General features: G+C 63.5%; 104 protein-coding genes, 1 tRNA gene and 5 pseudogenes (1 of these 110 running past the window's edge). 55 read left to right on the forward strand and 55 right to left on the reverse strand.

Translation table 11 applies throughout. From position 1 onward, the window contains the following. The 5 genes in view from BW970_RS15760 to BW970_RS15780 are tightly spaced (at most 13 nt apart) and all read left to right on the forward strand, a layout consistent with a single transcriptional unit that may run on beyond the window. On the forward strand, positions 1-829 hold the 3' portion of the coding sequence (locus BW970_RS15760; RefSeq protein WP_076533188.1) for an acetyl-CoA hydrolase/transferase family protein. The gene continues 425 nt to the left of window position 1, outside the view; the window shows 829 of its 1,254 coding nt (coding positions 426-1,254); its start codon lies off the left edge, out of view; it ends in the stop codon at positions 827-829. After that, positions 826-1,968 carry a CaiB/BaiF CoA transferase family protein gene (locus BW970_RS15765; RefSeq protein WP_076533190.1) on the forward strand — a complete coding sequence of 381 codons (1,143 nt, stop codon included), beginning with the start codon at positions 826-828 and terminating at the stop codon, positions 1,966-1,968. Before BW970_RS15760 ends, BW970_RS15765 begins: the two co-directional genes overlap by 4 nt. A 13-nt stretch (positions 1,969-1,981) precedes the next feature. Then, positions 1,982-2,437, forward strand: a complete 456-nt coding sequence (locus BW970_RS15770) for a MaoC family dehydratase (protein ID WP_076533192.1) — start codon at positions 1,982-1,984, stop codon at positions 2,435-2,437. Beyond that, the gene (locus tag BW970_RS15775; protein ID WP_076533194.1) at positions 2,437-3,294 is read left to right on the forward strand and encodes an HpcH/HpaI aldolase/citrate lyase family protein; all 858 of its coding nucleotides are present in this window, start codon (positions 2,437-2,439) and stop codon (positions 3,292-3,294) included. The genes BW970_RS15770 and BW970_RS15775 overlap by 1 nt, the downstream gene beginning before the upstream one ends. Before the next feature lie 7 nt (positions 3,295-3,301). Beyond that, a complete protein-coding gene (locus tag BW970_RS15780; protein WP_076533196.1) occupies positions 3,302-4,585 on the forward strand; it encodes an MFS transporter in 1,284 nt (427 codons plus the stop codon). A gap of 207 nt (positions 4,586-4,792) precedes the next feature. Here BW970_RS15780 and BW970_RS15785 read toward each other — a convergent pair whose 3' ends face one another. From BW970_RS15785 to BW970_RS15800, 4 genes are all read right to left on the reverse strand, one after another. Continuing rightward, a complete protein-coding gene (locus BW970_RS15785; protein WP_076533198.1) occupies positions 4,793-5,821 on the reverse strand; it encodes a TRAP transporter substrate-binding protein in 1,029 nt (342 codons plus the stop codon). A gap of 65 nt (positions 5,822-5,886) precedes the next feature. Next, positions 5,887-7,152 carry a TRAP transporter large permease gene (locus BW970_RS15790; RefSeq protein WP_076533200.1) on the reverse strand — a complete coding sequence of 422 codons (1,266 nt, stop codon included), beginning with the start codon at positions 7,150-7,152 and terminating at the stop codon, positions 5,887-5,889. Continuing rightward, the gene (locus BW970_RS15795; RefSeq protein WP_076533202.1) at positions 7,149-7,685 is read right to left on the reverse strand and encodes a TRAP transporter small permease; all 537 of its coding nucleotides are present in this window, start codon (positions 7,683-7,685) and stop codon (positions 7,149-7,151) included. Before BW970_RS15795 ends, BW970_RS15790 begins: the two co-directional genes overlap by 4 nt. Then, positions 7,678-8,775 (reverse strand): Zn-dependent alcohol dehydrogenase, encoded by a 1,098-nt coding sequence (locus tag BW970_RS15800; RefSeq protein ID WP_076533204.1) that lies wholly within the window; start codon positions 8,773-8,775, stop codon positions 7,678-7,680. The genes BW970_RS15795 and BW970_RS15800 overlap by 8 nt, the downstream gene beginning before the upstream one ends. Positions 8,776-9,216: 441 nt before the next feature. On the opposite strand from BW970_RS15800, the gene BW970_RS15805 reads away from it, so the two are divergent. After that, positions 9,217-9,987 (forward strand): SDR family NAD(P)-dependent oxidoreductase, encoded by a 771-nt coding sequence (locus BW970_RS15805; RefSeq protein WP_076533206.1) that lies wholly within the window; start codon positions 9,217-9,219, stop codon positions 9,985-9,987. Positions 9,988-10,210: 223 nt separating this feature from the next. Continuing rightward, positions 10,211-11,584 carry a DEAD/DEAH box helicase gene (locus BW970_RS15810; protein WP_076533208.1) on the forward strand — a complete coding sequence of 458 codons (1,374 nt, stop codon included), beginning with the start codon at positions 10,211-10,213 and terminating at the stop codon, positions 11,582-11,584. 16 nt (positions 11,585-11,600) lie between these two features. Here BW970_RS15810 and BW970_RS15815 read toward each other — a convergent pair whose 3' ends face one another. Then, positions 11,601-12,059, reverse strand: coding sequence for a hypothetical protein (locus tag BW970_RS15815; protein WP_076533210.1), 459 nt, complete (start codon positions 12,057-12,059; stop codon positions 11,601-11,603). Positions 12,060-12,439: 380 nt separating this feature from the next. On the opposite strand from BW970_RS15815, the gene BW970_RS15820 reads away from it, so the two are divergent. The 5 genes from BW970_RS15820 (at position 12,440) to BW970_RS15840 (ending at position 18,295) form a co-directional block, all read left to right on the forward strand. Next, positions 12,440-13,039, forward strand: a complete 600-nt coding sequence (locus BW970_RS15820) for a thymidine kinase (RefSeq protein ID WP_076533212.1) — start codon at positions 12,440-12,442, stop codon at positions 13,037-13,039. A gap of 15 nt (positions 13,040-13,054) precedes the next feature. Beyond that, positions 13,055-14,209 (forward strand): amidohydrolase, encoded by a 1,155-nt coding sequence (locus BW970_RS15825; RefSeq protein ID WP_076533213.1) that lies wholly within the window; start codon positions 13,055-13,057, stop codon positions 14,207-14,209. A 78-nt stretch (positions 14,210-14,287) separates the two neighbouring features. Next, a complete protein-coding gene (locus BW970_RS15830; RefSeq protein WP_076533215.1) occupies positions 14,288-15,004 on the forward strand; it encodes a ribonuclease activity regulator RraA in 717 nt (238 codons plus the stop codon). An 88-nt stretch (positions 15,005-15,092) separates the two neighbouring features. Then, positions 15,093-17,921, forward strand: coding sequence for a DNA polymerase I (gene polA, locus BW970_RS15835; RefSeq protein ID WP_076533217.1), 2,829 nt, complete (start codon positions 15,093-15,095; stop codon positions 17,919-17,921). Continuing rightward, a complete protein-coding gene (locus tag BW970_RS15840) occupies positions 17,921-18,295 on the forward strand; it encodes an MmcQ/YjbR family DNA-binding protein (RefSeq protein ID WP_076533218.1) in 375 nt (124 codons plus the stop codon). The genes polA and BW970_RS15840 overlap by 1 nt, the downstream gene beginning before the upstream one ends. Positions 18,296-18,349: 54 nt before the next feature. On the opposite strand, the gene BW970_RS15845 is transcribed toward BW970_RS15840, so the two are convergent. Further along, entirely contained in the window at positions 18,350-18,982 is a 633-nt protein-coding gene (locus tag BW970_RS15845) for a GntR family transcriptional regulator (protein WP_159441451.1), read from the reverse strand. Positions 18,983-19,072: 90 nt separating this feature from the next. Between BW970_RS15845 and BW970_RS15850 the strand changes: the two genes are divergently transcribed. Beyond that, positions 19,073-20,059 (forward strand): bile acid:sodium symporter family protein, encoded by a 987-nt coding sequence (locus BW970_RS15850; RefSeq protein ID WP_076533221.1) that lies wholly within the window; start codon positions 19,073-19,075, stop codon positions 20,057-20,059. Here BW970_RS15850 and BW970_RS15855 read toward each other — a convergent pair. From BW970_RS15855 to BW970_RS20775, 12 genes are all read right to left on the reverse strand, one after another. Next, positions 20,056-20,517 (reverse strand): GFA family protein, encoded by a 462-nt coding sequence (locus BW970_RS15855; RefSeq protein WP_076533223.1) that lies wholly within the window; start codon positions 20,515-20,517, stop codon positions 20,056-20,058. The genes BW970_RS15850 and BW970_RS15855 overlap by 4 nt on opposite strands. Before the next feature lie 38 nt (positions 20,518-20,555). Then, positions 20,556-22,367, reverse strand: a complete 1,812-nt coding sequence (locus BW970_RS15860) for an ABC transporter ATP-binding protein (RefSeq protein ID WP_076533225.1) — start codon at positions 22,365-22,367, stop codon at positions 20,556-20,558. Between the two features lie 11 nt (positions 22,368-22,378). Beyond that, on the reverse strand, positions 22,379-24,181 hold the full coding sequence (locus BW970_RS15865; RefSeq protein WP_076533227.1) for a gamma-glutamyltransferase family protein: 1,803 nt from the start codon (positions 24,179-24,181) through the stop codon (positions 22,379-22,381). A 12-nt stretch (positions 24,182-24,193) separates the two neighbouring features. Continuing rightward, complete coding sequence (locus BW970_RS15870) at positions 24,194-25,054, reverse strand: ABC transporter permease (protein ID WP_076533229.1); 861 nt, start codon at positions 25,052-25,054, stop codon at positions 24,194-24,196. Next, positions 25,051-25,998 carry an ABC transporter permease gene (locus tag BW970_RS15875; RefSeq protein ID WP_076533231.1) on the reverse strand — a complete coding sequence of 316 codons (948 nt, stop codon included), beginning with the start codon at positions 25,996-25,998 and terminating at the stop codon, positions 25,051-25,053. Before BW970_RS15875 ends, BW970_RS15870 begins: the two co-directional genes overlap by 4 nt. Positions 25,999-26,046: 48 nt before the next feature. Next, positions 26,047-27,555 carry an ABC transporter substrate-binding protein gene (locus tag BW970_RS15880; RefSeq protein WP_076533232.1) on the reverse strand — a complete coding sequence of 503 codons (1,509 nt, stop codon included), beginning with the start codon at positions 27,553-27,555 and terminating at the stop codon, positions 26,047-26,049. Further along, the gene (locus BW970_RS15885; protein ID WP_083701316.1) at positions 27,552-28,325 is read right to left on the reverse strand and encodes a FadR/GntR family transcriptional regulator; all 774 of its coding nucleotides are present in this window, start codon (positions 28,323-28,325) and stop codon (positions 27,552-27,554) included. The genes BW970_RS15880 and BW970_RS15885 overlap by 4 nt, the downstream gene beginning before the upstream one ends. Before the next feature lie 150 nt (positions 28,326-28,475). Next, complete coding sequence (locus tag BW970_RS15890; RefSeq protein WP_159441452.1) at positions 28,476-30,101, reverse strand: amidohydrolase; 1,626 nt, start codon at positions 30,099-30,101, stop codon at positions 28,476-28,478. Between the two features lie 83 nt (positions 30,102-30,184). Then, entirely contained in the window at positions 30,185-30,952 is a 768-nt protein-coding gene (locus BW970_RS15895; RefSeq protein WP_076533234.1) for an ABC transporter permease, read from the reverse strand. Between the two features lie 4 nt (positions 30,953-30,956). Further along, the gene (locus BW970_RS15900; RefSeq protein WP_083701318.1) at positions 30,957-31,769 is read right to left on the reverse strand and encodes an ABC transporter permease; all 813 of its coding nucleotides are present in this window, start codon (positions 31,767-31,769) and stop codon (positions 30,957-30,959) included. Further along, entirely contained in the window at positions 31,766-32,761 is a 996-nt protein-coding gene (locus tag BW970_RS15905) for an ABC transporter substrate-binding protein (RefSeq protein WP_076533235.1), read from the reverse strand. The genes BW970_RS15900 and BW970_RS15905 overlap by 4 nt, the downstream gene beginning before the upstream one ends. A gap of 39 nt (positions 32,762-32,800) precedes the next feature. Then, positions 32,801-33,547, reverse strand: a complete 747-nt coding sequence (locus tag BW970_RS20775; RefSeq protein WP_076533237.1) for an ABC transporter ATP-binding protein — start codon at positions 33,545-33,547, stop codon at positions 32,801-32,803. Positions 33,548-33,917: 370 nt separating this feature from the next. On the opposite strand from BW970_RS20775, the gene BW970_RS15915 reads away from it, so the two are divergent. After that, positions 33,918-34,829 (forward strand): LysR substrate-binding domain-containing protein, encoded by a 912-nt coding sequence (locus BW970_RS15915; protein ID WP_083701319.1) that lies wholly within the window; start codon positions 33,918-33,920, stop codon positions 34,827-34,829. Positions 34,830-34,835: 6 nt separating this feature from the next. Here BW970_RS15915 and BW970_RS15920 read toward each other — a convergent pair whose 3' ends face one another. After that, the gene (locus BW970_RS15920; RefSeq protein ID WP_076533241.1) at positions 34,836-35,645 is read right to left on the reverse strand and encodes a response regulator; all 810 of its coding nucleotides are present in this window, start codon (positions 35,643-35,645) and stop codon (positions 34,836-34,838) included. Between the two features lie 87 nt (positions 35,646-35,732). On the opposite strand from BW970_RS15920, the gene BW970_RS20780 reads away from it, so the two are divergent. From BW970_RS20780 to BW970_RS15940, 5 genes are all read left to right on the forward strand, one after another. Continuing rightward, entirely contained in the window at positions 35,733-35,894 is a 162-nt protein-coding gene (locus BW970_RS20780; protein WP_159441453.1) for a NepR family anti-sigma factor, read from the forward strand. Further along, positions 35,891-36,466: an RNA polymerase sigma factor gene (locus tag BW970_RS15925; RefSeq protein WP_076533243.1), complete on the forward strand. Its 576-nt coding sequence runs from the start codon at positions 35,891-35,893 to the stop codon at positions 36,464-36,466. Before BW970_RS20780 ends, BW970_RS15925 begins: the two co-directional genes overlap by 4 nt. After that, positions 36,463-38,211, forward strand: coding sequence for a sensor histidine kinase (locus tag BW970_RS15930; protein WP_083701320.1), 1,749 nt, complete (start codon positions 36,463-36,465; stop codon positions 38,209-38,211). Before BW970_RS15925 ends, BW970_RS15930 begins: the two co-directional genes overlap by 4 nt. Position 38,212: 1 nt before the next feature. Beyond that, positions 38,213-39,775 carry a phospholipase D-like domain-containing protein gene (locus BW970_RS15935; protein WP_076533246.1) on the forward strand — a complete coding sequence of 521 codons (1,563 nt, stop codon included), beginning with the start codon at positions 38,213-38,215 and terminating at the stop codon, positions 39,773-39,775. 65 nt (positions 39,776-39,840) lie between these two features. Next, positions 39,841-40,038 (forward strand): CsbD family protein, encoded by a 198-nt coding sequence (locus tag BW970_RS15940; RefSeq protein ID WP_076533249.1) that lies wholly within the window; start codon positions 39,841-39,843, stop codon positions 40,036-40,038. Between the two features lie 80 nt (positions 40,039-40,118). Here the strand turns inward: BW970_RS15940 and BW970_RS15945 are convergent, their stop codons facing one another. From BW970_RS15945 to BW970_RS15955, 3 genes are read right to left on the reverse strand one after another with little or no spacing between them, the layout of a single operon-like run. Then, entirely contained in the window at positions 40,119-40,853 is a 735-nt protein-coding gene (locus BW970_RS15945) for a hypothetical protein (protein WP_076533252.1), read from the reverse strand. Continuing rightward, entirely contained in the window at positions 40,840-41,265 is a 426-nt protein-coding gene (locus tag BW970_RS15950) for a phage holin family protein (protein WP_076533254.1), read from the reverse strand. The genes BW970_RS15945 and BW970_RS15950 overlap by 14 nt, the downstream gene beginning before the upstream one ends. After that, positions 41,262-41,684, reverse strand: a complete 423-nt coding sequence (locus tag BW970_RS15955; protein WP_076533257.1) for a hypothetical protein — start codon at positions 41,682-41,684, stop codon at positions 41,262-41,264. The genes BW970_RS15950 and BW970_RS15955 overlap by 4 nt, the downstream gene beginning before the upstream one ends. Before the next feature lie 244 nt (positions 41,685-41,928). On the opposite strand from BW970_RS15955, the gene BW970_RS15960 reads away from it, so the two are divergent. Then, positions 41,929-42,102, forward strand: a complete 174-nt coding sequence (locus BW970_RS15960) for a DUF1328 domain-containing protein (protein ID WP_076533260.1) — start codon at positions 41,929-41,931, stop codon at positions 42,100-42,102. Positions 42,103-42,226: 124 nt separating this feature from the next. On the opposite strand, the gene BW970_RS15965 is transcribed toward BW970_RS15960, so the two are convergent. Continuing rightward, the gene (locus tag BW970_RS15965) at positions 42,227-44,161 is read right to left on the reverse strand and encodes an AI-2E family transporter (RefSeq protein ID WP_083701322.1); all 1,935 of its coding nucleotides are present in this window, start codon (positions 44,159-44,161) and stop codon (positions 42,227-42,229) included. A 213-nt stretch (positions 44,162-44,374) separates the two neighbouring features. Here BW970_RS15965 and BW970_RS15970 point away from each other — a divergent pair, with 213 nt between their 5' ends. Together BW970_RS15970 and purU are read left to right on the forward strand one after the other, a co-directional pair. Then, entirely contained in the window at positions 44,375-46,000 is a 1,626-nt protein-coding gene (locus BW970_RS15970) for a CHASE domain-containing protein (protein WP_076533264.1), read from the forward strand. 121 nt (positions 46,001-46,121) lie between these two features. Then, positions 46,122-47,009, forward strand: a complete 888-nt coding sequence (gene purU, locus BW970_RS15975; RefSeq protein ID WP_076533266.1) for a formyltetrahydrofolate deformylase — start codon at positions 46,122-46,124, stop codon at positions 47,007-47,009. A 65-nt stretch (positions 47,010-47,074) separates the two neighbouring features. On the opposite strand, the gene BW970_RS15980 is transcribed toward purU, so the two are convergent. From BW970_RS15980 to argS, 7 genes are all read right to left on the reverse strand, one after another. After that, on the reverse strand, positions 47,075-48,388 hold the full coding sequence (locus BW970_RS15980) for a replication-associated recombination protein A (protein ID WP_076533268.1): 1,314 nt from the start codon (positions 48,386-48,388) through the stop codon (positions 47,075-47,077). 141 nt (positions 48,389-48,529) lie between these two features. Beyond that, positions 48,530-48,742 (reverse strand): hypothetical protein, encoded by a 213-nt coding sequence (locus BW970_RS15985; RefSeq protein WP_076533270.1) that lies wholly within the window; start codon positions 48,740-48,742, stop codon positions 48,530-48,532. A 17-nt stretch (positions 48,743-48,759) separates the two neighbouring features. Next, a complete protein-coding gene (gene scpB, locus BW970_RS15990; protein ID WP_076533271.1) occupies positions 48,760-49,392 on the reverse strand; it encodes an SMC-Scp complex subunit ScpB in 633 nt (210 codons plus the stop codon). Positions 49,393-49,400: 8 nt separating this feature from the next. Continuing rightward, complete coding sequence (locus BW970_RS15995) at positions 49,401-50,198, reverse strand: segregation and condensation protein A (protein ID WP_076533273.1); 798 nt, start codon at positions 50,196-50,198, stop codon at positions 49,401-49,403. After that, positions 50,191-51,186, reverse strand: coding sequence for a glycoside hydrolase family 3 N-terminal domain-containing protein (locus tag BW970_RS16000; RefSeq protein ID WP_076533275.1), 996 nt, complete (start codon positions 51,184-51,186; stop codon positions 50,191-50,193). Before BW970_RS16000 ends, BW970_RS15995 begins: the two co-directional genes overlap by 8 nt. A gap of 2 nt (positions 51,187-51,188) precedes the next feature. Continuing rightward, positions 51,189-52,058 carry an SPOR domain-containing protein gene (locus BW970_RS16005; RefSeq protein ID WP_076533277.1) on the reverse strand — a complete coding sequence of 290 codons (870 nt, stop codon included), beginning with the start codon at positions 52,056-52,058 and terminating at the stop codon, positions 51,189-51,191. 86 nt (positions 52,059-52,144) lie between these two features. Next, positions 52,145-53,887 (reverse strand): arginine--tRNA ligase, encoded by a 1,743-nt coding sequence (gene argS / locus BW970_RS16010; protein WP_076533280.1) that lies wholly within the window; start codon positions 53,885-53,887, stop codon positions 52,145-52,147. Positions 53,888-54,054: 167 nt separating this feature from the next. Between argS and BW970_RS16015 the strand changes: the two genes are divergently transcribed. The 3 genes from BW970_RS16015 to trpE all read left to right on the forward strand — a co-directional run bounded on the left by BW970_RS16015 (position 54,055) and on the right by trpE (position 58,657). Further along, positions 54,055-55,239 carry an aminotransferase gene (locus BW970_RS16015; protein ID WP_076533282.1) on the forward strand — a complete coding sequence of 395 codons (1,185 nt, stop codon included), beginning with the start codon at positions 54,055-54,057 and terminating at the stop codon, positions 55,237-55,239. Positions 55,240-55,305: 66 nt separating this feature from the next. Beyond that, positions 55,306-57,147: a peptidyl-prolyl cis-trans isomerase gene (locus BW970_RS16020; protein WP_076533284.1), complete on the forward strand. Its 1,842-nt coding sequence runs from the start codon at positions 55,306-55,308 to the stop codon at positions 57,145-57,147. Positions 57,148-57,151: 4 nt separating this feature from the next. Beyond that, a complete protein-coding gene (gene trpE / locus BW970_RS16025; RefSeq protein ID WP_083701324.1) occupies positions 57,152-58,657 on the forward strand; it encodes an anthranilate synthase component I in 1,506 nt (501 codons plus the stop codon). A 119-nt stretch (positions 58,658-58,776) separates the two neighbouring features. On the opposite strand, the gene BW970_RS16030 is transcribed toward trpE, so the two are convergent. The 4 genes from BW970_RS16030 to BW970_RS16045 are packed head-to-tail and all read right to left on the reverse strand — an operon-like array spanning position 58,777 to position 61,421. Continuing rightward, positions 58,777-59,709, reverse strand: a complete 933-nt coding sequence (locus tag BW970_RS16030; protein ID WP_076533413.1) for a 2-hydroxyacid dehydrogenase — start codon at positions 59,707-59,709, stop codon at positions 58,777-58,779. 26 nt (positions 59,710-59,735) lie between these two features. Then, positions 59,736-60,071: a tRNA-binding protein gene (locus tag BW970_RS16035; RefSeq protein WP_076533286.1), complete on the reverse strand. Its 336-nt coding sequence runs from the start codon at positions 60,069-60,071 to the stop codon at positions 59,736-59,738. Next, positions 60,068-60,880, reverse strand: coding sequence for a pyrroline-5-carboxylate reductase (gene proC / locus BW970_RS16040; RefSeq protein WP_076533288.1), 813 nt, complete (start codon positions 60,878-60,880; stop codon positions 60,068-60,070). Before proC ends, BW970_RS16035 begins: the two co-directional genes overlap by 4 nt. A gap of 58 nt (positions 60,881-60,938) precedes the next feature. Next, positions 60,939-61,421: a type III secretion system chaperone family protein gene (locus BW970_RS16045; protein ID WP_371870140.1), complete on the reverse strand. Its 483-nt coding sequence runs from the start codon at positions 61,419-61,421 to the stop codon at positions 60,939-60,941. A 523-nt stretch (positions 61,422-61,944) separates the two neighbouring features. Here BW970_RS16045 and BW970_RS16050 point away from each other — a divergent pair. The 10 genes from BW970_RS16050 to BW970_RS16095 all read left to right on the forward strand — a co-directional run bounded on the left by BW970_RS16050 (position 61,945) and on the right by BW970_RS16095 (position 73,139). Then, a complete protein-coding gene (locus BW970_RS16050; RefSeq protein ID WP_200799303.1) occupies positions 61,945-63,534 on the forward strand; it encodes an AMP-binding protein in 1,590 nt (529 codons plus the stop codon). Between the two features lie 75 nt (positions 63,535-63,609). Beyond that, entirely contained in the window at positions 63,610-64,677 is a 1,068-nt protein-coding gene (locus tag BW970_RS16055; protein ID WP_076533293.1) for a C4-dicarboxylate TRAP transporter substrate-binding protein, read from the forward strand. Further along, positions 64,665-65,216 (forward strand): TRAP transporter small permease, encoded by a 552-nt coding sequence (locus BW970_RS16060; protein WP_076533298.1) that lies wholly within the window; start codon positions 64,665-64,667, stop codon positions 65,214-65,216. The genes BW970_RS16055 and BW970_RS16060 overlap by 13 nt, the downstream gene beginning before the upstream one ends. After that, positions 65,216-66,559, forward strand: coding sequence for a TRAP transporter large permease (locus BW970_RS16065; protein WP_076533307.1), 1,344 nt, complete (start codon positions 65,216-65,218; stop codon positions 66,557-66,559). Before BW970_RS16060 ends, BW970_RS16065 begins: the two co-directional genes overlap by 1 nt. 50 nt (positions 66,560-66,609) lie before the next feature. After that, positions 66,610-67,656 carry an MBL fold metallo-hydrolase gene (locus BW970_RS16070; RefSeq protein WP_076533309.1) on the forward strand — a complete coding sequence of 349 codons (1,047 nt, stop codon included), beginning with the start codon at positions 66,610-66,612 and terminating at the stop codon, positions 67,654-67,656. A gap of 11 nt (positions 67,657-67,667) precedes the next feature. Further along, a complete protein-coding gene (locus BW970_RS16075; protein WP_076533311.1) occupies positions 67,668-68,624 on the forward strand; it encodes an NAD(P)H-dependent flavin oxidoreductase in 957 nt (318 codons plus the stop codon). 47 nt (positions 68,625-68,671) lie between these two features. After that, positions 68,672-70,081, forward strand: a complete 1,410-nt coding sequence (locus tag BW970_RS16080; protein WP_076533313.1) for a hypothetical protein — start codon at positions 68,672-68,674, stop codon at positions 70,079-70,081. Positions 70,082-70,264: 183 nt separating this feature from the next. Next, positions 70,265-70,687 carry a MarR family winged helix-turn-helix transcriptional regulator gene (locus BW970_RS16085; RefSeq protein WP_076533315.1) on the forward strand — a complete coding sequence of 141 codons (423 nt, stop codon included), beginning with the start codon at positions 70,265-70,267 and terminating at the stop codon, positions 70,685-70,687. A 201-nt stretch (positions 70,688-70,888) separates the two neighbouring features. Further along, positions 70,889-72,082 carry an acyl-CoA dehydrogenase family protein gene (locus tag BW970_RS16090; protein WP_076533317.1) on the forward strand — a complete coding sequence of 398 codons (1,194 nt, stop codon included), beginning with the start codon at positions 70,889-70,891 and terminating at the stop codon, positions 72,080-72,082. A 10-nt stretch (positions 72,083-72,092) separates the two neighbouring features. Next, complete coding sequence (locus BW970_RS16095; protein WP_076533319.1) at positions 72,093-73,139, forward strand: acyl-CoA dehydrogenase family protein; 1,047 nt, start codon at positions 72,093-72,095, stop codon at positions 73,137-73,139. Positions 73,140-73,205: 66 nt separating this feature from the next. Here the strand turns inward: BW970_RS16095 and BW970_RS16100 are convergent, their stop codons facing one another. Genes BW970_RS16100 through BW970_RS16130 form a run of 7 tightly spaced genes read right to left on the reverse strand, consistent with a single transcriptional unit; the run spans position 73,206 to position 81,382 of the window. Further along, positions 73,206-74,729 (reverse strand): AMP-binding protein, encoded by a 1,524-nt coding sequence (locus BW970_RS16100; RefSeq protein ID WP_076533321.1) that lies wholly within the window; start codon positions 74,727-74,729, stop codon positions 73,206-73,208. A gap of 2 nt (positions 74,730-74,731) precedes the next feature. Then, positions 74,732-75,511 carry an enoyl-CoA hydratase/isomerase family protein gene (locus BW970_RS16105; RefSeq protein ID WP_076533323.1) on the reverse strand — a complete coding sequence of 260 codons (780 nt, stop codon included), beginning with the start codon at positions 75,509-75,511 and terminating at the stop codon, positions 74,732-74,734. Positions 75,512-75,537: 26 nt separating this feature from the next. Continuing rightward, entirely contained in the window at positions 75,538-76,743 is a 1,206-nt protein-coding gene (locus BW970_RS16110; protein ID WP_076533325.1) for an acetyl-CoA acetyltransferase, read from the reverse strand. Between the two features lies 1 nt (position 76,744). Continuing rightward, a complete protein-coding gene (locus BW970_RS16115; protein WP_076533327.1) occupies positions 76,745-78,226 on the reverse strand; it encodes a 3-oxoacyl-[acyl-carrier-protein] synthase III C-terminal domain-containing protein in 1,482 nt (493 codons plus the stop codon). A 29-nt stretch (positions 78,227-78,255) separates the two neighbouring features. After that, the gene (locus tag BW970_RS16120) at positions 78,256-78,678 is read right to left on the reverse strand and encodes a PaaI family thioesterase (protein ID WP_083701325.1); all 423 of its coding nucleotides are present in this window, start codon (positions 78,676-78,678) and stop codon (positions 78,256-78,258) included. Further along, positions 78,675-80,237, reverse strand: a complete 1,563-nt coding sequence (locus tag BW970_RS16125; protein WP_083701326.1) for a class I adenylate-forming enzyme family protein — start codon at positions 80,235-80,237, stop codon at positions 78,675-78,677. The genes BW970_RS16120 and BW970_RS16125 overlap by 4 nt, the downstream gene beginning before the upstream one ends. After that, positions 80,234-81,382 (reverse strand): acyl-CoA dehydrogenase family protein, encoded by a 1,149-nt coding sequence (locus BW970_RS16130; RefSeq protein ID WP_076533329.1) that lies wholly within the window; start codon positions 81,380-81,382, stop codon positions 80,234-80,236. The genes BW970_RS16125 and BW970_RS16130 overlap by 4 nt, the downstream gene beginning before the upstream one ends. Positions 81,383-81,534: 152 nt before the next feature. Between BW970_RS16130 and BW970_RS16135 the strand changes: the two genes are divergently transcribed. The 3 genes from BW970_RS16135 to BW970_RS16145 are packed head-to-tail and all read left to right on the forward strand — an operon-like array spanning position 81,535 to position 84,495. Continuing rightward, the gene (locus BW970_RS16135) at positions 81,535-82,455 is read left to right on the forward strand and encodes an SDR family NAD(P)-dependent oxidoreductase (RefSeq protein ID WP_076533331.1); all 921 of its coding nucleotides are present in this window, start codon (positions 81,535-81,537) and stop codon (positions 82,453-82,455) included. Beyond that, positions 82,455-83,318, forward strand: coding sequence for a MaoC/PaaZ C-terminal domain-containing protein (locus tag BW970_RS16140; protein WP_076533332.1), 864 nt, complete (start codon positions 82,455-82,457; stop codon positions 83,316-83,318). The genes BW970_RS16135 and BW970_RS16140 overlap by 1 nt, the downstream gene beginning before the upstream one ends. A 58-nt stretch (positions 83,319-83,376) precedes the next feature. Next, on the forward strand, positions 83,377-84,495 hold the full coding sequence (locus BW970_RS16145; protein WP_076533334.1) for a CaiB/BaiF CoA transferase family protein: 1,119 nt from the start codon (positions 83,377-83,379) through the stop codon (positions 84,493-84,495). Between the two features lie 45 nt (positions 84,496-84,540). Here BW970_RS16145 and yidD read toward each other — a convergent pair whose 3' ends face one another. The 3 genes from yidD to rpmH form a co-directional block, all read right to left on the reverse strand. Further along, entirely contained in the window at positions 84,541-84,795 is a 255-nt protein-coding gene (yidD, locus tag BW970_RS16150; RefSeq protein WP_076533335.1) for a membrane protein insertion efficiency factor YidD, read from the reverse strand. Next, on the reverse strand, positions 84,792-85,130 hold the full coding sequence (gene rnpA / locus BW970_RS16155; protein WP_076533337.1) for a ribonuclease P protein component: 339 nt from the start codon (positions 85,128-85,130) through the stop codon (positions 84,792-84,794). Before rnpA ends, yidD begins: the two co-directional genes overlap by 4 nt. Before the next feature lie 101 nt (positions 85,131-85,231). Beyond that, positions 85,232-85,366 (reverse strand): 50S ribosomal protein L34, encoded by a 135-nt coding sequence (gene rpmH, locus BW970_RS16160; RefSeq protein WP_028029547.1) that lies wholly within the window; start codon positions 85,364-85,366, stop codon positions 85,232-85,234. Between the two features lie 270 nt (positions 85,367-85,636). On the opposite strand from rpmH, the gene BW970_RS16165 reads away from it, so the two are divergent. Continuing rightward, on the forward strand, positions 85,637-86,983 hold the full coding sequence (locus BW970_RS16165; protein ID WP_229740539.1) for a sensor histidine kinase: 1,347 nt from the start codon (positions 85,637-85,639) through the stop codon (positions 86,981-86,983). Positions 86,984-87,048: 65 nt separating this feature from the next. Beyond that, positions 87,049-87,125: transfer RNA gene (locus tag BW970_RS16170), tRNA-Arg, on the forward strand. 60 nt (positions 87,126-87,185) lie between these two features. On the opposite strand, the gene BW970_RS16175 is transcribed toward BW970_RS16170, so the two are convergent. The 7 genes and pseudogenes from BW970_RS16175 to BW970_RS16200 form a co-directional block, all read right to left on the reverse strand. Further along, the gene (locus tag BW970_RS16175; protein ID WP_083701328.1) at positions 87,186-88,343 is read right to left on the reverse strand and encodes a tyrosine-type recombinase/integrase; all 1,158 of its coding nucleotides are present in this window, start codon (positions 88,341-88,343) and stop codon (positions 87,186-87,188) included. Then, positions 88,330-88,620 carry a hypothetical protein gene (locus BW970_RS16180; protein WP_076533339.1) on the reverse strand — a complete coding sequence of 97 codons (291 nt, stop codon included), beginning with the start codon at positions 88,618-88,620 and terminating at the stop codon, positions 88,330-88,332. Before BW970_RS16180 ends, BW970_RS16175 begins: the two co-directional genes overlap by 14 nt. A 2-nt stretch (positions 88,621-88,622) precedes the next feature. After that, a pseudogene (locus BW970_RS16185) lies at positions 88,623-89,042 on the reverse strand (TrbI/VirB10 family protein); the annotation flags it as partial. Positions 89,043-89,131: 89 nt separating this feature from the next. After that, positions 89,132-89,845 (reverse strand): acetyl-CoA C-acyltransferase, encoded by a 714-nt coding sequence (locus tag BW970_RS16190; protein ID WP_076533340.1) that lies wholly within the window; start codon positions 89,843-89,845, stop codon positions 89,132-89,134. 515 nt (positions 89,846-90,360) lie between these two features. After that, positions 90,361-90,441: pseudogene (locus BW970_RS21340) on the reverse strand (IS5/IS1182 family transposase); the annotation flags it as partial. Between the two features lie 338 nt (positions 90,442-90,779). Further along, positions 90,780-91,106 carry a type II toxin-antitoxin system RelE/ParE family toxin gene (locus BW970_RS16195; protein ID WP_076533342.1) on the reverse strand — a complete coding sequence of 109 codons (327 nt, stop codon included), beginning with the start codon at positions 91,104-91,106 and terminating at the stop codon, positions 90,780-90,782. Continuing rightward, complete coding sequence (locus tag BW970_RS16200; protein ID WP_076533343.1) at positions 91,106-91,369, reverse strand: hypothetical protein; 264 nt, start codon at positions 91,367-91,369, stop codon at positions 91,106-91,108. The genes BW970_RS16195 and BW970_RS16200 overlap by 1 nt, the downstream gene beginning before the upstream one ends. 315 nt (positions 91,370-91,684) lie before the next feature. Here BW970_RS16200 and BW970_RS16205 point away from each other — a divergent pair, with 315 nt between their 5' ends. The 7 genes from BW970_RS16205 to BW970_RS20345 all read left to right on the forward strand — a co-directional run bounded on the left by BW970_RS16205 (position 91,685) and on the right by BW970_RS20345 (position 97,134). Continuing rightward, entirely contained in the window at positions 91,685-92,821 is a 1,137-nt protein-coding gene (locus BW970_RS16205) for a sulfate ABC transporter substrate-binding protein (protein ID WP_076533345.1), read from the forward strand. 4 nt (positions 92,822-92,825) lie between these two features. Next, positions 92,826-93,674 carry a sulfate ABC transporter permease subunit CysT gene (cysT, locus tag BW970_RS16210; protein ID WP_076533346.1) on the forward strand — a complete coding sequence of 283 codons (849 nt, stop codon included), beginning with the start codon at positions 92,826-92,828 and terminating at the stop codon, positions 93,672-93,674. Between the two features lie 11 nt (positions 93,675-93,685). Next, complete coding sequence (gene cysW, locus BW970_RS16215) at positions 93,686-94,549, forward strand: sulfate ABC transporter permease subunit CysW (protein WP_076533348.1); 864 nt, start codon at positions 93,686-93,688, stop codon at positions 94,547-94,549. An 11-nt stretch (positions 94,550-94,560) separates the two neighbouring features. Further along, complete coding sequence (locus BW970_RS16220; protein WP_076533350.1) at positions 94,561-95,292, forward strand: sulfate/molybdate ABC transporter ATP-binding protein; 732 nt, start codon at positions 94,561-94,563, stop codon at positions 95,290-95,292. Next, positions 95,289-95,771: an Lrp/AsnC family transcriptional regulator gene (locus BW970_RS16225; protein ID WP_076533356.1), complete on the forward strand. Its 483-nt coding sequence runs from the start codon at positions 95,289-95,291 to the stop codon at positions 95,769-95,771. Before BW970_RS16220 ends, BW970_RS16225 begins: the two co-directional genes overlap by 4 nt. Before the next feature lie 321 nt (positions 95,772-96,092). Continuing rightward, positions 96,093-96,320, forward strand: coding sequence for a mechanosensitive ion channel family protein (locus BW970_RS21345; protein WP_229740540.1), 228 nt, complete (start codon positions 96,093-96,095; stop codon positions 96,318-96,320). Between the two features lie 56 nt (positions 96,321-96,376). Then, a protein-coding gene (locus BW970_RS20345; protein ID WP_144038974.1) for an IS5 family transposase occupies positions 96,377-97,134 on the forward strand; the annotation gives its coding sequence in 2 pieces (ribosomal slippage) (positions 96,377-96,698 and positions 96,698-97,134; 759 coding nt in all). A 251-nt stretch (positions 97,135-97,385) separates the two neighbouring features. On the opposite strand, the pseudogene BW970_RS20570 reads toward BW970_RS20345, so the two are convergent. The 3 genes and pseudogenes from BW970_RS20570 to BW970_RS16260 form a co-directional block, all read right to left on the reverse strand. Continuing rightward, positions 97,386-97,795 (reverse strand): annotated as a pseudogene (locus BW970_RS20570) (recombinase family protein); the annotation flags it as partial. 22 nt (positions 97,796-97,817) lie between these two features. Then, positions 97,818-98,756: pseudogene (locus BW970_RS21125) on the reverse strand (LacI family DNA-binding transcriptional regulator); the annotation flags it as partial. Between the two features lie 229 nt (positions 98,757-98,985). After that, entirely contained in the window at positions 98,986-99,432 is a 447-nt protein-coding gene (locus BW970_RS16260; protein ID WP_076533427.1) for an Rrf2 family transcriptional regulator, read from the reverse strand. A gap of 107 nt (positions 99,433-99,539) precedes the next feature. On the opposite strand from BW970_RS16260, the gene BW970_RS16265 reads away from it, so the two are divergent. From BW970_RS16265 to BW970_RS16275, 4 genes are read left to right on the forward strand one after another with little or no spacing between them, the layout of a single operon-like run. Then, entirely contained in the window at positions 99,540-100,949 is a 1,410-nt protein-coding gene (locus BW970_RS16265) for a cytochrome ubiquinol oxidase subunit I (RefSeq protein ID WP_076533366.1), read from the forward strand. Between the two features lie 6 nt (positions 100,950-100,955). Continuing rightward, complete coding sequence (cydB, locus tag BW970_RS16270) at positions 100,956-101,960, forward strand: cytochrome d ubiquinol oxidase subunit II (RefSeq protein WP_076533368.1); 1,005 nt, start codon at positions 100,956-100,958, stop codon at positions 101,958-101,960. After that, positions 101,960-102,064, forward strand: coding sequence for a DUF2474 domain-containing protein (locus tag BW970_RS20585; protein ID WP_144038975.1), 105 nt, complete (start codon positions 101,960-101,962; stop codon positions 102,062-102,064). The genes cydB and BW970_RS20585 overlap by 1 nt, the downstream gene beginning before the upstream one ends. A gap of 39 nt (positions 102,065-102,103) precedes the next feature. Then, positions 102,104-102,538: a hypothetical protein gene (locus tag BW970_RS16275; RefSeq protein ID WP_076533370.1), complete on the forward strand. Its 435-nt coding sequence runs from the start codon at positions 102,104-102,106 to the stop codon at positions 102,536-102,538. Here the strand turns inward: BW970_RS16275 and BW970_RS21130 are convergent. Continuing rightward, positions 102,528-102,968 carry a hypothetical protein gene (locus BW970_RS21130; RefSeq protein WP_229740543.1) on the reverse strand — a complete coding sequence of 147 codons (441 nt, stop codon included), beginning with the start codon at positions 102,966-102,968 and terminating at the stop codon, positions 102,528-102,530. The genes BW970_RS16275 and BW970_RS21130 overlap by 11 nt on opposite strands. Here BW970_RS21130 and BW970_RS16280 point away from each other — a divergent pair. From BW970_RS16280 to BW970_RS16300, 4 genes and pseudogenes are all read left to right on the forward strand, one after another. Beyond that, positions 102,882-103,658: pseudogene (locus tag BW970_RS16280) on the forward strand (amidohydrolase); the annotation flags it as partial. The gene BW970_RS21130 and the pseudogene BW970_RS16280 sit on opposite strands and share 87 nt — an antisense overlap. Before the next feature lie 164 nt (positions 103,659-103,822). Beyond that, positions 103,823-105,049, forward strand: a complete 1,227-nt coding sequence (locus tag BW970_RS16285) for a glutathionylspermidine synthase family protein (RefSeq protein ID WP_076533375.1) — start codon at positions 103,823-103,825, stop codon at positions 105,047-105,049. A gap of 18 nt (positions 105,050-105,067) precedes the next feature. Beyond that, positions 105,068-105,634, forward strand: coding sequence for a DUF1190 domain-containing protein (locus BW970_RS16290; RefSeq protein ID WP_076533377.1), 567 nt, complete (start codon positions 105,068-105,070; stop codon positions 105,632-105,634). 310 nt (positions 105,635-105,944) lie between these two features. Then, on the forward strand, positions 105,945-106,136 hold the full coding sequence (locus BW970_RS16300; protein ID WP_076533381.1) for a hypothetical protein: 192 nt from the start codon (positions 105,945-105,947) through the stop codon (positions 106,134-106,136). The last annotated feature ends 204 nt before the right edge of the window (positions 106,137-106,340 follow it).

The following is a 106,340-nucleotide window of genomic DNA, read 5'->3' on the forward strand; positions in this document are numbered from 1 at the left end:
CGTGGCCGAACTCAACCCCCATCTGCCGGCTTGCCATGGCGGCGACATCGACGATCTGCCGATCACCGCGCTGATCGAGGGGGCAGAGCCCCCCGTCACCCTGCCGACGGCGCCACTGTCGCAAACCGACCGTCAGGTGGCCGCGCATGTTGCCGCACTGATCCCCGATCGGGCGGTGATCCAACTGGGGGTCGGCACCATTCCCGCAGCGGTTCTGGGCGCGCTTTCGGGCCACAGGGATCTGGGGCTGCATTCGGGCGCGGCACCGGATGGCGTGGCAGACCTGATCGAGGCCGGAGTCCTGACCAACGCGCACAAGGAGCGGGATGGGGGTGTTTCGGTCTTTGGCATGTTGATCGGCGGGCCGCGCCTTTATGCAATGGCCGACTGCAACCCCGCCATGCGGGTTGCCGGACAAGAGGAAACCCACGATCCCGCCATCATCGCCAGTCTGTCCCGCTTTCACGCGATCAACTCGGCGCTGGAAGTCGATCTGACCGGGCAGGTCGGATCCGAAGAGGTCGGCGGGCGCTATCTGGGCGCCGTCGGCGGCCAGGTGGATTATGTCCGCGCAGCCCAGCTTTCGGCCGGGGGCCGGTCGATCATCGCGCTGCCATCGGTGACACCGAAGGGCGCCAGCCGCATCGTCGCACGGGTGGGTGTGGCCACATGTGGCCGCGCGGATGCGGATACAATCGTCACCGAACATGGCGTCGCCGAACTGCGCGGCCTGCCGCTGGCGGAACGCGCGCGACGCATGATCGCCATCGCTGCACCCGAACACCGCGAGGCGCTGGCGCGCAGTTGGCGCGACAGGGGCATCGGATGACAGGGCCGCTTGCCGGGTTGAAGTTCGTGGAAATGGTCGGCATCGGCCCTGGCCCCTTTGCCGCGATGGTTCTGGCCGATCTGGGGGCCGAGGTTCTGCGGATCGACCGGCTTGTACCATCGGGCAACGGGATCGAACGCCCGGTGGATTGCGACTTCGCGGCCCGAGGCCGGGCCTCTGTGGCGCTTGATCTCAAGCAGTCAGAAGCGGTCGAGCTGGTGCTTGATCTGATCGCCCAGGCGGATGGGCTGATCGAAGGGTTCCGCCCCGGTGTGATGGAACGGCTGGGGCTGGGGCCCGATCCGTGCCTCGCGCGCAACCCACGCCTGGCCTATGGCCGCCTGACCGGCTGGGGCCAGACCGGGCCGCTGGCGCCGACCGCAGGGCATGACCTGACCTATCTGGCACAGACTGGCGTCCTGGACAGGCTGGGGCGGGCCGAAGGGCCGCCGGTGCCGCCCATGAACCTGCTGGGTGACTTTGCCGGTGGCAGCCTGATGATGGTCATCGGCCTGCTGGCCGCCATCCAGTCCGCCCGCGCCACGGGGCAGGGTCAGGTCGTCGATGCGGCCATCGTGGACGGCGTATCGCTTCTGGCCACGCCGCTGCTGGGCCTGATCGCGGCAGGCATCCATTCTGGCGGGCGCGGCGAGAACCTGCTGGATACGGGCGCGCCACACTACGACAGCTATATCTGTGCCTGCGGCGGCTATCTGGCCATCGCGCCCATCGAGACCAAGTTCCGCAACGAGTTGTTGGCCGGGCTGGGGTTCGAGCCGACAACCTTCCCCGATGTCACCGACCGGGCCAACTGGCCTGCGGCCCGCGCACGGATCGCCGGGCGCATCGCCAGCCGGACCCGCGACGACTGGGCCGCCATCTTTGCAGGCACCGACGCCTGCGCGGCGCCGGTCCTGACCTTTGCCCAGGCGCAGGCTCATCCTGCCGCACTTGAACGGCAGGCCTGGATCACCGTGGCGGGCCACGCCCAGCCCGCGCCCGCGCCCCGGTTTTCCGCCACGCCATCCGGCACCCCCTCGGCACCACAACCGCGAGGGGCCGGAACGGCGGCGCTGGGGGGCTGGGGCATATCCGAACACCGCCGCGCGGCACTGCGTGCAGCCGGCATTCTGCTGTAACCGGGAGGACAAGATGGCAGGGCTGTATTACGAAGATTTCGAGATCGGACGCGAGTTCCACCACGATCTCAGCCGCACGGTGACGGATTACGACAACATCTCGTTCAGTCTGATGACGATGAACACCCAGCCGCTGCACATCGACCACCATTTCGCGGAACAGACAGAATGGGGCAAGCCGCTGTTCAACAGCCTGTATACGCTGGCGATCATGATCGGCATGGCCGTCACGGATACGACGCTGGGCACCACGATCGCCAACCTTGGCATGACCGATGTGCGCTTTCCCAAGCCGGTCTTTGCCGGTGATACGCTGCGCGCCCGGACCAAGATCATTTCCAAGCGCGAAAGCAGTTCGCGCCCGAATGCCGGGATCGTCGAGTTCGAACATACCTGCGTGAACCAGAAGGGCGAGGTTGTGGCCATCTGCCGCCGCGCCGGTCTGATGCGTAAGCGCGAGGCGGCGTGATGCGGTCCATCCTGTTCGTTCCCGGCGACAGCCCGCGCAAGTTTGCCAAGGCGATGGGGACAGCCGCCGATGCGCTGGTGCTGGATCTGGAAGATTCCGTCGCCGCCCCTGCCAAGGTCGCCGCCCGTGCGACGGTGGCGGAAATGCTGGGCACCGACCGCGCCGGAAAACAGCTGATCGTGCGCGTGAACGCCTTTGACACCGGCATGACGCTGGACGATCTGGCGGCCATCATGCCGCACCGCCCCGATGGCATCCTGCTGCCAAAGGCGCGGGGCGGGGCGGATATCGCCGAACTGGCAAACTATCTCGCTGCCTTCGAGGCGGCATCGGGAATGGCCCAAGGCAGCACCTGGATCATGGCCGTAGCGACCGAAACCGCAGAGGCCGTGATGGGCATGGCCAGCTATACACCTGCTCATCCGCGATTGAAGGGGCTGCTTTGGGGGGCCGAGGATCTGTCGGCCTCTCTGGGTGCCACATCGAACCGCGACGGCACCGCCTATTCCGGTCCGTTCGTGCTGGCGCGCAACCTGTGCCTGTTCGCCGCGGCCTCTGCCGGCGTCATGGCGATTGACACGGTATGTACCGCCATCGGCGATCTGGACTACGTGGCGGACGAGGCCCGCGCTGCGCGACGCGATGGTTTCACTGCCAAGATGGTGATTCATCCCAGCCATGTGGACCCGGTGAATGCCGCCTTCACCCCGACTGCCGACGAAGTGGCATGGGCAAAGACGGTGATCCGCACCTTCGAGGAAAATCCGGGGCTTGGCGTCGTTTCGATTGATGGCAAGATGATAGACAAACCGCATGAACGCGCGGCACGCAAGATTCTGGCGGCAGCGCGAGGATAGCTTCTGAATGAACCCCGATGGCAGGCGAAACTTTGGCCCGGCAGCCTTGGCTGTAACGGTTGTTGTGATTGGTTTTGCCTGCAATTTCCTTGCCCGTGGCGTGGTGGATACCTTCATGGTGTTCATGCAGCCGCTGGAACAGGAGTTCGGCTGGAACCACGCCCAACTGACCCAGGTCTATTCGGTCTATCTGATCACGCTGGGGGCGATGTCTCCGTTCACGGGAACCCTGCTTGACAGTTGGGGTCCACGCATCTCGTATCTGACCGGCGCGGCATTGCTGGCAACGGCAATGTTCGTCGCTGGCAACACAAGCTCTATCTGGCATCTCTATCTGGCGCCGGGCGTCCTGTGTGGCATGGCGGCCTCGTTGATGGGCATGGTGCCAGCCGCGGCACTGATCGGGCGATGGTTCGACCGGCAGATGGGTCTGATGGTGGCGATTGCCTATGCCGGTTTCGGCTCGGGAATGCTGGCCATCGTGCCACTTGCACAGGCGGGGATCGACGCGTTCGGCTGGCGTGAAACCTATCGCATCCTGTTCTGGTGCTGCGCGGCACTGGTGCCGCTGCTGGCGCTGGTGCCCTGGGGCCGCATCGGCAACGGGGCGGCGGGAAATACCCGCGCCACAGCGGCGCGGGACCGCTCCGCACGCGGCGGCGCGCGCCAGACCGGCCCGCAATGGACGGTCCGCAGCGCGATGCGGACCGCCGAATTCTGGTTGTTGGTGCAGGCGTTTTTCTTCACCGCTGTCGCCGCCTATCTGACCACGGTTCAGGTGATCAGTTTCCTGATATCGCGTGAATACCCTCCGATCGGGGCCGCTCTGGCCTTTGGCACCGCCGGGATGCTGTCGATCTTCGGCGTCATCCTGTCGGGTTGGGCCATGATGCGCTTCGGCATCCGGCGCGCGACGCTGGTGTCCTATGTCGGCACGATGGCCGGTATCCTGGCCCTGCTCGCTTTTGCGCGCTGGCCGCATCCTGCGTTGGTCTGGGTCTTCATCCTGACGTTCGGAACCAGCCAGGGCGCGCGCGGGCCGGTGATATCGGCACTGAATGCCCGCATCTTCGCGCGCGGACGGGTAAGTTCCATCTACGGGCTGATCTTCATGCTGATGTCGTTCGGATCGGCCTTTGGCGCCTGGCTGTCCGGGCGGCTTTATGCCTGGACAGGCGATTACTCTGCGGCGTTTGTCGTCGCCGCGGCTGCCGTTCTGCTGGCCGCCGCACCTTTCGTCCTGACCCGGCGCCTGACCGAGGCGCAGGAACTGGCGCCACCACACGCCTGACCCATCCCCACCAGCCAGCCAACTCCGGCCATCCGACACGCAACAGCTCCGGTCGGCCGGAACCTTGGCCTGCGCTTCGCATTGACCCCGGCACCAAAGGCAGCATGATCATCCGCCCTCTGGCGGGTGCCGCGCAAGCAAAAGCCGGCCCCAGGGGGGGCCGGCTTTCCCGACAGATCATCGGCAACCGTCGTCGTCCGGCCGGGATTATTCGCTGCGCAAACGGGCCAGTTCGTCCAGCATGGCCTGAGCCTCTGGGCCATTGTCATTGACAAATGCCTCCCAGACCGACTTGGTCAGGTCACGCCAGCGGTCGGTTTCCTCGGGCGAGAAATAGGCCACATCGGCACCGCCCGCCTTCAGCTCTTCGACAGCCTTGGTCGCGTTTTCCGCCACGGTCTGCAAGGCACGCTCCCGCAGTTCGGCACCGACATCCATCATGATCTTCTGATTTTCGGGCGACAGGCTGTTGAACACCGCCAGGGACATGATGATCGGCGTGGTCGCCGGCCAGGCATGTGGGCCAATCATCAGCCCCTTGAGGTTGAGCTTGTTGTCCAGCGTATAGATCGGCGGCAGTATGCCCCCATCCACCACGCCTTGCGACAGGGCGGGCACCAGTTCGGCACCCGCGATGGCGACGGGCGAGTAGCCCAGAGCCTCGCCAGTCAACTGAGCGATGCGCCCGCCGGTGATGCGAATCTTCAGGCCCTTCACATCCTCCAGCGTCTTGGGCGCCGTGTTCTTGGTCAGGTAGATCGAGCTTGGGTAGTCGGTCGGGGCGATCGTTACCAGCTTGAACCCGCGTTTTTCCATGGCCGAGGCCAGCACGCCGCCGCCAGTGTCGCTGGCATAGAACTTGGCGGCATGGCTCATGTCATCCAGTTCGACGTCAAAGGCGAACGGCAGGTCAAAGACACCCCACAGCGGCTCGACACTGGCGACCACAGGGGCAACCGAATAGGTCATCGCCACCTGGCCCGACAGGATGCCCGGCAGTTCCTGGTTGATCGGCATGATCTGGGCCGACGGAAAGACACGGAAGGTGACTTCGCCATTCGTGCGCTCTGTCACCTGCTGGGTGAACCATTCCACATTGCGGTGATGCTGCGAGGCGACAGGATAGGCATGAACAAAGCGCAGTTCCTGTGCGACGGCGGGCAATGACATCGCACCGATGGCCAGCGCCCCCAGAACCGCCCGCTTCAGCGGCCCGGTGAAGGATGTTGCAAACATGGTCTCTCTCCCTTGAAGTTGCCCGGCCCTTCCTCTGACCGGGGCTGAAGCGCGGTCGGGCCGCGTCATTCGAAAACGGTTGAAATGCCGGGCACCGCCCACAACAGCAGCAGTGCCAGAACCAGGGTCGCCAGATAGGGCAACGCCCCGCGCATCACGGCCCCGATGGGTACATTGAACACACCACTCAGCGCGAACAGGCTCATACCCACCGGCGGAGTCACCTGCGCAACCATCATGCAGGCGATGGTCAGGATGGCGAAATGCGTTGGCGAGTAGCCCAGCGCGATGACAACGGGAAACACGATCGGAATCGTGATGTACAGGATCGGCACCGGATCCAGCACCGTTCCCAGAAGCACGAAGATCAGCAGGATCAGGCCCATGGTGATATGGGTGTTCACCGGCAGCGAGGTCATGAACCGTGTGAACGCCTGCGGCACATCGGCAAAGGTCAGCGCATTGGCAAAGACGGTGGCGCCACCCAGGATGATGAAGATGATCGTACTGGTAACAACAGCCCCTTCGGCCGATTTGAAGATCCGGCGCAGGGTAAAGGCCTTGCGCTCGAAAATGGCGCTGGCAGCAAGGACATAGACCACAGCCACCGCTGCCGCCTCGGTCGGGGTGAATATCCCGGCATAGATACCGCCCAGAACCACGAACGGCATGATCAGCGCGGGCAGCGCCTCCATAAAGCTGCGCCGTATCTCGGCGGCGCTGGCACGTGGCCGCAGTTCATGCTGGCCAAAGATGTTGAGCGCCACGGCGGTTGCCACCAGCAGGACCGTCACGACCAGGCCGGGAATGATACCGGCCAGAAAGAGCTTGGAGACATCCATCTGCACCAGCGAGGCAAACAGGATCATGTAGATGCTGGGGGGGATCATCTGACCCAGCGTGCCTGAAACCGCGATGATGCCCAAGGCATCATGCTGTTTGTACCCTGCCCGGATCATGTAGGGCAGCAGCATCGAACCCACGGCAACCACGGTGGCGGTGGACGATCCCGACAGCGCCCCAAAGATCGCACAGGTCACGACCCCGGTTGCAGGAAGACCACCGCGCAGATGGCCCAGCAGATTTTCGATGAACCGAAACAAGCGACCAGCGAGGCCGAGATCGGTCATCAGATTGCCTGCGAACAGGAAATAAGGCACCGCCAGCAACAACCAACTGTCGGTTGCAATGTATAGCTGCGACACCACCATCTGCGTCGGCAAGCCGATATCCAGAACGGCGATCACGCCACCCGACACCAGCATCGCTGCCCAGACCGGCGCACCGAGCACGAGCAGGATGAAAAAGACAGCGAATGCGATTGCGGTCATTCCTTCACCCCTCCGGCCAGCGACAGCGGCGCATCCGCAACGCGGTAGACGACGCGAAGCACGGCGTAGAAAAGGGCAATCCCGACCCCGACCGGCAACGCAGCCGACGGCACCCAGGCCTTCATCTCACCGGACATGGTGGTCAGGCCCATGGCATAAAGCCCGGCCTCCCATTGCCAGGCGGCCCAGAACAAGCCAGCCAGCAGAACGACCAGCAGCACATGCAGACCAAGGTCAAAGAAGCGATAGACCCGCTTCGGCATCATATCGGTGACGATCGACATCGTGAGATGCGCGTTCCGGGTGATCAACGGGCCAAAGTACAGCAACGTCGCATAGACGATGAAGAAACGGCACAACTCCTCGATGATCGACCAGGAACTGCCGAAGATATAGCGTAGCACCACACTGACAAAGGCCAGCAGCACGCTCAATGTCAGCAGCGTCACGGCGACACCGGCCAGAACCCGGTTCAACAGCGTCTCGACCGCGCGCAGACCGGCAATCAGGCCGGTTTCAGGCCGGTCACTCATAGCTGATGACCCCGCGCGCCAATACACCGGAATGCAGGTCGTGGAACGCCTCGTTGATCTGGTCCAGCCGGTAGCGGCGCGAAATGAGTTCATCCAGCCGAAGACGGTTGGAACGGTACAGATCCACCAGCCGCTCGACATCCAGCCGGGGACGGTAGCTGCCATAGAACGACCCGGTCAGCACCTTTTCATTCATCGGCAGGCTAATCGCCTCGATTTCACAGCAGGCTCCGACTTCGGCGATACCGACGACAACCGCTTTGCCGCCGGGCCGGATCGCCTCGTAGCATTGGCGGATGGTATGTTTGTTGCCGATCGCCTCGAACGCATGATCCACACCGCGCCCCTGGGTCAGGCTGCGGGCTATGGCAATCGGATCTTCGGTGCGCGCGTCGATCAGGTGGGTCGCGCCGAAATCCCTGGCAATCGCCAGCTTGTCGGGGTTGAGATCGGAGACGGCAATGACAGAGGCACCCGCGATCCTTGCGCCCTGCACCACATTCAGGCCGATGCCGCCCGTCCCCACCACCAGAACAGAGTCGCCCGGACGCACGGCAGAGGTATTGAAGACCGCCCCGGTGCCCGTCAGCACGCCGCAGCCGATCAGGGCCGCCGCCTCCATCGGGACTTCCTCCGGGATCTTGACGGCACAGCGTGCGGGAACAACGCCCATCTCGGCAAAGGACGACACCACCATATGGTGGATTTCCTCCTCTCCGCGGCGCAGGCGCGTGGTGCCGTTCGGCATGGTCCCGCCGCGCAGGATGCTGCGCCCGACCTCGCACAGATTGGGTCGGCCGGAACAGCAATAGAAGCACTGCCCGCAATCATAGAGGAACGACATCACCACCCGGTCGCCCGGCACCAGATGCGTCACGCCATGCCCCACCTGCTCGACATAGCCGGCCGCCTCGTGCCCCAGAACGATAGGCAGCGCAGACGGGCGCTTGCCCTCCATCCGGGTCATGTCGCTGTGGCACACCCCACTGGCGGCAAAGCGCACGAGAACCTCGCCATCCTGCGGAGGCAGGAGATCCAGGTCTTCGAGGCTCAAAGGTTCGCCATACTGGCGTAGAACAGCTGCTTTCACGGTGCGCTCCTCCCTATCGACGAACCCTGATTGTTCACCATCATGGATTCATCACTGCGTTCGTGACCGAGAACAGGATGGTCATATATCTGATCACTACGTCAAGAAACATTCTCATAGTTACGCAAATACACGCAAATTTAGACCATGCGAGAATGCTGCGTCGCAGCATTATGACGGTAAAATCGTGATGCTATCGCAGAATTTTCTCTGAAATTTGTGCAGGTATGTGCATTCCAAGGCTAATATAATGGACAATCTTGCGACACGACCCTAGTCTCCGGCCCAAATCGGGGCGCGTGGGCGATACGACGGCGAATCGCGGGAACACCGCGCAGTCATGCCTGCGGCAGCGCAGGCCCGCGACCTGAAGGACGGGCGGCGCTGTCGGGCTCCAGGGCCCCTGGCGTCGATGCGATGCGACCTGAATCAGGAGGAAACATGCGACTTCAGGGTAAACTGGCCGTCATCACCGCGGCAGCCTCGGGAATGGGACGTGCAGGGGTGGAACTGTTCTGCCGCGAGGGCGCAAGGGTGTGCGCGGTTGACGTGAATGCCGAGGCACTGGCCGCGATGGCCTCTGACATGGCCGCCAAGGGTACGCCCATCGAAACCGTGCAGGCCGATCTCTCGACCGTCGATGGCGCAAAGGACAGCATCCATACCGCAGCAGACAAGCTGGGGGGCATAGATATCCTCTGGGCTCATGCGGGCATTCCGGGGCCGGGCGGGATTGAGGATCTGGATCTGGATGCCTATCGCAAAGCCATGGCGCTGAACGTGGATTCCGCCGTTCTTGCCGCGGGCGAGGTGGTCCGCCACATGCGCAAGCGGGGCGGCGGGGCGATTGTGTTCACCGCCTCGGTCTCGGGGCTGGTCGGCTCGCGCTTTTCACCGATCTATTCTGCCGGAAAGTTTGCAGTGGTCGGGCTGACGAAATCGCTGGCACAGACCTATGCCCCGGACAAGGTTCGCGTGAACGTGGTCTGCCCCGGCCTGGCTGACACGCCGATGATGACCAAGTTCACCAGCCGCAAGGGCGACCCGGTCGAGGCCGAAGCAAATGCCAATGCGATGATCGCGCAGGTTCCCCTTGGCCGTCTTGTCCGGGCAGAGGAAGTCGCCCATGCCGCATTGTGGCTGGCCTCGGACGATGCAGGCTTTGTTACCGGGATCGAGCTGCCTGTCGACGGTGGCTTCATCTGCCGCTGAACGCCCACGGCGGGGCCTACACGGGCCCCGTCTTGACATTTCGGCCCATTCCGCCCATCTGGGCATCATCTGTCGCACCCCGTGCCGCGTGAGCACCTATGGGCGCAGGCAGTTCAGGTTCCCACCATCACGCAGGGGCACCGATCCGGCAGGCGCAAGGACAAGAGGTTCGTGCGGTTCGCTGCCGGTGGCCCTTTGCAACCCCGTGCGGGGTGGAGCCGATATGACAACCTTTGCCGACCTGGGGCTTTCCCCCAACCTTCTCAAATCCCTCGAACGCCTTGGGTTCGACACTCCGACCCCGATCCAGAAACAGGCCATTCCACAAGTGCTTGCCGGTCACGACCTGATGGGTCTGGCCCAGACCGGCACCGGCAAGACCGCCGCCTTCGGCCTGCCGCTTCTGAACCGGATTCTCGACATCGGCCACCCGCCGCAGCCGCGCACGGTGCGCGCGCTGATCATGGCGCCGACGCGCGAACTGGTTGCCCAGATCGCCGACCACCTGACCCAATTCACCAAGGGCACCCCGGTCAAGGTGCTGAAAGTCATCGGCGGAGCCTCGTTGCACAAGCAAGCCGAGGCGCTGGCGCGCGGTGCCGATGTGCTGGTTGCCACCCCAGGACGCCTGATCGACCTTCTGGAACGCCGCGCCCTGACACTGGATGCCACAGGGTATCTGGTATTGGACGAGGCCGATCAGATGCTTGACATGGGGTTCATTCATCTGCTGCGCCAGATCGCACGCTACCTGCCGCACAAGCGCCAGACGCTGATGTTCTCGGCCACCATGCCCAAGCTGATCGACGAGATCGCCGATGCCTATCTGCGCAATCCGGTGAAAGTCGCGGCCAACCCTCCTGGCAAGACCGCCGACCGTATCGAACAGGCGGTACATTTCACCAACCAGGGCGACAAGGCCAAGCTGCTTGAAGACTACCTGCTCAAACACCCCGGCGAAGCCGCGCTGGTATTCAACCGCACCAAGCACGGGGCGGAAAAGCTGATGAAGCTGCTGGTCTCCTGGGGCTTCAGCGCGGGTTCGATCCATGGCAACAAGAGCCAGAACCACCGCGAACGCACCTTGGCGGCATTCCGCGCCGGCGAACTGGACGTTCTGGTCGCCACGGATGTGGCGGCGCGCGGCATCGACATTCCGTTGGTGCGTCATGTCTACAACTATGACCTGCCGAACGTGCCGGACAACTATGTGCATCGCATCGGACGCACGGCACGGGCCGGGGCATCCGGCAAGGCCGTGGCCTTCTGCGCCCCTGCCGAGATGGACGAGTTGAAAGCGATCGAGAAGGTCACGGGCCAACCGCTGCCGGTGATCGGCGGCGCCCCGTATGAAGGTGCCACCGCGCGGCCGTCCCATGCCCCCCGCCGTCCAGGCCAGGACAAGCCGCAAGGCCCACGCAAATCCCGGCCACAAAGCGCACGGTCACAGGGCGACAAGCCGCATGGTGCAAAGCCTCAGGGCGCCAAGCCGGGCCAACGCAGCGACGGCAAGCCGGCAGGCCAACGCTCAAGCCGCCCGGCCCAGCCCAAGGTTGCGGCATCGGGCAATCGCCCGCCGCGCCGCCAGCCGCGCTGACAACAGGACCGGCAGGTCAACTGCCGGTCGATTCCTGTTCCAGGCTCAGCTTCATATCCAGCAGCACTTGCTGCAAGGCCAGCGTCTCTCGCAGCAAACGCTTGGCTTCGTTGATGGAAATCACACCGTCGCTGATGGCGGTGTGGTATTCGCTCATCAGCATGGCAAACCTTTGGGACAGCATGACAACGTCGTTGTTCACCCCACCCGACGCCGCGTTGCGCCGATCCTGATCATACGACAGCGTGACGCCTTGCAAATCCGCCAATGCGGCCGTCACATGCGGGAATTTCGCCTCTGCTTCCAATAGTGCAACGACGTCAACCGGCATGAACCTGTCGTCGTGCTCCTCGGATTCCGAATAGTACCGGCCCAGTGTCGCCTTGGACTTGCCCGTGATGACGCAGGCCGCCTCGATGCCTACGTCCTTCACCAGCGCCTCGGTGTGTTTCTTCAGATAGCTTGCCAGCGACATGGTCACCCCCGTCCCGAACCACTCGGGGAAAATCGAACAGGTTTTCCCATTAATCAGATCACAGGAAATTGTCATGTAAAAACAAGTCACGGAGCAATCCGTGGCCGTAACGAGTGGCCGATGTCCCCAGCATCGGCAAAGGGTGGGGGTTCGTCGCGTTGCAGTCCCATGTGGGGCCGGTCGGGAAACCGGCCGCGCGGCGGACCCGGTAACCAGGTCAAAGGGGCATGTGGCGTGCGGTCTCTGGCCAAATCGCACCCGCGTGCCAGGTTGTTGATCCGTCGTCGTTTACCGGACTGTGGCGCCAGCTTCGCCACCACGGAATACGAACCCCCACCCGACATATTGCCGCCCGCCGTCGCAGCCGGTATCGGTCAGGGATGGCCAAGCTGTATTTCCATTTCTCGACCATGAACGCGGGCAAGTCTACGCTGCTGCTGCAAGCGGCCTACAACTACCGCGAACGCGGCATGGTGCCGTGGCTGCTGACCGCGCGGCTGGACACCCGCGCCGGCGAAGGGTGCATTGCCAGCCGGATCGGCATCGCTGAACCGGCTGACACCTTCACCCCTGACGACGACATGTTCGCGCTGGTCGCGGCGCGGCTGAAACAGGGCGCCGTCGATTGCGCCTTTGTGGACGAGGCGCAGTTCCTGACCCGCGATCAGGTCTGGCAACTGGCGCGCGCGGTGGACGACCTCGGCCTGCCGGTGATGTGCTATGGCCTGCGGGTGGATTTCCGCGGCGAGTTGTTCCCCGGCTCTGCCGCGCTGCTGGCGCTTGCCGACGAAATGCGCGAGGTTCGCACCATCTGCCATTGCGGCAAGAAAGCCACCATGGTGGTGCGGCTCGGCCCCGATGGGCAGCCGCTGAGCGAGGGCGCACAGGTGATGGTCGGGGGCAATGAAAGCTATGTCAGCCTCTGTCGTCGCCATTGGCGCGAGGCGATGGGCGACCGCCCGGCTGCCGCCAGGGACTGACGAGGAGGAAACGCCATGCTGACCAATGCCGATATCGTGGAACTGACCAGGTTTCGCCGCCATCTTCACCAACACCCCGAAGTGTCGGGAGAGGAGGCATGGACCGCCGCCGAGGTGGTCCGGGCGCTGGAGGCGATGGGCGCGCCGCAGATCCTGACCGGGCTGGGCGGTCATGGGGTCGCCGCTGTCTGGCAGGGCGCCGAGGCCGGGCCGACCGTCATGTTCCGGTCGGAACTGGATGCCCTGCCGATCGAGGAACTGACCGGCAATCCATGGGCCTCGCAGATTCCGGGCAAGGGGCATCAGTGCGGGCATGATGGCCATACAACTATTCTGCTAGGGCTGGGCCGCCTGCTATCGCGCCGCCCCCCTGCACGGGGCCGTGCCGTGCTGATGTTCCAACCGGCCGAGGAAAACGGCGCTGGCGCGGCGGCAGTGCTGGATGATCCGGCCTTTGCCGAGATCCAGCCCGACTGGGCATTCTCGCTGCACAATTTCCCCGGACTGGATTATGGCAACATGGCGATCAAGGCGGGCCCGGCAAATTGCGCCTCGCGGGGGCTGCGGGTGGTGCTGACCGGCCATACCTCCCATGCCTCGACGCCCGAACATGCGTTGTCGCCTGCCCTGTCTCTGGCGCGGCTGATCCCCGCCGTGATGGCCGAAGGGCCGGGGGGAGATCTGGGCGACAGCTTCCGCCTTGTCACTGTGACCCATGCCCGGATGGGCGAGCCCGCCTTTGGCATCACCCCCGGCCGGGCCGAGCTGTGGATGACGCTGCGCACGGTGCATGACCGCGACATGGCCGACCTTCTGGCCCGTGTCTCTGCGCTGGTCGATGCCGAAGCGCAATCCACCGGGCTGACGGTCGACTATTCGCATCACGATATTTTCCACGCCTGCACCAACGATCCCGACGCGACCCAGCGGCTGCTGGATGCCGCTGAGGCAGTCGGTGTCGCACGCGAGGATGGCGGCTTTCCCATGCGCGGATCCGAGGATTTTGGCCTGTTCGGTTCGCGCGCGGGTGCGAAATCGGCGATGTTCCGGCTGGGGTCAGGCTATAAGACGCCAAACCTGCATAATCCCGACTACGACTTCCCCGATGACATCATCGAACCCGGTGTGCGAGTGTTTGATCGGGTGGCCCGCGATCTGTTGGGTGGGTGACTCTGGCGGTGGCCCGGAGCCTGCGATAGTCTGGCGGGCACCGGCCCCCTCCTCCGGGCAGATGACAAGGATCCCGCCATGACCCTGACCCCCGAAATCCGCGCGCAGTTGGACCAGGTGACCACCGCCACCCTGACCACCGTTCTGCTGAAGAAAGGCTTGCGCAACTGCTGGATCCGGGGGGCGATGCCGCTGACGGGTGCGGCCCGCACCGGCGCCCGCGCGGTGGGCGAGGCGTTCACCCTGCGCTTCATTCCGATGCGCGAGGATCTGGCAACACCGGCCAGTTGGGGCAATCCGATTTCGACCCGCGCGGCCATCGAGGCGATGCCCGAAGGCGTGATCGCCGTGGCCGATGCGATGGGTGTGACGGATGCGGGAATCTTTGGCGATATCCTTTGCGCGCGCATGGCTGTGCGCAAGGTGCGCGCGCTGATCACCGATGGCGTGATGCGCGATCTGGCCGGGGTCGAGACGACCGGCCTGCCTGTCTGGGCGCGCGGCACCGCGGCCCCGGCCTCGATCGCCGGGTTGACCTTCGTCGGCTGGAACGAGCCGGTGGCCTGCGGTGGGGTTGCGATCTTTGCCGGTGATGTGATCGTGGCCGATACCGACGGGGCAGTGGTGATCCCCAAGGATATCGTCGCCGCTGTGGCCGCTGCGGCAGTCGAGCAGGAAGAGATGGAAGGCTGGATCATGGACCAGGCCAGGGGCGGCGCCGCGCTGCCGGGGCTGTATCCGATGAATGCCGAGACGAAAGCGCGCTTCGACGCCTGGAAGGCCGCGCGCGACTGAGAGTTCGGGACCGGGGGCCAGCCCCCGGACCCCCGGGGTATTTCTGGCAAGATGAAGCAGCCCGCGCGGGTTGCCAAGGAGACGTCTGATGGCATTCGGCAAGGGGCATCATCTGCATCTGATCGACGGATCGGCCTATATTTTCCGGGCCTATCATGCGCTGCCACCACTGACGCGAAAATCCGATGGCTTGCCGGTGGGAGCGGTTGCCGGATTTTGCAACATGATCTCGCGGTATGTGGATGGCAACGGGTCCAGCAAGGATGCGCCGACGCATGTTGCGGTGATCTTCGACTATTCCTCGAAGACATTCCGCAACGAGATCTTTCCCGAATACAAGGCCAACCGCCCGCCGCCGCCCGAAGATCTGCGGCCGCAGTTTCCGCTGACCCGCGAGGCGACACGGGCCTTCAATCTGCCTGCGATCGAGGTTCAGGATTACGAGGCGGACGACATCATAGCCACGCTGGCGCGCGAGGCGCGCGAGGCGGGGGGGCGGTGCACGATCATTTCGTCGGACAAGGATCTGATGCAACTGGTCGGAGATGGGGTCGAGATGTTCGATCCGATGAAGAACCGCCAGATGGGTCTGGCCGAGGTCGAGGAAAAGTTCGGCGTGCGCCCGGATCGGGTGGTGGATGTACAGGCGCTGGCCGGGGATTCGGTGGACAACGTGCCGGGCGCACCGGGGATCGGGCTGAAGACTGCCGCGCTGTTGATCCAGGAGTACGGTGATCTGGACAGTCTGCTGGCGCGGGCCGCCGAGATCAAGCAACCCAAGCGGCGGCAGACACTGATCGACTTTGCCGACCAGATCCGGGTTTCACGCGATCTGGTGCGGCTGAAGGACGACACGCCGCTGCCGATCACGCTGGACGATCTGGAGGTGCGCGATCCGGAGCCCGAGGCGTTGATGGAATTTCTGACCCGGATGGAGTTCCGAACCCTTACAAAGCGCATCGCGGAGCGGCTGAAGGTGGAGGCGCCGGCGATTTCCGCCGATATGGCCGCCAGCGACGATCACGCCCCGCCGCCGGATGCCGAAGCGGCCGCGCCTTTTGACCATACGGCTTATGTCACCATCCGGGACGAGGCGGTGTTGGCGGACTGGCTGGCCGCGGCGTTGGAGCAGGGGTTTGTCGCGGTAGATACCGAAACGACCAGCCTGGACGAGATGCGGGCCGATCTGGTGGGCGTGTCGCTGGGTCTGGCACCAGGCAAGGCGGCCTATGTTCCGCTGGGTCATGTCACGGGCGGGGGGGATCTGTTCGGGGCCGCCGTGCGGGCGGAAGGGCAGATGGACGTGGACCGCGCGCTGGCGTTGCTGAAACCCGTTCTGGAAGATCCGTCTGTCCTGAAGATCGGGCAGAACATGAAATATGACATGAAAATCCTTGCCCGCGCCGGCATCCGGGTGGCGCCCATCGAGGATACGATGCTGCAAAGCTATGCGATGCACGCGGGCCTGCACGGCCATGGCATGGATCTGTTGTCGGAGCAGTATCTGGGGCATATCCCGATCCCCATCAAGACGCTGTTGGGCAGCGGAAAGTCGGCCATCACCTTTGACAAGGTCGATGTAACCGAGGCGACGAGATACGCCGCCGAGGACGCCGACATTACCCTGCGGCTGTGGCAGAAGTTTCGCCCGCAGTTGCATCTGGCCCATGTGACGACCGTTTATGAGACACTGGAGCGCCCGCTGGTGCCGGTGCTGGCCGAGATGGAAATGGCGGGCATCAAGGTGGACCGCGATGTGCTGTCGCGGATGTCCAATGCCTTTGCGCAGAAGCTGGTGCAGCTGGAGGAGGAGATTCACCATATTGCAGGCAAAAAGTTCAATGTCGGTTCGCCCAAGCAGATTGGCGAAGTGCTGTTCGACCGCATGGGCGTGCCCGGCGGGGAAAAGGGCAAGACCGGCGCCTATGCCACCGGCGCGGATGTGCTGGAGGATGTGACGACGCTGGAGGACAGCCATCCGCAGGGTGCATTGCTGGCCGCGCGGGTGCTGGACTGGCGGCAGATCGCCAAGCTGAAATCGACCTATACCGATACGCTGCAAGAGGCGATCAACCCCGAGACGGGCCGGGTGCATACCTCGTACAGCATCGCGGGGGCGAACACCGGGCGTCTGGCCTCGACCGATCCGAACCTGCAGAACATTCCCGTCCGGACCGAGGAAGGGCGGCGCATCCGGCAGGCCTTTGTCGCGCCCGAGGGCAAGGTTCTGCTGAGCCTGGATTACAGCCAGATCGAATTGCGCATTCTGGCCCATATCGCGGACATACCGGCACTGAAACAGGCGTTCCGCGAGGGGCTGGACATCCACGCGATGACGGCTTCGGAAATGTTCGGTGTGCCGATCGAAGGGATGGACCCGAGCATCAGACGGCAAGCCAAGGCGATCAACTTCGGTGTGATCTATGGCATTTCGGGCTTTGGGCTGGCGCGCAACCTGCGGATTCCGCGGGCCGAGGCGCAGGGCTTCATCGACCGCTATTTCGAGCGGTTCCCCGGCATCCGCGAATACATGGACCAGACCATAGCCTTTGCCAAGGAACACGGCCATGTGCGCACGCTGTTTGGCCGGCGCATCCACACGCCCGAGATCAACGCGCGCGGCCCCGGTGCGGGCTTTGCGCGGCGCGCGGCCATCAACGCGCCGATCCAGGGGACAGCGGCCGACATCATCCGCCGCGCCATGGTGCGGATGCCAGATGCCATTGCCGGACTGCCCGCCACCATGCTGTTGCAGGTCCATGACGAATTGCTGTTCGAGGTCGAGGCCGGAGCGGTGGACGAGACCATAGCGCAGGTCAAGGCGGTGATGGAGGGCGCGGCCCATCCGGCGGTGCATCTGGATGTACCGCTGGTGGTTGATGCAGGCCGGGGCGCCAACTGGTCGGAGGCGCATTGATGATCCGCGACTGGCCAGAGATGAAGGCGCTGGCCCTGTCGCTGGATCTGCCGCAGGTCACGGTTGCGCATCCCTGGGGGCACGAGTCGCTGAAGGCACATGGCAAGATGTGGTGCTGGTGGTCGCCGCTGGAGGATGCGGCGGTGTTCCGCGCGGATCGGGACGAACGCGAGATGCTGATGCAGGCAGAGCCCAAGACCTTCTTTCTGCATCCGCATTATGCCCGCAGCGACCTGGTTCTGGTGCGCGCCGGGCGGATCGACCCCGGTTGGGCGCAGGTCCGGCTGATCCGCGACTGGCGCGCCTCGGCCCCCAAACGCTGGCTCAAGACCTGGATGGCCGAGAACCCCGGCCATATCGCTGCGCGGGCCTAGGCACGAGGGGGCGTTACCCCCAAGGGCGGGGTGACCCAGCATGTCGGATCGCTGTCAGCCTTGGGCATCCAGCATGGCCAGCAGTTCCGCAGCCGCGGCGCGCAGGTGGCTCCGCATCAGATCGGCGGCATGGTCGGCGCGACGGTTGCATATGGCGGCAACCAGCGCACGGTGTTCCTCCAATGAGCGGCGCATCCGGTCTGGGCGGCGCAACTGGGCGCGACGGATCACGTCGAGACGGGTACGCAGACCCTGCGTCATGCGCAGCAGCTCGGCGTTTCCGGCAAGTGTGCCGATCATTTCATGCAGATCCGCGTTCAACTGGCGATAGGCATCGGCATCGGCACCGTCCATGCGCTGAAGGCAATCTTCGAGACGCAAGGCGCCTTCAAGCGTGATGCGATGGGCGGCCAGACGGGCGCAAAGCGCCTCGACTTCGGCCAGCGCCTCGAACCGATCCAGCAGAACGGCACGGTCCGGGGCCACCACCTCGACCCCGCGATACGGACGGCGGTCGGCGAGGCCACGGGCGCAAACCTCGGTCAGCGCCTCGCGCACGGGGGTACGGGACAGGCCAAAGCGGGCGGCAAGCGCCGTTTCCTCCAGCCGGGTGCCGGGGGGAAATTCGCCGTCAAGAATCGCCTGGCTGATCTGGTCGGCCAACCGCAGGGCTGTCGTTTCGGACATTGGGCATTTCCCGTTGGATTGCATACGAATTGATGGTATGCGCCACTGCAAGTATACAATACCTGTCCGAATACCTGCAAGGAGCGCGCAATGTCGCTGGCCACTGTCGAAGCCGGGCTGAAACGGTTCGGTCTGGACCGCTACATGATGCTGCTGATCCTGACCGTGCTGCTGGCGACCTTTGCGCCGGCGCGTGGCGATTTCGCAGCGGCGCTGAAGCCGATCACCTATTGGGTCGTGGCGCTGCTGTTCTTCCTGTATGGCGCAAAACTGTCGACCGCGACCATCGTTTCGGGCTTTGCCAACTGGAAATTGCAGATCGGCGTCCTGCTGTGCACCTTTGCGCTGTTTCCGCTGTTGGGCCTGGCGATCAAGCCCATGGTGGTCCAGTGGCTGCCAACCGCCATTGGCGTGGGCTTTCTGTATATCGGCTGCCTGCCGTCCACCGTGCAAAGCTCCATCGCCTTTACCTCTGTGTCGGGGGGCAATGTCGCGGGGGCGGTGTGCGCCGCGTCGATTTCCAATCTGGTCGGGGTCATCCTGTCGCCACTGCTGTTTGCGGTGCTGATCCCTTCGGGCACGGGGTATGGGGTGGATCCTTCGGCGGTGTGGAAGATTGTGCAACAGATCCTGCTGCCATTTGCCGTGGGGCAGTTGTGCCGCCCGCTGCTGGCCGATTTCCTGAACCGCTACAAGTTTCCCACCATGATCGTGGATCGCGGATCAATCCTGCTGATCGTCTATACGGCGTTTTCGGCGGGGGTGGTGAACGGCATATGGCAGGTGGTGTCACCCACCGCGCTGCTGATCATCATCGGGGTCTGCGCGGTGCTGCTGGCGATTGCCATGGCTGTTTCGGTCGGTGCAGGGCGGGCGGCCGGGATGCCACGCGAGGATCTGCTGGCGCTGTTCTACTGCGGGTCTACGAAAAGCCTGGCAACGGGGCTGCCGATGGCGGGCATCCTGTTTGCCGGGCAGGACATCTCGTTGGTTGTGCTGCCGCTGATGGTGTTCCACCTGTTGCAACTTGTGGTCTGCGCCATCATCTCGCAGCGTATGGCGGCACGGTTGGCCTAGACCTGCGCTGCTGCAAAGCTGGCCATCAGAGCGGGAAATTCGGACATGTCGGGAAAGCCGGCATAGCTGTGCCGCGCCGGGGTCATCGCCCATGGCAGACGCTCGGCGGTCATCGTCTCGATGAACGGCTCGAACCACGAGGCATCGTCCAGCATGGTCGGGCGCAGGTTCAGGAAACGGGTACCGCCCATGTCGATGCGGGTGAACATCCAGCTAAGGCAATGCGGACAGAAATTGTGATGCTGCCCCGGCGTTTTCAGCCCGCCAATCACGGTTTCGCCTTCGGTCAGCTCCAGGGCCTCGGGGGGGATCATCGCTGTCAGTGAATAGGCGCTGGCGGACATCTTCTGACAGCCAGCACAATGGCAGGCGGCGGTCATGAACGGGGCGGCGGTGACGCGGAAGCGGGTGCGACCGCAGCGGCAAGCGCCGGTCATCGGCAGGTCCGGGCGTTTCATGGCGAGGCTCCTTTTTCGGACCCCAGCCTAACACGACCTCAGACCATGACCAGATGATCCTGCCCCACGTTGCGCCATTCGCGGCGGGGTGGGGTATACCCCAGCGGATGCACGGGGCTTTTCAACTCGTCGATGGGTGTATTGCGGCGCAGCAAGCGGCGGTCGGGGTCGGGGACAGGAACGGCAGCGATCAGCTTTTGCGTATAGGCGTGCTGCGGGTTGCCGAACACCGCCTCACGGCTGCCGATCTCGACAATCTCGCCAAGGTACATCACGGCGACGCGGTGGCTGATCCGTTCAACCACCGCCATGTCGTGACTGATGAAGAGAAGGGAAATGCCCAGCCGTTCCTGCAAATCCATCAACAGGTTGCAGACCTGCGCCTTGATCGACACATCCAGCGCCGAGACGGATTCATCCGCCACGATCAGCTTGGGCTCCAACCCCAACACCCTGGCGATGGCGACGCGCTGTCGCTGGCCGCCGGAAAATTCATGTGGGTAGCGGTCCATCATGGCAGGCGACAGACCGACCTGATCCAGCAACTCGCCCGCCCGCGCCCGCGCCGCCTTGCCGCGCGCGATGCCATGCTTGACCAGGGGTTCAGCCACCGCCTGCCCGACAGTCATGCGCGGGTTCAGCGAGGAGAACGGATCCTGAAAGATCATCTGGATATCGCGGCGCATGGCCTGCATCTGCGCGCCTTTCAGCGCAAGAACATCCTGCCCCTGCAAGGTGATGGCTCCGCTGCGCGGCTCGACCAGCCGCATGATGGACCGCCCCGTCGTGGATTTTCCGCAGCCGGATTCCCCGACCAGTGCCAGCGTTTCCCCGGCCCACAGATCAAAGCTGACCCCTTCGACCGCGTGAACGGCACTGACCGGGCGGTTGAGCAGACCTGCCTTGACGTCAAAGCGAGTGACAAGGTTTCTGACAGACAACAGCGGGGCCGCCGACCGATCCACCGGGCGGGCCATGGGCGGCAGGGGGGCAATGGCGCCGCTGGCCATGTCCACGCGCGGAAAGCGCAGGGGCTGACCCTGCCCTTCCATGGCCCCCAGCGCCGGGACAGCGGCCAGAAGCGCGCGGGAATATGGATGATCGGCGCGACGAAAGACATGATCGGTCGATCCCGTTTCCACCTGATCGCCCCGGAACATCACCACGGTGCGGTCCGCGATTTCGGCGACCACCCCCATATCATGGGTGATGAACAGCACTGCCATGCCGTATTCGGCCTGCAATTCCTTGATCAGATCCAGGATCTGTCCCTGAATGGTCACATCCAGCGCGGTTGTCGGCTCATCCGCGATCAACAGTTTGGGCCGCGCAGCCAGCGCCATGGCGATCATCACCCGCTGACGCATTCCGCCGGAAAACTCGTGCGGGTACTGGTCGAACCGGCGGTCTGGGTTGGGAATACGCACCCGTTCCATGATGGCGATGGCGGCAGTGCGGGCCTGCGCCTTGTCCATCGCCTTGTGACGGATCAGCACCTCGGCGATCTGGCGGCCGACGGTATAGGCCGGGTTCAACGAGGTCATCGGCTCTTGAAAGATCATGGCAATCTCGTTGCCACGCACGTCCTGCATCTGACGTTCTGTCAGATCCAGCAGGTTGCGCCCCTGCACCATCACCTGCCCCGAGATGCGGGACTGGTGCGGATCGAGCAACCGCATGATGGACAGCGATGTCACCGATTTGCCGGAGCCGGATTCCCCCACCACGGCCACGGTTTCCCCGGCGTGGATGTCAAAACCGATGTTGCGCACGACCTCGCGCCAGCCCTCCTCGGTGCGGAAGGCGGTGGTCAGGTTGCGGACGGACAGGATGGGGGCGGTCACTGGCATCTCCCTGCGGCTTAGCGGCCTGCGGCGTAGGCCTGCATCAGGCGGGGGGTGGCGGCGGCACGCAGCAGCCCATCGGCATCGCGGCGCGCAGCGGTCAGACGGCCAATATCCCAGGGCCCGGTGACAACCACCTTGTGGCCACGGGCGCGCAACCCTTCGACGACTTCGGTGCCGATGCGGTCCTCTATCATCATCACGCCGGGATCCATCGTGCGGGGATGGAACGAGGCGGGAAAGTGCGAGGAATGGAACAACGGCATATCCACCGCCTGTTGCAGGTTCAGCGCATGATGGACATAACGCAGGAAGAAGCTGATCTGCCATTGATCCTGCTGATCCCCGCCAGGCGTGCCAAAGGCCAGCGTCGGCGTGCCGTTCAACAACGCGATCGACGGTGTCAGCGTGGTGCGCGGCCGCTTGCCCGGCGCCAGAGAGGTGGGCAGCCCCTCTTGCAGCCAGAACATCTGCGCGCGGCTGTTCAGGCAAAAGCCAAGACCGGGGATGATCGGCGAGCTTTGCAGCCAGCCTCCCGATGGCGTAGCCGCCACCATGTTGCCCCAGCGGTCGATCACATCCAGATGGCAAGTATCGCCGCGCTTTTCGGTGGGCTTGTCAGCGGCATTCGCCAGATGCGCCATGGTGGGTTCATAGACCGCGCCGCCCGTCTGCCCCGCCAGCAGGGTCATGGTGCGCGCAACCTGATCCTCATATCCCGGCACCGTTCCCGGACGCAGATCCAGCGAGGCATGGGGGCCGATCAGCCTTGCGCGGTCGCGGTTGTAATCCTCCGACAGCAGGTGGTCCATCGGCACCGTCGCAAAGTCGGGGTCGCCGTAATAGACCTCGCGGTCAGCAAAGGCGAGCTTCATCGCCTCGATGACGGTATGGACAAACTCTTCGCCGACCGGATCCATCTGCGCGATATTGGTATGCTTGAGCAGCGCGAGGGTCTGGGCGAATACCGGCCCCTGCCCCCACGGCCCCTGTTTGCACAGCGTCCAGTCGCCATAGTCATAGGTCAGCGGTTCCTCGACATGGGCAGCATAGCCCGCCATGTCAGCCGCGCTCAGCACCGCCTTGTGCTTGGCACCCGAGGCATCCATCACTTCGGCCGTTTTCAGCCATTCTGCCATCTCTTCGGCCACAAAGCCGCGGTAGAAGGCATCGCGCGCAGCGTCGATCTGGGCCTCACGGCCCGAGACCTGTTCCGATGCCTCGACGAGACGGGTCCATGTACGGGCCAGGTCGGGGTTGCGGAAAAGAGCGCCCGCCTTGGGCAGTTCACCGTTCGGCACCCAGGTTTCATAAGAGGTCGGCCATTCCGCCTGCATGAAATCGGCAATGTCGGCGATCTGGTTCGCCACACGCGGCAGCAGGGGGTGGCCGTCGCGGGCATAGCCGATGGCGGGGTCCAGCACCTCGCGCACAGTCATCGTGCCATAGTCGCGCAACATCAGCATCCAGCCGTCAAAGGCGCCGGGAATGACCGTGGCCAGCAGGCCATCGCCGGGGATGATGTCGATCCCTTCGGCCCGGTAATGCGCGATCGTGGCCCCGGCGGGCGTCGGCCCTTGTGCGCAGATCACCTGCACCTTGCCGGTCTTGGCACAGTAGATCACCGCAGGCATGTCGCCGCCCAGGCCGTTCAGATGCGGTTCGACCACGATCAGCGCCATGGCCGTGGCCACTGCGGCATCAAAGGCGTTGCCGCCCTTTTCCAGGATCGCCATGCCCACGGCAGTGGGAATCCAGTGGGTCGAGGTGACAACCCCGAAGGTACCGGTGATTTCGGGGCGGGTGGTAAAGTTGGTCATTCCGTCAATCCATCAGTTCTCGCGCGGGTCAAGCGCCTCGCGCAGGCCATCGCCAAGCAGGTTGAAGCCCACGACGACCAGAAAGATCGCAAGGCCGGGGAACAGGGCATAGGTGGGCGCCTGGGTCAGAAAGTTCTTGGCGGTGTTCAGCATCGAGCCCCAACTGGCCGCCGGTGCCTGCTGACCAAGGCCAAGAAAGGACAACGACGCCTCTGCGATGATCGCGGTCGCCACGGTCAGCGTGGCCTGCACGATGATCGGCGGCACGATATTGGGCAAGATGTAGCGGCCCATGATCTCGATATGGTTCAGGCCGACGGCGCGGGCACCTTCGACATAATCCTCGGCCTTGACAGCCAGAACCTGTCCCCGCGTCAGGCGGATGATGATGGGCATGGCCGACAGGCCGATGGCGATCATCGCGTTGGTCAGCGACGGGCCAAGAAAGGCCGCCAGAGCGATGGCCATGATCAGGAAGGGCATGGCCAGCAGCGCCTCGGTGATGCGCGAGATCACCATATCGACCCAGCCGCCGAAATACCCTGCGAGCAGTCCCAGCGGCACCCCTGTGACCAGCGCGATGGCAACCGAGATGACACCCGCCAGCAGCGACGCGCGGGCGCCCCAGATCATGCGCGACAGGATATCCCGCCCGATTTCATCCGTGCCCAGCCAGTATTGCGCCGAAGGCGGCAGGCGGATTGCAGTCCAGCTTGTGGCATTGGGATCCGCGATGGGCAGCACCGGCGCGAACACCGCCAGCAGGATGATCGGGATCACGATCACCGCGCCCACGATGGCCGAAGGATTGCGGCGCAACGAGCGCCAGGCACGAGAGCCCTTGCGGGCCAGGGGAACAGCGGCATCGGTCATAGCTGCGACCTCAGGCGGGGGTTGAGCAGGACATACAGCACATCGGCCACCAGATTCAGCAGGATGAACCCCGCCGCCGTGCACAGGACCACGCCCTGCACCACGGCATAATCGCGGGTGAACACGGCATCGACAATCAGCTTGCCGAAACCGGGAATGGTAAAGATCTGTTCGGTCAGCACGGCACCTGCCAGCAGTTCACCGAACAGCAGCGCCGTCAGCGTGATCACAGGCAACACGGCATTGCGGAAGGCATGGCCAAGGACCACCGCCTGGCCTGACAGGCCCTTGGCCCGTGCGGTACGTATGTAATCGGATTTCAGCACGCCCATCATGGACGACCGCGTATGGCGCAACAGCGTGGCGGAAAGGCCGGTACCCAGAACGACTGCGGGCATGATCATGGTCTTGAGCGACAGCGCCAGGTTCTCCCAAGGAGAGACATAGCCCGAAGCCGGCAACCATTGCAGGTTCACCGACACAAGCAGGATCAGCATGATCCCGAGCCAGAAGTTCGGAACAGACAGCGCCGCCAGCGCAAGGAAGTTGACGGCGTGGTCCCCCAAGCGCCGCTGGCGCACCGCGGCGTAGATCCCGGCAGGCACGCCCAGCAGAAAGGCGATCCCCAGGGCCATCACCGCAAGCTGGATCGTGACGGGCAGCTTTTGCCCGATCAGCTCAAGCACCGGCTGCCCGGTGCGCAGCGAAATTCCCAGATCGCCTGTCGCCGCCGCCGCGACCCAACGCACATATTGCACCGGCAGCGGGTCGTTGAAGCCATACCGTTCACGCAGCTCAGCCAGTACGACAGGATCGCGTTCCTCGCCTGCCAGTGCCAGGATCGGGTCGCCCGGCAACAGCTTTTGCAGGAAAAAGACGAAGACAGAGACCAGAAGCAGGGTGGGAATGGCCACCAGCAGCCGCTTGGCAATGAAAATGTGCATGGGGCCATTCCCGGAAAGGTCGCCGCCCCCGGAGGGGCGGCGGGTGGATCAGTTGTCCAGCTTGACGCCCTTGAGACGGATCATCGCATCGGGATAGGCCTCGAAGCCCGTCAGCGTGGCCGTAAAGCCATACAGGAACTTCTGATGTCCGAAGGTGATGATCGGCAGTTCGTCGGTGACGATCGCTGCAAAGGCGTCATACTTGGCCTTGCGCTCTGCCGGGTCGGACGAGGCGCGCGCGCCGTCCAGCAAGGCATCCACCTCGGGATTGGCGTATTTCATGTCATTCAGCCCACCCTTGGAATGGTAGAACTGGTGCACGTTGCCATCCGGGTCCGGGCGACCTGACCAGTCGGAGCGGGTCATTTCGTAGTCGCCGGTCGACTGGTTGTTCAACAGCGTGGCGAATTCGGTCGAGATCAGCGACACGTCAAAGCCTGCTTCGGCCACCATCGCCTGGATCATCTGCATGGTCTGGGTGACAACCGGGTTGTTGTGGTGCTTCAGCGTTACCGCAATACGGTCCACGCCCGCCTCTTTCACCAGCGCCTTGGCTTTCTCGATGTCGCGCGGCTGGACCGGAATGTCCTTGTTGTACCAGGGCGAGGTCGGCGGCCAGGGCTGGTTGCCCGCCAGCGCGGTGCCCGAGAACACGACCTGGTTGATCGCCTCGCGGTCGATCGCCATCGAGAATGCCTGCCGCAGCGCCTTGGACTGGCCCATCGGCTTTTGCGCATTGTCGCCATTGCCGATGTTCACATACATGCCCATGCTGCCCAGGCCCACGGCCTCGGCATAGCCCAGGCTGGCATCGCCCTGCACGGTCGCCGCATCGGTCGCGGCGATACGATCCACCAGTTGCACATCACCCGACCGCAGGTTGGCAAGGCGCACCGTCGAATCCGGGATCGGGGTAAAAGTCACCCGGTCGATATGGAAATTGCCCGCATCCCAGTAATCGGCGAATTTCTCCAGCACGATGCGATCCTGCGCGATACGTTCGACAAATTTGAACGGACCGGCGCAGACCGGATTGGCGCCGAAATTCGCGCCCGCCGCCTCGGCTGCCTTGGGCGACACGATCATGCCCGCGCGGTCGGACAACTGCGCCACCAGCGAGGCATCCGGCTTTTTCAGGGTGAAGGTCACTTGCAGCGGCCCGGTCGCCTCGACCTTGTCCACAGAGGCCAGTTCCGATTTGCGGCGGCTTTCGGCGAGGGTCATGTTGCGGGTGATGGTATAGACCACAGCCTCGGCATTCATCGGCTCGCCGTCGTGGAAGGTCACGCCCTCGCGCAGGTTCATCACCAGCTTGAGCCCATCGTCCGAGGTGGACCAGTCGGTGGCCAGCATCGGCACGAATTCGACATTCTCGTTGATATCAACAAGCTTGTCGCACAGCGAGGCATAGACGATGCGCCCGACGAAGGACCGCGACTGCGCCGGGTCCAGCATGTCGGGATCATCCTGCAGCGCGATGCGCAGGTCGGCTGCCTGGCCCGCAAAGGCGAACAGGCACCCGGCAAGCGCCGTGGTGGCAAGGGTTTTCCAAGTCATGGCAGGCGTTCCTCCGTAGGGAAAGGCGGGTTGGCGGGCAAGCCGCCGGGGTCAAGATTGGTCAGGCGGCGCAGCAGGCGCATCTGGATATCCAGCAGATGGTCGCGCATCGCGGCACCCGCGCGGGCAGGATCGCGGGCGTCGATCGCCGCGATGATCTGACGGTGCTGATGATCGACATGGGCTGTGGTGCTTCGGCCTTCGCGCGCCAGGTCGCGGACGATCTGCCAGGATTTTTCCTGCCGCACGCGATTCATGATGTCGAACAGGGTCAGGAACATCGGGTTTCGCGCGGCCACCGCGATCTGGCGGTGAAAGGCACCATCCCACAACTCGCAGCTTTCGGGGTCGCTTGCCTCGATGCTGCGGCGGTTGAGTTCGATCATGCGGCTTACATCGCCATCATCCGCGCGCAGGGCCGCCAGTTGGGCGATCTGCGGTTCGATCCGCAGGCGCACCTCCATCACCTCGTCATAGGTTGCACGCGGAATGGTGGCCGAGATCTGTTCCGCCAGCACCTCGCGCCGACTGCCGACAAAGGTGCCCGCCCCTTGCTTGCGCCAGATCAGCCCTTCGGCCTCCAGCACTTCCAACGCGCGCCGCAATGCGTGACGCCCGATGCCCAGCCGATCGGACAACGCGCGCTCTGTCGGCAGCTTGCCGCCGTCCTGCGCCCATTCCGGCGATGTGATGAGATGCCGCAGCTCTTCCAGAGCGTGATTGGCATCCTTGGAGGGCATGTCGGGGGGCGTCAGCACCGATTCAACCATTTTTCTATTGGTTCACCCAATCTGAAACCAATTCTTGCGCGTGAAAAGAGAAAATTTCCTCAATCGGGCCGTATCACAAGAAACGAGGCCGAAATCGGCCTCGTTTTCCCAGTAATCGCCTAAAATTTGGTCAACCAATCAATGATTGGTTCATGCCATTTCCGGATCCCGGTGCACAACCTTGCCACCAAGCAACGTCATCACGGCACGGGTATCGCGGATCGCATCGGGGGCGACAGACAAGATATCCTGGCTCAGAACCGCCAGATCGGCCAGCTTGCCCGGCTCTACCGATCCGCGACGGTCCTCTACCCCCATGATCCTGGCGTTGTTGATGGTATAAAGCTCCAAGGCTTCGCGCGCGGTGATGCCTTGGTCGGGGCCAAGACAATCCCCCTGCAAGGTCTTGCGCGTCACCATCCACCACATGCAGATAAACGGATCAATCGGCAGGATCGGCGCATCGGTCCCGCCGCCAACCAGCAACCCTTCGTCGATCATGCGGCGTAGCGGCGTGGACCATTCGGCCCGCGGGCGACCCCACCATTTCACCTTGTTCGCGCCCAGCAGCACGCTTTGATCCTGGGCAGTGACAAGGATACCGCCATCGCGGATCTTGGCGAATACCTCTTCGCGCGGGTTGTGCAGATGCATCACGGTCCAGCGCAGGTCGCGGATCGGCACCTCTTCGGCGGCAGCAAGGTAACACCGGACAATGGTGTCAATGCAGGCATCGCCGACACCATGGGTCTGAACCTGCATTCCCGCGCGGGCAACGACCTTGAGCGCCTCGATGAACTCGGCCTCCCCGCCGGCAGGCAAAAGAGAAAGACCGCGATACTCCGGGTCGTTCTGCTCGCCGGGTACGATCTGATAGGGATCATAGTGCAGCGCGCCTTCGACACCGCCATCCAGCATGAACTTGACCCCGACGTACCGCAGCAGGTCATCGTCGCGGAACTCCGTGATCGCAGCGCCGACCTTGGCATCTTCCAGATTGTAGCCACGGAACATCAGATCGGTGCGGACGGTGACATCACCAGAGTCGCGCAAGCTCTCATAGAGGCCGATCTGATGCTTGTTCAGCCCCGGATCCATCGTCGCCACGATGCCATAGCTGTTCAGCAGCGCCATCGCATCGCGCAGCAAGGCACGTTCCGCATCGGGCGCAGGCGGCGGAGGAAGTACCTTCCGCAGCATATAGGCCGCCGATTCCAGCAAAAGCCCCGTCGGCCTGCGCGATCCGATTTCCCGCACGATCAGCCCGCCGGGCGGATCGACGGTGTCCTCGGAAATACCGGCCATGCCCAACGCCAGCGAATTGCCGCTGCACACATGGCCGCCACGCGGAACAAACACCGGATGGTCCGGGGCCGCTGCGTCCAGTTCGTCGCGGGTCGGAAGGCGATTCTCCTTGAGCAGGCTTTCATGCCAGCCCATCCGCGCGATGATCCATTCACCCTTGGGCGTCACCTTGGCCCGCGCGGCAATGGCGGCCTGCACATCCGCGATGGACCGGCAATCTATCAGCGGTACGCGCGGCGCCTCCATTGCGGTCATGTAGAGATGCAGATGGCTGTCAAACAGGCCCGGAACCGCCGTCTTGCCAGCCAGATCCACGATCTCTGTTTCGTCCGTGGCGGTTGCCAGTACCTCGGCGCTGGTGCCGACCTTTTCGAACCGGCCATCGCGGATCGAGACCGCCTCGGCAATGGTGAATGCGGCATCGACCGTAACGATACGGCCATTGTGCAGGATGGTATGATGTGCGGTCACGCGGACCTCCCTTGAGTTGGGCGACAAAGTTTCGCTGCCCCGGCCACGCAAGGCGGCCGGGCATCTGGCACACAGGTGCCGATTCAGGCCGCCCGCTGGACGGAATAGCGCCGCGCCAGAGGCCGCAGCACGAAATGGTCCATCACGCCAAAGATCAGCACGATGACCAGACAGCAGGCAAAGACGAGCGTGGCATCGGCCCGCACCTGCGCCTGCATCAACAGATAGCCAAGCCCCGATGGTGCCCCGAACAGTTCAGAGACCAGCGCGACCTTCCACGCGATGCCATAGGCGACGCGCAGCCCGGCAATCAGGAACGGCATGGTCAGGGGCAACACCAGCCGCAGGAACAGCCGCCGGCGCGACCGGGTCAGCGACCGCCCCATCTCGACCAGTTCAGGATCCAGTTGGCGCAGGCCCTCCAGCACATTGATCAGGCAGAACGGCAGGATGATCATCACCTGAATGAAGATCACCGTTCCATCCGAGATCCGGAACCAGATCACCGCCAGAATGGCCCAGCCGACCGACGGAAAGCTGTTGAAGAAGGTCAGCAACCGCCGCTCGACCGCCTCTTCCAGGATCGGAAAGGCCCGTGTCAGCAATCCGATGATCAACGCAAGCACCGTCGCAAGGATCACCGCCAGCCCGACGCGCATGAAGCTGATCGCCGCATGGCGCATCAGTGCCGGATCGTAAAAGAACTCCAGCATCTTGCCAAAAGCCGCCTGCGGGGTTGGCATGATAAAGGCGGGCATGTCCTTGGAAAACAACCACCAGCCCAGCAGGACCAGCACGACACCGCCTTCGGTGATGGCGCGCTGGATCAGGCCCTGGGTGCGAGTCAACATCACCTTATTCACGGGCAAACCTCCGCTTCAGATTGCGCTGGATCGGGGAAAAGACCAGCACTTCGGACAGGTACACGAACAGGATGATGAAGCAGATCACGGCAAAGATCGTTTCTGTATCAAACTCTTGCCGCGCCGAGTTCAGCAAGTAGCCTACCCCGGCATTGCCGCCGAACAGTTCAGCCGTCAGGACCACCTTCCACGAGACGCCAAAGGCGGTGCGCAGTGTGGCAAACAGATAGGGCACCAGCATGGGCACCGTGATGCGAAAGAAGATCCGCAGCGGATTGCGCGTCAGGCTGCGGCCCAGTTCGCCGATTTCCTGATCCAGTTCGTCCAGTCCGGTGCGGATGTTGATGATCGCAAAGGGGATCAGGATCAGCGTCACGGCAAAGATGACCGTGAACGAGGTGACGCCGAACCACATCATCGCCATGAACAGCCAGCCGATGCCGGAAAACGCGTTCAGAAAGGGTGTCAGCCGGTCGTCGATGAATCCCCTCAGCGGCCAGAGCGTGTTCGACATCAGCGCCAGCGCAAAGCCGATGACAAACGAAATCCCGATGGCCGAAAGGACATGGACCAACGACCACAGCAGTTGAACCCGCTCGTTCGCATCAAGCACCAGATCCACCATGCGTACCGCAACAAGCTGCGGCCCCGGCATCTGATAGGCAGGCACGGACAGCGAATAGACCCACCACGCCGCCAGAAAGGCCAGGGCGATCAGGTTGGCCACCCAGACCTGCCGACTCCGGGCGCGCTTGCGCGCCCGGTCGGTCTGTGCCCGCACGATATGATCGGCGGTCGTGGTCACTTGCCCGCAACCCCGTCAAAGACCGCACCGTCCCAGCTTGCCTCCAGCGCAGTGCCATGCGGCACGTCCAGCACGCCCAGCGCCGTTGCCTGCGTCCACAGCATGTCGATGGCATCAAGGTCGTTCTGACCGATATAGACCGGGATCGTGGTAAAGCTGTTGAACCACAGCGTGAAGAACTCGGGGTCGATGTTCTGTTCCTTGCCGACGGCGGTGAACACCTCGTCCTGGTTGGCCAGCGCATAGTCCACGGACTCGCGGAACATGCGCAGGAATTCCTGATAGGAGTCAGGATCCTGGCTCAGCTTGTCACCATAGCCGACCAGAACCGAGGTCACGAGTTTCAGGCCGAACTTCTCGGTCATGTCCTTGCCAAGCTGGGCAATGGCGCGAAACTCGCCCGTCTTCATCGCCTGATAGGCTTGGGCATGGATCAGCACCGAAGCATCGACATTTCCCGAGGCCAAGGCCGCCGCCAGGGCGGATTCCGGCAGCTCGACAAACTCCAGATCTCCGCCCTTGGCCGCGACGTTCAGGCCATAGGCCTGGTTCAGCGCGATGCGGTTCAGGGTCATGCCTGCGCTGGACAGGGTATAACTGCCCAGCTTCTTGCCCTTGAGATCCTCTATCGACTGGATCGGGCTGTCCGCCTTGACCCAGACGCTGGACCCCAGGCCTTCTTCATGGGCGCGCTGTGCAATGCCGATGATTTCCAGCGGCAAGCCGCGCGCATTGGCACGCGGAATGGCCATGGCCGCACCTTCGACCACATCGAAGGTGCGCGCCGCGATGGCCTGTTGCAGCGCAGCGATATCCAGCGGAGTGACTTCCACCTTGATCTTGTCAGAGGTCACGATGCCCTTCTTGATCGCGTACAGCGCCGCCTCGTGGCTGGGATTTGCAAGATGCGAGAAGGTGATCGTCTTTTGCTGGGCAAACGCGGCACTGGCAGAGGCCAGCGCAAGGAATGCGGCTGTGGCAAATCGGAACATGGTCTCTCCTGTTGGTTTGTTATGGTTGGGATCGTCGGGTCAGATGTCAGAAAACAGCCGCAACAGATCGTCGCGCTTTTCCAGCAGGGCGGGATCACGCAGGATGTCGCGGGGGCGCGGTTCGCGCACCTCGATGACCGAGGCAACGCGGGCGGGCTTGCCGGAAAACACGACGATGCGGTCGGCCAGATACAATGCCTCGTCCATGTCGTGGGTCACAAAGATGACCGTCTTGCCGGATTGCTGCCAAAGCTCGATCATCTGGTCACGCAGCCGGGTCCGGGTGTTGGGGTCCAGCGCGGAAAACGGTTCGTCCATCAGAATGATTTCGGGGTCCAGGGCCAGGGCGCGGGCAATGGCAACCCGCTGGCGTTCGCCGCCCGACAGCATCAGCGGCATCTTGTCCATATCCTTGCCCAGACCCACGCGTTCCAGTTGCGCCCGCGCCCGCGCCTCGCGTTCGGCCCTGGGCACGGAAGGGTCGCGCATTTCGATTCCGAAGGCTGCATTGTGCAACGCGCTGCGCCAGGGCAGCAGGCGGGGCTGCTGGAACACATAGGCCAGGCGGTTCGCCGCCTCGGCCGGGGTCTTGCCGCCCACGGTGATCTGGCCATCCTGCACAGGCAGCAGGTCGCCCATCAGGCGCAGCGCGGTAGACTTGCCACAGCCTGATGGCCCCAACAGGCACAGGAACTCGCCGGGCGCCACATCAAAGGTGATCTCGTCATAGATACGCATTCCGCCCAGACGCAGGCCGACTTCGGAAAAGCGGATGATGGGGTCCATGCCTTGCTCCTTCGCTGCGCGGTGTGGCGCGGGCTGTGTGGGTGACAGGCAGCAACGGGCCTCCCCGGAAACGGGGTGCGCGGGTGGCCGTGGCGTGCTGTCGATGTTCTTGATCTTGCGGAAAGCGTAGATCTGCAGCCGCACATGTAAAGCCGGATTTTCGACAATCAGCCGAGGAGGATCCCCCCGACGGCAAGGCCTCTGCGGCTGTCGCTTGTCTCTGATGGCGTTTGGGCTCTGGAAAAATGTATTGCAAAACAATGAACAGACATGGCCTCGGGCGGCGTGTGCCGTGTTTTGCTTGGCCACTTGACAGATCGTTCTGAATTCAGGACTTTCAATCCTGCATCTGCAACAAGGCGGTATCGCCGTGCATGACGACCTTGCCCTGCTGTCCCAGGTGATCGAAGCTGGCGGTTTCAGCCGCGCCAGCACCCGCACCGGCATTCCGAAATCCCGACTCAGCCGCCGGATCGAGGAACTGGAGCGTCGGTTGGCCGTGCGACTGATCGACCGGTCCTCCCGTCATTTCACGCCGACACCGATCGGGCTGGACCTTGCCCGCCGGGGTGAGGTGATACGGGCCGAGGGCGAAAACGCGCTGCGGATCATTCAGGAAAGCCTGTCCAAGCCCACCGGCGCCCTGCGCATCGCCAGCCCGGCCCTGCTGACGGAAACCATGATCGCGGACTTCTGTATCGGGTTCTCCAAGCGCAACCCGCAGGTGGTGATCACGCTGGACACCACGGACGGGACCAAGCCGCAGAACATGGATGCCTATGACATAGCCCTGATCGCCTCGCGGCAGGAACTGCCGGATACCGACATGATCGCGCGCATCCTGCAACGCACCGAATATGCACTGGTCGCCAGCCCCGACTGGATGGCCGAGGCGCCGGCCTTGCACACCCCCAACGATCTGATCGACCAGCCCTGCATCGGCTGGCTGGATGAAGAACGCCGATCCGTCTGGGGGTTGGTATCCGACCGGGGCGAGGTGGCAGAGATCGGCGTCCGCACCGCCATGGTGACGAACAACCTGAAAATTGTCCACAAGGCAGCGGTTGCCGGCCTTGGCATGGCACGGCTTCCGCTGTCGCTGGTGATGGAGGATCTGGCAACCGGACGTCTGCGCCGGGTATTGCCCGGATGGCGCCCCCCGACCTTTTCCATCCATGCGATCTATCGGACCCGGCGGTCACTACAACTCGCCGGGCGCATCTTTCTGGACGAGCTTGCACAGCACTTGCGCGCCAACCGGCCGCAAGCCAACGATCCCTGACCGGCTTCAGGCGGTCAGGGTCTCGGTCGATGCAAAGAACATGGCCTGGCTGACGGCGGAACGTACCTGTTCTTCCGCATAGGGTTTGTTGATGAGGAACGCCGGCTCCGGCCGTTCGCCCGTCAACAGCCGTTCGGGGAACGCTGTGATGAAGATCACCGGAAGCTCCTCGAAATGCGCGAGAATATCGTTCACCGCGTCAATGCCCGACGAATTGTCCGCCAGTTGAATATCGGCAAGGATCAGATCCGGCCGATCCTGAGCGGCCAGCTTGACGGCCTCGGAGCGCGTGCGCGCGATGCCGGTCACGGTATGGCCCATTTCCTCGACGATCGCCGACAGGTCCATGGCGATGATCGCCTCGTCCTCGATGACCAGAACGCGGCCAAGGACCGAGTTTTCCATCTCGCTCAACGCGCGGTCGATCAATTCGCCCGCCTCGTCGGCGGTGGAACCGATGATCTTGCCGATGTCGGCGACGCTGAAACCTTCAAGCGTATGCAGCAACAGGGCTTCGCGCGAATTCGGGGTCAGACGCGCCAGATGCACCTGTGCCGCTGCCGAAATGCGGCTGTCTGCTTCGGCCACCGGCGTTCCGGAACTGGACCATACCGCGTGAAGCACGGCAAACAGCGCAATACGTGAATCCTTGGCGTCGGCCACAAGCGACGGATCGGCCAGCACGGTTTCCAGCGTGGAAAGTGCATAGCGGTCCCCGCTGGTCTGATTGCCGGTCAGGGCTCGGGCGTAGCGACGCAGGTACGGAAGGTGCGTGGCCACCGTTGTGGACACAGGGGAATCTCCGGTCACCGCCATGAAAAAAGTCTCCAGATTGGCTTTTTCTTCTGGAACCAAACGTCCGCGGTGGCGTTTGGTTCCCAAGAGAATGACAGGAATATCATCATGAAACCCGCGCAACCCGGAAACGGACCAAAATCACCCGCGATCAAGGCGCAGATCGACGAGAATCTGAGGCGTGTCTACCACGAGGCACTTTCGGATGCGGTTCCTGATCGCTTTACCGAACTGCTTGCCCAGTTGAAGGCAAAGGAGACTCAAAAATGAGTGCCCCCGAGGTGACGGCCGATCCGCGTGACCGCCTGGTCGAGATGGTGCCCAGCCTTCGGGCGTTTGCCCTCAGCCTGTGCCGCAATGGTGCGCAGGCAGATGATCTTGTTCAGGAAACCATCCTGAAAGCCTGGTCCAACATGGACAAGTTCGATCCCGCAACCAAGCTCGAAGCTTGGCTGTTCACCATTCTGCGCAATACGTTCTATTCGTCACTGCGCAAGACCCGGCGCGAGGTGCAGGACACTGACGGCGTGCACGCGGGCGCGCAATTCGACAAACCGGAACACGATGGACGGCTGGCCTTCAAGGATTTCGAGCGCGCCTTCGACAAGCTTTCACCGGAACACCGGGAGGTTCTGATCCTTGTCGGCGCCTCGGGCTATAGCTGCGAAGAAGCCTCTGAAATGATGGGGGTTGCCGTTGGAACCGTGAAAAGCCGGGCAAGCCGGGCCCGCAAGCGGCTGGCGGAACTCATGGGCCTGGCGGAAGGCGAAGACATGCTGCCCCGCGCAGACGGGGCTACTGCGGCCGTTCTCAGCCGTCCGTCCACAGTCATCGCCGCATGAGCGCAGTGCGCCTGGGCAAGTTTGGCGCCGGTCTCCTCCGGCGCCTTGCCATTGTGAATGTGGTTGCCTTGTTGCCGTTGGCCATGTTGGCCGGATTGCAGACGCGTGACCTTGTGGGCGAGGCATCGGACAGCCTGTCCCGCGCGGCCATGGCACGAACCGTGCAGGCCGCCCAGCAGGAAATCAAGCTGATCGGCACTGCGCAGACCCTGGCGCGCACACTGGGTGCAATGATGCCGCGTGTCCTGGACGACGCGCCAACCTGTATCCGAATGATGGACGATGCCGCGAGTGCCTATCCAGAATTCTCGTTGATTGCGTATATTTCGCTGTCCGGGCAGATGGAATGCGCGTCCGGCGGGCGCACTCACGACTTTTCCGGCAATCCCTTCTTTGCACGCCTGGCAGAAAAGTCGGACCCAAGGCTGGTTCTGAACCCCTCCGGGCCGGTTTCGGGCTATGCCGTACTGGGCGCCAGCCATCCGGTGTTCAGCCCTGGCGGAAACCAGATCGGTCTTGTCGCCATCTCTGTCCCGCATCAGGCGATTGTGGCGCCCAGTGTTTCGGCACGCGACACCCTGAAGGAAACGCCGGTTGCCCTCATCACCTTTGACAAGGATGGCACCATCCTGACCCATTCGGTCGATCTGGATGTTGCAAGCGCCTTGCTTCCGGCAGGCGGATCACTCGCCGCGCTGGCGCGTACCGGCGCGCAGACCTTTGCCGACCACAGCTCGGGCGGGCACCATCGCATCTTTTCCGTCGCTCCGATCACATCGGAGCTTTTCCTTTTGGGCGTATGGTCCCCGGCAAACCAGAATACATTCATAGATCCCTCCATCGCATCATGGCTTCTGGCCGGGCTGCTCATCCTGTCCGGGCTTCTGGCTGCGGCTTTCGCGGCCGAGCGTCTGGTGATCCGCCACGTGCGCAGCCTGTCTCGCGCGATGTCGGCCTTTGCCGCCGGTGCGCGCAACCTGCCGCACCCCGATCTGGATGATCCACCGGCAGAAATAGCCGAACTCTCGCATGTCTACGCGGCGATGACGGACACCATCCTGCGCGACGAAGCCGAGCTGGAAAACCTGCTCCACCAGAAGGCCGAGCTTCTGCGCGAAGTTCACCACCGCACCGGCAACAGCCTGCAACTGATCGCCTCGATCCTGCGAATGCACCTGCGCGAGAACCCGGACGACACCGTGCGTCAGGTACTGGAACATCTGCTGGAGCGGGTGATGAGTCTCTCGACAGTACACCTTGGCCTGTATCGCATTGCGGGCAGCCCCGAGGTCGAGGTGGGCGCATTGATCGGCGATGTGATCGCCAAGGTCGAGGGGCTGCATTCCCGCAGCGGGCGCACAACAATGATAGAGCAGGATTTGCGGCCGCTTCCCCTGACCACCGAACAAGCGGTACCGCTGGCCTTGCTGCTGGCCGAGGTTATGGCCGCGTTCCTGGCCAGCGCAGCCGGCGACGAAGCCCTGCGGATCCGCGTGCATCTCGATACGGATTCGAACCGAAACGCCGTTCTGTCGGTATCGGGCCCGCCCTCGGCTCGGGTCCGGCTTACCGGAACGGGTGGTGGCGCCCCCGATGTGATCGCTTCGCGGCTGATCCGCAGCTTTGTCCGCCAACTGGACGGAGACGCCGATTTCTCGGAAGATGGCGAATTGCTGGGGTTCCAAGTGGCGTTCACCATCCGCCAGGGTTCCAGAAACCCGGAGTCAACGGACGAGGGCGGATGACATGGCGCCTTCGGTCGAGGAGCGCGTGCAGGTTCTGCTGACCGCCGCCGAAGCATTTCCGGTGCTTGAACGTGCCTTTCTGGAGGCTCAATCGGAAATTACCGCCGGATTCCGAATCTTCGATCTGCGGACTTCGCTGCACTCGGATGCCGCCCGCGCGATTGGACGCACATGGTTCGATCTGCTGCTTCACACCTTGCGCAGGGGCGTGTCCGTGCGCCTCGTTCTCAGCGATTTCGATCCTATCGCCCGCCCGCAGTTGCATCGTGGCTCCTGGCGTTCCGTTCGTATGTTCGTGGCGGCGGCGGAACTGGCGGGGCCAAAGGCACGGCTGGAAATCGTGCCCGCAATGCATTCGGCCATAAGCGGACCGATCCCGCGCGCGATGTTCTGGCCTGTGGTTCGATCCAGGTTGATGCGGGCACTCGCCTGGGTTTCAGAGCAACCGGACGGAGGGAGAATCGCACTGCTGCGCGATTTGCCGGGAATTCGCGCACTTCTAACCAAGCCCGACCAGATGCCACTGCGTGCAAGCGCCTTGCCGCCGCCAATGCTGTTCCCTGCGACCCATCACCAGAAGCTGGCCGTATTCGACAGGAAACGCCTGTATATTGGCGGGCTGGATCTGGACGACCGCCGCTTTGACACACCGGATCACGACAGGCCGGGGCATGAAACCTGGCATGACCTGCAACTGATGGTGCAAGGGCCGGTGGTGGCTGATGCGCTGGCGCATCTGGAGAATTTTCTTGATGCCGTCGCAGGGCGATCAGATCCGGTTGCACAAGCACCGGACCGGGACGGGTTGCGGTTTGTGCGAACCCTGTCGCGCGCCGTTCCCGCTGCGGTGATGCGCGTCGGGCCAGCCCCGGCGATTGCCGAAATCGCACAGGCCCACCATGCGCTTGCCGCCAAGGCAGAGCGGCTGGTCTACCTTGAAACCCAGTATTTCCGTGACCGGCAACTTGCCCAGGCCCTGGCGGATGCGGGGCGCAAGACCCCTGGACTTGACCTTATCCTGATCTTGCCCGCCGCGCCCGACGACGTTGCCTTTCATGGGGCGGACGGCGTGGATGCCCGTTTGGGCGAGTTTCTTCAGGCGCGCGCCTTGCGCATTCTCAAGCGGGGCTTCGGCCACCGGCTGTTTGTGGGCGGCGCGGCGCAGCCACGGCGCACCTCGCAGCGCGGGCGCGAACAACTCCGGGGCGCACCGCTGGTCTATATCCATGCCAAGCTGAGCGTGTTCGACGAGACCGCGGCGATTGTTTCATCCGCCAATCTGAACGGGCGCAGCTTGCGTTGGGACACCGAGGCCGGGTTGGTCCTGTCCCAAGGCGCAGATGTCGCCATGCTTCGGCGCCGCGCGATGGCGCACTGGCTGCCCGAAGGAGCGCCGGATCGCTTCTTCAACATGGAGACGGCGGTGCAGTCATGGGCCGGGCTGGCATTGGCCAATGCGCGCCGTCCCCCCGAGCAGCGGCAAGGCTTTATCCTGCCCTATGATCGCAAGGCAGCCGAGAAATTCGGACAAGCCTTTCCCCTTTTGCCGGACGATATGCTATAGGGCGGAACCATCCACCTTCTGCGGCGTTGTACAAGCATATGACACGAAAGCAGAAAGGACATGCCATGAACTGGGATCAGATCTCGGGGCGCTGGACGGAATTCAAAGGCAAGGCCCGCGAAATGTGGGGCGACATCACGGATGACGAATGGGACCGTGTCGCCGGCAAGCGTGACCAGATGGTCGGACTGCTTCAGAAAAAGTACGGCGACAGCAAGGAAGATGCCGAACGCAAGGTCGATGATTGGGCCAAAAAGTTCTGATCCGGTCCACACTCCGAATTGCAAGGCCCCGCGCGATGGCGCGGGGCTTTTCTTGTCTGATCAGAAAGCACGCCGGGCCCTCACCTCGACTTGCTCAGCACGGCCATCACCAACTGCCCAAGATCACCGAAACGATGCGCCTCGGCTTGCACCAGTCGCCGGGCGTCATTCAGCAGGCGGGTGCGCGCATCGCCGATCAGGCGATCCTCAAGTTCGGTGCGCGGCATCAGCAGGGCAACAGCCGCCCCCACTGCGGCAACTGCGGCAGCGATGGCCAAAGGGTTTCCCCCGTCGGCGCCCGCATCATCCCCGGCGTCAGCCACCCCCAGATGGGCGGCATAATCCACCTCGCGTTGCGCCATGGCCCTGGCACGGTCGGCGCCGGACAGTCCGTCGAGGCCACTGCCGAGCGCGGCGCGGACATCGACGGTCAACGCCGCCAAAACCTCTTCGCGGCGGGCAAGAAGCTCGGATCTCGGAATGCGGCCATCCTGCAAGGCAAGGTCGATCTGCGCCAGCATTCCGCCAGCCCTGGCACGCAGCGTATCGGCCTTGGCCATCCATGCCGGTAGCTCGGCAGAGGGCGGGGCCGGTTTCGGGTCATCGTCGGCTTTGAGTTTCCGAAACGCCATCAACCCAAGCCCGGCGGCAGCCGTCGCAACCGGCACCGGATGGGTGCTCGCCGTCTCCATCGCCTGCGCGACAAAGCCACGCATGGTCATGCTTCCGCGCAGGTCCGTCAGCGCGTTCAACAGCGCCTGCCGGTCTGCATCGAGTTCGGCTTCGATCAGGTCGATGGTTTCAGTGATCGACATTGTCCCGGCCCTCTCCATTCCCACCGCCAAGCGCCGCCATATTGCGGCGCAGGCTGCGCTCACTGCGCCATGGCGCAAGATTTTGCCGGCGCAGCCGCCAGCGGGCCGCCTGGACATATCCTAAGGCCAGCGCCAGCAGGCCCACACCCACAGCAAGCATGGACCAACCAGGATGCAGGCCAGCCGCTATCAGCCCCTGCACCGCCGCTCCGGCCAGCATGTTCAAAGCAACCAATGCCAGCACGGCGGCAATCGCCATCAGCACCAGCGCCCGGCGCGCATCGGCAGCGGCCCGCGCGGCCTCTGCCTTGAGCAAGGCAATCTCGTCGGTGATCAGTTTTGCCACGGCGGCCAGCACCGCAGCCAAGGCCGCAGCAGGCAGGGGGCCGCGCGCGTCCTTGCTGTCATTCATTGCCGACGCTCCGAAGAGGCGCTCAGAAGCCGCGCGAACGCAAACCCAAGCACCGCTGCGCCTGCGATGAACAGGCCGGGGTTCCGACGGGCCGATTCCTGAACATCGCGGGCGATATCTGCCACGCTGCGCTCGCGCAGCGCACCCGCCGTTGCCGCAACACCGGAACTGACCGCAGCCACGACCCCATCCTTGATGGCGTGGACATCGGCACGATCCGCAGCGCGACGCAGGGTATCGGCCAGCCGGTCACTCGTTTCCGACAAGGTGTCGCGCGCGTCCGACACACGCTCTGCGGCAGCATCGCGGACCGATGTTGCCGCCTCGGAAATGGATTCGGCTGCCGAGCCTGCGCTGCGCTTCGCCGACTCGCGGGTATCATCAAGGTTCTTCTTAAGGTTCCGTGTCGCAGTGCTCATGATATTCTCCTGCACATGAAATGAACTGGTGCAGCGCGCAATCCTAGCATGGCCACTTCGGGTCAGCCATGCGCCGATCGGGAACGTGCAAGCGCGCGACACCAGCACAGACAGAACGCAGATCAGGCCCTTATGGTTCCCGGCGACAAAATGGGCAGGGCAAGGGAACCCGCATCATATGTCGGAGTTGGTCCAGCATGAAGGTTGGGCGCGGCAGTCGCGCCAGGGTAAAAGGAGAAACATCATGCTTGGTTGGGCCATCACCTTTCTTGTCGTCGCACTGATCGCCGGTGTTCTTGGATTTGGCGGCATCGCCGGTACCTCGGTGGGCATTGCCAAGGTTCTGTTCTTTATCTTCATCATCCTCTTCGTGATCTCGCTGGTCGCCCGCGCGGTCAAGGGTCGTCCCCCAGTCTGACCCCTGATCCGCACCCCGCAACCGTTCTGTCCCACGGTTGCACAGGGCCGCAGGCAATGCCTGCGGCCCTGTTTTCGTTTGGCGCCATGTTCGGTTGCCAAGGGGGTTCAGCCCGATCCGGGGATCAGACGGCCGCGCGGATCCGCGCGCGTTTGCGCACCGGGCTGCGCAGTGGTTCTGGCAAGGGGACCGGATCCGCATCGGAAAATGCCTCGCGCAATGCGTCTTCCATGCGACCAACACAGAAGTCGGCGCCAATCCCGCGCGCCTCCGCGCCCATATCGGCATCGTCCATGTCCGGGCTGGCCTGCCAGATGACGACACCAACCCGCATCTTCGGCGCAGCGCGCTTGATCCGGCGGATATGCAGCAGCGCCACCCGCGGCGGTTTTGAATCAAGGAAATTCAGGACGACACATCCCGCGCCGACACTGGTCACGGCAGAGAACCTGCTGGGTGCCAGATCCACATGCACCAGCGACGTGACCTCTGCCCCCTCGGCACGGGCAGCCTGCGCCAGCATCCGGGCGGCGACGTCATCCAGCTCTGACTGACCACCGATGCTGACAAGGGTATGGCCACGCCCCTGCGATCCGCCATTCGTTGTCGGGCGATCAGCGCGATCGGCCGCCTGTTCCATCGCGCTTGCCTCTTCCAGCTCCTCGACGACAACCGCATCCAGTTCATCAAGGAAACGCATGGCAGCCGCGGCCATGCGCAACTCCTGATCCTTGTCCACGATGCCACGCTCATAATCGGACTGGGCCAGCAACAGCGCGGGAATCCCCACATCTCGATGATAATCGGAGAGGTACTGTTCCTCCAGCGCCTCCTCGGCACGAAAGGTGGATTCGACGACATCACCGACCAGCAGGCGCTGATACAGCCGCGAATGCGGCGCCAGAACGGGTTCGTCACCAAACAGGATATTGAACACTTCGAACTGTGGAATATGCCGCCCCAACACCACCAGACACACAGTCAACGGTGTGGACAACACCAGCCCCATGGGCCCCCAGATCCAGGTCCAGAAGATCGCGGACACGATGATCGCCAACGGGCTTACCCCGGTTCCGCTGCCATAGAGCCATGGTTCGATGATGTTCGATGTGATCAGCTCGATCACCAGAAACAGCGCCCCGGTCCACAACAGCATGGACCAATCGGGCGATGCGGCAATGGCCAGGAACAGCGGAAAGACCGCCGCCATGATCGACCCGACATACGGAACAAAGCGCAGGACCAGCGTCAACATGCCCCAGAGCACGGCATTGGGCACGCCGATCACCCATAGCCCCAGGCCAATCGGCACCGCATAAATCACGTTCACCAGAAGCTGCATCAGCAGATAGCGGGCGACGCGGCTTCCCGCATCTTCCATCACCTGGGTGCTTTTGTGAATGTCGTTTGTCCCCACAAGACGGATCAGCCTGTCGCGCAATTCGTCGCGCTCCAACAACATGAAGATCACGACAACAATCACCAGGCCCGCGGTGGCAACCGGGCCGATCAATGGCAAAACCAGATCTCGCAACACCTCGAAGGCGTTGCGATCGCTCATCACCTTCACCTGTACCGGCTGGGGGGCCTCGGCATCGGGATCTTCGGGCAAACCGGCATTGATGCGATCGCCGATTTCCGTGATCATCCGGGTCAGACGGGCAATGACACCCGTCCCGTCGCCACTGTCCTGCACGCTGTCTAGCTTGGTGACGATGTTCGCCTGGAATGTCGGAAGGTCGCGCGCAAGCGTCCCGACCTGCGCCGCCACCACCAGCATGAACAGCCCGATGGCCACGAAAGTCACCGTGACTGCCCCCAGAACCGCCACCAGATTAGGCAACCCGCGATTGCGCAGAAAGGTCACGACGGGCGACAGCGCAAATGTGATGACAACCGCGAACGCAAGCGGAAGGAAGATCTCTGCCCCGATATGCAGGATGGCCGCGATAAGGCTGGCAACGATCAGCGTCGTCAACGTCATGCGCCGCCGGGCATTGTCATGCATGGCAGCCTGCCCCGGCTGGAAGGGTGGCCGAGGCACTGCTTCGAGACCCATGCGAACTCTCCTCACCTGCGCTCAACGGTGCGCTAACATGGGGAAACGCACATCCCGGCCTTTGGGTTCCCGGCCGGAGGTAACCCTTCGTCAACCCTGCAAGATCAGCAGGTTGAACCGCATTTGCCCCTTTCCCGCAATGGTTGGGGCGGATAGTGTCGCGCCCGTGGCCACCGCATGGGGCGATCTGGCCAGATCGGTCAGGTCCAATCCATGTTGAGGAAGCTTCACATTCCTGCATTCGCGTTCCTGATCGCCGCGGGGCTGGGAACGGGCATCACCGGATTGGTGCATCGTCACGAAGTGACCAGCGCCACCGAAAAGCTGGAACGTGAACTCACCGACGTCGCCGACCTTGTAAGCGAACGGGTCAACCGGGTCTCGACGGTGCTCATGGCCACGCGGTCCTACCTTGGGACGCGCGCGGCGGCGGATATGCCCAGGGACCGCTTTGCGCGCTATGTCGAAAGCCTGGCCCACGCAGGGGCCATTGACGGAATACACGGCCTGGGTCTGGCAGAGATCATCAGCGATGCAACCGAAGCCCAGATGCTGGAGCGGCTTCGGCGCGACTACGGCCCCGAGCGCGTGTTCTGGCCGACAGAGCGCGCGCCGGGACTGCATACCGCAATCATGCTGCTGGAACCGGCAGACGCCCGCAACCTCGCCGCTATTGGCTATGACATGTACTCCGAGCCCATGCGGCAGGCTGCGATGCGGGCCTCGATGGACAGCGGCCAGCCGATCATTTCCGGTCCGGTCAAGCTTGTCCAAGAAATCACCGCAGACCAGCAGGTTGGCGCCCTGATCTACCTGTTCATGGATGGAACAGAAGGCAGCGCGCAGCCGGGTTTTGTCTATGCCCCGGTCCGAATGGGCCGTCTGTTCGAATCCATCGGTCTGGGTGGTGCGAGTCCCGTCGCGATCCGCGTGGTCGACGCGAGCTTTCCAGACCCTGTGCTTTACCAAAGCGCCACCTTCGCCGAACTGGAAGATGCCGACACGATCCTGTCCACGGTCGAAACCACCATTGCGGGCCGCAAGTGGCAATTCTCGGGCCGCCGGAACGACGCATCGGGGCTATTCTCGCGCTGGCCGCTGACAATGATCGTTGGCGCCGTTTCGCTGCTGCTGTCGGCGCTGATTGCCTTGGCGGTTCAGGGTTTCGCGGCCTCGATCCGGCACAACCGCGAATTTGCGCAGGCGCAACAGCGCAGCTTGCAGGAAAAGGATCTGCATCTGCGCGAAATGTCCCACCGGCTGAAAAATGCTCTGGCGCGCGTCGTGGCCATGACCCGTCAGGCAGGCAGGCAGGCCGACAGCAAGGAAGCCTTCGTCACCTCGATGACCCAGCGCCTGCAATCCATGGCACAGGCCCAGGACCTGCTGATCCGCTCCGCTACCGAAGGGGCCGATCTTTACACGCTCGTTTCTGTCGAACTGAAACAAATCTATGGCGATGCCGATGCCGGGGTAACGCTTGACGGGCCAGACATCCGCCTGAACGCAACCCAGACCCAGGCCCTCGGCCTGACGGTTCACGAACTCGCGACCAACGCGCTGAAATATGGCGCCGGCGCAGCCCTGGGCGGGAAGCTGGCCATCACGTGGCAGGTCCAGCGCATCGGACGGACCCAGATGCTCCGGCTGGTCTGGGCCGAAACCACGGTCGACACCATATCAGAGCCTGAACGCAAGGGGTTCGGCAGCCAGCTGATCGACAGCTGTATTCGGCTGGAGCTGGGCGGCACGATCGAACGCAAGTTCGGCAGCCAGGGCCTGACCGTCACGATCACCGTGCCCTTTGACCAGCCCGCTCCGCGCAACAGGAAAGCGTAGACCCTGCACGACGGCTATTCCTGTCAGCGGACCGACCGGGCACTGCGGCCAGGAATGGCGTGTTGACCCTGCGGGAACGCTTCCGTATCGCTTCGCACATATTCCCAGCCGGACCTTGACCATGACCGCCGCAAACGTCCTGACCATACAGTGTGAATCCCGCCGCGGAATCGTGGCAGGCGTTTCAGGATATCTGGCAAGGCAAGGCTGCAATATCACCGATTCCGCGCAATATGACGACCCGGCCACGGGCCGCTTTTTCGCCCGCATCTCGTTTCACTCCGAGACCGGCGCGACACTAGCGCAATTGCGCGAAGGATTTGGCACTGTCGCGGACAAATTCAACATGGACTGGGCAATCCATGATGGCGCGGTCCCGGTAAAAGTGCTGCTGATGGTGTCCAACTTTGGCCACTGCCTGAATGACTTGCTCTATCGGTGGCGCATCGGGGCGCTGCCCGTGGACATCGTAGGCGTGGTATCGAACCACCTGACCTATCAGAAACTGGTGGTGAATCACGACCTCCCCTTTCACCACATCAAGGTCACGAGAGACAGCAAGCCCGAAGCAGAGGCCCGCCTGATGGCCCTGGTCGAGGAAACCGGGACAGAGCTGGTCGTGCTCGCGCGCTACATGCAAATTCTGTCCGACGACATGTGCCGCAGAATGTCAGGGCGGATCATCAACATTCACCACTCCTTTCTGCCCAGCTTCAAGGGCGCGAACCCGTACAAACAGGCATTCGACCGCGGAGTGAAGCTGATCGGGGCCACCTCGCACTATGTGACCGCCGATCTGGACGAAGGCCCGATCATCGAACAGGACACCGTTCGCGTCACACATGCGCAATCGCCAGAGGACTACGTTTCGCTGGGGCGCGAAGTGGAATCGTCGGTTCTGGCGCGCGCGGTCCATGCCCATATCCACCACCGCGCATTCATCAATGGCAACAAGACCGTGGTCTTCCCCGCCTCACCAGGATCTTATGCATCGGAGCGGATGGGCTGACCCCCTGACACCTGTTCCGATTTCGAGCGTCGCATGGGTATTTTTGGCAAGATGAATGCGCCACGTCACGCCTGGCCGCCCTGACGACGCGCCCGCAGCTTGGCAAACCAGTCCACGCGCTTGTGCAATTCCCGCTCGAAGCCGCGTTCGACCGGAACATACAGCGCAGGGCGCTTCATCCCGTCGGGAAAGTAGTTCTGCCCGGAAAACCCATCATCAGCGTCATGGTCATAGGCATAGCCGTCACCGTAGCCGAGACCCTTCATCATCTTTGTGGGAGCATTGAGGATATGCTTTGGCGGCATAAGGCTGCCGCTGTCGCGTGCAAGAGCCCGCGCCGCCTTGTAGCCGGTATAGGCGGCATTCGACTTCGGGGCGAGCGCGAGATAGACCAGCGCATTGGCCAGCGCCAACTCCCCCTCCGGGCTGCCCAGCCGTTCATAGGTTTGCCAGGCATCCAGGCAGATGCCCTGTGCCTGCGGATCCGCAAGGCCGATATCCTCCACCGCCATACGGGTCAGACGGCGGGCAAGGAAGCGCGGATCCTCACCGCCTTCCAGCATCCGGGCAAACCAGTACAGGGAGGCGTCAGGATCTGATCCACGCACCGATTTATGCAATGCCGAGATCAGGTTGTAATGCTCTTCACCTGACTTGTCGTATTTTGCCGCCCGGCGCATCAGGCGCGTTGCCAGCCCGTCACGATCCAATGTCGCGGTTTTCCACGCTGCCACCTGCTCCACCAGATTGAGCAAAGCCCGGCCATCGCCGTCCGCCATCTCCAGCAGCGCGTCGCGCGCCTCTGCGGTAAGCGGCAGGGCACGGCCAAGTTCCTTTTCCGCGCGCTGCGCAAGTCGTTCCAGATCGGCCAGACTGAGGCGCTCCAGCACCATCACCTGCGCACGCGACAAGAGCGCGGCGTTCAGTTCAAACGACGGATTCTCGGTGGTCGCCCCGACCAGGGTGATGGTGCCGTCTTCCATATACGGCAGGAATCCATCCTGCTGGGCCTTGTTGAAGCGGTGAATCTCGTCCACGAACAACAGCGTGCCGCGCCCCTGAGCACGCCGAAGCCTGGCCGCCTCGAACACCTTGCGCAACTCCGGCACACCAGTGAATATGGCGCTGATCTGGACAAAGGCCATATCGCTGCCTTCGGCCAACAGACGGGCAATGGTGGTCTTTCCCACCCCTGGCGGCCCCCAGAGAACAAGGTTCGACAGGCTTCCCGCCGCAAGCATGGCGCCCAGGGGCCCATCGGCAGCAAGCACCTTTTCCTGTCCGATCACGTCAGACAACTGATGCGGCCGGAGCCGGTCGGCCAGCGGACGCGGCGCCTGCGCGGCAGAGTCGGGAGCGGAGTCGAACAGATCGGTCATCCGCGCACGATACGCCGACTATGCGCGCGCGACCAGTGGACCCGAAGCCGCTCTTTATGCTTCACCTTGCAGAAATACCCTGCGGGGGTGCGGGGGTGCAAAACCCCCGCTGCGACATCCGCCACAAAGCCCTCGGTCGGCTCAGCGCCCAAGCCGCCGGGTAATTCGCGCCGACTTGCGCGCCAGCTTCACTGCATCGCGCCCCTTGCGGGCCATGTCACGCTCCTGAGTGGACATCTGCGCGGCGGGTTTGCCCTTGCCTGCCGCCATGTCGATCCCCTTGCGGACACCCCAGTTTGTCGCGCGACGAAAAAACATGCGGCTTAGCATCGTGAAAAATCGGTTCGTATCCATGGCGCTCTCCCTCTGTTCTAATCCTCGAACATTTCGGTCTGCCCGGTGTCGGGTGCATCGTCCTCGGTCAACGGTTCTGTGCCGGGCATGGCGCGGGCATCCAGCAAGCCTGCTGCCCGCAACTCGCGCAATCCTGGCAGATCTCGAGAGGATTCCAGACCGAAATGGTCCAGAAACTGATCCGTCACGACGAATGTCACCGGGCGTCCTGGCGACATACGGCGACGGCCAAGGCGAATCCATTCAAGTTCCAGAAGCTGGTCGATGGTACCACGAGACACTGCGACACCGCGAATTTCCTCGATCTCGGCCCGCGTGACCGGCTGGTGATATGCGATGATCGCCAGGGTCTCGATCGCGGCGCGGGACAGCTTGCGGGTCTCGACCTGTTCCTGCTGCATCAGATGGCCCAGATCCGGCGCGGTTCGAAACGCCCAGCCATCGCCAATACGAACGACCCGCACCCCTCGCCCTTCGTAGCGGCGGCGCAAATAGGCCAGCGCCTCGGCGGGATCGCAGCCGGTCGGCATCCGGCGGGCCAGTTCGGGCACCGTCATGGGCGCGACCGATGCGAACAGGATCGCTTCGACCATGCGCTCCTGCTCGCCCATCGGGGGGGCGGCAAACAGCGAGGGGGCATCGTCAGCCATGCGATCCGTCACAGGGGTTTCATCCGAAGCCGAAGCGGCGCGAAGGTCTCTGCCTGTTGTATCTGCACTGCCCCCTGTTTGGCGAGTTCCAGAGACGCCGCAAAATGCGCTGCGGTGGCCGAGCGCCGCCGGGCTGGCTCTCCTTTCCAGTCGTCAGGCAGAAAGTCCATCAGCGCGACCCAGTCGCCGGCATATCCGAGCATTCCGCGCAATCGGTCCAGCGCCTGTTCCATCGTGTAGACATTCTTGCGATCGAACGCATAGGGGCGGAATTCGTCGCGGGTCCGGATCCGGGCATAGGCTTGCATCAGATCCAGAAGCGTGGCGGTATACCGCAAGTTGCGGATGTGCGAAAACGCCTCTGGCGCACCACGCTGAAAGAAGTCGCGCCCCAACTGATCGCGCGCCATCAAGTTGGCCGCCGCCTCGCGCATGGCCTGAAGTCGCTCTAGCTGCCAGGCAAGATGGGCGGCCATATCTTCGGCACTCGGGCCTTCGTCCTCGGGATCCGGGGGCAGCAGGAGGCGCGATTTCAGATAGGCCAGCCAGGCCGCCATCACCAGGTAATCCGCAGCCAGTTCGATGCGCAGGCTACGGGCACGGGTGACAAAGACAAGGTACTGTTCCGCAAGTTGCAGCACAGAGATCCTTCGCAAATCCACCTTCTGACTGCGTGACAGCGTCAGCAACAGGTCAAGCGGGCCTTCGAACCCGTCCACATCCACAATCAGGGCTTCGGCCGCCAGCCGGTCAGGCACCGACAGCGCCGGGCCTTCGGGAAAGTCGAGCGACGGCTGGTCAGCCATGGTGGTGGGCGGTTGTTCCGATCATGGCCGAAAGGTCGGCGGCAAGCGCGGCAAAGTCAACGTTTTCCGGCGCGCGACGCGCTTTCAGGGCCGTCTCACATCGAACACGCGCCGCACCCGAAAGGCGGCCCGCGCCCTCGGCCGCCTGTGCGAACCCAAGGATCGCGTCATTGCAGTGCAGCACAAGATCACAGCCCGCAGCAATCGCACATGCCGCGCGGTCGCGGATCGGCCCGCTCAAGGCGCCCATGCCAATATCGTCGGTCATGATGGCGCCGCCGAACCCCCAATCGTCCCGCATCATCGCCAGGGCGGCAGGGTTCATCGTGGCCGGGAGATCCCCCAGGAATGGCAGCCGGATATGTGCAGTCATTCCAAGCGGCAGGTCGGTTAACGCCTTGAACGGGGCAAAATCGCTCGACTCCAGGTTGGCGCGGGACTGGTCGATCAGCGGGGTCTCCAGATGGCTGTCCTGTGTTGCCCGGCCATGACCGGGCATATGCTTGATCACCGGCAGCACGCCCCCCATCAAAAGTCCATCCGCCAGCGCACGTGCGTTGGCCGTCACTTCGGGCACGGAGGTGCCCATACAGCGGCTTCGCAAGAACGGGTGGGTCTCGGGCCAGGCCAGATCGGCGCAGGGGGCAAAATTCCCGTCGATGCCCACAGCCCGCAGTTCCGCCGCCAGCATCCGCCCCCGCAGATGAAAACTTGCCGGGCCGAACGGCGCCTGATCCAGCGGGGGCGCATATTCATGCCACAAGGGGGCACGCAGGCGTTGCACGCGCCCGCCTTCTTGATCAACGAACACCGGCGCATCGCGCCCCACCGCGGCGCGCAAGTCGCTGGTCAGGCGGCGCAACTGATCGGGCGTCTCGACATTGCGCGCGAACAGGACAAACCCCCAAGGCGCGGTCTCGCGAAAGAACGCGGCCTCGTCGCGGCCAAGTTCCAGGCCCTGGACCCCCAGTACAACGGCCGAAACCATGCTCACCGCACAGTGACCGAGTTGCAGCGCAGATCCCCGGACTCGATGGCAGCGCAGAATCTGCGGCTATCATCCTCGGTGTCAAAACCCTGCACCCGCAGGCGATAGAAGGTGCGGCCAGCGGCATTGGCAGGCTGGATCACACGATTCTTGCCCTCGAACAGGGCAACATGCTGGGTCGCCACGCGCGTCCATTCCTTGCGGGCGCTGTCGATATCGTCAAAGGCGCCGATCTGCGCAAGGCGAGACCCCGCCGCAAGCGTCGACGGGTCGATCTCGGTGGCGACGGGCGCCTGGGCCGAAACGCGGGTGGTGTTCGTGATCACGCCGTCCGCCGCGCCAGGCCGTGGCATGGGGCGCGGCGACCGCTGGACCACGTTTCCGGGCAAGGGTGGGCTGTCATCTGCGGCCATCGCGTCCTCTGCGGCGATTTCGGCCGCAGCCTGGCGGGCAAGCTCGTCGGCAAGTGCCAGGGTGCGGGCCAGGGTATCCGCCTCGGTCACTTGCTCGGGCGCCTCTGCACCAATGCCCGGCGCGTCGTCAGGCTCCAGCCCGATGGGGGGGTCTGCCAGCGTGATCTGGTCAGGCACCTCGCCTGCGGCACCTTCTGCCGCGATACGGTTGACCGACAGACCCACATGCGCCGCCAGTTTGCCGCCTGCATCATCGGGCGCCACACGGATCGGCCCTTCCATCGCCTGAATCACCGGCACGCCATTGGCATCGCGCACCGCCAGCCGATAGCCCCAAACCGCAACGCCGCCCACCAGTATGATCGTCGAGATCGCACCGGCAATGTTCAATAACCGGCCCATCGCCGCGCGGGGCGCGTGCGCCCCGGCCACGAATTCATTGAAATTCGCTTCCGCCATGTCCTGCTCCGCCTGCGCGGGCTGCCCCGCGCGTCACGGGATTGCCCCCGCGCTTGCCTGTGTCATGCCGGACGCGGCGCCTGTGATCAGCGCATTTCTTCGACCGGCTTGACCCCCAGAATAGCAAGACCGGCGCGAATGACAACGCCCGTGGCCCGGACAAGGGCGATTTTCGCCTGCGTCTGTGCCGGATCCTCCTGCACGAAGCGCAAGGATGGTTCGTCATTGCCCCGATTCCACAACCCGTGGAAGTCGGAGGCCAGTTCGTAAAGGTAAAAGGCAACGCGATGCGGTTCGTTCGCACGGGCCGCAATATCCACCAGACGCGGCCATTCGGCCAGTTTTGCGATCATGGCCAGCTCTGCCGGATGGGCCAGCAGCGATACATCGGCCCCGGTCAAGGCCGCATCGTCAACCGCGACACCAGAGTCCGCCGCCTTGCGCAACACCGAATGCACGCGCGCATTCGCATATTGCACATAGAAGACCGGGTTGTCCTTGGACTGCTCCAGCACCTTGTCAAAGTCAAAGTCCAGCGCCACGTCGTTCTTGCGGATCAGCATGATGAAACGGGTGACATCGGCCCCCGCCAGTTCGACCACGTCGCGCAGCGTTACAAACGTGCCCGCGCGCTTGGACATCTTGAAGGGTTCACCGTTCTTCCACAGCTTGACCAACTGGATCAGCTTGATGTCCAGCGGCACCTTGCCATCGGACAGCGCGGCAACAGCCGCCTTCATCCGCTTGACATAGCCGCCATGATCCGCGCCGAAGATGTCGATCAGCTCGTCAAAGCCACGCTTCACCTTGTCATAATGATAGGCAATGTCAGGGGCGAAATAGGTCCAGGAGCCATCCGATTTCATCACCGGGCGGTCCACGTCGTCCCCATGGGCCGTCGAACGGAACAGGGTCTGTTCGCGCGGCTCCCAGTCTTCGGGCGTCTTGCCCTTGGGCGGCTCCAGCACGCCCTCGTAGATCAGACCGCGCGAGCGCAGTTCGGTCAACGCCGCCTCGATCTTGCCGGTTCCGTACAAGGCTTTCTCGCTGGAATAGACATCCATCGAGACGCCAAGGGACGCCAGATCCTCGCGGATCATCTGCATCATCATGTCGGAGGCAAAGTCGCGCACCTCGGCCAGCCAGTATTGTTCGCCCTTGTCCAGCAGGGTGTCGCCGTATTTCTCCTTCAGCGCTTCCCCGACAGGGATCAGGTAGTCACCGGGATACAGCCCCTCGCGGATCTCGGGCGAAAGACCATGGGCCTCGCGGTAGCGTTCAAAGGCGGACCGGGCCAGCACATCCACCTGCGCACCGCCGTCGTTGATGTAATATTCGCGCGTCACATCCCAGCCGGCAAAGGCCAGCAGGTTCGACAGTGCGTCGCCCACGACGGCGCCGCGGACATGGCCCACGTGCATCGGGCCGGTCGGATTGGCGGAAACGAATTCCACGTTCACCTTGCGGCCCTGCCCGACGGTCGAGCGGCCGTAGTCGGCCCCGGCCTTCAGAATGACTGCGATCTGCGCCTGCCAGACATCGGGTGACAGCCGCAGGTTCAGAAAGCCCGGCCCTGCCACATCGGCGCTGGCGATACGCGGGTCGGCTGCCAGTTTCGCAGCCAGTGCCTCGGCAATGACGCGGGGCGCCTTGCCGGCCGGCTTGGCCAGCACCATCGCGGCATTGGTGGCCATATCGCCATGCGCCGCATCTCGCGGTGGCTCCACCGCAATATTGCTGCGGTCCAGGCCGGCAGGCAGCATTCCTTCGGCTTCCAGCGTGTCAAGCGCGGCCAGCACGGCGGCGCGGAATTCATCGAACAGGTTCATGATCTGCTTCCTCGGGATGTGCGGGGTTTAACCTGCGCCAGCCGTCAGGGCAACGGGGCTTGCCTTCCAGCGCTCGCCGGGCGGATCAATGCCATCAGATCTTTGCTGCGGCCACTTGCGGCGATCCGAAGCATTGGCCAGTGTACGGCGCAGTAAGGGAGACCCCGATGCATCCGCTCAACCCCGCGATGGCCGCCACATTTGCCCCGCCCGTGATGGAAGCCCGGCGGTGGCTTACGGAAACACCCCTGCCTGCGGGCCTGCCCCTGATCAACGTCAGCCAGGCGGCCCCGGTGGATCCGCCCCCGCTGGGCCTGCGACAGGCCATTGCAGATGCGGCACTGACCGACGATGCCGCGCATCTGTATGGCCCGGTCCTGGGCCTGCCCGAACTGCGGGCAGAGATCGCGCAACAATGGTCCTCTGCCTATGGCGGACGCGTCGATCCGCAGCAGGTGGCCATCACCCAGGGCTGCAATCAGGCGTTTTGCGCCGTTATGTCGACCATCGCCGGTGCAGGGGACGAGGTGATCCTGCCGACCCCATGGTACTTCAACCACAAGATGTGGCTGGACATGCAGGGCGTCGTTTCCGTGCCGCTGGCAACCGGCCCCGGCCTGATCCCCGAAGCGGACCGGGCCGCTGCGCTGATCACCAGCCGCACCCGCGCCATCGCGCTGGTCAGCCCGAACAATCCGGGCGGCGCCGAATACCCGGCCGAGACCCTGGCCGCCTTTCGTGATCTGTGCCGTGCCCACGGGCTGGCCCTGATCCTGGACGAAACCTACCGCGACTTCGACAGCCGCCACGGCCGGCCGCACGATCTGTTTGCCGATCCCGACTGGTCGGATGTGTTGATCCATCTCTACAGCTTTTCCAAGGCCTATCGCCTGACAGGCCACCGTGTTGGCGCCATATTGGCGAGTGCGGCGCGGCTGGCCGAGGTGGAAAAGTTCCTCGACACCGTTGCCATCTGCCCCGGCCAACTGGGCCAGATCGCCGCCCTTTGGGGAATGCGGAACCTTGGCCAATGGGTTTCGGGTGAACGGGCAGAGATCCTGTCGCGCCGCGCCGCAATGGTTGCGGGATTTCCGGCGCTGGAGGGATGGCGGCTGCTGGGATGTGGCGCCTATTTCGCCTATGCTGAGCACCCGTTTGCGGCCAGCGCGCCCGAGGTTGCACGCGAAATCCTCCGGCAGCAGGCGGTGCTCATGCTGCCCGGAACGATGTTCATGCCCGACAGCGACCCGGCAGGCGCCCGGCAAATGCGGATCGCCTTTGCAAATGTCGATGCCGCGGGCATCGCCACGCTGTTCAACCGACTTTCAAACCTGCGTCTGACGCTGCGCTGAACGCTTGCCCCGGCCTTCCGCTGCCCTTAGACAGGCACCAGTATTTTCAGGGCGCAGGAGGCGGGCATGGCGGCTGGCGGCAAGACGGGGCAGGTTCTGGTCTGGATCCTGATGGCCATGCTGATTCTTGGTCTTGGCGGATTCGGGATCACGAACTTCGGTGGCTCGGTGCGACGCATCGGGACGGTCGAGGGGCAGGACATTTCGACCGAAGATTACTTCCGCGCCCTGCGCAACGATCTGAACGCCTTGTCGGCACAAGTGCGCCGCCCGCTTGGCTTTGCCGAAGCTTTGGCGATGGGGCTTGATGCATCGGTTCGCCAGCGACTTGTGACCACTGCGGTGCTCGACGCCGAAGCGGCACGGCTGGGTATCTCGGTCGGCGATGCGCGGCTTGCTCAGGAAATCCGCGCAATCCCGGCCTTTCACAACATGTCAGGCAGCTTTGACCGCACAGCCTATGCCATGACATTGCAGGACAATGGCTGGAAAGAGGCGCAGTTCGAAACGCAGACGCGGCGCGATCTGTCACGCAGCCTGCTGCAAACAGCCGTCGCCACCGGCTTTGCCGGATCCGACGCTGCCGCAGCGGCCTATTATGACTATATCGAGGAACGGCGCAGTTTCTCTGTCCTGCGCCTGACCGAAGCCGATCTTGAGGCCCCGCTTGCAGAACCGGACGATGCTGCGCTCCGCGCCTATTACGACGCTCACCCGGACCAGTTCACCCGCCCGCAGACCCGCCGCATCACCTATGCCGCGTTGCTTGCCGATGATGTGGCGAAGGTGGTCCCGGTGGATGAGGCCGAACTGCGCAAGCTCTACGACCAAAGGATCAACGAATTCGTTCAGCCGGAACGCCGCCTGCTGGAACGTCTGGTGTTTTCGGATGACGATGCCGCCACTGCGGCCCGCAACCGGCTGGATGCCGGGCAGATCAGCTTTGAGGCGCTGGTCCAGGAGCGCGGCCTGACGCTGAACGACGTGGACATGGGCGATATTGCCAAAGCAGATCTGGGCGCGGCCGGGGATCCGATTTTCGAGATGGCCGAACCCGGCATCATCGGACCGCTGCCGTCACCACTGGGGCCGGCGCTGTTCCGCATGAACGGAATTCTCGCTGCGGATGAAGTCACCTTTGACGAGGCCCGAGAGGCGCTGACGTCGGAATTCGCGCTGGATGCGGCACGCCGGCAGATCCGCACCCGTGTCAATGAGATCGACGATCTTCTGGCTGGCGGCGCGACCTTGGAAGATCTGGCCGGGAATGCCGGTCTTGTGCTGGCCACCATCGACATGGAACCCGGCACGACCGACGGCATAGCCGCCTATCCCCGCTTCCGCGACGAAGCTGCAAAGATCACCGACAGGGATTTTCCCCAGGTGATCGAACTTGATGACGGAAGTCTCGTGGCCATGCGGCTGGACGAGATCCTCGCGCCTGCCTTGCGGCCCTATGACGAGGTCGCAAGCCAGGTGGCCGAGGCAGCCCTCACCGATGCCCTGAAACAGGCCCTTGCCGCCCGCCTTGCCGAGGTTCAGGCGCAGGTCGGCGCAGGAACGGCCATGGGCGCCTTCGGCATTGTCGAGGTCGCGCAGGCCATGCCTCGCGGCGGGCGGATCGACGCCGCCCCCGCCGATCTGGTCCAACAGGTGTTCGACCTTGAAACGGACGAGGTCGCGCCGGTGGTGACGGATGATTTCGTCGGCCTGATCCGTCTGGACCGGATTCTTGCTGCCGACCATTCCACACCCGAAGCCGAGCAGTGGAAGCAGATGCTGAAGATGCGCCAAGGGCAGGAACTGGGGCAAGACGCCTTTGCCCTGTTCGCCAGCGCGTTGGAGCAACGGGCCAAGATCACCCTCGACGAAGGCGCAATCGCCGCTGTCCACTCGCAAATGCGCTGACATCATGACCCTGATACCGGATTTTGCGACATTCGAGGCTGGCTGGAACGCCGGGCGCAATCAGGTCGTCTATGCCCGGCTGGCGGCAGATCTGGATACGCCCGTCTCGCTGATGCTGAAACTCGCCGAGGCGAGATCGGACACCTTCATTCTGGAATCGGTGACTGGTGGCGAGGTGCGCGGGCGATATTCCGTCGTCGGCATGAAGCCCGATCTGATCTGGCAGTGCCACGGCCAGACAAGCCGCATCAACCGGCAGGCCAGGTATGATGTCACCGCATTCGAACCGCTTGACGGTCATCCGCTGACCACGCTGCGCGCCCTGATCGCGGAAAGCGCCATCGACATGCCCGCGGATCTGCCCCCGATTGCGGCGGGCCTGTTCGGCTATCTTGGCTATGACATGATCCGGCTGGTCGAACGGCTGCCGGACGTGAACCCCGACCCGCTGGGCCTGCCGGATGCGGTGCTGATGCGGCCCTCCGTCGTGGCCGTGCTGGATGGCGTCAAGGGAGAGGTCACGGTTGTCGCCCCTGCATGGGTCGGCTCCGGCCTGTCGGCGCGCGCAGCCTATGCCCAGGCGGCGGAGCGCGTGATGGATGCGCTGCGTGATCTGGACCGCGCGCCCCCCGCCCAGCGCGATCTGGGAGAGGCGGCAAAGGTCGGCGAACTGCGGTCGAATTTCACGCCCGAGGCCTACAAGGCCGCCGTGACCAAGGCCAAGGACTACATTCGCGCGGGCGACATCTTTCAGGTCGTTCCGTCGCAACGTTGGGCAATGGATTTTTCGCTGCCGCCCTTCGCGCTGTATCGCTCGCTGCGACGCACCAATCCGTCACCTTTCATGTTCTTCTTCAACTTCGGCGGATTCCAGGTGGTCGGTGCCAGCCCTGAAATCCTCGTCCGTCTGCGCGACGGCGAAGTGACCATCCGCCCCATCGCCGGAACCCGCAAGCGTGGCGCGACCCCGGAGGACGACGCTGCGCTGGAGGCGGATCTTCTGGCAGATCCCAAGGAACTGGCCGAACATCTGATGCTGCTGGATCTGGGCCGCAACGATGTGGGACGGGTGGCCAGGATCGGCACGGTGCGGCCAACCGAGCAATTCATCATCGAACGGTACAGCCACGTCATGCACATTGTCTCGAACGTGGTCGGCCAGATCCGCGACGATGAAGATGCGCTCTCGGCTCTTCTCGCGGGGCTGCCTGCTGGCACTGTCTCGGGGGCGCCAAAGGTGCGCGCCATGGAAATCATCGACGAGCTGGAGCCTGAAAAACGCGGCGTCTATGGGGGGGGCGTCGGCTATTTCGCCGCCAATGGCGAGATGGATTTCTGCATCGCCCTGCGCACGGCCGTTCTCAAGGACGAAACGCTCTACATCCAGGCAGGTGGCGGCGTGGTCTATGACAGTGACCCTGAGGCAGAGTTCGAGGAAACCGTCAACAAATCGAATGCCCTGCGCCGCGCAGCGCAGGACGCAGGGATGTTCACCCGGCGCGGAAACTGACCCGCCTCCGTCGGGTATCTGACGCATCGTGAAGCGGGCAAGGCGCGTCCTTGCCCTTCGCTCTGATACAGACATCCCCGCCGGGGCATCAGCCCTGTGGCAAAACCCGTCTGTCGGGGTCAGGCCACCCGGTTCGGCACCTCTTGCCCATCAAAGAAGGCGTCAAGATTGTCTAGCGCCATCAGGCCCATGGCTTCGCGCACCTCCAGCGCAGCGGTGCCAAGATGGGGCAACAGCACTGCCGAGTCCAAGGCAAGCAGGGCCGGTGGAACCAGCGGTTCGTGCTCATAGACATCCAGCCCGGCCCCCGCGATACGACGCTGCTGCAAGGCGTCGATCAGCGCGGTTTCGTCCACCACATCGCCACGGGCAATGTTGATCAGGATGGCATGAGGTTGCATCGCGGCCAAACTCTCGGACCCGATCAGGTGATGCGTTGCAGCACCCCCCGGCACCGCGACCACGACCACGTCACAGCCAGCCATCAGGGCGGTCAGGCTGGCCACCTGCGTTGCGGGCATACCTGGATCTTCGACGGTCGAGCGGTTGAAGAACATGATCTCCATGCCGAATCCGAAATGCGCGCGCCTAGCAATGGCCTTGCCGATACGCCCGAAACCCACGACTCCCAGACGCTTTCCCGTGATGTGCTGGCCCAGCATCTGTGTCGGTTGCCAACCTTTCCACCCACCCGAGCGCACCAGCCGCTCGCCTTCGCCCGCACGCCGGGCCGTCATCAGCATCAGTGTAAGCGCAATATCGGCGGTGGCGTCTGTCACTGCGCCCGGCGTATTCGACACCACGACGCCCGACGCTTTTGCCGCAGCCACCGCGATATGGTTGTAGCCAACGCCAAAGTTCGCAAGGATCCGGCAGCGCGGTGCCGGAGCCTGCGCAAAGACAGTCGCGGTAAAGGCATCGCCCAGCGTGGTCAGCACCGCGTCATGGTCATACAGCGCGGCCAGTGCTTGCGCCTCGGTCAGCGGATCGAGATCTTCGCGCAGCGTCACATCATAGCGAGCAAGCGCGCGCGTCACGACACGGTCAGGCATGGTGCGCGAGATCAGAAGCTTGGGGGTCAAAACAGCTTTCCTCCATTCGGAACCGCCTGATCAGGGGCAATCAGTACCACCTCTCCCTCGGCATCCGGCACGCCCAGAACCAGCACTTCGGACATGACCTTGCCGATCTGCCGGGGCGGAAAGTTGACCACGGCCAGAACCTGCCGCCCGATCAGCCCGTCGGGGTCATAATGCCGGGTCAGTTGGGCCGATGACCGCTTCTCCCCCAGATCGCCGCCAAAATCGACCCAAAGCTTGATCGCAGGCTTGCGGGCCTCGGGAAAGGGTTCCGCCCTGGTGATCCGGCCAACACGGATATCCACCCTGGCAAAGTCGTCGTAGGTGATCGTCACTTGCCCAACTCCCGCCCCCGGTCCGCCGCCGCCTGAACGGCGCGGCGCAACAATGGCGGGAATCCGGTCTCCGCGTCCATCAACACCTCCAGCGCGGCGGCGGTGGTGCCGCCGGGCGAGGTGACGTTGATGCGCAGTTGCGCGGCGGTTTCGCTTGCCTGATATGCCAGTTCGCCGGCGCCGCACACCGTCGCGCGTGCTAGCTGCATCGCAAGATCGGGGGCCAGGCCCTGCGCATGACCAGCCGCCGCCAACGCCTCGATCAGATGAAAGACATAGGCCGGACCAGAACCGGAGACAGCCGTGACCGCGTCCATCTGGTGTTCTCCATCCAGCCGCACAACCTGCCCCACCGCAGACATCAGGGCCTGCGTCGTGTCCAGATGGGCGGCGGTCGTATGGGCATTGCCACAGATCGCAGTGATACCGCGGCCGACCGCCGCCGGCGTGTTGGGCATCGTGCGCACAATCGGGGTCGCGGCGCCCAGCACGGCCTCGTAGGACGCAATGAGCGTACCCGCCGCAACCGAAACGAACAGCGTGTTGCCCCCGCCATAGGACTGGAGCTGCGGCAAGGCGCCACCCATCATCTGAGGTTTTACCGCGACAAGAACAACAGCCGGGTTTTCAGGCAGCGGCTGGTTCACATGCACAGCCTGGGCCAGAACCCAGTCGGACGGATTGGGATCAATCACGTAGACCGCATCGGGCGACAAACCACCCGCAAGCCAGCCCTGCAAAAGCGCGGATCCCATCTTGCCGCAACCCAGCAGCACCAGCCCGCGTTCGGAAATCTTGCCAAAGTCCATGAGGTTCCCCCTGATCATGGCCGCAGCCTAGGAGGATCGGGGCAGACGGGCAAGCCGGTCAGGCCCGGCCCCAAGCCTCTGTCATGGCGACTTTCATGGCGTCTTCGGGGGTCTGCCCCGCCCAGGCAACCAGCTGGAAGGCCGGGTAGAAGCGTTCGGCAGCACCAACCGCGGCGCGGATCATCGCTTCGACCTGCTGAACTGTCGCGCTCTGGCCGCCCGAGAGCACAAGCCCGTAACGCCAGACCATCAGGCGCTGTTCCGCCCACCAGCTGAACGCACCACACCAGCATTCATCGTTGATCCGGTTCAGCAGTGCATAAAGCTGCGCCTCGCTGTCGGCAGGGGGCTCCATCTCGAAGGTGCAGATCAGGCGCAGCACTTCATCATTGCCCGACCACGCAAGCGTCAGCGAATAGGTGCGCCACTGCCCGGTGACTGCCATTGCGATCTGGTCATCCGTGACGCGGTCGAAATCCCACGCATGATGGGCGGCCAGGCTTTCGACCACGTCAAGCGGGTGGATATCATCTGCCAGCATCAGGTCTTCGGCAATCGACACGCGGCGTTCCTTCCCGGTCTACGTCTGGAGAACCCACGGTTTGGGGCCTGCATTCGCTTCACTCACTATATCACGCGGCCTGTTCTAGATATGGTGTCAGCGAAGCGAAAGCCTGTAAAGCAAAACTTCGTCAAGAAAGCTGTGGACAACCCGACAGTCTTGCCCGGTCTTTCCAGGCGGAGCGCAGCACTCCCGACCAGATCGAACGCGACCATGACGCCCCTGTAGTGGCGCGCTGTTGGCTGTGGCCGCTCCAGACAGGCGGCGAACGTCTGCTTGCGTCACGCGGCCCACCACACCAAGATCCTTGCCCGCCACCGGATTGGCGCCCTTTCGCGGTCATGTGTGCGGCAAGCTGTACCAGAATCTGAATGCGGGCGGTTGACAGGCGAATTATACTTAGACAGTGTATTGTTCATACGCGAATAATGAAGCCACCAAGAACTCGGCCACCATCGCGGAAACAGGGGGAGGGTAGCATGAGGCAGACTGGATGGCTCCGGTGCCTTCCGCGCCATATGGGTTCGGCGGCATGATCCGGCTGGGTGACATGATCACGCGCGCCGCGCGCATGGCTGGCGACGCTCCGGCGCTGACCTGCGGTGCCCACGCGCTGACATGGCGGCAGGTCGAAACCAGATGCTGGCGTGTCGCGCGGGCCTTGCGGGACATGGGCACCGCCCCTGGGGATCGGGTGGCCTATCTGGGGCTGAACTCACACCGCTACTTTGAATGCTATTTCCTGCCATCGCGGATCGGCGCGATCTCGGTGCCGCTGAACATACGCTATGCGCCGCCGGAACTGGCCGCCGTGGTGCAAGGCTGCGCGCCCCATGTCCTGATCGCGGATCGGGCGCATTGGGACCTGGCCCGCCAGATGCAGCAATTGGCAGGCATTCCCCATCTCGTATTTGCCGATGACGGACCGGCGCCCGACGGGGCACCAGGCTATGACGATCTGGCCGCAGGTGACGGACCAGACGACGGAGCGGACATCGACGCGCTGGGGTCGCAATCCGATGACACATTCATCCTGTTCTACACTGGCGGAACAACAGGCCACCCCAAGGGCGTGATGCTGACGCACGCAAATCTGTTTGCGAACACCCAGGGGGGGATCCCGCTCTATGGGTTCAAGGAGCACGAGGTCCAGATGCTGTCGGGGCCGATGTTCCACCTTGGGTCGGGGTCGCGGGTGTTTACCGCCGCCTATCTGCTGCACCATACCGTCATCGTTCCAAAGTTCGACCCGGTCGCTGCGATGGAAACCATTCAGGCCCACGGCATTGCAACAGTCCAGATGGTGCCAACCATGCTGGCCATGCTGCTGGAGCACCCGGACTTTGCCCGCTACGATCTGTCGTCGGTGCGCCTGGTGACCTATGGCGCGGCTGTGATGCCCCAGGCCCTTTTGGCGCGGGTGATGGAGGCGCTGCCGGGTATCGCGTTCTGCCAGGGGTTCGGCATGACCGAATGCTCGCCCCTGGTCACCGCGCTGACCCCGGACCAGCACTATGTCGGCTCTGCGACGTTGGGCACGATCGGGCGCCCGGCGCCGCATGTCGATCTGCGCATCGTGGATGACCGGGATCGGGATGTGCCTCCGGGAACCACGGGCGAGATTCTGACCCGTGGCCCGCATGTGATGAAGGGCTACTGGAACCAGCCCGCGCTGACAGCTCGGGCGCTGCGTGGCGGCTGGTATCACACCGGCGATGCCGCATGGCAGGAATCCGACGGTTTCGTCCATCTGGCAGGCCGGACGGTCGAAATGATCGTGACCGGGGGCGAAAACGTCTATCCGGTGGAAACAGAGAATGCGCTTGCGCTGCATCCTGCGGTGGCCGAGGCGGCGGTGGTCGGCTTGCCCGATCCCCGCTGGGGGGAACGCGTACATGCGGTTGTGCGGCTGAAGCCGGGCCAGAGCGCATCCGCATCCGATCTGACCGAATTCTGCCGTGCCCGTGTGGCCGGCTACAAGCTGCCGCGCAGCTTCACTTTCCGCGACACGCCACTGCCCCTGACCCATGTCAACAAGGTCGACAAGGCACGGCTGAAACGCGAGGCCGCCGAACTGGCCATCACGGCCTGATCCGGCAAGACGGGGCGCCGCCCCACCGAAGCCCCGCCGCAGAGCGGGGCCGACGACCAACAGGAGGAGGACGTAATGACCAACCGATTGATGACATCCCTGGGTGCATTGACCCTGGGCCTGGGGCTGGCAACCGCCGCCCCCGCGCAGATGACCCTGACCTACACCGAAGGCGGCCCCAATCGCGGTACACGCGCAGCCGCAGTCGCCGATTTCGCCGAGACGGTCGGCAAGCTGACGAACGGCGAGGTTACGGTTGACGTGCATTGGGGCGGCGCGCTTGTCGGGCTGACCGCGACACTGGGTGCCGTCCGCGATGGCGTCGCCGACATGGGATCCGTTCTGCAATCCTACGACCCGAAGCGTCTGATCGGATATGGCGTTGGCGATCTGCCGACGCAGTACTCCGATCCTTGGGTCATCATGCGCGCCATGTACGAGTTGATGACGACCGACGAAACCATGGAACGGCTGATGGCCGAACAGAACGTCGTCTATCTGGCCAACTTCACCACGACCGGACTGAACTTCGAATGCGCCGGGGACAACAAGATCGAAGGGATTGCCGATTTCGCCGGAAAGAAGATCCGCGCAAGCGGCACCTATGCCAAGGTTCTGAATGATCTGGGCGCAACCACGATGAACATGGGCTTCGGCGATGTCTATCAGGCGCTCGACACCCGGCTGATCGACTGCACGACCGGATATTTCTACACGGCACAGGCCTACAAGACCTACGAGGTGGCGAACCACTTCTCGATCGCGCAATGGGGTGGCATCGGCGCCTTTGGCATCGCCATCAACAAGGACAGCTATGACGAGCTGAGCGCCGAACAGCAGGGCGCCCTGCGCGAGGCCGGCAGCCAGATGATCGACCGCTTCGCCAAGGCGCAGCTTGACGAAATGGGCAAGATCCGTGCCGGACTGGAAACCGGCGAGATCGGGCGCAAGGTGACTTTGGTCGATTTCCCCAAGGAAGACCTGCTCAAGCTGGAAGAGGCCGGAAACGTCCACAACCAGGACTGGGTCAAGGAAATGACAGACCTCGGCCATGACGGCCAGGGCCTGTTCGACAAGTACCGGGCACTTCTGGCCAAATACGACGCCGAGCGGCAGGAGAAAGGCTATCCATGGGCGCGCTGAATGCGCCTGGTGCGGGGGGCGGCGACGCTGGCCCCCGCAGCCCGTGGCGTCGCGGACTGGAAACGATAGAGACCCTGTTCGCCGCAATCGGTGCAGTGGCCGTGGCCGCCATGAGCGCCTATGTCATCGCAGGCGTGATCATGCGCAACCTGCTGAACATGGCACTTCATGACGAGGCGGTGGTGGTTGGCGAACTGATGATCGCCGCACTTGTGCTGCCGCTGGCCAAGGTGGCGGCAGAACACAGCTTCATCACCGTCGATGTGCTGACAGGGCGTTTTGCTGCGCGCCATGCGATCTGGCTGAATGCGTTGGCGGCGATTGTCGGCCTGATCGCGGCAGGGGCAATGGGATATGCAGGCTGGAGGACGCTCTCCGAGGTGGTGCGCAGCGGCAGTTATTACTACGGAATGCTGCAACTGCCCGAATGGCCGGGCAAGACGATGTTCTTTGCCGGATATGTTCTGTTCGCCGTGCGGCTGCTGGATCTGCTGATCCTGGGCACGCTGGCGCGGCTCAAACGCGAAGGGGCGGCCTGATGGATCCGACCACGATTGGCGCAATCGGCTTTGTCGTCGTCCTGTTGCTGCTAGTGTTGCGCGTGCCTATCGGATTCGCGCTGGCCGCAGTTGCCACGATCTGCGTGTTCCTGGTCTATGCGTGGCGACCCGGACGAGCGTTCAACTTTGATCGGGGCATCAATCCCACGCTGTCGCTGGTGCACTCCAACGCCTTCGACTTTCTGCATTCATATTCGTTGAGCATGGTGCCGATGTTCATCGCGGCGGGGCATATCGCCTACCACGCCCGGATTACCACGGACATCTACAATGCCATGCGGATCTGGATGGCCTCGGTTCCCGGCGGGCTGGCCATTGCGTCGCTGTTCGGCTGCGGCGGATTTTCAGCGATCACCGGCTCCAGCATGGCCTGTGCCTCTTCGATGGGGCGCATCTGCGTGCCCGAAATGCTGCGCTGGGGCTACAAGCCGTCGCTTGCCGGATCGACGGTGGCGATGGGCGGAACGCTGGGCGCGCTGATCCCGCCCAGCATCCTGTTCGTCCTGTATGCCCTGTTCACCGAACAATCGGTCAGCCGGCTGTTTCTAGCGGGCATCATTCCGGGGCTGCTGTCGCTGGCCGGATACATCATCACGGTGATGATCTGGGTACGCATGAACCCGGCGGTCGCACCCAAGGTCGAAATGACCTTTACCGGGCGCGAGAAACTGCGCGCCGTGCTGATCGCCTGGCCTGCCGCTGCGCTGATGACCATCATCATCGGCGGGATCTATGGCGGGATCTTCACCGCGACCGAGGCGGCAGCCGTCAGCCTTGGCTTTGCCCTGACCTTCGGGATCGTCTCGCGCCGACTGACGTGGGCGGCCATCATCGACTCCTTTGTGATCACGGCAAAATCTTCTGCCGCGCTGTTCTTCATTGCGGTCGGGGCCAAGATCTTTGTCTCGCTGGTGTCCTTGACGGGTGTGACACAGGCATTCGTGGATCTGATCCAGTCATCCAATCTGGCGCAGTGGCAGGTGCTGACCTGCATCGTTCTGCTATATCTGGTGCTGGGCGTATTCCTCGACCCGATCGGCACGATGCTGCTGACCCTTCCCTTCGTCATCCCGCTGGTCGAAGGCTATGGGCTGGATCTGGTGTGGTTCGGTGTGATCGTCGTCAAGCTGCTGGAGATCGGTCTGGTGACGCCACCAATGGGGTTGAATGTGTTTGTCGTCGCCTCTGTCGCTGGCAAGGAGGTGGATGCCACAACGACGTTCAAGGGCGTGGCCCGGTTCCTGACCGGAGACCTTGTGGTACTGGCCTTGCTGGTCGCATTCCCCATCCTGTCGCTGTTCGTACCCAATTCGATGAACTGAGACGTTCCGGCCCGCCGCCTGGGTGGGCCGGAGATTTGAAAGGATCGCCCATGCCATCCGGTTCGGCCCCTCGGGCCATGGCAATCGACGCCCCCGGCCCGGCCCAGGTCGTGCCGCTTGCGCCCGGCCTGTTATGGGCGCGTGTCGCGCTGCCGCTGGTGCTGGATCACGTCAACATCTACCTGATCGAGGATGATGGCGGCTGGGCCGTGGTGGATACGGGCGTCAGCGGTCCCGCGACGCGCGCCGCCTTTGCCGCGCTGTTGTCGGGGCCCCTGCACGGCCAGCGGTTTACCCGGCTGATCGTGACCCATCATCACCCCGACCACATCGGCCATGCCGGACAGCTTTGCGCGGATCATGGCCTGCCCTTGCTGACAAGCCTGACCGCCTATCTCAGTTGCCTGACACTGCTGTCGAACCCCTCGCGTCTGGGCGATGGATTCTATGCCGACTTTTACAGCCGCCACGGAATGGCCCCCGACGTCGCCGAGCGCATGAAGGGATGGGGCAAGCATTATGCCGGGCTGGTGGGCGCCCCGCCTACAACCTTTACCCGCCTGCTGGCCGGGGACCGGCTGGATATCGGCGGGCGGGTGTTCGACATCCTGTCAGGTGATGGTCATGCACCGGAACAGCTTATGCTGTACAGCCGTGCCGACAACATCCTGCTGGCGGCCGATCAGGTGCTGCTGGGCATCTCGCCCAATGTCAGCGTCTGGCCAACCGAACCGGACAGCAACCCGCTAGGTCACTATCTGCGATCGCTCGCAGATCTGGCGATGGTCGTGCCAGATGACGCGCTTGTCCTGCCCGGCCATCGTCAACCGTTTTTCGGGCTCCATGCCCGCATCGCCGAACTTCGGGCGCATCACGAGGTGCGTCTTTCCGAACTCCTCGGTGCCTGCGTGGGGGCGCAGCCGTCGGTCGCCGATCTGGTGCCCGTGCTGTTCGACCGCCCGCTCGGGCCGGGGCAACTTGCCTTTGCCTTCAGCGAGACCCACGCCCACGTGAACCACCTTTTGCAATCGCGGCAACTGGCGCTCGCAGATGCGGCCGGTCCGCTGCGCTATTCCGCACCCCGCCAAGCGTCCTGACGGAGAGACCGATGCCCATTCCCGCCCGCCTGTCCAACCTGCGCCTTCCACTTGTCGCCGCACCGATGTTCCTCGCCTCGGGGCCCGATCTCGTGGTCGAGACCTGTCGGGCCGGGGTTGTGGGCACGTTTCCCACGCTCAACTGCCGGACCGTTTCCGCACTAACCGACTGGTTCGCAGAAATCGAAGGGCGCCTGACTACCCATCCAGGGGCGGCCCCCTATGGCGTCAATCTGATCGTGCACAAATCCAATGCACGGCTGGACGACGATCTGGCCCAGGTCGTGGCGCACAAGGTGCCGGTGGTCATCACCTCGTTGGGTGCCGTCAGCGAGATCGTCGAGGCGGTGCATTCCTACGGCGGGCTGGTATTCCACGATGTGATCAACCTGCGCCATGCCGCCAAGGCCGCAGAGGCCGGGGTCGATGGCATTGTTGCCGTCAGCGCGGGCGCTGGCGGACATGCCGGATTAACCCATCCTTTTGCCCTGATACAGGAAATCCGCCGGATCTTTGATGGAACGATCCTGATGTCCGGCGCGATCAGCACCGGCGCCCAGATCGCAGCCGCCCGGATGGCCGGGGCGGATCTGGCCTATATCGGCACCCGATTCATCGCCACCACGGAATCCACTGCGCCAGCAGATCACAAGCAGATGATCCTCGATGCAAGCGCCGCAGACATCATCCACACTCCGGCCATTTCCGGGGTCAACGCAAACTTCCTGCGCCCCTCGATCCGGGCAGCCGGGCTCGACCCCGACAACCTGCCCCCCTACGCAGGAGGACACCGGGGCCATGACGAACGGCCCAAGGCATGGAAGAACATCTGGTCTGCGGGACAGGGCGTCGGCGCCTGTGATCGCGTGGTTCCGGTGGCGGCGCTGTGCGACGAGCTTGCCCTTGGCTATGACACCGCAATCGCCGCGATATCCGCCGATCCGTTCCGCAACCGACCCCGACCCTGAGGCCCGACCGACATGGCCGCACCCTACCCCGCCGACAGGACGCGCCGATGACGACGCCCCTGTCGCCGGTCGCGCGTCCGGCCAGCATTGCCATGTTGGTGGCGCTGGTGCTCGCTGCGGCCATTCACGAATTGTGGCGCGCGGACTGGACGTGGATACCCGGCGGAATGGCCCTGTTCGGCTTCCTGCTGCTGGAGTGGCGGCGGCTGGCGCCTGCGGCGCAGCGATTGGCGGCCATCGTCATCGCCCTTGGAACAGGGTTGCCGCTGGCCAATCTGATCCCGGTCGACACGTTGCACAAGGCGCTCGATCAGGCCCTGTACCTGGGGTTTTTTGTCACTGCATTGGGGGTGTTGCAGGATACCGCCGCAGGATCGCCGCTGATCCGCAGGGCGGGCACTGTGCTGCTGTCGCAACCGCCGGGGCGTCGATATTCCGTACTGACTGCGGGTGGTGCATTGATGGGCGTTCTGTTGAATCTCGGCGCGCTCAGCCTGTTGGGCACGATGATCGCCCAGGCCAACGAGTCGCTTCGGGCCGAAACCGGGGATCGCATCGCCGGGATCCGCTTGCGCCGGATGTCGCTTGCGGTTCTGCGCGGCTTTTGCACCGTTCCGCTGTGGTCGCCTACCTCGATGTCGATGCCGCTGGTGTTCATGGCCCTGCCAAGCCTGACCTTTCTGGACATTCTGCCCGTTGGCGGCAGCATCGCCTTGGCCTTGCTGACGCTGGGATGGATGCTGGACAGAATGACCTATCCTCGCAGACCCCAGGCGGCGCAGCCTCCGATCGACCTGAGCCCCCTGATGCAGCTTCTGGGCCTGGTCCTGCTGATCCCTGCTCTGGGCCTTGGCGTGGCCACTGCGCTGGATATTCGTTCGATCACCGCAATCCTGCTGATCGTGCCGTGTATCGCGCTGGCATGGCAATGGGTGCAGCAGCGTGGTTTCGGTGCCGAACGACCCTTGCGGGCCGCAAGGCAGATCCTGCTGGGCCGCACCCTGCCAAGCCTGCCGGACTTGCGGTCGGAGATCACGATCTTTGCAGCGTCTGGCGCATTGGGGATCCTTCTGATGCCGCTGGTCGATGTCGAAGTGCTGGGCGCCCTTGTGCACTCCATGGGTCTGGGCAAGGGGATGGTGCTGGCGGCCGGGTTCCTGTTCATTTCAGGAATGTCGTTCCTGGGCCTGAATCCCATCGTTTCTGTCACGCTGGTGATGGGCGTCTACCCACGCATACCGGGCTTCAGTTTCGAGCCGATTCATCTGGCAATGATGGCCCTGTCCGGCTGGTCGGTGGCCGTCGGCCTGTCACCGCTGTCCGCATCGGTTCGAATCGCCGCGCGCAGCGTGGGAGTAGAGGCGGCGGTGCTTGGACTGCGCTGGAACCGCAGCTATGGCGTGGCTGCCACCCTGTTGCTGACCTGCGCCATGATGCTGACCGGCGAATTTGGATGAACCGCCCGGTGTCCCCCTGGCCCAGATCAACGCAACCGGTCCGGGTTGCGCCAGATAGAAAATAGGTTTATTATTAACAGATGATCTATTTGTGAGGGCTTCGTGGACAACAAGTCACCCGCCATCAAGCCAGCCAACCGGGATACATCTGGCAACCCGAAGCGTGATCACAAGATCGGCCTTATGTTTCAGCATGTTGCGCGATTGCGCAACCGCTATTTCGACAAACTGGTCGCCGAGGCCAACCTGACAGCCGGGCAGGTGCGCGTCATCAACCTTCTGCTGCGCAAGCAAGGCATGAGCCAGGTCGAACTCGCGCGCATCCTCGGTGTGGGCACCGTTGCCGTAAGCGCACAGCTTGACCGGATGGAAAAGAACGGCTGGGTGATCCGCAAGCCAGACGACCATGACCGCCGGTCCAACCGCGTCTGGCTGACCGAAGCTGGCCTGGCGACCAAGGACTTCCTGGCGGACGGGTTCGCGCAGTTGAACGACACCGCCTTTGATGGGCTGAGCGATGCCGATGTCGATCATCTGATCGCGATGCTGCACCGGATCAGATCGAATCTGGAGACCGCCTGTGCAAAGCATGACGAAGGCACCTGATAAATTCTCATATTAATAATACATAGGTAAACAATTATCTTGTGGATCTTATGCAGGCTTGGCATCCTTGCCTGGTAAACCGACAATGGCCTGATGAATCCGCCCCCTGTCGCAGATCCGGCATTCCCTGCCGAAGATCCGCAGTGCGGGCCGGACCAACCCGCGCGCCAAGGTCGGAAAGACCCGTACGAGAGGTAGTCAATGACCACACAGACCCCAAACCTGGAGGAATTTCGCCAGGATATACGCCGGTTCCTGAACCAACTGCCGGACAGCCTTGTAGAGAAAGGCCGCCTAGGACGCGCTTTGGCCAAAGAGGATTACGCGCTCTGGCACCAGATGCTTCATGCGAGGGGATGGTTAGCCGGGACATGGCCAGAGGAATTCGGTGGCGCCGGATGGAACGCCATGCAGCGCCATATTTTCGAAGAAGAAAGCGCCCTTGCCCATGCGCCCCGCGTATTGCCGTTCGGCATAACCATGCTGGGGCCCGTGCTACAGAAATTCGGCACCAAGGCGCAGCAGGATCACTACCTGCCGCGCATCCTGGATGGCAGGGACTGGTGGTGTCAGGGCTATTCCGAACCCGGAGCTGGGTCGGATCTTGCCTCGCTCAAGACCTCTGCCCGGCGCGAGGGTGACCACTATATCGTCAACGGGCAAAAAACCTGGACGACGCTGGCGCATTACGCCAACTGGATCTTTTGCCTTGTCCGCACGAATCCGCAAGCCGCCAAGCCACAGGAGGGCATTTCCTTCCTGCTGATCGACATGGCGACGCCCGGCATCACCGTGCGGCCCATCGTCCTGCTGGATGGTTCGGCCGAGGTGAATGAAGTGTTCTTCGACAATGTGAAAGTGCCGGTCGAGAATCTGGTGGGAGAGGAGAACCGCGGCTGGACCTGCGCCAAGTACCTGCTGACACACGAGCGCACGAATATCACTGGCGTGGGCTTCGCCACGGCGGGGCTGGATGCGGTAAAGCGGATGGCGGCAGCCCAGGTTGCCGATGGCCGCCCGCTGCTGGAAAATCCTGCATTTTCCTTGCGCCTTGCCAGGGTGGAAATTGCGCTGATGGCGCTTTCCGCGACGAACCTGCGCATGATATCGGCAGCCGCCGCAGGTCAGGCGCCGGGCGTTGAAAGCTCGATGCTCAAGGTCAAGGGAACGCAGGTCCGTCAGGCGATCAACGATCTGATGCGACGGGCGATCGGGCCGCTTGCGCTGGCCTTTCCGTCCGAGGCTGTCGACGGCGCAAATGATGGTCATCCGCCCGGACCGCCCGAGGCTGCGGCCGGACTGCGCCAGTACATGAACAACCGCAAGCTGTCGATCTATGGCGGCTCGAACGAAATCCAGCGCGGCATCATCGCCAAGACGATGCTGGGGCTTTGAGGGGCGCGCCATGGACATTTCGCTGACCGAAGAACGCCGCATGTTGCAGGACAGTCTGCGCCGCACGCTGGCACGCGAGCCCTCGGGGCCCGGCCTGTGGTCCACCCTGGCCGAACTGGGGGCCGGGGCCGCAGTCTTGCCCGAAGACGCGGGCGGCTTTGGGGGAACAGGCGCAGATATCGCCCTGGTTGCCACCGAACTGGGCCGCGCGGGCGCGGGCGTGCCGATGATAGACAGTGTCCTGTTGGGGGCCGGTGTGTTGCACGCGGCGGGCGGCTACTCCGATCTGGTCGAAGCGCTTGCGAACGGCACGGCCCGCGCCGCAGTCGCGGATCTGGAACCGGGGCGGCGATATGACAGTGGCGCCGACTGCCGGGCCAGGGAAACGGGCGATCACTGGCAGTTGACGGGGCGCAAGTCGCCGGTTGTCGGCGGGGCAGATGCGGACTGGCTGATCGTGACCGCCCAAGGCGCCGATGGACCGGGGCTTTGGCTGGTTCAGGCCGATGCGCCCGGACTGAGCCGTCGTCCCTACCCGCTGATGGACGGTAGCGAGGGCGCCGATATCGAGTTCGCGTCGACGCCCGCCCGCTGGCTGGGCGGTGCAACCCTGCTGGACCGGCCCATCGCTGCCGCAACGCTGGCGGTTTGCGCCGATGCCGTGGGCACCATGGACCGCGTGCTGGAGATGACGGCAGAGTACCTGCGCACCCGCAAGCAGTTCGGGCAACCCATCGGCAAGTTTCAGGCACTGGCCCATCGCATGGCCGATCTGCTGATCGAGGCGGAACAGGCAAGATCGGCCGTGGCCAACCTCGCCGAACATCTTGACGCCGCACCCGCGGTGCGGATGCGCTATCTGAGCGCGGCCAAGGTCACTGTGGGCGAAGCCGCTGTCCTGGTGGCAGAAGAGTCGATCCAGATGCACGGCGGCATCGGGCTGACCCAGGAATACGGGCTGGGCCCGCTGGTGCGCCGCCTGTTGGCGGCAGATGCACGATTTGGCGATGCCGACTACCATCTGGAACGGTTTGCCCGCCTGTCGCAAAGCGACTGAGGCGACGCGACCCGGCGAAGATCGGCGGCAGGCCTGGGCCCGCCGCCGCAGTCGCCGGAGGAAACCCTAGATGCTGCGGCCCGTTCTGGCCCAGTATTGTTCTCGCAGCTTGCGCTTGAACACCTTGCCAGAGGCATCGCGCGGCATGTCAGCATCCACCACGATTGTGCGGGGCACCATGTAGCGCGCAATGCGTCCTGCCAGAAACTCGCGTACCGCATCGGCGCTAATGTCCTGGCCTGGCTCCGGCGCCAGAATGGCACAGACGCTTTCCCCAAGATCGGGGTCGGGAATACCAAAGACAGCCACATCCAGCACGCCGGGAAATTCCAGAATCGCGGCCTCGATCTGCGCGGGATAGATATTGACCCCACCCGCGATGATCATGTCGCGCTTGCGGTCGGACAGGAACAGATACCCATCCTCGTCAAGATAGCCCATGTCGCCAGAGGTAATCAGGCCATTCCGCTCGATCGCGGCACGATCCTCGGGGCGCTTGTGATAGGTGAACTCTGCCGTCGTGGCGACACGCCCGTAGATCTCGCCGATCTCTCCGGTCGGGCACGGATTGCCGTGGTCATCATGGATCTCCAGCGTGGCAGATGGCACTTTTCGCCCCACAGAGCCGGGCTTGCGCTGCAAATCTTCCGGCGTTGCCCATGTAAGGGCGCTGGTCTCTGTGCTGCCGTAGAATTCATACAGCACCGGCCCCCACCAGCGCAGGATCGCCAGCTTGACCTCGGCCGGACACGGCGCACCCGCGCAGACCACATGCCTGAGCGACGACAGATCATGGCGCAGCTTCACCGCCTCGGGCAACTTCAGCAGCCGGATGAGCATTGTCGGAACAATGAACATCGTGGTGATCCGGTGCGCCGCGATCAGTCGCAGCGTGTCCTCGGCATCGAAACGGGGCATCAAGACCAGTTCGCCGCCGCCATGAAACGTGCCGTTGCCAAAGCGGTTCGGCGCGGAATGATAGAGCGGCGTTGGCAGCAGCGTGCGCGCATCCGGCACGAACAGCCCATTGTACCCTTCGGTGTTCGGTATGTTCTGGCCAAGGCGCAGGACACCTTTGGGGTTTCCTGTCGTGCCCGAGGTATACAGCATGGCGGAACTCGGTCCGGGCAGCGGCGCCTCATGGGAAGGATGGTCCCGCAGGATATCTGCCAGCGGCTCTGCACCCGCCGGCGGCTGACACACGGAGGGGGAAAGCCGATAGGCCGCCGCCAACTCCTCTGGCACCTCCACAGCCACGATCAGCAGGCGGGCCACGAGGTCTTGCGGCCACTCCGGCATCTGGCGATGCAACAGATCGGAATGGCCGATAACGGCCGCCGCATCGCAATCGTCGATCACATAGGCTGCTTCGCGCGCGGTAAAATGCCAGTTGACCGGCACAGCGACCGCGCCCAGCAATGTCACCGCCAGGGTTGCCGTCAGAAACGCGATGTCATTGCGCAACAACAGCACCACGCGGCTGCCCTGTCCTACCCCTGCCACGTGTAATCTGGTCGCAAGGCGGCGGGCGTCTGCGATCACCTCGTCACCAGTCTGGCTGCGGTCGCCCGACAGAACCCGATGGGCCATGGCTACCTCCCCTTGAACACTGGCTTGCGCTTTTCGGAAAAGGCGCGCACCCCCTCCTCGAAATCCTCGGAGTTGAAGGCGGTGTCCTGGCACAGGGTTTCCAGCCGCAGCGCGTCGTCGAGCGAACTGTTGCCCGCAGCCAGCACCTGACGCTTGATCATGGCAAGCGATGTGGTCGCCCCCGCCGCCAACCGATGGGCCAAGGCCATTGCCGCAGGCAGGGCGGCGCCGGACTCGGTCAGTTCGGTGATCAGGCCGATCGCCTCGGCCTCGACGGCGCCAAGGCTCTGGCTCAGCATGGCCAGCCGCGTGGTGCGCGCCTCGCCGATGCGCCTGGCCAACATATAAAGCGCACCGCCATCCGGCGAGGCACCGATGCGGGCAAAGGTCAGTTGAAAACTGGCATCCCGCGCCGCCACGATCAGATCTGCCGAAAGCGCCAGCGAAAACCCCACTCCTGCCGCGGGCCCGTTCACCGCCGCAATCACCGGAACAGGAATTTCCCGCAACAGGCGCGTGATGGGGTTGATCCCTGCGATCATCTGCCGCCCAACCTTGCCGCGCCGCGCCAGGATTGTGGACAGATCCAGATCTGCGCCCGAACAGAACCCCCGCCCTGCCCCGGTCAGCACGATGGCGCGCGCCTGCGGGTCCATCAGCTCTGCGCGCAGCGTTGCAATCAGCCCTTCGCGCATGTCCATGGACAGCGGATTCAGCCGGTCGGGCCGGTTCAGCGTCAATGTCAGAACGCCGCCGTCGCGGGCGATTTCAAGATCGCTCATGTCACGTCCTCCCCAGGCGTGGATGATCAGACGCCGTAACGCCCGATGATCGACAGCGCGCAGACATTCTGATGCGGCATCCCGCCCAGATTATGCGTCATGCACAGCGATGGCTCTTTCTCGCGCTGGCGCGGACCGGCGCGGCCCTGAAGTTGCAGATACATCTCGTAGATCATCCGCAGACCCGAGGCGCCGATGGGATGGCCAAAGCACTTCAGCCCGCCATCAATCTGGCATGGAATGGTTCCATCGGCATCATAGAAGCCATCCATCACATCCTTGACCGCCTGTCCCTCGCCCGAGATGAACAAATCCTCCATCGTGACCAGTTCAGTGACCGAGAAGCAGTCATGGACCTCCAGCAGGCTGATCTGGTCGCGCGGGCGCGTCACGCCAGCCTCCTTGTAGGCACGCTGGGCTGCGACACGGGTGGTGGCGAAATAGCTGCCATCCCAGGCATTGTATTGCGCCTCGAAACCGTTCGAGACGGCAAGTTGCAGTGCCTTGACGGTGATCAGATCCGTCTTGCCCAGCGCCTTGGCGATTTCGGGGGTGGTGACGATGGCGCAGGCAGATCCGTCAGACACGCCGCAGCAATCATAAAGCCCCAGGGGTTCGGCAATGATCTGGGCATTCATCACGGTTTCCTCGGTGATGATGTTGCGCAGATGGGCCTTGGGGTTCTTGGCGCCATTCGCGTGGCTTTTCACCGAAACATGCGCAATGGCGCGCTTGAGGTCGATGGCCGACACGCCATGCTTGGCACGATACGCAGTGGCAAGCTGCGCAAACGAGCCGGGGGCCGAGGCATTGGCCCAGAACAGATCGTTCACCGACCCACGGTTGCGCTGGGGCAACCCGCCGTATCCGGTATCCTTGAGCTTCTCCACCCCGATGGCCAAGGCGATGTCGCAAGCGCCCGAAGCCACGGCATAGACCGCGCCGCGAAACGCCTCGGTGCCGGAGGCGCAGTAGTTCTCCACCCGCGTCACCGGAATGTTCGGCAAACGCAGCCCGAACGACGCCGGAACCGCAGATTTGCCGACGTGCTGTTCCTCGATCGCGGTGCCCAGCCACGCAGCCTCGATCTGGCTTTTCTCGATGCCGGCATCTGCCAACGCCTCGACAAATGCCTCGACCATCAGGTCTTCGGCGTTGTCCATCCAGCGTTCGCCAAAGCGCGAACATCCCATGCCCAGAATGGCAACCTTGTCCTTGATACCCGAGGCCATGTCAGTTTCCTTTCCCAGCAGACTGCGCGCCCGCAACGGGCGAGGCTTTCCAGAAATAGCGGCGGAAACCCCGCCGCGGGTCATAGTCCTTGACGCGGAACATCATCTTCATCTGTTGACCGACCTGAAGGTCGGCGTCGGGGTCGATGTCGGTGAAATCCGCCATCATCCGGCCGCCGCCCTCGAACTGGATCATCCCGAAATACTGCGGCGGATCGGGCGTATAGGTCAGGCGATCCGCCGTGAAGGAATTGATTGCCGCAGGTGTATCTGCAAAGCGGTGCGGATCCTGACTGTCGATGGCGCCACAGTTCGGATTGACACAGATGCGCGAGGCCGGAAACTGCGCGGTGCCACAAGCGCGGCAGCACCCCCCGATCAGCGATTGCGACATGCCTTTGTTGCGGTACAGGGTCGAAAGGCCGGTGTTCTTGTCCACCTCTGCGCGGATCCCGTACTCCATCGTCAAAAGGTCGTTGAAGGCCAGATAGCGGGAGTAGCGCGTTTCCTCGCGACGTCGCGCCATGGCACCTGCCAGGCCCGCCCGCGGGGCAAGGCGGGCAATCGCCTCGGTCACCTCAAAGATCAGCACATCGCACCCCTGGCCAAAGCCGGCAACAAGGATCCGGTCCCCCGGCCGGGCCTGTTCAAGCGCGCCCGCCAACATCAAGAGCGGATGGGCACAGCCCACCTCACCCACATTGGCCTGAAGGTTGTCGGCCACCGCCGCCTCGGGAATACCCACTGCCTTGGCGATCTGACCGGCAACCTTTTTTGCCGCAACCGGAAAGATGAACCGTGCGATCCCGGCCGCGTCGATGCCGGTGCTGGCCAGCGCGTCGCGGATGGTCTGAGGGACGATCTTCAGATAGCCCTCGTCGCGGATCCAGCGCTCTTCCCAGGTATAGTCGTGCTCATGTCCTTCGCCGCGAAAATGATCGACGAAGTCCACCGCCTGCGTGTGCTGCCCGATCAGCCGGGCGATCACGTCGTCACCCTGTCCCACGACCAGCGCCGCCGCGCCGTCACCACGGGTCATTTCCAGGGTGCTGGCCGCCTTGGTCTTGCTGCGCTCGGACGCCACCACGACCAGTGGCCCACCAAACCCCGGTGCGGCCCTGAGCGCAGCACTTAGCGCCGACGTCCCCGCGCGCTGCGACGACGCAACATCCAGTGTCAGCAGCCCGACAGGCAGGGCAAGGGCATCGGCCACGATGCCGGCATTCTGGCGATCCAGAAACGGAAAGGTGGTCGAGGCCATCCAGACACCCGAAACTGCCGCCGCATCCTGTCCGGCGAGCGCGTCGCGGACCGCCTCGACCGCCATGGTCACGGCATCTTCGTCCCAGTTTGCGGTAGTGCGTTCGCCCTTTGCCAGCCCTTTCAGGCCCGGCGCGACCCATGCATGGGTACGGGCGATTTCCGACCTTTGCAGACGTGCCTTTGGCAGATAGGCGCCGTAGGCGATCACTCCGATGTCCATTCTGTTCCTCCCTTCGCCCGCGCGGGGCGCTATCCTCTCATGTCCTGATTTCGCGGCGAGATGTGGCGGAATGCACCAGATCCCTTGGCCAGCAGCGCGCCATCCTCGTTGTGGATTTCAGCCTCGGCAAAGAACAGCCGCGATCCACCGCCGACACGACGGGCGCGGACTGTCAGCAAGTCTCCCTCGACCGCAGATGCGATGAAGTTGGTGTTCAGGCTCAGCGTGACGCAGAACTTGCGCGGCTCGCCCTCCGGGGCATGGCATCCCGCGACACCGCAGGCAAAATCCAGCAAGCTGCAATAGACCCCGCCATGTGCGATGCCTGCACTGTTCAGCATGTCGGCCCGCAGGCGCATTTGTCCGGTGACACCTTGGGCGGTCCAGTCCAGCAGTTGGACACCCAGCATCAGATTGAAACCCTGCGAAACCTGAATTGGCGACAGGCTCATGGCGTCTCCTTTGCAAATCGGGCGCGCAGCGTCTGTTTGTCGATCTTGCCGACCGTGGTCAGCGGCATGTCACCGCCAAGAAAAGCGATGCGGCTGGGGCATTTGTAATGAGCCAGCCGTGTGCGGGCCCAGTCTATCAACTCCTTGTCGCTGGCCGTAGCACCAGGGCGCAGGCAGACCACGCCCAGAACCCGCTCACCCCATGTAGCGTCCGGCACGCCGATGACGGCGCAAGAGGCCACAGCAGGGTGATGGGCCAGCACGTCCTCGACCTCGATGGGATAGACATTCTCGCCGCCGGTGATGATCATGTCCTTGATCCGGCCAGCAAGAAAGACATAGCCTTCGTCATCCTGGTAGCCGCCGTCGCCGGTATGATACCAGCCATCGCGCAACACGGCGGCGGTTTCATCGGGACGGTTCCAGTACCCTTGCATGATGTTGGGGCCACGCACCACGATTTCGCCGGTGCTGCCGCGTGGAACATCCCGTCCCTGCGGATCAAGGATGCGCAGATCGCAATAGGCCACCGGCCGCCCGATGCTTGCCAACCGCGCCACACCCTGCCCTTCGGTCACATGTTCCGCCGCTGTCAGCACGGTGACGATGGGCGCGGCCTCGGTCATGCCAAAGGCCTGCCAGAAGCGGGCGCCGGGAAAGGCCGCCAAGGCCCGGCGCAACAGCGCCACCGAAATCGGCGCCGCCCCATACGTCAGATCGCGCAGCGACGATAGATCGTGGCGGTGAAGGTCGGGGTGGTCCAGCAGCATGGCCATCATGGTGGGCACGAACTGCAACAGCTCCACCCGATGATGTTCGATAGCCGCAAGCAGGGTCGGAATGTCGAACTGCGGGATCAGCACCAGATGCGTTCCGAACAGCGGCGCGGCAAAGATCCGCGCACCCGGCGCAGTGTGAAACATCGGCCCGGTCACAAAATGCGTGCGCCCACCCGCAAGACCAAAGTGATATGCCGTGCCCATCGCATTGGCATAAAGGTTCGCGTGCGAGGTCATCACGCCCTTGGGCCGACCCGTCGTGCCCGATGTGTAGAACAGGATCAGCGGATCGCTGTCGCCGCTGGTCAGAGGTGCGAAATCCACCGCTGGGCCAGGATCGGCCAAAGCCGCCTCATAACCTTCGCAGCCCAAGGCAGATGGCTGATCACCTGTGACGAACACCCGCTCGATGAAGGGACAGGTCTCGCGCAGGGCGATGGCCGCCTCCTGGTGGGTCGGATCGCTGATCAGGATCCGGGGGCGGCAGTCCTCTGCCACACCGTGCAATTCCGGCATCGAGAGGCGGAAGTTCAGCGGAACGGCAATCGCCCCGATCAGGGCCGGGGCATAGTAGCATTCAACCGCCGGAATACCGTTGAACCCCAGCCAGGCGACCCGGTCGCCTGGCCGGACGCCCGCATGATGCAGCACCCGCGCCAGCGCCCTGATACGTGCCCATAGCTGCGCCCAGGTCAGGCTGCTTCCTTCGGTCGTCGTCACTGCGGGGCGCTCGGGCCAGCTGCGCGCCGCCTTTTCCACAAAATCCGTCAGCCGGATCATGACTTGCCCAGGACCGAGCGACCGATGATCTCACGCATGATCTCGCCGGTACCCCCTGCAATGCGGGCCATGCGGCTATCGGCCCAGGCGCGGGCAATCGGATATTCCCACATGTATCCATAGCCGCCGAAAAGCTGCAAAAGTTCGTCCAGAACCCGGCTTTGCATCTCGGTCGACAACATCTTGGCCATGGCGGCATCGGTCGAATCCAGCTCTCCGCGCATGTGCATGGCAAGGCAATGATCGGTGAACACCCGCATCATCTGAACCTGCGCCTTCACCTCGGCCAGCTTGAACCGGGTGTTCTGGAAATCCGCAATCCTGCGCCCGAATGCCTTGCGGTCGGTCACGTAATCGACCGTCCACTGCAACGCGGACTCCATCGTGGCACAGCAACGCAGCGCCTGAATCAGACGCTCCTGCGGCAGTTGCTCCATCAGTTGGACAAAACCGCGCCCTTCGGCACCGATCAGATTGCTGACCGGCACGCGCACATTGTCAAAAAACAGCTCGGAGGTATCCTGCGCCTTCCAGCCGATCTTTTCCAACTTGCGACCCTTGGTGAAACCGGGCGTTCCGGCCTCGACAACGATCAGACTGGTGCCCTTTGCGCCCTGCGCAGGGTCGGTCTTGCACGCAACGATCACCAGATCGCACATGAAGCCATTGGTGATGAAGACCTTCTGGCCATTCAGAACGAAATGGTCGCCATCCCGATCGGCACGGGTGCGGATGTTCTGCACGTCCGATCCGCCGGAAGGCTCGGTCATGGCGATGGCACCGATCGTGCGGCCTGCCACCATATCCGGAAGCCAGCGGTGCTTCTGCTCTTCGGTGCCGTAGTGCAGGATATAGGGCGCAACGATATCGGAATGCAGGGTGAACCCCGGCCCCAGCGCATTCGCGCGGCAGTGTTCCTCCAGGACGATGGTGGAATACAGGAAATCAGCGCCTGCGCCGCCGAATTCCTCTGGAACGGCGGGACACAGAAGGCCCGCCTCTCCGGCCTTCAGCCAGGCATCACGGCTGACCTCGCCTTCCTTTTCCCATTGCGCGTGGTGCGGTGCGATCTCGGCTTCGACAAACCGCCGGACAGACGCACGGAACGCTTCATGATCTGAATTGAAAATCGTGCGCTGAAACATCGCCACTCCCCCGCTGGCCAGGCTTTTTCCGGTGCGATCCTGCTCGCACGGCACTCTTCGGGAAAATTAGTGCACTTGTGTATCAATCACAAGTGAATTAATTTCCTCGAAGGGGCCGGTCGCGGATCGGACGGTTCAGGGAGGATACAAAGATGGCAGATGGCAAACTTCTGGACGGCAAGGTCGCGCTGGTCACCGGGGCCGGGCGTGGGGTCGGGCGCGAAATCGCGCTGCTGCTGGCAGCCAGGGGTGCAAAGGTTGTGGTGAACGATCTGGGCGGTTCTGGCGGCGGCGACGGCCAGGACGATGCACCCGCGAACGAAGTGGTCGGCGCGATCAGATCGGCAGGCGGCGAGGCGGTGGCGAACTTTGACAGCGTCGCCGACAGCGCAGCCGCGCGGGGCATGGTCGATCAGGCAGTCGATACCTTTGGGCGTATCGACATTGTCGTGAACAACGCCGGCATCCTGCGCGACTCGATCTTTCACAAGATGACAGAGGAAGATTGGGATCTGGTGATCTCGGTTCACCTCAAAGGTGCGTTCAACGTCTCGCGCGCGGCGGCAACGCGATTCCGCGAACAGCAATCGGGGCGCATGATCCACATGACCTCGACATCGGGTCTGATCGGGAATTTCGGGCAGGCCAACTATGCCGCTGCCAAACTGGGCATCGTCGGTCTGTCAAAGTCGGTGGCACTGGACATGGCCCGCTATAACGTGACCTCGAACGCCCTTGCTCCTTTTGCCTGGAGCCGCCTGATCGGCACCATCCCCACCACGACCGAGGCCGAGAAGCTGCGGGTCGAGCGGATGAAGCGCATGACGCCAGCCAAGATCGCCCCGCTGGTGGTCGCGCTGTCGGCCGATGCGGCACAGCATGTCACCGGACAGATCTTCGGGGTGCGCAGCGACGAGGTGTTTCTGTTCAACCAGCCGCGCCCTGTGCGCGGGCTGGGCCGAAGTGATGGCTGGACGCCTGAGACCATCCTTGAACACGCCTTCCCCGCGTTCAAGTCCGGCCTTACGCCGCTGGAACGGTCTGCCGACATCTTCAGCTGGGATCCGCTCTGATGCCCATAGACGTTCAGGCTGTAGCAAACTGGGCGTTCGAGGATGTTGTCCACACCTATACCGAACGCGATTCCTGTCTTTATGCGCTGGGGGTCGGTTTCGGGATAGACCCTCTGGATGCGGGCGACCTGCCCTTTGTCTTCGAAGAACCCGAGTTGCGTGCTGTGCCGACCATGGCGGTGGTGCTGGCCGGCCCCGGCTTCTGGGTACGCGATCCGCGGTCGGGCGTGGATTGGACCAAGGTTCTCCATGGTGAACAGGGCCTGGAGCTGCACCGTTCCCTGCCCGCTGCCGCGACGGTCATTGGCCGCACGAAGGTGCGCGGGGTTCTGGACAAGGGCGAAGGCAAGGGAGCCCTGATCCTTGTCGAGCGCACGCTGACCAATGCGGCGACTGGCGAACGGATTGCCACGCTTACCTCGACCAGCTTCGCGCGTGGCGATGGTGGGCAGGGTGGCACATTGACCGAGGCGCCCGCGCCGCACGCACTCCCGGATCGCGACCCGGATCACGTCGTTGACCTGCCGACGTTGGCCAGTTCGGCGCTGATCTATCGGCTGTCCGGCGACCCGAACCCACTGCACGCCAGCCCCGAAGTGGCCCGCAAGGCGGGTTTCAAGGCACCCATCCTGCACGGCCTGTGTTCGCTGGGCGTCGCGGGTCATGCGATCCTGCGCACCTGTTGCGGGAATGACCCGGCACGGTTCCGATCCTTGAAACTGCGCTTCTCCAGCCCAGTCTATCCCGGTGAAACGCTGCGCACAGAGATCTGGCAGGATGGCGAGCAAGTGTCATTCCGCAGCAAGGTCGTAGAGCGGGATGTGATCGTGCTGAACAACGGCCTGGCCACGGTCACGACCTGACAGACAAACCCACCGCGCCCCGGATCGCGGGGCGCGGTGTCTTTGCCCGGAGGAACGCATGGGGCCGCTGCACGGGATACGGATCATCGAATTTGCCGGGATCGGGCCTGGACCCTTTGCCGGTATGATGCTGGCGGATATGGGGGCCGAGATTCTGCGCATCGACCGCCCCGGCCCGGTGGATTCCACAACAGCGGCGGATGTGCTGTCACGCGGGCGGCGCTCGGTTGTGCTGGATCTCAAGTCCCCCGAGGGCCGTGAGACGGCATTGGCGCTGGTGGCCAAGGCCGATGCGCTGATCGAGGGGTTTCGGCCTGGCGTGATGGAACGACTTGGGCTCGGCCCGCTGGATTGCCATGCGCGCAATCCCGCGCTTGTCTATGGACGAATGACCGGCTGGGGGCAAACGGGTCCGCTGGCCCAGGCGGCAGGGCATGACATCAACTATATCGCCATCACTGGCGCGCTTTGGGCCATGGGCGAGGCGGGGCGCGATCCGGTTCCGCCGCTCAACCTGCTGGGCGATTTTGGCGGGGGCGGCATGATGCTGGCCTATGGCATTGCATGTGGCCTCTTGCGGGCCAGAACCACCGGTAAAGGCGATGTCATAGACGCCGCGATCAGCGACGGAACTGCGGCGCTGATGGGCTTCATCCATGGCCAGCGCGCCCGTGGCCGATGGCAGGTGCAGCGCGGGGCCAACCGGCTGGACGGCGCGGCGCCGCATTACGGGGTCTATCGCTGTGCCTGCGGAGGGTGGGTCAGCATCGCGCCACTGGAGCCCCAGTTCTTCGAGATTCTGATCCAGACGCTGCATTTGCCGGACGACTGGCGCAAGGGACGGGACGATCGCGCCAACTGGCCCGCCTACCGGGCGGAACTGGAGGCAATATTCGTCAGCAAGAGCCGGGCCGCCTGGTGCGAAATATTTGAAGGCGGCGACCTGTGTTTCGCGCCCGTCCTCGACCTGGACGAGGCGCCGGACCACCCCCACAATCGCGCCAGAGGCGTATACGTCACCGCAAACGGGGTATTGCAACCCAATCCGGCACCGCGATTCCGCGATGCAAACCCGGAATTGCCCGCCCCGCCACCCTTGCCGGGCGAGGGCGGCGCCCAAGCCCTGGCCGAATGGGGCATACACCCTCGGGGGCCTGATACGCCCCCCGGCGCCTGACGTCCGACCACGCCGCATCGTTCAACGGGCGGCAATCCTGGTCGGTCAATGTTTGTGCTGCGCGTCGTGTTCCGGATCGGCCCCAGGAACCGGATCATAGCCATGGCCGCCCCAGGGGTGACAACTGACGATCCGCCGCATGGCCAGCCAGCCGCCTTTGAACGCGCCATGCCGCTCCAATGCTTCAAGCGTGTAGACCGAGCAGGTGGGCTGATACCTGCAGCCATGCCCCACCCATGGGCTCAGCAGGATGCGATAAGCCCTGACAGGCAACGCCAGAACATGGGCGAGCGGGCTCACTCCGGCGCCCCATGAAGACGCTTCAAGGCAAATTTCAGATCCGTCAGAAGATCGGTGTAGTCTCGTGTGACCGTGACCTGCGGGCGCGCGACCAACACATAGTCCCAGCCGGGCTTGCCCTGCCCCGCCAGCACCTCGCGCGCAAGGGCCCGCATCCGGCGCTTTGCCCGGTTGCGCATCACCGCATTGCCGATCTTTTTCGATGCGGTGTATCCGACGCGCACCAATACCGCACCATCATCGCGCGGGCGCGCCTGCAAGAGAAACCCGCCGGTGCCTTGCCGCTTGCCCTGCGCTGCACGCAGGAAGTCGGCCCGAAGCTGCAACGTCTTCATCCGGCCATCCCATGGTCAACGACAAAAAGCGCCGCATGCGGCGCCTTGCCTGCCCTTGCGGGCGCAACATCCGGGCAGAACCTTGCGGCCCTAGCCAGGAATCAAGCGCAAAGGCGCTTGCGGCCCTTGGCGCGGCGGGCGGCCAACACCAGCTGACCACCTTTGGTGGCCATGCGGGCGCGGAAACCGTGGCGCCGCTTGCGGACCAGCTTCGAGGGTTGATACGTGCGTTTCATCGCGGCTCTCCGTGTCGATCATGCGGCCCGCACCCGATGGATTCGAGAGCCGCCGTCATCAAGGCTCGGTCCATAGACGCCACGTCCCTGCAAGTCAATCGCGGACCACGCCTTTTTTCGCCGATTCACCGGCCTACCCTTGCTTTCGCTGTTGCAGCGCGGCGGGGTCTGGTAACGTCGGGACAAATCACCGCGACCGGGCAACGGCGCCGCAGTATTGGGACGGAGGACGATCTGAACACCCTGTCGGGGCGATTTCTGGCGCTGACCGTGGTTTTCGTGATTTTGGCAGAGACGCTGATCTTCCTGCCCTATATCGCGAAATTCCGCGAGGACTGGATGCTCTTGAGGCTTGAAAAGGCTCAGATCGCGGCGCTCGCCCGCCTGACCACAGATGCAGTCATCGATGAGTCGCTGGAAGCAGAGCTTCTGGCCAATGCCGGTGTGTTCAACGTCGTGTTGCGGCGCGACGAGGTGCGGCAGCTTGTTCTGTCATCACCCATCCCCTCGCCGATTGTTGCAACCTATGATCTTCGGTTGGCCTCTGTATGGGATTTGGTGGCCGATGCCCTCGCCGCAATGCTCGGGAGCGGGAATCATGTTATCCGCATCATCGGAACACCGACCAACGATGCCGGATCGCTGATCGAGATCACGACGGAAACGGCGCCTTTGCGCCTAGCCTTGCTGGAGTCCGGGCTGCGGATTCTGGCCATGTCTGCCCTGGTGTCCGCCGCGACCGCCGTCTTGCTGTTCACCGCCGTCCAAGTGCTGATGGTACGCCCCATAGGTCGCGTGATTGCCAGTATGTCGGCCTATGCCGCAGCGCCCGAAGATGCGCGCAGCGTCATCGTGCCCACCGCCCGGATCCGCGAACTGCGCGAGGCGGAAGAAGCCTTGCAGACCTTGCAGACCCAACTGACAGGTGCCCTGCGCCAGAAAGAACGGCTGGCGCAACTTGGCAGCGCGGTGGCCAAGATCAGCCACGACCTGCGAAATATCCTGACCTCCGCGCAGCTGTTCGCCGACCGGATGGAAGACAGCGACGATCCGATGGTCGCCCGTTCCGCGCCAAAGCTGATCGGATCGCTCAACCGCGCCATCACCCTGTGCGAAACCACATTGGCCTTTGGCAAGGCCGAGGAACCACCGCCACGGCTGGCCCGCCTGGCGTTGCGCCCACTGGTCGAGGAAGTGCTGGAGGCCGAATCGATGATGCGCGACGGGACCGTGACGGCGCTGGTGGACTTGCCGGACAATCTGGCAGCCATGGCCGACGGAGAGCAGCTGTATCGCGTTCTGTCAAATCTGGTTCGCAATGCCCGCCAGGCCATCGAGGCCACCGGCAAGCCGGGCGAAATCGAGGTGAGCGGGGGTCAGGATGCCGCAGGGGTCTGGCTGCGCATCGGCGATACCGGCCCCGGCCTGCCACAGAAAGCCCGCGAGAACCTGTTCGCAGCCTTTCAAGGTGGCGCGCGGAAGGGGGGAACCGGGCTTGGTCTTGCCATCGCGGCCGAGCTGATACGCGGGCACGGCGGCAGGCTGGACTTGTTGCGCAGCGACGCCGAAGGTACCGAATTCCTGATGACACTGCCCGCCCCCAAGCAATTGGGCTGACCCGCACATTCCTGTCGTTTTCACCCTTGCAAACCCCCTGCACCACCGCTAGAAGCCACCACAACGCGCCCGTAGCTCAGCTGGATAGAGCATCAGACTACGAATCTGAGGGTCGGACGTTCGAATCGTTCCGGGCGCGCCAAAAATCAATCACTTACAAAGACCGGCCATAGGCATTGGATCATGTTGGATCAGGCGTGGATTATGACGCCCGTTCCTGTCGCAGCTTGATCACGCGCGCCGTGCCGTCTTTTCTGCCGCGCATGTATCGGTTCGTCGTCTGAATGTCGGCGTGACCGGCAAGGTCTCGTATGTCTGCCGGGTTCGCGCCAGCCGCTTTGGCCTCGGTAATCGCCCCGGCCCGCGTGTCCATCAGCCACACATCTTCCGGGACTCCTGCCTTTTCGCGGAACCGGCTGAATAGCGCGCTGAAATACCGCGTCTTGTAGGGAGTGCCGTCCCGCATCGTGAAGATCGGCCCGGCCTTGCGATCCATGGCCTTGAGCCACACCCGCAAGACAGGCAGGTCGAGCAGGTTGTATTCGGCCTCTGCGCCGGTCTTGGACGTGATCTTGCGCAGGGTCGTGGCGTCAGCGTCAATCATGTCCCATGTCAGGCCATCGGCCCACCGCTTGCCCCGGCTGGAAATGCCGCCATCAGACTGCCCGGCATCCAGCCACTGCCCCCGCACATCGACCTGACGAAGCCCGGTCTCAAACAGCAGGAGAATTGCCGTGCCGAAAGACACATGCCCCGCAGCATCTGCGGCCGCGACAATCGCCTCGGCTTGCTCTCGCGTCATAGCCTTCTGCCGCGGCTGTGGCGATGGGAACTCCATCTTCGACAGGATGAACGCCAGCCGGGCGCATTCTGCGTTCTCGATCTGGGCCCCATAGTTGACGACGATCCTCAACTGCGTGACCTGGCGCTTGGCATAGTCAACGCTCCGGCCTTCCGAAAGCATCCCGCGATGCCACTGCTTGATCCTGACTTGGTTCCAGTCGGCCAGACGCTCCTGCCCTATGCCGGTCTCCATCTTGGCGACTTCGGCGGTATAGGTCGCACGGGTGATTGGCTTCACTTCTTGGAACGGGCTGAACTCGTCACCCTTATAACGCCCGATCAGCCATTGCCATGTTCCGGCCTCGACCTTCTCCGCGCCCTCATACCATTCGAGCATTTCTCGGGTCAGCGCCCGGCAACGCGCGGCTTTCTCCAGGTCGGACCCTTCAAGCCTGACGCGCTTGACGACATATCCTGCCTTCACGTAGCGGGCCGGGGCCTTCCAGTATCGCCCTTGATCCATGCCGGGCGCATAGAGCGGGTCGGCGCCGCTCAAGAGCCTGTCATCGTATCGCATTGGTCTTTCCTCTCGTGTGCTGCACGGCAGAAGTGCCGCGCATCGAAAGGTTGGAGGCAATCGCCGCGCGATTCGCTACCCATTTCTCGACCATGGACTTGGGAGTCAGGCCGATGATCGGGTCTTTCTTCGGGAACCCCTCCAGGTAAAGGGTCTCTCGGTTCGCGTGCCACCAGCTCAAGCTGCGGCCCAAGGCATTCGCCACCCACAGGTCATTGCCATAGAGCGAATCCGGGGGGCTGTCGTCGGCGATAGGGCCTAGTTTCAGCTTGGTCATAGTCAACTCCTGTAAGGTTCGAGCACCAGATCCCGCGTGACGATGACGCGGACCGGGAAGCCGGGCCGGATGGTCAGGGTCGGCGCGACGTTGAGCTGGCGGCGGACGATCTGCTGGCCGGCATCGTTGATCGTGTCCTGGCCGCCGCTACGGATCGCGCGGAGAAGCCGGTTCTCGTCGTTGACGGCAAGCTCGGCGCCGACGGCGAGCAGCGTCGAGAGGCCGGCGGTCTTGGCGAGATCCCACCAGTGATAATCGACGCCATCCTCAAGGCCGGCATAGCCCTGCGTATCCGCGCCGGGCTGGCGCTCAAGAACGATGGAGCGGCCGATCGGCATGATGAGGCGGTTCCAGACGAGCAGCGCGCAGCGCTGTCCGAACTGCACGTTGTTGTCGTACTGGCCGATGATGCGCGTGCCATCGCGCAGCGACGCGAGCATTCCGCCGTCCAGCCGCTTCTCGGCGCACCGCGCATCGAGCTTGAGTGGCGCGCGATACGAGACCACGATTGTCATGGCCGTTCAAACACGGCCGCGAGGCCCATGCCACCGCCGATGCACATGGCCTCGAGTCCAAACCGGGCCTCGCGGCGCTCCATCTCGTGCAGCAAGGTTGCGAGGATGCGCACTCCTGTCGCGCCGATCGGATGGCCGAGCGAGATCCCCGAGCCGTTCACGTTGACCCGCCCAAGATCTTCGACTCCCATCCCTTTGAGTGCCGCAAGCGCCTGCGCGGCGAAGGCTTCGTTCAGCTCGATCAGATCCATCTGCGCGAGCGTCACCCCGGATTTTTCAAGCGCCTTGCGTGTTGCAGGAACCGGGCCGATGCCCATGCGCGCGGGATCGCATCCGGCGGCGCCCCAGCCTCGCAGTCGCGCCATCGGAACCAGTCCGTGGCGATCGAGATAGGTCGCCGACACGACGAGACAGCCCGCTGCGGCATCGTTCTGCTGACTTGAGTTGCCTGCGGTGCAAACCCCGTCCGGGCGCAGCGCGCGCAGGCCTGCCAGACTCTCGACCGTGGTGTCGGGGCGGATACCTTCGTCGCGTGTCACCCGCGTCACGGCGCCCTTCTTGCCGGGCACCTCGACCGGCACGACCTCCGCGTCAAACCGCCCGGCGCGCCAGGCGGCCTCGGCATAGGCATGGCTGCGGACAGCGAAAGCGTCGGCATCGTCGCGACTGATCCCATATTCGCGCGCGAGTGTGTCCGCAGTTTCGGGCATCCCCGAGATCACCCCGAAGCGTGCCTCGGGCTGCCCACGACCAGATCACCCTGCCCCTGCCCGGCCACACCAGCGCCGCGCGGTTGCTGGAAGAGTCATGGACCGAAGCGCTGATCGCCCTGCATCGCGGGCAGGTGGCCTTCAGCCATTATGACAACGGAATGCGTCCCGAAGCTGAGTGGAAAATGGTGCTGAAGAACACGAATGAGGAGCCAAGGGTTGTCCCGAAAGGAGGCAGGCGCCGGAAGTCCGGTTGTTTCCAGCCGTTGAGGATGACCTGCCCGCATTCCAACTGAATCTGGCGGCGGGGATTGCCAGGATTGGGGCGATGGCCCCGGTCTAGACCGGTCCGATCGGCGCTTTTTCCAGCTGGAGCAGGCCGACTTCGGCGTCAGTTGAAGGGAAGGCATACCGCTCGAATTGCGGTCAATCTCCGCAGCCTGCACCGCATGGCCGTGTCATGAGCGGAAAGCACTTTACTTCACGGAGATGCTAGCTGACCCTAGGGTCAGGATTCATAACCAGTAGGTGTCGGTTGCCGCGAGAGCGATGGCTGAGAGAAAGACCTTTGGACAGCGGTCATAGCGGGCCTCGATGGCCGTCGGCACGATCCGGCCGTCCGGGCTGACGATGGCCTATATCCCCAGGCCGTCAGAGCGCAAACTCTGCTTCGAGATCCCGCGCGCGGAGATGCCGGCCCGGCTGGGCGGCAAGCGATAACGCAGAAAAGCCCCTGGGGGCGCCGTGCCACAGGCGCCCCCTTTTGCCCAGCCTGCGGCCCCACGCAAGAGCGCGGGCCGCCGTGGCCATTTCTGCGCCAGCAATGAGTTGCGACAGAACGCAGACCCCGCAGCGTGATGGCGTGGAGCTGCACGATCTGGTCGCCACACTCAGACGCCGTCGATCAGGATCTCCAGCGCGCGCCAAGTCGCCGTCACCACCCGGTTGATGCGTTCCGATCTGAACTGCGGGTCAGCCAGTCCTGTCCGCCGAAGGCGACCAGTACGACCAAGATCCAGTCGCCGTCGACGCGGTAGACCACCGTCAGCGCACGCCCTACCCCGCCATGGCGCACCTGCCAGCCGGCCAGCGGCCCGCCAAGACGTGCCCCCAATGCCGGTTGGGCAAGAATGTCGGCCAGCAACGCTTCGACTTGATCCAACCGGCGCAGAGCGGCATCGACATCACCGCTGACCGTGTAGACATGCCCGACCATCGCGCGCAGATCCTGCGCCACGAGGGGATGACGGCGAAGGCGCATCAACGCCGTGCGAGCCAGTCGCGGGCTTCGGCTGTGAAATCGGCCGGGCTGTCCATCGCTTGCCACTGATCAGGCGGCAGGGCCAGACGTCGCTGAACCTCGGCCTCAAGCAGAGCCTGATCGCGCAAGCGGGCAGATCGCGCGCGGGCGAGCTCGCCCGAAACAGCGGCGCTGACATTCGGATATTCGCCCGCTGCGACCAGCGCCTGAACATGGTCGAACGCGGATTCCGTAAAGCTGACGCTTTGCTTGTGGACGCCCATGAGAACTCCGGTGCTCTGTTGGACTACCATATGCCACGAGCCTCGGGAAGGCAACCATGCTTGGGCCTACGCCCTCCCGTGCGGAACCGATTTCCAGCGGAGCGGCTGTCCTTCCGGGTGATGGTTTGGGGTCTTATGGCGCCCTCGGCGATGTTGCGGAGCGCTGTTTTCGTGCCGGATCCGGGCAGCAGAGAACAATCCACTCTTTTCACGACTAAATTTGGCGTGATTATTTCATTGCTTTTATCTATCAAATATGTCGTGATTAAGCGCAGAGAGGCCGTCATGCCTCTGACAGCAACAAGGGGCTTTGCCATGATCCATACCGTCTTCGTCTCGTCCCATGTGCAGGCGCAGGGTCCGCTGATCGAGCGTCTGCCCGATGGCCGATTGCTGATCGAGGCCGGGGGGCGCCGCGTCGCGGGCCATCCGCCGGCTCGCCCCGGCCCGCAGACCAGCGGCTGGAAGGGTATCATCGCCGCGGCCTTGCTTGGCCTGTCCGCCCTGGGCGGCGGTGCTTCGCAACTGCGGGCCGATACACTGTTGAATGTCAGCTATGACCCCACCCGCGAATTCTACCGCGAATATAACGGCTGGTTCGCGCGGTGGTGGCAGGCGCAGGGCAACCCCGCAGCGACGATCCAGACCTCGCATGGTGGATCCGGCGCTCAGGCCAGGGCGGTGATCGACGGACTTGCCGCGCAGGTGGTCACGCTGGCTCTGGCCTCCGATATCGACCAGATCGCGGCCCGCACCGATCTGATCCCCGAGGATTGGCAATCCCGCCTGCCGCATAATTCGTCGCCCTACACCTCGACCATCGTCTTTCTGGTGCGCGAGGGAAATCCTAAGGGTATCACCGACTGGGACGACCTGATCGCCGAAGGGGTGCAGGTGATCACCCCCAATCCCAAGACATCGGGCGGCGCGCGCTGGAACTATCTGGCCGCCTGGGGCTATGCGGATCGCAACGGGCTGGACCCCAAGGACTTCGTCGGCGCGCTCTACCGCAACGTCCCGGTGCTGGATACCGGCGCGCGCGGATCGACCACCACCTTCGCGCAGCGCGGCCTGGGAGATGTGCTGCTGGCATGGGAAAACGAGGCTTATCTCGCGCTGGCCGAACTGGGTGACGACCAGTTCGATATCGTCGTGCCCTCGATTTCGGTCTTGGCAGAGCCGCCGGTCGCGTTGGTCGAAGGTCGCCTGACCGATGCCAACCGCCCGTTGGCCACCGCCTATCTGGAGCAGCTTTACAGCCCCGAGGCGCAGGCCATGGCGCTGCGCCACTATTACCGCGCCTGGGATATCTCGGCTGCGGCCGCGGAGGATGTTGCCCGCTTTCCCGAACTGGAACGCCTGCCGATCGCCGATTTCGGCGGCTGGGCCAGAGTGCAGCCCGAACATTTCGGCGATGGCGGCATCTTCGACCAGATCTATCAGGGGCAGTGATCCGATGGCGCGAACCTTCCTGCTCAGGCAGCCCACCCCGATGCCGGGGTGGGGGCTTTCCTTCGGCGTCATGGCTTTGATGCTGTCGGTCATAGTGGCGCTGCCGCTGTCGGTGCTGCTGTGGCGCGGTTTCATTGATTTCGGCGCCGGCGCGATGTGGGAGGTGGTGAACCGCCCGCGCGTCTGGTCGGCGCTGGGGTTAAGCTTCCGCGCGGCATTCGTCGCCTCGCTGTTCAATCTGGTGTTCGGCGTGCTGTTGGCATGGGTGCTGGTGCGCTACCGCTTTCCCGGCAAGCGGATCATCGACGCGATGATCGACCTGCCCTTTGCCCTGCCGACCGCCGTGGCCGGCATCGCCCTGACAGCGATCTATGCGCCGAATGGCGTGTTCGGCTCGGCAATCCAGTCCACCTTCGGCATCCGCGTCGCCTATACAGAATGGGGGATCTGGATCGCGCTGATCTTTGTGGGCCTGCCCTTCGTCGTGCGCACTGTGCAGCCGGTGATCGAAGAGATCGACCGCGAGACCGAAGAAGCCTCGGCCACGCTCGGCGCCTCGCGGTTGCGCACGCTGGTGCGGATCGTTCTGCCGATGCTGGCGCCTGGCGCGCTGACAGGCTTTGCCCTCGCACTGGCACGATCTGTCGGCGAATACGGCTCGGTGATCTTCATCGCGGGCAATCTTCCGAATGTCACCGAAATCGCGCCACTGCTGATCGTCATCCGACTCGAGGAATTCGACTATGACGGCGCGGTGGCCATCGCCATTGCGATGCTGACCATCTCCTTCACCCTGCTCCTTGCCATCAACCTGATCCAGATCTGGAGCCGTCGCCGGATGGGCGCGGTCTGAGGAGGGCCATAATGACGCATATCCCCCACAACCGCTGGCGCCCCGCCACGACCGAGCCCGCGCTGGTCAGATGGGCGTTGATCGTCCTTTGCCTTGCGATGCTGGCGATCCTGTTAGTCGCGCCGCTGATGGTCGTGTTTGACGAAGCGTTGCGCCGGGGCTGGGCATTTGCGCTGGCCTCGCTCTCCGAACCGGATGCGCAGGCGGCGATCCGGCTGACGCTGCTGGTCGCAGCCCTCACCGTGCCGCTGAATGCCGTTTTCGGCATCGCCGCCGCTTGGGCCGTCACAAAGTTCGACTGGCGCGGCAAGGCTTGGGTGATCACGCTGATCGACCTGCCGTTCTCCATCTCGCCCGTGGTGGCGGGTTTGCTGTTCGTCCTGATGTTTGGCGCCAACTCTGCGCTTGGGGCATGGTTGGTCGCGCAGGGCTTCCCGATCGTCTTTGCCGTGCCGGGCATCGTGCTGGCCACATTGTTCATCACCTTTCCCTTCGTGGCGCGCGAGTTGATCCCTGTCATGCTGGAGCAGGGCCGGGCAGAAGAGGAGGCCGCCCTGACGCTCGGCGCAAGCGGCTGGCGCACCTTCCTGACCGTGACCCTGCCCAATATTCGCTGGGCGCTGCTTTACGGTGTGCTGTTGTGCAACGCGCGGGCGATGGGCGAATTTGGTGCCGTCGCGGTCGTCTCGGGCAAGATCCGTGGCCAGACCACGACCATGCCGCTGATGATCGAGATGTTTTACAATGAATATCTTTCGGTCGCGGCCTTCACGATGGCGGGCGTTCTCGCGCTGCTGGCCTTTGTCACCCTCACACTCAAGACGGCGCTGGAATGGCGGTATGCCGACCAGCTTGCCGCAAGCCACCGCCATTGATGGAGAGTCCGATGAATATCGACATCGAAGAAATCGCCAAGCAATTCGGCACCACTGCGGCGCTGCATCCGGTCTCGCTCGCCATCCCCTCGGGCACGCTGGTCGCGCTGCTTGGTCCCTCGGGCTCGGGCAAGACCACGCTGCTACGCATCCTCGGCGGGCTGGAATTCCCGTCGACGGGCCGGGTGCTGTTCGACGGCGCGGATGCGACCGGGCTGACCGTGCAGGATCGTCGCGCCGGTTTCGTGTTCCAGTCCTATGCGCTGTTCCGGCATATGAATGTGTTCGAGAACATTGCCTATGGCCTGCGCGCCCGCCCCAGCAAGACCCGTCCGCCAGGGGCAGAAATATCGCGCCGGGTCAACAAGCTGCTGGATCTGATCCGCCTGCCGGATATCGGCGCGCGCTTTCCCAGCCAGCTGTCGGGCGGGCAGCGGCAGCGCGTGGCACTGGCCCGCGCACTGGCGATCGAGCCGCGCATGTTGCTACTGGACGAGCCTTTCGGCGCGCTGGATGCCAAGGTGCGCAAGGAACTGCGGCAAGGCTTGCGCGACATACATGACGCGACCGGCCTCACCACGGTATTCGTGACCCATGATCAGGAGGAGGCGATGGAACTGGCCGATCTGGTTGTCGTCATGTCCGGGTCAGGTTCAGGGGGTCGTATCGAACAGATTGGCAAGCCCGAAGACATCCGAGCCCGGCCCAACAGCGATTTCGTACGCGAGTTCATTTCGGCATGACAGCCTCAGCCGCTCTCGACCGGATCGACCGGCGCATCCTGTTCGAGCTGATGCGCGATGCGACATTGCCGGTGGCGCAACTGGCCGAGCGGGTCGGCCTGTCGCAGACGCCGTGCTGGAAACGGGTGCAAAAGCTGGAAGCGGCGGGTATCCTCACCCGCCGCGTCGCCCTGGTCGATCCGGCGGCCATCGGCCTTGCCCTGACCGTATTTGTCGAGATCGAGGCCGCCGACCATACGCCGGAATGGCGTGCTGCCTTTGCCTCAGTGGTCGCCGATCAGGCAGAGGTCCAGGAAGTCCACCGCATGGCGGGCGAAATCGACTATCTGCTGAAGGTCGTGGTCGGCAGCATGGCGGCCTATGACGCATTTTACTTGGGCCTGACGCAGCGCGTGCCCTGCCGCAATGTGACCTCGAAGTTCTCGATGGAACGTATCAAGATCACAACGGCGTTGCCGATCGACACTATGCGTGTTTGACAGGTGCAACTGTCCGCTGACCCTGCCTGAAAATCAACGGTTGCCCTGCACCAGCACCAGAACGACATCCTCGATCGCGACCGAGAACCGCCCTCCACCAGCCTGTACTCCAACCCGAGTGCAACTATGATGACCGGCAGGGCTATCGCGTGGTGCCTGCATCGCCACTTATCCAGCGATGAAAGCGTCACTGCCGTGCGCGCAACGGATCACGTCGCGGATCTGCCCGGCAGCAACCGGTCGGATACACGCCAGCTCGCCAACCTGTTGAAACAAATTTAAAAAGGACCATATCGAAAGGATGGGCTGGCGCAGGGTCGGGTGCAGGAAATCGGTTGGCGCACCACGCGGTTGGTTACACGCGACAGCACATATGTCATCGTACCCAACAGTCAGATCTCGCGTCAGCGGATCACCAATTTCAGCGCCCCGCGACCAGAGTATCGCGATCACGTCGAACTGACACTGCCCGTTACCCTTTCGGTGGCCGAGGCGCGGGGCCTGATTGGCGCTGCGTTGGAAGGGGCAGAAACCATCAGGACCCACTAATCGTCTTGCGGTTGCCTTGGCCGCGTGATTCACGCTCCCCAACTGATGGGGGCATGATGAGCAATCTTTTCTGGCTGACCGACGCGCAGATGGACCGGCTTCGGCCGTTCTTCCCGAGGCCCCACGGCAAGCCACGCGTCGATGACCGGCGCGTGTTGAGCGGGATAATCTTTATCAATCGCAATGGCTTGCGGTGGTGTGATGCGCCCAGGGAATATGGCCCGCCGAAGACGCTCTACAATCGTTGGAAGCGGTGGAGCGACAAGGGGGTCTTCGCCCGGATGATGGAGGGGCTGGCCGCTGAGGGCAGCGAGCAGAAGACCATCATGATCGACGCAACCTATTTGAAAGCCCACCGCACGGCCTCGAGCCTGCGGGTGAAAAAGGGGGGCGCGGCAGGCTGATCGGTCGAACAAAGGGCGGACCGAACACCAAGTTGCACGCGGTGACCGACGCGACGGGGCGGCCCATCCGGTTCTTCATGACGACGGGCGAGGTCAGCGACTACACCGGCGCCGCGGCGATGCTGAGCAGCTTGCCAACCGCCGACTGGCTGCTCGCGGATCGGGGCTATGATGCGGACTGGTTCAGAGACGCGTTGAAAGACAAGGGCATACGGGCCTGCATCCCGGGCCGGAAGTCACGCGGCAAGGTCGTCCGCTACGACAAGCGCCGTTACAAACGCCGGAACCGCATCAAGATCATGTTCGGAAGGTTGAAAGACTGGCGACGCGTCGCCACGCGCTACGACAGGTGCCCGAAGGTGTTCCTCTCGGCCATCGCGCTCGCGGCGACCGTTCTCTTCTGGCTTTGAAAATCAATGAGTCTGGAACCTAGCGAGCGTCAATCGAACACGCGCGCCCGTCGCGGTGATCCACAGAAGATCTCGCATGTGAACGCTCAAGTCCTCTGCCTTCGCTCGTCGCATCAGAACCGCGATTTCGGAGTTCATGGCTTCCTAGGCCGAGATCCGGCGGTCAGCCACCTGCGTAAAGACCGAAAATATCCTCGGCGGGAAGCTCTTCCTTGCTTCTTCTGCGGATAAAGGTCGGACGATCGCTCAGATCACCTAGGTATCGAAAGCAAACCCAACCTCTCCGCCCGCTCCAGCAGCATCTTCACCGATGACGTTTGCCAGCGTGTCCGTCCGCGGGGTGTGCGTTCGCGCATCGCCTCCAGCCGGTCGAAGATCGCCTGCCGGGCTATGTCGGTATCCACGCCCTTGATGGCGGCGACGATGGCTGGCAGGCGGTCATCCGTCTCGCGGGGCCCGGCGCGGCACAGCACGGTCTCGGGCAGAAGACCGTCTCTGAAATAAGCCTTCACCGCGCGCAGCAGGCGGCTTTGCGTCCAGCGCCGGGCCTCGGGCAGGGGGCGTTGACGATGCGCAGCACATCCTCCCGGGCCATATCGGGGCGCAGCCGGCGGACATGCGGCACCCATTTGGTCGCCTGCGCATTCAGCCGCTCCATATATGACAAGCTCGCTCGTCGGGGCGGGGCGAGCCTTCTTGTGGTCCAGTCGGGCAATCAGCGCCTGGGCTGCCATGACACCCACCAGATCGGGGCGCAGCCGGATGGCGGAAATCGCCGGGCTGGCAATTTCCAGGAACGGATCATCGCCGATGGAAATGACCGAGATGTCAGCAGGGCAAGACAGGCCTGATCGCGCGATGGTAACCATGATGGCGGGGATATCGTGGATGTTGGCGATCACGGCATCGGGCCGGTCCGGGCCGACCAGGGCCACGGCCAGCCTGTCGGGGCTGAAGCGTCCGGTATGTTCCACCGCCAGCGCAGCTTGATCGGCCAACCCCTCCTGCACTCCGGCGACTTGTTCGCGGCCCACCCAGGTCTGTTCATGCCCGGCCACCAGCAGCACCCGGCGCCGCAACCCGATCAGGCTGGCCGCCGCCAGCCGCGCGCCCAGCCGGTGATCACTGCGCACCGACGGAAAGCGGCCCGCCGCGTCGCGTTCCCACAGCACGATGGGAATGTCCAACCCCTCGATCATCTCCAGCAGCACCGGATCCTCGTCCGAACTGATGGTCAGCAGCAGCCCGTCAACGCCGCGCTCGGCCATGAAGCGCAGCAAGGTCTCTTCGCTGCGGGTGTCGCCCAGGAAATCGCCGACGATCGGCGCGAACCCCCTGCCCCGCACCACCTCGGACGCGGCCGCCGCCAGACGCGCGGCGATGGGCTGGCGCAGATCGGTGACAATGATGCCGATGGCGTTGGTGCGGTTGGTGCGCAGGGTGCGGGCCGTGGGATTCGGGCGATAGCCAAGCTGGTCGATCACCGTTTCCACATGCTTGCGCAACTCGGGCGTGACGGTGGCGTTGCCATTGACGATGCGCGACACGGTTCCCAGGGCGACCCGTGCCTGACGGGCCACGTCCTTCATGGTCACTTTGCGCGTCTTGTCGTGCGACGTCATGATCCGGTGCGGGCCTCGTGGCGGGATATCCACCAGATGGCCGGTTTCGCGCCACAAGGCAAGGCGGCAGCAACGCACGCCCCACAACGCAACCCGCGCATGATGCAGTTGTTCAACCCACCCTTTGACCGCGGCGTATGGTCAACTCTGTCGGAGGTCGTGGTCCGGTCCTGGCCTCAGGATGGGTGTGGCGCAGGGCCATCGCCGCCACCGAAATACCCGGCGGCCGTCAAGCGGTTGACTCGGACAGCCCCAGCCGCGCCAGCAGATCGGTTCGGTTCGAGGCAATGTCGGCCACGGTCAGATCATCCAGAACCGCCATGAATGCCCGCGCCGCCTCGTGCAGCTTCGCCGAAAGCCGGCAGACACCACGCAGCTTGCAGGTGTTGCGCTCCGCACTGAAGCATTCGACCACATCAAGCGGCCCCTCTGTCAGCCGGACCACCTCGCCCACCAGGATCTCGCCTGCGGGTCGTGCCAGGCGCAGCCCCCCGCGCGGGCCGCGCACCGTATCCAGATACCCTGCCTGCCCAAGCTGGTGGACGATCTTGCTCAGATGGGCGCGGTTGATCCGATGCGCCTGCGCCACCTCGTCGATCCGCACCAGATGCGGCGCGCGGATCGCCGCCATCTGCAAGGTCCGCAGGGCGTAGTTGGTATAGCTGGTCAGCTTCAAGGCGCCCTCCGCAGCGGGTGTGACAACGCGTCCCATATTGAAACTTGAATATGTTTGAAAGCCAAGATATTCATTCATGGAGAATATATAAATAGGAAGGCACGCCCATGTTCGGCCTTGATGCCATCGAACTGGCCCGAATCCAGTTCGCCTTCACGGTCTCTTTCCACATCATCTTTCCCGCCTTTTCGATCGGGCTGGCCAGCTATCTGGCGGTGCTGAACGGGTTGCACCTGTGGACCGGGCGGGATGTCTATCTGACGCTGTTCAACTACTGGAAAAAGATCTTTGCCGTGGCCTTCGGCATGGGCGTCGTGTCGGGCATCGTGATGTCCTACCAGTTTGGCACCAACTGGTCGGTCTTTTCCGACAAGGCCGGGCCAGTGATCGGCCCCTTGATGGGCTACGAGGTGCTGTCGGCCTTTTTCCTTGAGGCGGGCTTTCTGGGGGTGATGCTGTTCGGGCGGGACAAGGTTGGCGCGCGGGCGCATTTCCTCGCCACGTTGATGGTGGCCATCGGCACGCTGGGATCGGCGTTCTGGATCCTGTCGGTCAATAGCTGGATGCAGACACCACAGGGCCATGCCATCAACGAGGTCGGGCAGTTCGTCCCCGTCGACTGGTGGGCAATCGTGTTCAACCCGTCCTTCCCCTACCGTCTGGTGCATATGGTGCTGGCGGCCTACCTGACCACCGCGCTGGTCGTGGGCGCCGTGGGCGGTTGGCACCTGTTGCGCGACCGCGCCAACAGCGGCGCACGCACGATGTTTTCGATGGCCATGGGGATGCTGATGGTCGTGGCGCCGTTGCAGATTCTTGCAGGCGACCTGCACGGGCTGAACACGCTGGAACATCAACCCGCCAAGATCGCCGCGATGGAAGGGCATTTCGAGCCGCACCCCAATGGCGGCGCGCCGCTGATCCTGTTCGGTATCCCCGATGCGGCGAATGAAACGGTCAACTACAAGATCGAGATCCCGTATCTGTCCTCGCTGATCCTGACCCATGATCTGACCTCGCCCCTGCCTGGGCTGTTGGATTTCCCGGTCGAGGAACGCCCGCCGGTCGGCATCGTGTTCTGGTCCTTCCGCATCATGGTTGCCCTTGGCTTTGCGATGCTGGGGCTTGGTCTGTGGGCACTGGTGCTGCGCCTGCGCGGAACGATGTATGATCGCCGCTGGCTGCACCGTGCGGCCATCGCCATGGGGCCTGCGGGCTTTGTCGCGGTGCTGGCGGGCTGGATCACCACCGAAGTGGGGCGCCAGCCTTGGACCGTCTATGGCCTGCTGTCCACCAATGACAGTGTGGCGCCGGTCGAGGCGGCGGCGGTCGGTGCCTCGCTTGTGGCGTTCATCGTGATCTATTTCACGTTGTTCGGGGCGGGGACGTTCTACATCCTGCGCCTGATGGGCAAACGCCCCGACAGCGGCGCCCCGATGAGCGATCTTGGCCCGACCCGTGCCGCAGGCGTCACGCCTGCCCCGGCGGTCGACGACAAATTCATCCCGGCGGAGTGACGCGACATGGTCTTTGATCTTGCATTCATCTGGGCCGGTCTGATCGCCTTTGCGGTGCTGGCCTATGTCATCCTGGACGGGTTCGACCTTGGGGTCGGGATCCTGTTTCCGCTCATGCGGTCCGAGGCCGAGAAGGATCTGGCGATGAACACCGTTGCCCCGGTCTGGGATGGCAACGAGACATGGCTGGTGCTGGGCGGCGGCGGGCTGTTTGCGGTGTTTCCGCTGGCCTATGCGGTGATCATGCCCGCGCTCTATGTGCCGATCATCGTGATGCTGCTGGCGCTGGTGTTTCGTGGCGTCGCGTTCGAGTTCCGCTGGCGCACGAAACGGGGCAAGTTCTTGTGGGACTTGTCGTTCTTTGGCGGCAGTCTTGTGGCGACCCTGGCGCAGGGTGTCGCCTTGGGCGCCCTGGTGCAAGGCATCGCGGTCGAGGGGCGGGCCTATGCCGGCGGCAACTGGGACTGGCTGACACCGTTTTCCCTGCTGACCGGGGTGGCGCTTGTTGCGGGCTATGCCCTGCTGGGGGCAACATGGCTGGTGATGAAGACCGACGGCCCCGTGCGGTCGGTGGCGCATCGCCTGTCGCTCTGGCTGGGGGGTGTGACGCTGGCGCTGGTGGGGCTGGTCAGCCTGATCACACCCTTCCTGAACCCGCTGTATCTGGATCGCTGGTTCACCTTTCCGAATGCGCTGTTCTCGGCCTTTGTGCCCGCGCTGATCCTGATTGCGGCTTTCATGTTCCACAAGGGTCTGCACGAGGGGCGAGACGCATGGCCGTTCCTGTCGGCGCTGGCGCTGTTCGTGCTCAGCTTCGTCGGGTTGGGGATCAGTTTCTATCCTTATATGGTTCCCCCGTCCCTGACGATCTGGGAGGTGGCGGCCCCTGACGAAAGCCTGTGGTTCCTGCTGGCGGGCGCCTTGGTGCTGGTGCCGATGATCCTTGCCTATACCGGCTACGCCTATTGGGTGTTCCGCGGCAAGGTCGATCCCGCGGGGGGCTATCACTGATGGCGGGCGCCCTGCGGAAAACACTGTGGTTCATCGCCTTGTGGTTTCTGGGTGTCGGCACGCTCGCCGTGGTCGCCCTGCTGATCCGCGCGATGATCTTCTGAATTCCTGTCGTCAATCACCTGCCAACCTGTGGAGATACCATGAAAGAGTTTCTGACCGCCTGTGCGCTGTCCATGACGGTCGCCCTGCCTGCCATGGCAGAGGAACAGCGCCATATGGTCACGGTTCTGACCGCGCCTGAACCCCAGACCCAGTTGATGGCGATGGTGTTGACCATGAACGCGGTGCAAAAGGGTGCAACGGCGCAGATACTGCTTTGCGGACCTGCGGGCGACATCGCCCTGAAAGCAGCACCCGCCAGCGCCACCACAGGCCAGCCGCCGCGCGATGCCAGCCCGCAGGGCCTGATGCGGATGATGATGGACCAGCACAACGTCAAGGTCGAGGTCTGCGCCATCTACCTGCCCGGCAAGGGCGCCGATGCGACGATCCTGCTCGACGGTGTGACACCCGCCGCCCCCGATGCCGCCGCTGCCGCGATCATGGCGGACAACAGCGTCGTGCTCAGCTTCTGAGGCCGACCGCTGCACCGCATGCCGCGCGTGCGGTGCAGCGTCCGAAAGCGGTCCAGGCCATGTGACGCCCCCGCCGCTGGCCCTGCCCCGCGACGACCGGGACGTCTTTCTCCGATCTGCGCGCCGGCGGGCATCTGCCAGAGTGCGTGAACGCGTAGACATAGCACGTGCGATTGCCGTTCAGCGTCACCGAAAGCGGACGGTTCTCGCCATCATAGGTCATGGCCTTGTTGTCGAGACCGACCAACATGTTGCCGGTGGCGTCATAGCTGAAGTTCGTGGTGACGCCGCTTTCGACAATCCGAAGCGGCGCGTGGAACGGTCGGCTGCTGTTGTACTGATAGTGCTGATATTCCAGCCCGCCGAGGAAGGTGGCAAGGGCGGTCTGGCCATGGTACAGGACGGGATGATGGACCGCTGGAATGTACAAGAGGTCTACGGACTGCACAATATGCCAGGTTTGCCTGTGGGCGAGTTCGCCATTCGCTCCGGGCCAATCCTAGCTGCCGGAGATATGTTTTCCATAACGGTGACCGGGAAGGGCGGTCACGCAGCAAAGCCTCATTCGGCCGTGGATACAACGTTGGTCGCCAGCCATATTGTCGTTGGGCTTCAGTCCATAGTATCGCGAAATGTTGACCCGTTAGAACAAGCCGTTGTGACAGTCGCCGCCATTCATTCCGACAGCGAGGCGTTCAACGTGATCCCACAAACAGTAGAATTGCGTGGGACGGTTCGAACGTTCGACAGTAGAGTCCGCGATATGATCGAAGATCGAATTCCTGTGATCGCCAATGGCATTGCCCATGCCTTTGGCGCAGCGGCCGAGACATTCTACGATCGAGGAGTTCCCGCTACAGTAAACGCTGTTGAACAAACAAGCTATGCGGCTCATGCAGCCGAAGCGGTTTCCGGGAAAGTCGATCGCGATACCCAGCCGCATCTTGGTGGTGAGGATTTCTCATTCATGCTTCAATCACGCCCAGGCGCTTTCATGTTCATTGGAAATGGAGACACGCAAATGTGTCACCACCCGCGCTATGATTTCGATGACAACGCAATTCCATTTGGAAGCAGCTGGTTCGCGACACTTGTTGAGCAGCGAATGCCAGTCGCCTGATCAGGATAGTGTCCCAGGGCGTGGTGTCACTGCGGTTTCTGGTCGGTATCGCACTCCAAAGCTCTTGCAGCCGTCAACCCGCCTGTCGCACTGGTCAGGCCGGGATTTTGCGGCTATGACGCCCCTGCCCTGCCGATCCCCGCCTTTCCCAGACCGGAGTCCCCATGCACAAGATCGCGCTACCCGAACGGCGGCAATGGCGCGACAAGGCGCAAGAGGTGGGGTTTACCTTCGCCGACATGCACGGCGAGCCCTATTGGGATGAAAGCTCGGCCTATCGTTTCAGCCTGCGCCAGATCGAGGACGACATCGAAGACCCCGCGACCGAGCTGCACGCCATGTGCCGCGAGGCGGTGGACCTGATCGTCACCAGCGACGCCCTGATGACGCAGTTGTGCATTCCCGAGGCGCATCGCGGCCTGATTGTCGACAGCTGGCAACAAGGCCAGCCAGAGCTTTATGGCCGCTTCGATCTAGTTTATGACGGCACTGGCCCGGCCAAGCTGCTGGAATACAACGCCGACACCCCGACATCGCTTTATGAAAGCGCGTCCTTTCAATGGTCCTGGCTGGAGGACCAGATCGCCGCCGGCGTGCTGCGTGACAGCGACGATCAGTTCAACGGCATCCATGAGGCGCTGGTCGAACGCCTTGCGGCGCTGTTCCCCCCCGACACCGACCTGCACTTCACCGCACAGGTCGGCAGCCCCGAAGATTACGCCACGGTCGAGGCCCTGGGCTGGGCCGCGCGTCAGGCGGGCCTGGGGGCGCATTACTGCGATCTCGACAAGATCGGCCTGTCGCCCGATGGCCAGTTCGTCGACGATCAGGATCGCGTGATCGGCACCCTGTTCAAGCTGTACCCGTGGGAGGATCTGCTGCGCGACGATTACGCCGCGCATCTGGCGCCTTCGGGTACGCGGTTTCTGGAACCGCCATGGAAGGCGCTGGTGTCGAACAAGGGCCTGCTGGCCGTGCTGTGGCAGATGTTCGAAGGCCATCCCAACCTGCTGCCGACATTTTTCGAAGCCGACGTGGCGCAGGCCCTGTCCGGCACCGGCCCTGCCGCGCAGCCGGTCCGCGCAGCGTTCGCGCGCGCCGCGGATCAGCTGCGCATCGGCCATGTGACGAAACCCGTGTTTTCGCGCGAAGGCGCCTCGATCACCATTGTCGAAGCGGGCAGCGTGACCGAAACCGCCGCCATGCGCGCTTACGACCACCATCCCCGCATTGTGCAGGCCTATGCGCCCCTGCCGGTCTTTGACGGTTTCCGCCCGGTGATCGGCGCCTGGATCATCGGCGAGTCCTGCGCCGGGATCGGCATCCGCGAGGACCGGTCACGCATCACGCAGGATCTTTCGCGCTTCAAGCCCCATTTCATCCGTGACTGATCCGCAGGAGCACAGGATATGAAGAAACGTTCGACACATGTGGCCCTTGTCCTGATGGGGGCGTTCGCCCTCTCGGGCTGCAAGGAGGAACAGGTCGACGCGCAGGCCTTTCCCGATCTGCAAAGTTGCAAGGCCGCCGCAAATACCGGAGGCCTGTTCAGCCCCGCCGAATGTGACACCGCCTTTGCCGAGGCCGAGGCGCTGCATGTCGAATCCGCGCCACGCTATGACAGCCTTGCCGTCTGCGAGGCACAGCATGGGGAAGGCGCCTGCGGCACCGAACAGGCGGCGCAATCGGGCGGGTCGGGGTCGATCTTCATGCCGCTGATGATGGGCTATCTGCTGGGCAACATGATGGGCAATGCGCGGGGGGCCGCCGCCTCGCAGCCGCTTTACAGGACGGCGGATGGCAAGTTCACCAATGCCACCGGCAACAGCACCTATTCCAGCAACTCCGGCAAGGCCAAGCTGTCGGCCAGCCAGTTCACCAAACCGCCCAGCACCATCGGTCAGGCGCCAATGACCAAAACCACAGCCACATCGCGTGGCGGGTTCGGCGGATCGGGCACCTCAAGCGGCGGCTAAGGCGCAGGGTGGCTGCGCCCACCTCGGAAGCTCGCGCCGTATCGGAAGGGAATGTGCTCGGTCAAGACGATCCAAGGGAGAACGCGCGCGATCGCAACCAACCGGTTGTGACTGCGGTGACTGACCTTGATGCGGGCGACGGGATCGGCGTCATCGACGGAGTCGTCGAGGACGCCCAGAAGGAAGGGCCCACTTTGTAGAGGCAATGCCAGCCACGACAGCATCGCATCATCAAGCCCGGTGCGTGCCATCAGATCGGCAATGACGGTGGGCCGCGCGCTGCACAGTATATCGGTGGCGGTTAGGCTCGATGATGCAGGGCTCCTCGGATGGCGACCGCCAGATGGTGAAGATCCTCGACGCCGTGCTGACGGAAGGGATGCCTAACCGTGCCGTCGCCATCAATGTCAGCGAACGCCATATCTTCGATGCTGTAGTCCAGCAGACCTTCCTCGAAGGGCTGGAAGGTGCCATCGCCAAGATCGGCGTGCATCCTCTTTAGCGTCTGCCACTCTTTGCGTGGCCTCCCGGCATTGGTCTTCAGCCAGACCGCAAGTTTCGTAACGGTCACGATCCCGGCTGACAGTATCAACGCAAGCGGGGGAGGCGCCTACCCAATGCAACGACGAGCGCGAACGCGCGGTCAGTCGTCCTTGACCAGAACCGGGCCGGTCCGCGGCTGTGCCACGCGGCCAGGAGCGGCGTG

It is taken from the genome of Gemmobacter megaterium (genome assembly GCF_900156815.1).
GTDB lineage: Bacteria > Pseudomonadota > Alphaproteobacteria > Rhodobacterales > Rhodobacteraceae > Wagnerdoeblera > Wagnerdoeblera megaterium.

What these genes read in the sequence shown, in the direction of transcription:
- BW970_RS15875 (WP_076533231.1), bottom strand. Translation starts at nt 25,998, where the DNA reads ATGCACATTTTCATTGCCAAGCGGCTGCTGGTGGCCATTCCCACCCTG.
- rnpA (WP_076533337.1), bottom strand. Translation starts at nt 85,130, where the DNA reads ATGAAGACGTTGCAGCTTCGGGCCGACTTCCTGCGTGCAGCGCAGGGC.
- BW970_RS15870 (WP_076533229.1), bottom strand. Translation starts at nt 25,054, where the DNA reads ATGACCGATGCCGCTGTTCCCCTGGCCCGCAAGGGCTCTCGTGCCTGG.
- BW970_RS15960 (WP_076533260.1), top strand. Translation starts at nt 41,929, where the DNA reads ATGCTTGGTTGGGCCATCACCTTTCTTGTCGTCGCACTGATCGCCGGT.
- BW970_RS16055 (WP_076533293.1), top strand. Translation starts at nt 63,610, where the DNA reads ATGACCAACCGATTGATGACATCCCTGGGTGCATTGACCCTGGGCCTG.
- BW970_RS15840 (WP_076533218.1), top strand. Translation starts at nt 17,921, where the DNA reads ATGATCCGCGACTGGCCAGAGATGAAGGCGCTGGCCCTGTCGCTGGAT.
- BW970_RS15935 (WP_076533246.1), top strand. Translation starts at nt 38,213, where the DNA reads ATGGCGCCTTCGGTCGAGGAGCGCGTGCAGGTTCTGCTGACCGCCGCC.
- BW970_RS15820 (WP_076533212.1), top strand. Translation starts at nt 12,440, where the DNA reads ATGGCCAAGCTGTATTTCCATTTCTCGACCATGAACGCGGGCAAGTCT.
- BW970_RS16095 (WP_076533319.1), top strand. Translation starts at nt 72,093, where the DNA reads ATGGACATTTCGCTGACCGAAGAACGCCGCATGTTGCAGGACAGTCTG.
- BW970_RS16105 (WP_076533323.1), bottom strand. Translation starts at nt 75,511, where the DNA reads ATGAGCGATCTTGAAATCGCCCGCGACGGCGGCGTTCTGACATTGACG.
- BW970_RS15950 (WP_076533254.1), bottom strand. Translation starts at nt 41,265, where the DNA reads ATGAATGACAGCAAGGACGCGCGCGGCCCCCTGCCTGCTGCGGCCTTG.
- BW970_RS16020 (WP_076533284.1), top strand. Translation starts at nt 55,306, where the DNA reads ATGGCGGCTGGCGGCAAGACGGGGCAGGTTCTGGTCTGGATCCTGATG.
- BW970_RS15940 (WP_076533249.1), top strand. Translation starts at nt 39,841, where the DNA reads ATGAACTGGGATCAGATCTCGGGGCGCTGGACGGAATTCAAAGGCAAG.
- BW970_RS15860 (WP_076533225.1), bottom strand. Translation starts at nt 22,367, where the DNA reads ATGCCAGTGACCGCCCCCATCCTGTCCGTCCGCAACCTGACCACCGCC.
- BW970_RS15785 (WP_076533198.1), bottom strand. Translation starts at nt 5,821, where the DNA reads ATGTTTGCAACATCCTTCACCGGGCCGCTGAAGCGGGCGGTTCTGGGG.
- BW970_RS15945 (WP_076533252.1), bottom strand. Translation starts at nt 40,853, where the DNA reads ATGTCGATCACTGAAACCATCGACCTGATCGAAGCCGAACTCGATGCA.
- BW970_RS20780 (WP_159441453.1), top strand. Translation starts at nt 35,733, where the DNA reads ATGAAACCCGCGCAACCCGGAAACGGACCAAAATCACCCGCGATCAAG.
- BW970_RS16285 (WP_076533375.1), top strand. Translation starts at nt 103,823, where the DNA reads ATGCACAAGATCGCGCTACCCGAACGGCGGCAATGGCGCGACAAGGCG.
- cydB (WP_076533368.1), top strand. Translation starts at nt 100,956, where the DNA reads ATGGTCTTTGATCTTGCATTCATCTGGGCCGGTCTGATCGCCTTTGCG.
- BW970_RS16005 (WP_076533277.1), bottom strand. Translation starts at nt 52,058, where the DNA reads ATGGCGGAAGCGAATTTCAATGAATTCGTGGCCGGGGCGCACGCGCCC.
- BW970_RS16100 (WP_076533321.1), bottom strand. Translation starts at nt 74,729, where the DNA reads ATGGCCCATCGGGTTCTGTCGGGCGACCGCAGCCAGACTGGTGACGAG.
- BW970_RS16070 (WP_076533309.1), top strand. Translation starts at nt 66,610, where the DNA reads ATGCCATCCGGTTCGGCCCCTCGGGCCATGGCAATCGACGCCCCCGGC.
- BW970_RS16190 (WP_076533340.1), bottom strand. Translation starts at nt 89,845, where the DNA reads ATGCCCGAAACTGCGGACACACTCGCGCGCGAATATGGGATCAGTCGC.
- BW970_RS15955 (WP_076533257.1), bottom strand. Translation starts at nt 41,684, where the DNA reads ATGAGCACTGCGACACGGAACCTTAAGAAGAACCTTGATGATACCCGC.
- BW970_RS16130 (WP_076533329.1), bottom strand. Translation starts at nt 81,382, where the DNA reads ATGTTTCAGCGCACGATTTTCAATTCAGATCATGAAGCGTTCCGTGCG.
- BW970_RS16290 (WP_076533377.1), top strand. Translation starts at nt 105,068, where the DNA reads ATGAAGAAACGTTCGACACATGTGGCCCTTGTCCTGATGGGGGCGTTC.
- BW970_RS16300 (WP_076533381.1), top strand. Translation starts at nt 105,945, where the DNA reads ATGATGCAGGGCTCCTCGGATGGCGACCGCCAGATGGTGAAGATCCTC.
- BW970_RS15815 (WP_076533210.1), bottom strand. Translation starts at nt 12,059, where the DNA reads ATGTCGCTGGCAAGCTATCTGAAGAAACACACCGAGGCGCTGGTGAAG.
- BW970_RS15810 (WP_076533208.1), top strand. Translation starts at nt 10,211, where the DNA reads ATGACAACCTTTGCCGACCTGGGGCTTTCCCCCAACCTTCTCAAATCC.
- BW970_RS16015 (WP_076533282.1), top strand. Translation starts at nt 54,055, where the DNA reads ATGCATCCGCTCAACCCCGCGATGGCCGCCACATTTGCCCCGCCCGTG.
- BW970_RS15780 (WP_076533196.1), top strand. Translation starts at nt 3,302, where the DNA reads ATGAACCCCGATGGCAGGCGAAACTTTGGCCCGGCAGCCTTGGCTGTA.
- scpB (WP_076533271.1), bottom strand. Translation starts at nt 49,392, where the DNA reads ATGGCTGACGATGCCCCCTCGCTGTTTGCCGCCCCCCCGATGGGCGAG.
- cysT (WP_076533346.1), top strand. Translation starts at nt 92,826, where the DNA reads ATGGCGCGAACCTTCCTGCTCAGGCAGCCCACCCCGATGCCGGGGTGG.
- BW970_RS16120 (WP_083701325.1), bottom strand. Translation starts at nt 78,678, where the DNA reads ATGAGCCTGTCGCCAATTCAGGTTTCGCAGGGTTTCAATCTGATGCTG.
- BW970_RS15775 (WP_076533194.1), top strand. Translation starts at nt 2,437, where the DNA reads ATGCGGTCCATCCTGTTCGTTCCCGGCGACAGCCCGCGCAAGTTTGCC.
- BW970_RS16045 (WP_371870140.1), bottom strand. Translation starts at nt 61,421, where the DNA reads ATGCTGGCAGATGATATCCACCCGCTTGACGTGGTCGAAAGCCTGGCC.
- BW970_RS15985 (WP_076533270.1), bottom strand. Translation starts at nt 48,742, where the DNA reads ATGGATACGAACCGATTTTTCACGATGCTAAGCCGCATGTTTTTTCGT.
- BW970_RS16115 (WP_076533327.1), bottom strand. Translation starts at nt 78,226, where the DNA reads ATGGACATCGGAGTGATCGCCTACGGCGCCTATCTGCCAAAGGCACGT.
- BW970_RS16200 (WP_076533343.1), bottom strand. Translation starts at nt 91,369, where the DNA reads ATGGGCGTCCACAAGCAAAGCGTCAGCTTTACGGAATCCGCGTTCGAC.
- BW970_RS16125 (WP_083701326.1), bottom strand. Translation starts at nt 80,237, where the DNA reads ATGATCCGGCTGACGGATTTTGTGGAAAAGGCGGCGCGCAGCTGGCCC.
- BW970_RS15790 (WP_076533200.1), bottom strand. Translation starts at nt 7,152, where the DNA reads ATGACCGCAATCGCATTCGCTGTCTTTTTCATCCTGCTCGTGCTCGGT.
- trpE (WP_083701324.1), top strand. Translation starts at nt 57,152, where the DNA reads ATGACCCTGATACCGGATTTTGCGACATTCGAGGCTGGCTGGAACGCC.
- BW970_RS15930 (WP_083701320.1), top strand. Translation starts at nt 36,463, where the DNA reads ATGAGCGCAGTGCGCCTGGGCAAGTTTGGCGCCGGTCTCCTCCGGCGC.
- BW970_RS16275 (WP_076533370.1), top strand. Translation starts at nt 102,104, where the DNA reads ATGAAAGAGTTTCTGACCGCCTGTGCGCTGTCCATGACGGTCGCCCTG.
- BW970_RS15920 (WP_076533241.1), bottom strand. Translation starts at nt 35,645, where the DNA reads ATGGCGGTGACCGGAGATTCCCCTGTGTCCACAACGGTGGCCACGCAC.
- polA (WP_076533217.1), top strand. Translation starts at nt 15,093, where the DNA reads ATGGCATTCGGCAAGGGGCATCATCTGCATCTGATCGACGGATCGGCC.
- argS (WP_076533280.1), bottom strand. Translation starts at nt 53,887, where the DNA reads ATGAACCTGTTCGATGAATTCCGCGCCGCCGTGCTGGCCGCGCTTGAC.
- BW970_RS15880 (WP_076533232.1), bottom strand. Translation starts at nt 27,555, where the DNA reads ATGACTTGGAAAACCCTTGCCACCACGGCGCTTGCCGGGTGCCTGTTC.
- BW970_RS15770 (WP_076533192.1), top strand. Translation starts at nt 1,982, where the DNA reads ATGGCAGGGCTGTATTACGAAGATTTCGAGATCGGACGCGAGTTCCAC.
- BW970_RS15850 (WP_076533221.1), top strand. Translation starts at nt 19,073, where the DNA reads ATGTCGCTGGCCACTGTCGAAGCCGGGCTGAAACGGTTCGGTCTGGAC.
- BW970_RS15830 (WP_076533215.1), top strand. Translation starts at nt 14,288, where the DNA reads ATGACCCTGACCCCCGAAATCCGCGCGCAGTTGGACCAGGTGACCACC.
- BW970_RS16080 (WP_076533313.1), top strand. Translation starts at nt 68,672, where the DNA reads ATGACGACGCCCCTGTCGCCGGTCGCGCGTCCGGCCAGCATTGCCATG.
- BW970_RS16265 (WP_076533366.1), top strand. Translation starts at nt 99,540, where the DNA reads ATGTTCGGCCTTGATGCCATCGAACTGGCCCGAATCCAGTTCGCCTTC.
- BW970_RS20585 (WP_144038975.1), top strand. Translation starts at nt 101,960, where the DNA reads ATGGCGGGCGCCCTGCGGAAAACACTGTGGTTCATCGCCTTGTGGTTT.
- BW970_RS16145 (WP_076533334.1), top strand. Translation starts at nt 83,377, where the DNA reads ATGGGGCCGCTGCACGGGATACGGATCATCGAATTTGCCGGGATCGGG.
- BW970_RS15970 (WP_076533264.1), top strand. Translation starts at nt 44,375, where the DNA reads ATGTTGAGGAAGCTTCACATTCCTGCATTCGCGTTCCTGATCGCCGCG.
- BW970_RS15905 (WP_076533235.1), bottom strand. Translation starts at nt 32,761, where the DNA reads ATGTTCCGATTTGCCACAGCCGCATTCCTTGCGCTGGCCTCTGCCAGT.
- BW970_RS15885 (WP_083701316.1), bottom strand. Translation starts at nt 28,325, where the DNA reads ATGGTTGAATCGGTGCTGACGCCCCCCGACATGCCCTCCAAGGATGCC.
- BW970_RS15795 (WP_076533202.1), bottom strand. Translation starts at nt 7,685, where the DNA reads ATGAGTGACCGGCCTGAAACCGGCCTGATTGCCGGTCTGCGCGCGGTC.
- BW970_RS16225 (WP_076533356.1), top strand. Translation starts at nt 95,289, where the DNA reads ATGACAGCCTCAGCCGCTCTCGACCGGATCGACCGGCGCATCCTGTTC.
- BW970_RS15805 (WP_076533206.1), top strand. Translation starts at nt 9,217, where the DNA reads ATGCGACTTCAGGGTAAACTGGCCGTCATCACCGCGGCAGCCTCGGGA.
- BW970_RS16205 (WP_076533345.1), top strand. Translation starts at nt 91,685, where the DNA reads ATGATCCATACCGTCTTCGTCTCGTCCCATGTGCAGGCGCAGGGTCCG.
- BW970_RS15825 (WP_076533213.1), top strand. Translation starts at nt 13,055, where the DNA reads ATGCTGACCAATGCCGATATCGTGGAACTGACCAGGTTTCGCCGCCAT.
- BW970_RS16195 (WP_076533342.1), bottom strand. Translation starts at nt 91,106, where the DNA reads ATGCGCCTTCGCCGTCATCCCCTCGTGGCGCAGGATCTGCGCGCGATG.
- BW970_RS15995 (WP_076533273.1), bottom strand. Translation starts at nt 50,198, where the DNA reads ATGGCTGACCAGCCGTCGCTCGACTTTCCCGAAGGCCCGGCGCTGTCG.
- BW970_RS15925 (WP_076533243.1), top strand. Translation starts at nt 35,891, where the DNA reads ATGAGTGCCCCCGAGGTGACGGCCGATCCGCGTGACCGCCTGGTCGAG.
- BW970_RS16030 (WP_076533413.1), bottom strand. Translation starts at nt 59,709, where the DNA reads ATGCCTGACCGTGTCGTGACGCGCGCGCTTGCTCGCTATGATGTGACG.
- BW970_RS16060 (WP_076533298.1), top strand. Translation starts at nt 64,665, where the DNA reads ATGGGCGCGCTGAATGCGCCTGGTGCGGGGGGCGGCGACGCTGGCCCC.
- BW970_RS16000 (WP_076533275.1), bottom strand. Translation starts at nt 51,186, where the DNA reads ATGGTTTCGGCCGTTGTACTGGGGGTCCAGGGCCTGGAACTTGGCCGC.
- BW970_RS15865 (WP_076533227.1), bottom strand. Translation starts at nt 24,181, where the DNA reads ATGACCAACTTTACCACCCGCCCCGAAATCACCGGTACCTTCGGGGTT.
- rpmH (WP_028029547.1), bottom strand. Translation starts at nt 85,366, where the DNA reads ATGAAACGCACGTATCAACCCTCGAAGCTGGTCCGCAAGCGGCGCCAC.
- proC (WP_076533288.1), bottom strand. Translation starts at nt 60,880, where the DNA reads ATGGACTTTGGCAAGATTTCCGAACGCGGGCTGGTGCTGCTGGGTTGC.
- BW970_RS16110 (WP_076533325.1), bottom strand. Translation starts at nt 76,743, where the DNA reads ATGGCCTCGGGTATCAAGGACAAGGTTGCCATTCTGGGCATGGGATGT.
- BW970_RS15965 (WP_083701322.1), bottom strand. Translation starts at nt 44,161, where the DNA reads ATGGGTCTCGAAGCAGTGCCTCGGCCACCCTTCCAGCCGGGGCAGGCT.
- purU (WP_076533266.1), top strand. Translation starts at nt 46,122, where the DNA reads ATGACCGCCGCAAACGTCCTGACCATACAGTGTGAATCCCGCCGCGGA.
- BW970_RS20775 (WP_076533237.1), bottom strand. Translation starts at nt 33,547, where the DNA reads ATGGACCCCATCATCCGCTTTTCCGAAGTCGGCCTGCGTCTGGGCGGA.
- BW970_RS16220 (WP_076533350.1), top strand. Translation starts at nt 94,561, where the DNA reads ATGAATATCGACATCGAAGAAATCGCCAAGCAATTCGGCACCACTGCG.
- BW970_RS16065 (WP_076533307.1), top strand. Translation starts at nt 65,216, where the DNA reads ATGGATCCGACCACGATTGGCGCAATCGGCTTTGTCGTCGTCCTGTTG.
- cysW (WP_076533348.1), top strand. Translation starts at nt 93,686, where the DNA reads ATGACGCATATCCCCCACAACCGCTGGCGCCCCGCCACGACCGAGCCC.
- BW970_RS16135 (WP_076533331.1), top strand. Translation starts at nt 81,535, where the DNA reads ATGGCAGATGGCAAACTTCTGGACGGCAAGGTCGCGCTGGTCACCGGG.
- BW970_RS15980 (WP_076533268.1), bottom strand. Translation starts at nt 48,388, where the DNA reads ATGACCGATCTGTTCGACTCCGCTCCCGACTCTGCCGCGCAGGCGCCG.
- BW970_RS16090 (WP_076533317.1), top strand. Translation starts at nt 70,889, where the DNA reads ATGACCACACAGACCCCAAACCTGGAGGAATTTCGCCAGGATATACGC.
- BW970_RS16175 (WP_083701328.1), bottom strand. Translation starts at nt 88,343, where the DNA reads ATGCGATACGATGACAGGCTCTTGAGCGGCGCCGACCCGCTCTATGCG.
- BW970_RS16075 (WP_076533311.1), top strand. Translation starts at nt 67,668, where the DNA reads ATGCCCATTCCCGCCCGCCTGTCCAACCTGCGCCTTCCACTTGTCGCC.
- BW970_RS15765 (WP_076533190.1), top strand. Translation starts at nt 826, where the DNA reads ATGACAGGGCCGCTTGCCGGGTTGAAGTTCGTGGAAATGGTCGGCATC.
- BW970_RS15895 (WP_076533234.1), bottom strand. Translation starts at nt 30,952, where the DNA reads ATGTTGACTCGCACCCAGGGCCTGATCCAGCGCGCCATCACCGAAGGC.
- BW970_RS15845 (WP_159441451.1), bottom strand. Translation starts at nt 18,982, where the DNA reads ATGTCCGAAACGACAGCCCTGCGGTTGGCCGACCAGATCAGCCAGGCG.
- BW970_RS15855 (WP_076533223.1), bottom strand. Translation starts at nt 20,517, where the DNA reads ATGAAACGCCCGGACCTGCCGATGACCGGCGCTTGCCGCTGCGGTCGC.
- BW970_RS16140 (WP_076533332.1), top strand. Translation starts at nt 82,455, where the DNA reads ATGCCCATAGACGTTCAGGCTGTAGCAAACTGGGCGTTCGAGGATGTT.
- BW970_RS16085 (WP_076533315.1), top strand. Translation starts at nt 70,265, where the DNA reads ATGTTTCAGCATGTTGCGCGATTGCGCAACCGCTATTTCGACAAACTG.
- BW970_RS16180 (WP_076533339.1), bottom strand. Translation starts at nt 88,620, where the DNA reads ATGACCAAGCTGAAACTAGGCCCTATCGCCGACGACAGCCCCCCGGAT.